Source organism: Micromonospora sp. NBC_00362, from assembly GCF_026342155.1.
In the GTDB taxonomy this organism is placed as follows: domain Bacteria; phylum Actinomycetota; class Actinomycetes; order Mycobacteriales; family Micromonosporaceae; genus Micromonospora; species Micromonospora hortensis.
In genome coordinates this window covers 1,542,986-1,655,247 of the sequence record NZ_JAPENH010000001.1, presented here as the reverse complement: position 1 = coordinate 1,655,247, position 112,262 = coordinate 1,542,986, and the positions used below count along the sequence as shown (strand labels likewise).

Annotated in this window: 116 protein-coding genes and 1 pseudogene (2 of these 117 running past the window's edge); 53 read left to right on the top strand and 64 right to left on the bottom strand. The window is 72.2% G+C overall.

Annotated features, from left to right (window positions below; translation table 11 throughout):
* On the top strand, positions 1-369 hold the final stretch of the coding sequence (locus OG992_RS07655) for a phosphoesterase (RefSeq protein WP_266302808.1). 1,143 nt of this gene lie to the left of the window's left edge; the window shows 369 of its 1,512 coding nt (coding positions 1,144-1,512); the start codon falls outside the window, past its left edge; its stop codon occupies positions 367-369.
* Between the two features lie 93 nt (positions 370-462).
* Here the strand turns inward: OG992_RS07655 and OG992_RS07650 are convergent, their stop codons facing one another.
* Positions 463-1,065, bottom strand: a complete 603-nt coding sequence (locus tag OG992_RS07650) for a MarR family winged helix-turn-helix transcriptional regulator (RefSeq protein WP_238684915.1) — start codon at positions 1,063-1,065, stop codon at positions 463-465.
* A gap of 114 nt (positions 1,066-1,179) precedes the next feature.
* Here OG992_RS07650 and OG992_RS07645 point away from each other — a divergent pair, with 114 nt between their 5' ends.
* From OG992_RS07645 to OG992_RS07635, 3 genes are all read left to right on the top strand, one after another.
* Positions 1,180-2,745 (top strand): LLM class flavin-dependent oxidoreductase, encoded by a 1,566-nt coding sequence (locus OG992_RS07645; RefSeq protein ID WP_266302807.1) that lies wholly within the window; start codon positions 1,180-1,182, stop codon positions 2,743-2,745.
* 63 nt (positions 2,746-2,808) lie between these two features.
* On the top strand, positions 2,809-3,429 hold the full coding sequence (locus OG992_RS07640) for a helix-turn-helix transcriptional regulator (RefSeq protein WP_266302806.1): 621 nt from the start codon (positions 2,809-2,811) through the stop codon (positions 3,427-3,429).
* Entirely contained in the window at positions 3,426-4,691 is a 1,266-nt protein-coding gene (locus OG992_RS07635) for an MFS transporter (protein WP_266302805.1), read from the top strand. The genes OG992_RS07640 and OG992_RS07635 overlap by 4 nt, the downstream gene beginning before the upstream one ends.
* A 50-nt stretch (positions 4,692-4,741) precedes the next feature.
* Here OG992_RS07635 and OG992_RS07630 read toward each other — a convergent pair whose 3' ends face one another.
* From OG992_RS07630 to OG992_RS07615, 4 genes are all read right to left on the bottom strand, one after another.
* Positions 4,742-5,437: an alpha/beta fold hydrolase gene (locus OG992_RS07630; protein ID WP_266302804.1), complete on the bottom strand. Its 696-nt coding sequence runs from the start codon at positions 5,435-5,437 to the stop codon at positions 4,742-4,744.
* A gap of 79 nt (positions 5,438-5,516) precedes the next feature.
* Complete coding sequence (locus OG992_RS07625) at positions 5,517-6,116, bottom strand: DUF4291 domain-containing protein (protein ID WP_238684910.1); 600 nt, start codon at positions 6,114-6,116, stop codon at positions 5,517-5,519.
* Positions 6,117-6,205: 89 nt separating this feature from the next.
* Entirely contained in the window at positions 6,206-7,243 is a 1,038-nt protein-coding gene (locus OG992_RS07620; protein ID WP_266302803.1) for an SMP-30/gluconolactonase/LRE family protein, read from the bottom strand.
* A gap of 181 nt (positions 7,244-7,424) precedes the next feature.
* A complete protein-coding gene (locus OG992_RS07615) occupies positions 7,425-7,847 on the bottom strand; it encodes an MmcQ/YjbR family DNA-binding protein (protein WP_266302802.1) in 423 nt (140 codons plus the stop codon).
* A 153-nt stretch (positions 7,848-8,000) separates the two neighbouring features.
* Here OG992_RS07615 and OG992_RS07610 point away from each other — a divergent pair, with 153 nt between their 5' ends.
* Positions 8,001-9,803: an acyl-CoA dehydrogenase gene (locus OG992_RS07610; protein ID WP_266302801.1), complete on the top strand. Its 1,803-nt coding sequence runs from the start codon at positions 8,001-8,003 to the stop codon at positions 9,801-9,803.
* Between the two features lie 16 nt (positions 9,804-9,819).
* Here the strand turns inward: OG992_RS07610 and OG992_RS07605 are convergent, their stop codons facing one another.
* Together OG992_RS07605 and OG992_RS07600 are read right to left on the bottom strand one after the other, a co-directional pair.
* Positions 9,820-9,996, bottom strand: coding sequence for a hypothetical protein (locus OG992_RS07605; protein ID WP_238677404.1), 177 nt, complete (start codon positions 9,994-9,996; stop codon positions 9,820-9,822).
* Positions 9,997-10,093: 97 nt separating this feature from the next.
* Positions 10,094-10,813, bottom strand: coding sequence for a spermidine synthase (locus OG992_RS07600; RefSeq protein ID WP_266302800.1), 720 nt, complete (start codon positions 10,811-10,813; stop codon positions 10,094-10,096).
* A 183-nt stretch (positions 10,814-10,996) separates the two neighbouring features.
* Here OG992_RS07600 and OG992_RS07595 point away from each other — a divergent pair, with 183 nt between their 5' ends.
* From OG992_RS07595 to eccB, 3 genes are read left to right on the top strand one after another with little or no spacing between them, the layout of a single operon-like run.
* Positions 10,997-11,125, top strand: coding sequence for a hypothetical protein (locus OG992_RS07595; protein WP_266302799.1), 129 nt, complete (start codon positions 10,997-10,999; stop codon positions 11,123-11,125).
* A complete protein-coding gene (locus tag OG992_RS07590) occupies positions 11,122-12,204 on the top strand; it encodes an RNA-guided endonuclease TnpB family protein (protein ID WP_266302798.1) in 1,083 nt (360 codons plus the stop codon). Before OG992_RS07595 ends, OG992_RS07590 begins: the two co-directional genes overlap by 4 nt.
* 7 nt (positions 12,205-12,211) lie before the next feature.
* Complete coding sequence (gene eccB / locus OG992_RS07585; RefSeq protein ID WP_238684904.1) at positions 12,212-13,597, top strand: type VII secretion protein EccB; 1,386 nt, start codon at positions 12,212-12,214, stop codon at positions 13,595-13,597.
* Between the two features lie 184 nt (positions 13,598-13,781).
* Here eccB and OG992_RS07580 read toward each other — a convergent pair whose 3' ends face one another.
* Genes OG992_RS07580 through OG992_RS07565 form a run of 4 tightly spaced genes read right to left on the bottom strand, consistent with a single transcriptional unit; the run spans position 13,782 to position 17,655 of the window.
* Positions 13,782-14,387, bottom strand: a complete 606-nt coding sequence (locus OG992_RS07580) for a bifunctional 2-polyprenyl-6-hydroxyphenol methylase/3-demethylubiquinol 3-O-methyltransferase UbiG (RefSeq protein WP_266302797.1) — start codon at positions 14,385-14,387, stop codon at positions 13,782-13,784.
* 54 nt (positions 14,388-14,441) lie between these two features.
* Positions 14,442-15,308, bottom strand: coding sequence for a carbohydrate ABC transporter permease (locus OG992_RS07575; protein WP_238684902.1), 867 nt, complete (start codon positions 15,306-15,308; stop codon positions 14,442-14,444).
* Complete coding sequence (locus tag OG992_RS07570) at positions 15,308-16,264, bottom strand: carbohydrate ABC transporter permease (protein ID WP_266302796.1); 957 nt, start codon at positions 16,262-16,264, stop codon at positions 15,308-15,310. Before OG992_RS07570 ends, OG992_RS07575 begins: the two co-directional genes overlap by 1 nt.
* Positions 16,261-17,655: an ABC transporter substrate-binding protein gene (locus OG992_RS07565; RefSeq protein ID WP_266302795.1), complete on the bottom strand. Its 1,395-nt coding sequence runs from the start codon at positions 17,653-17,655 to the stop codon at positions 16,261-16,263. The genes OG992_RS07570 and OG992_RS07565 overlap by 4 nt, the downstream gene beginning before the upstream one ends.
* Before the next feature lie 115 nt (positions 17,656-17,770).
* On the opposite strand from OG992_RS07565, the gene OG992_RS07560 reads away from it, so the two are divergent.
* The 5 genes from OG992_RS07560 to OG992_RS07540 all read left to right on the top strand — a co-directional run bounded on the left by OG992_RS07560 (position 17,771) and on the right by OG992_RS07540 (position 22,076).
* Positions 17,771-18,811, top strand: coding sequence for a zinc-binding alcohol dehydrogenase (locus OG992_RS07560; protein ID WP_266302794.1), 1,041 nt, complete (start codon positions 17,771-17,773; stop codon positions 18,809-18,811).
* Positions 18,808-19,629: a sugar phosphate isomerase/epimerase family protein gene (locus tag OG992_RS07555; RefSeq protein WP_112589707.1), complete on the top strand. Its 822-nt coding sequence runs from the start codon at positions 18,808-18,810 to the stop codon at positions 19,627-19,629. Before OG992_RS07560 ends, OG992_RS07555 begins: the two co-directional genes overlap by 4 nt.
* A 164-nt stretch (positions 19,630-19,793) precedes the next feature.
* A complete protein-coding gene (locus OG992_RS07550; RefSeq protein WP_266305172.1) occupies positions 19,794-21,080 on the top strand; it encodes a hypothetical protein in 1,287 nt (428 codons plus the stop codon).
* A 53-nt stretch (positions 21,081-21,133) separates the two neighbouring features.
* Positions 21,134-21,532, top strand: a complete 399-nt coding sequence (locus OG992_RS07545) for an NUDIX domain-containing protein (protein WP_266302793.1) — start codon at positions 21,134-21,136, stop codon at positions 21,530-21,532.
* A 40-nt stretch (positions 21,533-21,572) separates the two neighbouring features.
* On the top strand, positions 21,573-22,076 hold the full coding sequence (locus OG992_RS07540) for a DUF2267 domain-containing protein (RefSeq protein WP_266302792.1): 504 nt from the start codon (positions 21,573-21,575) through the stop codon (positions 22,074-22,076).
* A 15-nt stretch (positions 22,077-22,091) separates the two neighbouring features.
* Here the strand turns inward: OG992_RS07540 and OG992_RS07535 are convergent, their stop codons facing one another.
* Genes OG992_RS07535 through OG992_RS07525 form a run of 3 tightly spaced genes read right to left on the bottom strand, consistent with a single transcriptional unit; the run spans position 22,092 to position 24,807 of the window.
* Positions 22,092-23,030 carry a phosphotransferase family protein gene (locus tag OG992_RS07535; RefSeq protein WP_266302791.1) on the bottom strand — a complete coding sequence of 313 codons (939 nt, stop codon included), beginning with the start codon at positions 23,028-23,030 and terminating at the stop codon, positions 22,092-22,094.
* The gene (locus tag OG992_RS07530) at positions 23,027-24,265 is read right to left on the bottom strand and encodes a hypothetical protein (RefSeq protein ID WP_266302790.1); all 1,239 of its coding nucleotides are present in this window, start codon (positions 24,263-24,265) and stop codon (positions 23,027-23,029) included. The genes OG992_RS07535 and OG992_RS07530 overlap by 4 nt, the downstream gene beginning before the upstream one ends.
* Before the next feature lie 26 nt (positions 24,266-24,291).
* Entirely contained in the window at positions 24,292-24,807 is a 516-nt protein-coding gene (locus tag OG992_RS07525) for an NUDIX hydrolase (RefSeq protein WP_266302789.1), read from the bottom strand.
* A gap of 50 nt (positions 24,808-24,857) precedes the next feature.
* Here OG992_RS07525 and OG992_RS07520 point away from each other — a divergent pair, with 50 nt between their 5' ends.
* Positions 24,858-25,349, top strand: a complete 492-nt coding sequence (locus OG992_RS07520; protein ID WP_030336385.1) for a type II toxin-antitoxin system PemK/MazF family toxin — start codon at positions 24,858-24,860, stop codon at positions 25,347-25,349.
* 61 nt (positions 25,350-25,410) lie between these two features.
* On the opposite strand, the gene OG992_RS07515 is transcribed toward OG992_RS07520, so the two are convergent.
* On the bottom strand, positions 25,411-26,055 hold the full coding sequence (locus tag OG992_RS07515) for a flavodoxin family protein (protein WP_266302788.1): 645 nt from the start codon (positions 26,053-26,055) through the stop codon (positions 25,411-25,413).
* A 114-nt stretch (positions 26,056-26,169) separates the two neighbouring features.
* On the opposite strand from OG992_RS07515, the gene OG992_RS07510 reads away from it, so the two are divergent.
* Positions 26,170-27,246 carry a phosphotransferase enzyme family protein gene (locus tag OG992_RS07510; RefSeq protein ID WP_266302787.1) on the top strand — a complete coding sequence of 359 codons (1,077 nt, stop codon included), beginning with the start codon at positions 26,170-26,172 and terminating at the stop codon, positions 27,244-27,246.
* 10 nt (positions 27,247-27,256) lie between these two features.
* Here OG992_RS07510 and OG992_RS07505 read toward each other — a convergent pair whose 3' ends face one another.
* Entirely contained in the window at positions 27,257-27,907 is a 651-nt protein-coding gene (locus tag OG992_RS07505; protein WP_238684891.1) for a GGDEF domain-containing protein, read from the bottom strand.
* 264 nt (positions 27,908-28,171) lie between these two features.
* On the opposite strand from OG992_RS07505, the gene OG992_RS07500 reads away from it, so the two are divergent.
* From OG992_RS07500 to OG992_RS07475, 6 genes are all read left to right on the top strand, one after another.
* On the top strand, positions 28,172-28,411 hold the full coding sequence (locus tag OG992_RS07500; RefSeq protein ID WP_091406718.1) for a DUF397 domain-containing protein: 240 nt from the start codon (positions 28,172-28,174) through the stop codon (positions 28,409-28,411).
* 142 nt (positions 28,412-28,553) lie between these two features.
* A complete protein-coding gene (locus OG992_RS07495) occupies positions 28,554-29,441 on the top strand; it encodes a helix-turn-helix transcriptional regulator (RefSeq protein WP_238684890.1) in 888 nt (295 codons plus the stop codon).
* A gap of 200 nt (positions 29,442-29,641) precedes the next feature.
* Positions 29,642-30,685 carry a substrate-binding domain-containing protein gene (locus OG992_RS07490; RefSeq protein WP_266302786.1) on the top strand — a complete coding sequence of 348 codons (1,044 nt, stop codon included), beginning with the start codon at positions 29,642-29,644 and terminating at the stop codon, positions 30,683-30,685.
* Positions 30,686-30,687: 2 nt separating this feature from the next.
* Positions 30,688-30,891 (top strand): hypothetical protein, encoded by a 204-nt coding sequence (locus tag OG992_RS07485; RefSeq protein ID WP_238684888.1) that lies wholly within the window; start codon positions 30,688-30,690, stop codon positions 30,889-30,891.
* A gap of 98 nt (positions 30,892-30,989) precedes the next feature.
* Positions 30,990-32,447 carry a serine/threonine-protein kinase gene (locus OG992_RS07480; protein WP_266302785.1) on the top strand — a complete coding sequence of 486 codons (1,458 nt, stop codon included), beginning with the start codon at positions 30,990-30,992 and terminating at the stop codon, positions 32,445-32,447.
* Positions 32,448-32,480: 33 nt separating this feature from the next.
* Positions 32,481-33,122: a histidine phosphatase family protein gene (locus OG992_RS07475; RefSeq protein ID WP_238684886.1), complete on the top strand. Its 642-nt coding sequence runs from the start codon at positions 32,481-32,483 to the stop codon at positions 33,120-33,122.
* 43 nt (positions 33,123-33,165) lie between these two features.
* Here OG992_RS07475 and OG992_RS07470 read toward each other — a convergent pair whose 3' ends face one another.
* The 4 genes from OG992_RS07470 to OG992_RS07455 all read right to left on the bottom strand — a co-directional run bounded on the left by OG992_RS07470 (position 33,166) and on the right by OG992_RS07455 (position 35,765).
* Entirely contained in the window at positions 33,166-33,666 is a 501-nt protein-coding gene (locus OG992_RS07470; RefSeq protein WP_266302784.1) for a DinB family protein, read from the bottom strand.
* 44 nt (positions 33,667-33,710) lie between these two features.
* The gene (locus tag OG992_RS07465) at positions 33,711-34,151 is read right to left on the bottom strand and encodes a VOC family protein (protein WP_266302783.1); all 441 of its coding nucleotides are present in this window, start codon (positions 34,149-34,151) and stop codon (positions 33,711-33,713) included.
* A gap of 46 nt (positions 34,152-34,197) precedes the next feature.
* Positions 34,198-35,001 carry an alpha/beta fold hydrolase gene (locus OG992_RS07460; RefSeq protein WP_266302782.1) on the bottom strand — a complete coding sequence of 268 codons (804 nt, stop codon included), beginning with the start codon at positions 34,999-35,001 and terminating at the stop codon, positions 34,198-34,200.
* Between the two features lie 65 nt (positions 35,002-35,066).
* A complete protein-coding gene (locus OG992_RS07455; protein ID WP_266305171.1) occupies positions 35,067-35,765 on the bottom strand; it encodes a carbon-nitrogen hydrolase family protein in 699 nt (232 codons plus the stop codon).
* Positions 35,766-35,847: 82 nt separating this feature from the next.
* On the opposite strand from OG992_RS07455, the gene OG992_RS07450 reads away from it, so the two are divergent.
* From OG992_RS07450 to OG992_RS07430, 5 genes are all read left to right on the top strand, one after another.
* A complete protein-coding gene (locus tag OG992_RS07450; RefSeq protein WP_266302781.1) occupies positions 35,848-36,630 on the top strand; it encodes a DedA family protein in 783 nt (260 codons plus the stop codon).
* 85 nt (positions 36,631-36,715) lie between these two features.
* Positions 36,716-37,891: a sensor histidine kinase gene (locus OG992_RS07445; RefSeq protein ID WP_266302780.1), complete on the top strand. Its 1,176-nt coding sequence runs from the start codon at positions 36,716-36,718 to the stop codon at positions 37,889-37,891.
* Positions 37,882-38,526, top strand: coding sequence for a response regulator transcription factor (locus OG992_RS07440; RefSeq protein WP_266302779.1), 645 nt, complete (start codon positions 37,882-37,884; stop codon positions 38,524-38,526). Before OG992_RS07445 ends, OG992_RS07440 begins: the two co-directional genes overlap by 10 nt.
* 892 nt (positions 38,527-39,418) lie before the next feature.
* Positions 39,419-39,979: a hypothetical protein gene (locus tag OG992_RS07435; protein ID WP_266302778.1), complete on the top strand. Its 561-nt coding sequence runs from the start codon at positions 39,419-39,421 to the stop codon at positions 39,977-39,979.
* A 797-nt stretch (positions 39,980-40,776) separates the two neighbouring features.
* Positions 40,777-41,196 (top strand): protein-tyrosine phosphatase family protein, encoded by a 420-nt coding sequence (locus OG992_RS07430; protein ID WP_266302777.1) that lies wholly within the window; start codon positions 40,777-40,779, stop codon positions 41,194-41,196.
* 45 nt (positions 41,197-41,241) lie between these two features.
* Here the strand turns inward: OG992_RS07430 and OG992_RS07425 are convergent, their stop codons facing one another.
* On the bottom strand, positions 41,242-43,521 hold the full coding sequence (locus tag OG992_RS07425) for an excinuclease ABC subunit UvrA (RefSeq protein WP_266302776.1): 2,280 nt from the start codon (positions 43,519-43,521) through the stop codon (positions 41,242-41,244).
* 166 nt (positions 43,522-43,687) lie between these two features.
* Here OG992_RS07425 and OG992_RS07420 point away from each other — a divergent pair, with 166 nt between their 5' ends.
* From OG992_RS07420 to OG992_RS07410, 3 genes are all read left to right on the top strand, one after another.
* Positions 43,688-44,416, top strand: coding sequence for a MerR family transcriptional regulator (locus OG992_RS07420; protein WP_266302775.1), 729 nt, complete (start codon positions 43,688-43,690; stop codon positions 44,414-44,416).
* A 47-nt stretch (positions 44,417-44,463) separates the two neighbouring features.
* A complete protein-coding gene (locus OG992_RS07415; RefSeq protein WP_266302774.1) occupies positions 44,464-45,672 on the top strand; it encodes a D-alanyl-D-alanine carboxypeptidase family protein in 1,209 nt (402 codons plus the stop codon).
* Positions 45,673-45,904: 232 nt separating this feature from the next.
* Positions 45,905-46,588, top strand: a complete 684-nt coding sequence (locus tag OG992_RS07410; RefSeq protein WP_266305170.1) for a peptidylprolyl isomerase — start codon at positions 45,905-45,907, stop codon at positions 46,586-46,588.
* Positions 46,589-46,723: 135 nt separating this feature from the next.
* Here OG992_RS07410 and OG992_RS07405 read toward each other — a convergent pair whose 3' ends face one another.
* Positions 46,724-47,761 (bottom strand): LacI family DNA-binding transcriptional regulator, encoded by a 1,038-nt coding sequence (locus OG992_RS07405; RefSeq protein ID WP_238682695.1) that lies wholly within the window; start codon positions 47,759-47,761, stop codon positions 46,724-46,726.
* A gap of 239 nt (positions 47,762-48,000) precedes the next feature.
* Here OG992_RS07405 and OG992_RS07400 point away from each other — a divergent pair, with 239 nt between their 5' ends.
* Positions 48,001-48,849, top strand: a complete 849-nt coding sequence (locus OG992_RS07400) for a M15 family metallopeptidase (protein ID WP_266302773.1) — start codon at positions 48,001-48,003, stop codon at positions 48,847-48,849.
* An 18-nt stretch (positions 48,850-48,867) separates the two neighbouring features.
* Here the strand turns inward: OG992_RS07400 and OG992_RS07395 are convergent, their stop codons facing one another.
* Positions 48,868-50,055 (bottom strand): spore photoproduct lyase family protein, encoded by a 1,188-nt coding sequence (locus tag OG992_RS07395; RefSeq protein WP_266302772.1) that lies wholly within the window; start codon positions 50,053-50,055, stop codon positions 48,868-48,870.
* 158 nt (positions 50,056-50,213) lie between these two features.
* Between OG992_RS07395 and OG992_RS07390 the strand changes: the two genes are divergently transcribed.
* Complete coding sequence (locus OG992_RS07390; RefSeq protein ID WP_266302771.1) at positions 50,214-51,521, top strand: RICIN domain-containing protein; 1,308 nt, start codon at positions 50,214-50,216, stop codon at positions 51,519-51,521.
* A gap of 24 nt (positions 51,522-51,545) precedes the next feature.
* Positions 51,546-52,007, top strand: a complete 462-nt coding sequence (locus tag OG992_RS07385) for a hypothetical protein (RefSeq protein ID WP_266302770.1) — start codon at positions 51,546-51,548, stop codon at positions 52,005-52,007.
* Here OG992_RS07385 and OG992_RS07380 read toward each other — a convergent pair.
* Positions 51,995-52,954: a YafY family protein gene (locus OG992_RS07380; RefSeq protein ID WP_238682700.1), complete on the bottom strand. Its 960-nt coding sequence runs from the start codon at positions 52,952-52,954 to the stop codon at positions 51,995-51,997. The two genes, OG992_RS07385 and OG992_RS07380, sit on opposite strands and share 13 nt — an antisense overlap.
* Positions 52,955-53,063: 109 nt before the next feature.
* Between OG992_RS07380 and OG992_RS07375 the strand changes: the two genes are divergently transcribed.
* Positions 53,064-53,189 (top strand): hypothetical protein, encoded by a 126-nt coding sequence (locus OG992_RS07375; protein WP_266302769.1) that lies wholly within the window; start codon positions 53,064-53,066, stop codon positions 53,187-53,189.
* 127 nt (positions 53,190-53,316) lie between these two features.
* Positions 53,317-54,516 (top strand): RtcB family protein, encoded by a 1,200-nt coding sequence (locus OG992_RS07370; protein WP_238682701.1) that lies wholly within the window; start codon positions 53,317-53,319, stop codon positions 54,514-54,516.
* Between the two features lie 42 nt (positions 54,517-54,558).
* Here the strand turns inward: OG992_RS07370 and OG992_RS07365 are convergent, their stop codons facing one another.
* From OG992_RS07365 to OG992_RS07330, 8 genes are all read right to left on the bottom strand, one after another.
* Positions 54,559-55,350 (bottom strand): maleylpyruvate isomerase family mycothiol-dependent enzyme, encoded by a 792-nt coding sequence (locus OG992_RS07365; protein WP_266302768.1) that lies wholly within the window; start codon positions 55,348-55,350, stop codon positions 54,559-54,561.
* 110 nt (positions 55,351-55,460) lie between these two features.
* A complete protein-coding gene (locus OG992_RS07360) occupies positions 55,461-56,954 on the bottom strand; it encodes an MFS transporter (RefSeq protein ID WP_238682703.1) in 1,494 nt (497 codons plus the stop codon).
* A 33-nt stretch (positions 56,955-56,987) separates the two neighbouring features.
* The gene (locus OG992_RS07355) at positions 56,988-57,617 is read right to left on the bottom strand and encodes a TetR/AcrR family transcriptional regulator (protein WP_238682704.1); all 630 of its coding nucleotides are present in this window, start codon (positions 57,615-57,617) and stop codon (positions 56,988-56,990) included.
* Positions 57,618-57,768: 151 nt separating this feature from the next.
* Positions 57,769-59,115 carry a glycosyltransferase gene (locus tag OG992_RS07350; RefSeq protein WP_238682705.1) on the bottom strand — a complete coding sequence of 449 codons (1,347 nt, stop codon included), beginning with the start codon at positions 59,113-59,115 and terminating at the stop codon, positions 57,769-57,771.
* The gene (locus OG992_RS07345) at positions 59,112-59,294 is read right to left on the bottom strand and encodes a hypothetical protein (protein ID WP_203117656.1); all 183 of its coding nucleotides are present in this window, start codon (positions 59,292-59,294) and stop codon (positions 59,112-59,114) included. The genes OG992_RS07350 and OG992_RS07345 overlap by 4 nt, the downstream gene beginning before the upstream one ends.
* A 380-nt stretch (positions 59,295-59,674) precedes the next feature.
* Entirely contained in the window at positions 59,675-60,574 is a 900-nt protein-coding gene (locus OG992_RS07340; RefSeq protein ID WP_266302767.1) for a Gmad2 immunoglobulin-like domain-containing protein, read from the bottom strand.
* Positions 60,571-62,043 carry a cell wall metabolism sensor histidine kinase WalK gene (locus OG992_RS07335; RefSeq protein WP_266302766.1) on the bottom strand — a complete coding sequence of 491 codons (1,473 nt, stop codon included), beginning with the start codon at positions 62,041-62,043 and terminating at the stop codon, positions 60,571-60,573. The genes OG992_RS07340 and OG992_RS07335 overlap by 4 nt, the downstream gene beginning before the upstream one ends.
* Before the next feature lie 11 nt (positions 62,044-62,054).
* A complete protein-coding gene (locus tag OG992_RS07330; protein WP_266302765.1) occupies positions 62,055-62,735 on the bottom strand; it encodes a response regulator transcription factor in 681 nt (226 codons plus the stop codon).
* A gap of 165 nt (positions 62,736-62,900) precedes the next feature.
* Here OG992_RS07330 and OG992_RS07325 point away from each other — a divergent pair, with 165 nt between their 5' ends.
* Positions 62,901-63,215 carry an L-rhamnose mutarotase gene (locus tag OG992_RS07325; protein ID WP_238682709.1) on the top strand — a complete coding sequence of 105 codons (315 nt, stop codon included), beginning with the start codon at positions 62,901-62,903 and terminating at the stop codon, positions 63,213-63,215.
* A 183-nt stretch (positions 63,216-63,398) separates the two neighbouring features.
* Here OG992_RS07325 and OG992_RS07320 read toward each other — a convergent pair whose 3' ends face one another.
* Positions 63,399-63,962, bottom strand: coding sequence for a hypothetical protein (locus OG992_RS07320; protein WP_238682710.1), 564 nt, complete (start codon positions 63,960-63,962; stop codon positions 63,399-63,401).
* A 240-nt stretch (positions 63,963-64,202) separates the two neighbouring features.
* Here OG992_RS07320 and OG992_RS07315 point away from each other — a divergent pair, with 240 nt between their 5' ends.
* Both OG992_RS07315 and OG992_RS07310 read left to right on the top strand, forming a co-directional pair.
* Positions 64,203-65,384: a snapalysin family zinc-dependent metalloprotease gene (locus tag OG992_RS07315; protein ID WP_266302764.1), complete on the top strand. Its 1,182-nt coding sequence runs from the start codon at positions 64,203-64,205 to the stop codon at positions 65,382-65,384.
* Positions 65,385-65,510: 126 nt separating this feature from the next.
* Entirely contained in the window at positions 65,511-66,158 is a 648-nt protein-coding gene (locus OG992_RS07310) for a hypothetical protein (protein ID WP_266302763.1), read from the top strand.
* A 13-nt stretch (positions 66,159-66,171) separates the two neighbouring features.
* Here the strand turns inward: OG992_RS07310 and OG992_RS07305 are convergent, their stop codons facing one another.
* Entirely contained in the window at positions 66,172-66,963 is a 792-nt protein-coding gene (locus OG992_RS07305) for a DUF3152 domain-containing protein (RefSeq protein WP_266302762.1), read from the bottom strand.
* A 177-nt stretch (positions 66,964-67,140) separates the two neighbouring features.
* Between OG992_RS07305 and OG992_RS07300 the strand changes: the two genes are divergently transcribed.
* A complete protein-coding gene (locus OG992_RS07300; protein ID WP_266302761.1) occupies positions 67,141-67,641 on the top strand; it encodes a SigE family RNA polymerase sigma factor in 501 nt (166 codons plus the stop codon).
* Positions 67,638-68,396, top strand: a complete 759-nt coding sequence (locus tag OG992_RS07295; protein ID WP_266302760.1) for a hypothetical protein — start codon at positions 67,638-67,640, stop codon at positions 68,394-68,396. The genes OG992_RS07300 and OG992_RS07295 overlap by 4 nt, the downstream gene beginning before the upstream one ends.
* 14 nt (positions 68,397-68,410) lie before the next feature.
* Here OG992_RS07295 and OG992_RS07290 read toward each other — a convergent pair whose 3' ends face one another.
* Complete coding sequence (locus OG992_RS07290) at positions 68,411-71,185, bottom strand: ATP-binding protein (protein WP_266302759.1); 2,775 nt, start codon at positions 71,183-71,185, stop codon at positions 68,411-68,413.
* A gap of 202 nt (positions 71,186-71,387) precedes the next feature.
* On the opposite strand from OG992_RS07290, the gene OG992_RS07285 reads away from it, so the two are divergent.
* Positions 71,388-72,839, top strand: a complete 1,452-nt coding sequence (locus OG992_RS07285; RefSeq protein ID WP_266302758.1) for a M28 family peptidase — start codon at positions 71,388-71,390, stop codon at positions 72,837-72,839.
* A 79-nt stretch (positions 72,840-72,918) separates the two neighbouring features.
* Here the strand turns inward: OG992_RS07285 and OG992_RS07280 are convergent, their stop codons facing one another.
* Entirely contained in the window at positions 72,919-73,617 is a 699-nt protein-coding gene (locus OG992_RS07280; RefSeq protein WP_266302757.1) for an SDR family oxidoreductase, read from the bottom strand.
* A 149-nt stretch (positions 73,618-73,766) separates the two neighbouring features.
* Here OG992_RS07280 and htpG point away from each other — a divergent pair, with 149 nt between their 5' ends.
* Positions 73,767-75,695 carry a molecular chaperone HtpG gene (gene htpG / locus OG992_RS07275; RefSeq protein WP_266302756.1) on the top strand — a complete coding sequence of 643 codons (1,929 nt, stop codon included), beginning with the start codon at positions 73,767-73,769 and terminating at the stop codon, positions 75,693-75,695.
* A gap of 59 nt (positions 75,696-75,754) precedes the next feature.
* Here the strand turns inward: htpG and OG992_RS07270 are convergent, their stop codons facing one another.
* Both OG992_RS07270 and OG992_RS07265 read right to left on the bottom strand, forming a co-directional pair.
* Complete coding sequence (locus OG992_RS07270) at positions 75,755-76,447, bottom strand: nitroreductase family protein (RefSeq protein ID WP_266302755.1); 693 nt, start codon at positions 76,445-76,447, stop codon at positions 75,755-75,757.
* Positions 76,444-76,779: a helix-turn-helix transcriptional regulator gene (locus OG992_RS07265; protein ID WP_266302754.1), complete on the bottom strand. Its 336-nt coding sequence runs from the start codon at positions 76,777-76,779 to the stop codon at positions 76,444-76,446. The genes OG992_RS07270 and OG992_RS07265 overlap by 4 nt, the downstream gene beginning before the upstream one ends.
* 65 nt (positions 76,780-76,844) lie before the next feature.
* Between OG992_RS07265 and OG992_RS07260 the strand changes: the two genes are divergently transcribed.
* Complete coding sequence (locus OG992_RS07260) at positions 76,845-77,507, top strand: ThuA domain-containing protein (RefSeq protein ID WP_266302753.1); 663 nt, start codon at positions 76,845-76,847, stop codon at positions 77,505-77,507.
* 69 nt (positions 77,508-77,576) lie between these two features.
* On the opposite strand, the gene OG992_RS07255 is transcribed toward OG992_RS07260, so the two are convergent.
* The 3 genes from OG992_RS07255 to OG992_RS07245 form a co-directional block, all read right to left on the bottom strand.
* Positions 77,577-77,942 (bottom strand): hypothetical protein, encoded by a 366-nt coding sequence (locus tag OG992_RS07255; RefSeq protein WP_238682723.1) that lies wholly within the window; start codon positions 77,940-77,942, stop codon positions 77,577-77,579.
* A 122-nt stretch (positions 77,943-78,064) separates the two neighbouring features.
* Positions 78,065-79,252, bottom strand: a complete 1,188-nt coding sequence (dinB, locus tag OG992_RS07250; protein WP_266302752.1) for a DNA polymerase IV — start codon at positions 79,250-79,252, stop codon at positions 78,065-78,067.
* Positions 79,253-79,308: 56 nt separating this feature from the next.
* A complete protein-coding gene (locus OG992_RS07245) occupies positions 79,309-79,779 on the bottom strand; it encodes a VOC family protein (RefSeq protein ID WP_266302751.1) in 471 nt (156 codons plus the stop codon).
* A 61-nt stretch (positions 79,780-79,840) separates the two neighbouring features.
* On the opposite strand from OG992_RS07245, the gene OG992_RS07240 reads away from it, so the two are divergent.
* A complete protein-coding gene (locus OG992_RS07240; protein WP_323181945.1) occupies positions 79,841-80,818 on the top strand; it encodes a YafY family protein in 978 nt (325 codons plus the stop codon).
* On the opposite strand, the gene OG992_RS07235 is transcribed toward OG992_RS07240, so the two are convergent.
* The 4 genes from OG992_RS07235 to OG992_RS07220 all read right to left on the bottom strand — a co-directional run bounded on the left by OG992_RS07235 (position 80,710) and on the right by OG992_RS07220 (position 84,826).
* Positions 80,710-81,306 (bottom strand): GNAT family N-acetyltransferase, encoded by a 597-nt coding sequence (locus OG992_RS07235; protein ID WP_266302749.1) that lies wholly within the window; start codon positions 81,304-81,306, stop codon positions 80,710-80,712. The two genes, OG992_RS07240 and OG992_RS07235, sit on opposite strands and share 109 nt — an antisense overlap.
* Complete coding sequence (locus OG992_RS07230; RefSeq protein ID WP_266302748.1) at positions 81,303-81,827, bottom strand: GNAT family N-acetyltransferase; 525 nt, start codon at positions 81,825-81,827, stop codon at positions 81,303-81,305. Before OG992_RS07230 ends, OG992_RS07235 begins: the two co-directional genes overlap by 4 nt.
* A gap of 226 nt (positions 81,828-82,053) precedes the next feature.
* Positions 82,054-83,628 (bottom strand): FMN-binding glutamate synthase family protein, encoded by a 1,575-nt coding sequence (locus OG992_RS07225; RefSeq protein WP_266302747.1) that lies wholly within the window; start codon positions 83,626-83,628, stop codon positions 82,054-82,056.
* A gap of 88 nt (positions 83,629-83,716) precedes the next feature.
* Complete coding sequence (locus OG992_RS07220) at positions 83,717-84,826, bottom strand: N-acetylmuramoyl-L-alanine amidase (RefSeq protein ID WP_238682730.1); 1,110 nt, start codon at positions 84,824-84,826, stop codon at positions 83,717-83,719.
* A gap of 207 nt (positions 84,827-85,033) precedes the next feature.
* Here OG992_RS07220 and OG992_RS07215 point away from each other — a divergent pair, with 207 nt between their 5' ends.
* The 3 genes and pseudogenes from OG992_RS07215 to OG992_RS07205 all read left to right on the top strand — a co-directional run bounded on the left by OG992_RS07215 (position 85,034) and on the right by OG992_RS07205 (position 88,567).
* A complete protein-coding gene (locus OG992_RS07215; RefSeq protein ID WP_238682731.1) occupies positions 85,034-85,504 on the top strand; it encodes a DIP1984 family protein in 471 nt (156 codons plus the stop codon).
* A gap of 361 nt (positions 85,505-85,865) precedes the next feature.
* Positions 85,866-86,594 (top strand): annotated as a pseudogene (locus tag OG992_RS07210) (hypothetical protein); the annotation flags it as partial.
* 632 nt (positions 86,595-87,226) lie between these two features.
* The gene (locus OG992_RS07205) at positions 87,227-88,567 is read left to right on the top strand and encodes an MFS transporter (RefSeq protein WP_266302745.1); all 1,341 of its coding nucleotides are present in this window, start codon (positions 87,227-87,229) and stop codon (positions 88,565-88,567) included.
* A gap of 46 nt (positions 88,568-88,613) precedes the next feature.
* Here the strand turns inward: OG992_RS07205 and OG992_RS07200 are convergent, their stop codons facing one another.
* The 4 genes from OG992_RS07200 to OG992_RS07185 all read right to left on the bottom strand — a co-directional run bounded on the left by OG992_RS07200 (position 88,614) and on the right by OG992_RS07185 (position 91,119).
* A complete protein-coding gene (locus OG992_RS07200) occupies positions 88,614-89,000 on the bottom strand; it encodes a VOC family protein (RefSeq protein ID WP_266302744.1) in 387 nt (128 codons plus the stop codon).
* The gene (locus OG992_RS07195) at positions 88,997-89,722 is read right to left on the bottom strand and encodes a hypothetical protein (RefSeq protein WP_266302743.1); all 726 of its coding nucleotides are present in this window, start codon (positions 89,720-89,722) and stop codon (positions 88,997-88,999) included. Before OG992_RS07195 ends, OG992_RS07200 begins: the two co-directional genes overlap by 4 nt.
* Before the next feature lie 188 nt (positions 89,723-89,910).
* Positions 89,911-90,327: a YchJ family metal-binding protein gene (locus tag OG992_RS07190; RefSeq protein ID WP_266302742.1), complete on the bottom strand. Its 417-nt coding sequence runs from the start codon at positions 90,325-90,327 to the stop codon at positions 89,911-89,913.
* A gap of 24 nt (positions 90,328-90,351) precedes the next feature.
* Positions 90,352-91,119 carry an SGNH/GDSL hydrolase family protein gene (locus OG992_RS07185; RefSeq protein ID WP_266305169.1) on the bottom strand — a complete coding sequence of 256 codons (768 nt, stop codon included), beginning with the start codon at positions 91,117-91,119 and terminating at the stop codon, positions 90,352-90,354.
* Between the two features lie 88 nt (positions 91,120-91,207).
* On the opposite strand from OG992_RS07185, the gene OG992_RS07180 reads away from it, so the two are divergent.
* Positions 91,208-91,918 (top strand): MBL fold metallo-hydrolase, encoded by a 711-nt coding sequence (locus tag OG992_RS07180; RefSeq protein ID WP_266302741.1) that lies wholly within the window; start codon positions 91,208-91,210, stop codon positions 91,916-91,918.
* 18 nt (positions 91,919-91,936) lie between these two features.
* Here OG992_RS07180 and OG992_RS07175 read toward each other — a convergent pair whose 3' ends face one another.
* From OG992_RS07175 to OG992_RS07160, 4 genes are all read right to left on the bottom strand, one after another.
* Positions 91,937-93,037 carry a magnesium and cobalt transport protein CorA gene (locus OG992_RS07175; protein ID WP_238682738.1) on the bottom strand — a complete coding sequence of 367 codons (1,101 nt, stop codon included), beginning with the start codon at positions 93,035-93,037 and terminating at the stop codon, positions 91,937-91,939.
* Positions 93,038-93,197: 160 nt separating this feature from the next.
* Complete coding sequence (locus OG992_RS07170; RefSeq protein WP_266302740.1) at positions 93,198-93,809, bottom strand: class F sortase; 612 nt, start codon at positions 93,807-93,809, stop codon at positions 93,198-93,200.
* An 86-nt stretch (positions 93,810-93,895) separates the two neighbouring features.
* Positions 93,896-94,381 (bottom strand): hypothetical protein, encoded by a 486-nt coding sequence (locus tag OG992_RS07165; RefSeq protein WP_091406610.1) that lies wholly within the window; start codon positions 94,379-94,381, stop codon positions 93,896-93,898.
* Positions 94,382-94,796: 415 nt separating this feature from the next.
* The gene (locus tag OG992_RS07160) at positions 94,797-95,624 is read right to left on the bottom strand and encodes a metalloregulator ArsR/SmtB family transcription factor (RefSeq protein WP_238682740.1); all 828 of its coding nucleotides are present in this window, start codon (positions 95,622-95,624) and stop codon (positions 94,797-94,799) included.
* A 125-nt stretch (positions 95,625-95,749) separates the two neighbouring features.
* On the opposite strand from OG992_RS07160, the gene OG992_RS07155 reads away from it, so the two are divergent.
* Positions 95,750-97,030, top strand: a complete 1,281-nt coding sequence (locus OG992_RS07155; RefSeq protein ID WP_238682741.1) for a lycopene cyclase family protein — start codon at positions 95,750-95,752, stop codon at positions 97,028-97,030.
* Positions 97,031-97,040: 10 nt separating this feature from the next.
* Positions 97,041-97,514 (top strand): ribonuclease HI, encoded by a 474-nt coding sequence (gene rnhA, locus OG992_RS07150; protein WP_091406604.1) that lies wholly within the window; start codon positions 97,041-97,043, stop codon positions 97,512-97,514.
* 7 nt (positions 97,515-97,521) lie between these two features.
* Here rnhA and OG992_RS07145 read toward each other — a convergent pair whose 3' ends face one another.
* Entirely contained in the window at positions 97,522-97,758 is a 237-nt protein-coding gene (locus OG992_RS07145; RefSeq protein WP_238682742.1) for a preprotein translocase YidC, read from the bottom strand.
* Between the two features lie 39 nt (positions 97,759-97,797).
* On the bottom strand, positions 97,798-99,018 hold the full coding sequence (locus OG992_RS07140; RefSeq protein WP_266302739.1) for an MFS transporter: 1,221 nt from the start codon (positions 99,016-99,018) through the stop codon (positions 97,798-97,800).
* 5 nt (positions 99,019-99,023) lie between these two features.
* On the opposite strand from OG992_RS07140, the gene OG992_RS07135 reads away from it, so the two are divergent.
* On the top strand, positions 99,024-99,617 hold the full coding sequence (locus tag OG992_RS07135) for a MarR family winged helix-turn-helix transcriptional regulator (RefSeq protein WP_238682744.1): 594 nt from the start codon (positions 99,024-99,026) through the stop codon (positions 99,615-99,617).
* Here the strand turns inward: OG992_RS07135 and OG992_RS07130 are convergent.
* Positions 99,562-100,443, bottom strand: coding sequence for a pentapeptide repeat-containing protein (locus OG992_RS07130; protein WP_238682745.1), 882 nt, complete (start codon positions 100,441-100,443; stop codon positions 99,562-99,564). The two genes, OG992_RS07135 and OG992_RS07130, sit on opposite strands and share 56 nt — an antisense overlap.
* 73 nt (positions 100,444-100,516) lie before the next feature.
* Positions 100,517-101,662, bottom strand: coding sequence for a DUF5919 domain-containing protein (locus tag OG992_RS07125; RefSeq protein WP_266302738.1), 1,146 nt, complete (start codon positions 101,660-101,662; stop codon positions 100,517-100,519).
* Between the two features lie 133 nt (positions 101,663-101,795).
* On the opposite strand from OG992_RS07125, the gene OG992_RS07120 reads away from it, so the two are divergent.
* On the top strand, positions 101,796-102,404 hold the full coding sequence (locus OG992_RS07120; protein ID WP_266302737.1) for a hypothetical protein: 609 nt from the start codon (positions 101,796-101,798) through the stop codon (positions 102,402-102,404).
* A gap of 19 nt (positions 102,405-102,423) precedes the next feature.
* On the opposite strand, the gene OG992_RS07115 is transcribed toward OG992_RS07120, so the two are convergent.
* On the bottom strand, positions 102,424-103,230 hold the full coding sequence (locus OG992_RS07115; RefSeq protein WP_266302736.1) for an SDR family oxidoreductase: 807 nt from the start codon (positions 103,228-103,230) through the stop codon (positions 102,424-102,426).
* Between the two features lie 78 nt (positions 103,231-103,308).
* Here OG992_RS07115 and OG992_RS07110 point away from each other — a divergent pair, with 78 nt between their 5' ends.
* Positions 103,309-103,911, top strand: a complete 603-nt coding sequence (locus OG992_RS07110; RefSeq protein ID WP_238682749.1) for an MBL fold metallo-hydrolase — start codon at positions 103,309-103,311, stop codon at positions 103,909-103,911.
* On the opposite strand, the gene OG992_RS07105 is transcribed toward OG992_RS07110, so the two are convergent.
* Entirely contained in the window at positions 103,884-104,624 is a 741-nt protein-coding gene (locus OG992_RS07105) for a B3/4 domain-containing protein (protein ID WP_266302735.1), read from the bottom strand. The genes OG992_RS07110 and OG992_RS07105 overlap by 28 nt on opposite strands.
* Before the next feature lie 7 nt (positions 104,625-104,631).
* Positions 104,632-105,243 carry a LysE family translocator gene (locus OG992_RS07100; RefSeq protein WP_238682751.1) on the bottom strand — a complete coding sequence of 204 codons (612 nt, stop codon included), beginning with the start codon at positions 105,241-105,243 and terminating at the stop codon, positions 104,632-104,634.
* A 62-nt stretch (positions 105,244-105,305) separates the two neighbouring features.
* On the opposite strand from OG992_RS07100, the gene OG992_RS07095 reads away from it, so the two are divergent.
* Positions 105,306-106,778, top strand: coding sequence for a PLP-dependent aminotransferase family protein (locus tag OG992_RS07095; protein WP_266302734.1), 1,473 nt, complete (start codon positions 105,306-105,308; stop codon positions 106,776-106,778).
* Positions 106,779-106,802: 24 nt separating this feature from the next.
* Here the strand turns inward: OG992_RS07095 and OG992_RS07090 are convergent, their stop codons facing one another.
* The 4 genes in view from OG992_RS07090 to OG992_RS07075 are tightly spaced (at most 40 nt apart) and all read right to left on the bottom strand, a layout consistent with a single transcriptional unit that may run on beyond the window.
* On the bottom strand, positions 106,803-108,224 hold the full coding sequence (locus tag OG992_RS07090) for a DUF6297 family protein (RefSeq protein ID WP_238682753.1): 1,422 nt from the start codon (positions 108,222-108,224) through the stop codon (positions 106,803-106,805).
* Positions 108,221-108,844 (bottom strand): ABC transporter ATP-binding protein, encoded by a 624-nt coding sequence (locus tag OG992_RS07085; protein ID WP_112602474.1) that lies wholly within the window; start codon positions 108,842-108,844, stop codon positions 108,221-108,223. The genes OG992_RS07090 and OG992_RS07085 overlap by 4 nt, the downstream gene beginning before the upstream one ends.
* Positions 108,845-108,884: 40 nt before the next feature.
* On the bottom strand, positions 108,885-111,254 hold the full coding sequence (locus OG992_RS07080; protein ID WP_266302733.1) for a tetratricopeptide repeat protein: 2,370 nt from the start codon (positions 111,252-111,254) through the stop codon (positions 108,885-108,887).
* Positions 111,251-112,262, bottom strand: partial view of an ABC transporter permease subunit gene (locus tag OG992_RS07075; RefSeq protein WP_266302732.1) — the 3' portion only. The gene runs 755 nt beyond the window's last position; only the last 1,012 of its 1,767 coding nucleotides appear in the window; its start codon lies off the right edge, out of view; the stop codon is at positions 111,251-111,253. Before OG992_RS07075 ends, OG992_RS07080 begins: the two co-directional genes overlap by 4 nt.

Sequence of the window (112,262 nt, the reverse complement as noted above, 5' to 3'; positions counted from 1 at the left end):
CGTCGTAGCCGCACCGATGTCGAGATCGAGATCACCTTCCGCCCGCTGGGTGGGGTGAACGCGAACGGTGACCGGCCCGAGGTCCGCCGGGTCGACCTGATCGTCGGCCAGATCACCGGCCCGAGCGCCAGCCTGGACGCCGACACCAACCCCACGACCACTGTGGCGGCCCGGTTCGGCCCGCGGGACTGGCGTCGGCACGGCGACAGCTACGTCATCCGGCACACCTTGCGCAACGTCGAGGCGGACACCTACGCGCGGGTGCGGGGCACCAGCACAGACGAGGCCGAGCCGCTCGCCGACGGGCTGGAGAGCCCGTGGGACGACCTGTGGTTCTACTCGAACCCGGTCTTCGTGCACGTGCGCTGACCGAGTGCGGTAGCGACATCGCGGGCCTGTCCGGCATCGCTCGACTGACGACGTCGGGCGGTGTGGGGCAGGCCCGCCCGCGGTATCCGCAGGTCAGTCGGGCCTGCTGCGGCGGGCACGGGGGGTGGCGGTCCGCCCGCTCCGCGCCGCCGCGGCGCCGGTCCGGCGCGCAGCGGGTGCCGCCGTCGTAGTCTCGGCCTGCACCTGGGTGACCACCTCGCAGAGGTCGCGCAACGGGTCCACCGCCTGCGCCGAGCAGGCGACCTTCTGCAGCAGTGACCGCAGCGTCGCCGACTCGGTCGACGTGAGCGCCCCCAGCAGGTGCGACTCGACCTGCCGCAGTGCCAACCGCCGCTGCTCCCAGGCGGCACGACCGGCGTCGGTGACCTCGATCAGCCGGTTGCGCCGGTCGGCCGGGTCCGCGCGCCGGGCGACGAACCCGGGCCGCTCCAGGTCGTCGATGAGGTACGTGAGGACAGTGCGGTCGATGCCGATCTCCTCGGCGATGGCGCCCTGGTTCCGGGCCGGCCCGTTGCTGGCCGCGGTGAGCAGTTGGTAGCCGCGCGGGCCACCGGGAAAGTCGGTGAGCGCGTGCTCGGCCGCCCGGACGTAGCCGCGGAAGACGATCCCGAGCATCCAGCCCAGGTCGTCGTCGAGCGGATCGGGCCGGTCCGGCCGGTGAGTGGCACCCGTCATGCCCCGACAATAGCGCAGTGAGTCAGACCTTGTTGGCAGAAGATGTTCTGTGTGGCATAAGGTTAAGGTTGCGACGCATCGTCCGAGGCGTCGAGGAAATCGGGAGGCTCGCAGATGAGCGACTACGGCCACGACCTGGTCTTCGGCTCCTTCGTCACGCCCAGCGCTGACAACCCGGACCACACGGTCGGTGTCGCCGTCCTGGCCGAGCAGGTCGGGTTGGACCTGGTCACCTTCCAGGATCACCCGTACCAGCCGGCGTTCCTCGACACCTGGACGCTGCTGAGCTTCGTCGCGGCCCGCACCAACCGGGTGCACCTGGCGGCGAACGTGACCAACCTGCCACTGCGCCCGCCGGCGGTCCTCGCCCGCAGCGTGGCCAGCCTGGACCGGCTCAGCGGTGGCCGGATCAGCCTCGGCCTCGGGGCGGGGGCGTTCTGGGATGCCATCGAGGCGATGGGCGGCCGACGGCTGACCCCCGGCCAGGGCGTACGAGCGCTGGAGGAGGCCATCGAGGTCGTCCGTCAGCTCTGGGACGTCGAGACGCGCGGCGGCGTGCGGGTCGACGGCGAGTTCTACCGGGTGGTGGGCGCCAAGCGCGGTCCCGCTCCGGCCCACGCGGTGCCGATCTGGCTGGGTGCGTACAAGCCCCGGATGCTCCAGCTCACCGGTCGTCGGGCCGACGGTTGGCTGCCCACGCTGGGCTACCTCCAGCCCGGTGATCTGACCAAGGGCAACGCGATCATCGACGACGCCGCGCAGCAGGCCGGCCGGTCCCCGCAGGACGTGCGTCGGCTGCTCAACATCGCCGGAGAGTTCTCGACCGTCGGGCGCGGCCCGCTGAACGGGCCCGCCGAGCAGTGGGCCGAGGAGCTGGCTGAGCTGGCGCTGGAGGAGGGTGTCGGCACCTTCATCCTGGGCAGCGACGACCCCGACGACCTGCGCCGCTTCGCCGGCGAGGTGGCCCCCGCCGTCCGCGAGCTGGTCGCCGCCGAACGTGACCGGGACGCGGCTCCGGAGCCGGAGCCGGAGCCCGTCGCTGCGCCGCCCGCGCGGGCGAGCCGCGCCACCGCGACCGGTGGTGCGTTCGCCGTGGTGCCGACCCCGGACGACGGCGTACGGCGAAGCGAGCAGCAGGTGTGGGACGAGTCGGCCCGGCCGACCGGGCCGACGCCCGACCCGGAGCGCACCTACACCCCGCAGGAGCAGGCCACCGGCGCGCACCTCGTGCAGATCCACGACGGCCTGCGCGCCGAACTGGCCCAGATCCATGACCTGATCGAGCAGGTGGCGGCGGGCGAGATCGACGCCGGCGCGGCCCGCTCCCACATCAACACGATGACCATGCGGCAGAACCGGTGGACGCTCGGCGTCTACTGCGAGTCGTACTGCCGCATCGTCACCACCCACCACACCATCGAGGACCAGTCGCTCTTTCCCCGGTTGCGGGCGCGGGACCCCCGACTCGGCCCGGTGGTCGACCGGCTGGAGCAGGAGCATCACGCCATCCACGACGTGCTGGAGGGTGTCGATCGGGCGCTGGTCGCGTACGTCGGGTCTCCGGACGGCATCGCCGAGCTGCGCGCTGCGGTGGACCTGCTGACCGACGCCCTGCTGTCGCACCTCAGCTACGAGGAGCGGGAGCTGGTGGAGCCGCTGGCGCGGCTGGGTATCGCCTGATCACCGCGCCTCGGCGGCGGCTCGGGGTTGCCCCGATCTAATCTGAGAGACTACTCTCGAAACATGTCTCTCAAGAATCCGTACGGGGATTTCGAGATCACCGAGCCGCAGGCGCTGCGGGCGCTGGCCCACCCGGTACGCCTGGCGATCCTCGAACACCTTCAGCGGCAGGGCCCGGCCACGGCAACCGGGCTCTCACCGCACGTCGGCGCCACGCCGTCGGTGGTCAGCTGGCACCTGCGGCACCTCGCGACGTTCGGCCTGGTCCATGACTGGGATGGCGCCACCAGCAAGCGGGAACGCTGGTGGCAGGCCGTCGCCCGAGGCTTCCGGTTCACCGCCCCCGAGGGCACCGAGGGGCAGTCCGCCGTCCAGCAGCTCCGCGCGGAGATGTTCGCCCGCAACGCCGACGCACCCCAGCAGTGGCTGCTGCACGAGGAGCCCCGACTGCACCCCGAGTGGCGCGCGCTGGCCGGCATGGCCGACACCCGGTTCGTGGCCACCGCCGCCGAGCTGCGGCAACTGGAGGAGTCCATCGAAGAGCTGATCGCCCCGTACGTGCGACGCAAAGAGGAGTCGGCCCCGGCCGACGCGCGGATCGTCCGGATGCTGCGCTACCTGCTGCCCGAGCCGGCGGACGAAGCCCCGGCCGAGCCCAGCGACGACGACGCGGCCACGTCGTGACCGCCGCCATCGACGCCTCCGCCGACACCGGCCCCCCGCCGGCCCTGCACCGAGACCGGCGGTTCCGCACCTTCTGGGTCAGCGAGACGATCTCCCATTTCGGCGATCGGATCAGCGAACTGGCTCTACCGCTGATCGCCGTCACCCTGCTCACCGCCACACCCGTGCAGGTCAGCGTTCTCACCGCGCTGATCTGGCTGCCCAACCTGCTGGGCCTGTTCCTGGGCGCCTGGGTGGACCAGCGCACCCACAAGCGGCGACTGCTGATCATCGCCGATGTGATCCGCGCCGCGGTGCTGCTCAGCCTGCCCGTGGCCTACCTGTTCGACGCGATCACCCTCACCCAGCTCTACCTGGTGGCACTGCTCACCGGCTTCGGAGCGGTGCTCTTCGCCATGGCGCGGCAGGCGTTCTTCGTCGGCCTGGTGCCGCGATCGGCGTACGTGGACGCCAACAGCAAGATGAGCATGAGCCGGTCGCTCTCCTTCATCGCCGGCCCGGCCGTCGGCGGTGGCCTCGTTCAGGCGCTCAGCGCGCCGGTCGCGATCGTCGTCGACGCGGTCTCCTTCCTCGGCTCCGCGCTGCTGCTCAGCCGCATCCCGGTGACCGAGCCCCCGCCCCCGCCGCGTCGAACGTCCACTCTCGGCCTGGTCCGCGAAGGGCTCGTGCTGGTACTGCGGCACCCGGTGCTGCGGGCCGCCCTCGGCTGCACCAGCACTGTCAACTTCTTCACCTTCATCGCCGGCGCGCTGCTGGTGCTCTACGCCAGCCGCGAACTCGACCTGTCGGCCGGCGCGATCGGCATCGCCCTCGGCTTCGGGGCGATCGGCGGATTCATCGGCGCGGCGCTCGCGCCGCGTCTCTCACGCGCCATCGGACTGGGCCGTACCGCCATGATCGGCGCGGTGCTCTTCCCCGCGCCGCTGGCGCTGACCGCCCTGGTGTCCGGACCCACCTGGACGAAGGTGGCCATGCTGGCGGCCATCGAGCTGGTCTCCAGCGTCGGGGTGATGCTGATGGACGTGAACCTCAACGCCCTCCTCATCGCCGTGACACCCGCCGACGCGCTCGGACGCCGGGCCGGCGCCTACAGCGCCGTCAACTACGGCATCCGACCACTCGGCGCGCTGGTCGGCGGCGCGTTGGGCACCACCATCGGGCTGCGGCCCACCCTGGCCATCGCCGGCCTGGGTGGCGTGCTCGCCGTGCTGTGGCTGCTCGCGTCACCGGTGCGCCACATCCAGACCATCGACACGGCCTGAGGGCTGCGGGCGTACGGCCGACCTGGCTCTGCGGCCTTCGCAAGCGAAGCTCAGCCGGCTTCCGCCAACAGAATCCGAGCCAGCTCGGCGGGCTGGGAGAACATCGGCCAGTGGCCGGTGTCCATGGTGACCAGTCGCCAGTGGTCGCTGGTCAGCAGTTTCGCCACCGTGTCGTTGGGCTCGGGCCCGTCGAGCAGGCACTTGACGTACGTCGCCGGCAGCTCACCCAACGGCCGGGTCAGCACGGCCGGCTCGGTCAGCGTGGCCCCGGGATGCGGCGTGGAGCCCTCGATCAGCCGGGCGACCTGCTCGTCGGTGAGACCCTGACCGTCGACGTCGGCCGGGCCGAGCGGAGCCCAGTAACCGTTGTTCTCGGCGATCTGCGCCTCGAAGGCGGCCTGCCCCTGCCACCAGCCGGAGGCGAACGACCCACCGTCGACCGGCACCTCAGAATCCACGAAGACCACCCGGCTCAACCGGTCGCCGATCCGCTCGGCGGCCTGACCCACCGGAATGCCCGAGTAGCTGTGCCCGACCAGCACCACGTCGTGCAGGTCGCCGCGCTCGATCTCGTCGACGATGTCCTGAACGTGGGTCTGCTGCCCGGCGGGCACATTCCGCCGGTCGGCGAGGCCGGAGAGGGTCAGCGGGTGGGTGCCGTGGCCGGCCGCCCGCAGTGGTGCCACCACCTCGTCCCATGCCGAGGATCCCAGCCACGCACCCGCCACCAACACGAAATCAGCCATGGGCGGACCCTAGCGGCACCCTCCGACAGCCCCGATACGTCGCTACCAGGCGCGGGCCGGGACCGGTGATCGCGAACGGTCAGCCGGTGGCGTCGAGGTGGGCAGCGATCTGCCTCGGCAGCGGATAGCTTCGTTCGGCCGGCAGGTGGTCCGTGGCCGCCCGCACGTCATCGGCCCGCACCAGTTCCCGGACGCGGTGGACAGCGGGGGTGATGTCCGTGACGCTGACCGTCCAGTCGTCGACGTACCGGGCGACGGCTTCGCCGGACAGCCCGACCTGCAACGACCGGTAGGGCAACGCGCTCAGGTGCAGTGTCCGTTCCGGATCCCACTGCACCCGGACCGGGCTGGCCTTGAGTTGCCGCGACCACGTCGCCCGGTCACCGTGCAGGCCCTTGTCGTAGTGACTCAGACAGGCTCGCGCCAGCGCCCACTCGAAGCCCTCCCGCGTGATGTCGATGGACAGCACGCGCTCCTGCCCGGGCTTGGTGGCCCAACCGCAGCGGTACATCATCCACAGGAACGACGGCTTGATCCAGGTCATCCGGTCGCGCTTGAAGGGGGCCACGAAGCGACCGGCGGCCACCGCCGGCAGCGCGATCTCCGGTGGGTACGCCTGGTACACGGTGATCGTGTCGGCCGAGAAACGAGCACGGATCTGACGGGCAGGAACAGACACCCTGCGATCTTCGCCCACCGGACCGCACCTCTCCACCGGGTTTCGTAGCCGGGCCGGGGAGACCCGTTGTGGACCGCCGGATTGAGCACTCAGGCGTGGTCTTGGGCGGGCGGCCCGATCTCAACGGGCATCCGATAGATCTGGACCGGGTAGTCGACGGCCGAGACCCCGCCGTTGAGCCCGGCGGTCAGATGCAGTTGGGCCGCCGGCATCCACAGCCGGGCATCGGCGTCGAGCCACATCGCGTCCACCCAGGCCAGCCGGGGGTCGGCGACGAGTGTCCGTACGCTGCGGTCGGGAGCGAGGACCAGGACGCGCCGCCGTTCCAGGTCGCTGAGGTAGATGGTGCCGGTGGCGTCGATGGCAGTGCCGCCGGTGCTGGGTGTGTCACACCAGCGTTCGACCCTCCGGGCCAGCTCGACGGCGGACACCGACGGGTCGTCCAACCAGCGGGTGGCGATCCGGGACATCCCGCCGGAGGCCGGCTGGTAGTAGAGCCAGCGACCGTCCGGCGACACCTCCAACTGGTCCACGTGCAGGCGTACCTCGGCGCCGTCCGGGTCACGCAGCACGCGACCGTCGGCGACCACCGGGCCGCCCGCCGTGCTCGGATGCCCGTCCAGCACCCGCCTCGACCGACCCGAGTCGAGGTCGAGCACGATGAGGCCGGCCGCCCCGGCATCGCTGAGATAGGCCACCCGGCCGTTGAAGCGGACATCGTCGACGTAGCTGCCCGGGTGCACCGCCTCGTCGAGGTCGTAGACCCGCTCTACCTGGTCGTCGTCCGGGTCGACAGCGAACAGCCGAGCGCCGCCCGGCACCTGCGCGCCGCCGATCCGCGGCGAACCCGAGTCGACGATCCACAACCGGCCATTCGGGCCGGCGCGCAACCCGTTGACGTGTACGAACGCCCCGCTCGGCGGCTGGTCGACGCGGTTCCACGCGGCGTCGGGGTAGGGGACACGACGGCCGTCCGGCAGCGCCTCGACCACCTGTACGCCGGGCCGATCCGCCGACGGGTAGCTCAGGAACACCCGCTCGCCCACTGTGGACACGCCCGTGCACACCCGGTCCTCCTGGAACACCGGTGTCAACCGGTGATCCTCCTCGGTGGGCAGCGACGACATGGACCTGCTCCTCACCCGTTCGGCGGCGCCTCGGCTTCAGCCGGTAACCGACGGCGGCGGCCGTCCGGTTAGCCGGCAACGAACGGCCACTGCCGCCCGGCGCGGTATCCCCGGAGCGTGCCGGCCGAAACCGCCGGTCGCAGGACACCGACGCTCAACCGGCGGCAGGGCGCCCCGGCGCTCACCCAATCGGCGGTGCCGGGGGGCCGACCCGGGCGGCGAGCCGCTTCGGGGCCATCACGCAGTAGCTCTCGGTGAGCAACTCACCCACCTCCTCCCAGTCGGTGTTCTCGACCAGGACCATGCCCATCACGTTCGGACTCCAGTCCGGTTTGTAGAAGGGGTGCCCCGTGGCGAGGAGCCCGGCGATCTCGTCGAGTGGCGACCGGAAGGTCAGCAGGCAGGCGGGCTGATCGAGTGCGGCAGCCCGTGCGTGCACCGGCTGGCGATCGGGGTCGACGGTGAGCACGTGGGCGATGGTCCGCTTGCGGATCCGCCAGCGGGTGCCCACCCATGCCGGCTCCTCGTAGGTCTCCGGCAGCCCGAGACAGATCGGCCGCAGCCGGTCGAGAACCTCGGGCGGGACGTCTCCGGGTGCGGTCACGGACAACGACGCTAACCGGTCGGTGTGACAAGTTCCGCTCGTCGAACCCCACCCGCGCCGGTGGTGCGCGCCCCGTCGATCCGCCAGGATGGGCGGGGCGACAGTGGGCCGTCGCCCCGGCCCGACCCGCCCCCGTGCCCGCTGAGGAGTGCCGTGCCGTCCACCCTGCTCTCCCGCCGTGACCTCGACTTCCTGCTGCACGAGTGGCTGCGGGTGTCCGAGCTCGTCGAGCGCCCCCGCTACGCCGAGCACTCCCGGGAGACCTTCGACGACGCCCTGGATCTCGCCGAGCGGGTGGCCACCGAGCAGTTCGCCCCGCACAACCGCGCCGCCGACCTGGCCGAGCCCACCTTCGACGGGCAGCGGGTGCGGCTGATCCCGCAGGTCCGCGCGGCGTTGGACAGCTTCGCCGAGACGGGCCTGCTCACTGCCGGGCTGGACGCCACGGTCGGCGGCCTGCAACTGCCGCACGCCGTAGCGGCTGCGTGCTTCACCTGGTTCCAGGCCGCCAACGTGGCCACCTCGGCGTACCCGTTCCTCACCCTGGGCAACGCCAACCTGCTGCTGGCGCACGGCAGCCCCGAGCAGGTGGACACCTACGTCCGGCCCATGCTGGACGGCCGGTTCTTCGGCACCATGTGCCTGTCCGAGCCGCACGCCGGCAGCTCGCTGGCCGACATCACGACCCGCGCCGAGCCGCAGGCGGACGGCACGTACCGGCTCTTCGGCACCAAGATGTGGATCTCCGGTGGCGACCACGAGTTGGCCGAGAACATCGTCCACCTGGTGCTGGCGCGCATCCCGGGCGCACCGCCCGGCGTCAAGGGCATCTCGCTGTTCATCGTGCCGAAGGTGCTGGTCGGCCCGGACGGGTCGCTCGGTGAGCGAAACGACGTGGCGTTGGCCGGGCTCAACCACAAGATGGGGTTCCGGGGCACCACCAACACCCTGCTCAGCTTCGGCGACGGCGCGCACACCCCGGCTGGCCGCGCCGGAGCGGTCGGGCACCTGGTCGGCGCGCCGCATCAGGGTCTGGCGCAGATGTTCCACATGATGAACGAGGCCCGGATCGGGGTCGGGGCGGGCGCCACCGCGCTGGGCTACACCGGCTATCTCAAGAGCCTGGCGTACGCGAAGGAGAGGCCGCAGGGCCGGCCGGTCGGCGCGAAGGACCCGGCCGCCGCGCAGGTGCCGATCATCGACCACCCTGACGTACGACGGATGCTGCTGGCCCAGAAGAGCTACGTGGAGGGGGCACTGGCGCTGGTGCTCTACTGCGCGCGGCTGCTCGACGAGCAGAAGACCGCACCGGCCGAGGCCGACCGCGAGCGCGCGCACCTGCTACTGGATGTGCTCACCCCGATCACCAAGAGCTGGCCGTCGCAGTGGTGCCTCGCCGCCAACGACCTGGCGATCCAGGTGCTCGGAGGTGCCGGCTACACCCGCGACCACGACGTGGAGCAGCACTACCGGGACAACCGGCTCAACCCGATCCACGAGGGCACCCACGGCATCCAGGCACTGGATCTGCTCGGGCGCAAGATGACCATGCAGGGCGGCGCTGGTCTCGCCCTGCTGACCACGACGATCGGTGACACTGTCGAGCGGGCCCGCAAGGTCGGGGGAGAGGCGTCCGAGCTGGCGGACCGGCTGGCCGCCGCGGTGGACCGGGTCAGCGCTGTCACCCGTCGACTGTGGGCCGACGGTGACCCGGTGCTCGCGCTGGCCAACGCCAGCGCCTACCTGGAGGCCGTCGGGCACGTGGTGATCGCATGGATGTGGTTGGAGCAGGTGCTGGCGCTGCCGGCGGAGGGTGCCGGCGACGCGTTCCACGCTGGCAAGAGGCAGGCCGCCCGCTACTTCTTCGCCGTCGAGTTGCCCCGGACCGGCCCGCAGTTCGACCTGCTGGAGAGCCGGGACCGGACCACGCTCGACATGCGCCCGGACTGGTTCTGACCGGTCCCGCCGCCGTTCACCGTCGGCGGGACTGGTGGCTCACGGCCTGCCGCCCCTTGACGACGCCCCAGACGATCACGATCACCAGCGCGATCACACCGATGATGATCAGCCAGCGGACCGCCTCGAGAATCAACCCGAGCAGGATCAGCACGCCGGCGACCACGCCGACAACCCAGAGCAGCGCACGCATGTCGACCTCCCGTAACCGGCCGCGCCTGGTGCGGCCGGCCCCGGCTCCTCGTTCCCCGTCCGGCCGCCACCATGCACGCGCCGCATACCGAAGTCGATCAGGGGCCGGTACGCGCCACGTAGACGGTGTTCGCCGACTCCCCGCCGGTCAGCGGATTGGCGAACGGCACGACATGCGCGCGTACGCTCGCGAACACCTCGGTGAGAGCTGCGGTGAACTCGGCGTCCGGCGGGTCGTCCGACCAGAGCGCGAAGACGCCCTCGGGGCGTAGCAGGGCGGCCAGGCGACGCAACCCGGCCGGCGGGTAGAACGCCGCGTGGCTCGGGTGCAGGACGTTGCGCGGGGAGTGGTCGACGTCGAGCAGCACCGCGTCGAACCGCCGGCCGGGCACCTCGGCGTCGAAGCCGGTGTCACCGGCCACCGCCGCGAAGAAGTCGGCCTGCACGAAGCGGGTCCGGGGGTCCTCGGCGAGCCCCGCCGCGAACGGCAGCAGCCCTCGTTGGTGCCAGTCGATCACGTCCTCGATCGCCTCCACCACGAACAGTGAGCGCACCCGGGGGTCGCCCAGCGCCGCACAGGCGGTGTAGCCCAGCCCGAGACCGCCCACCACCACGTCGAGCGAGTCACCGGCCACCTCGGCGAGCCCGAGCCGGGCCAGCTCGATCTCCGCGACCGGGAAGAGGCTGGACATCAGATACTCGTCGTCGAGCTTGACCTCGTACACCTCGACCTGGAGTGCCGGGTCCCGGCGTCGGCGCAGACTGATCGCGCCGATCGGGGTCTCCCGCCAGGCCAGCTCTTCGAAACGCGCGCCCACGGGTGCCCTCTCGCCGCCGGATTCGTCCACGGATGGTAGCGGTTGCCCCGCGACGGGCGGCCACGCAGGGTCCACCGGACATCGACGCAGCGCATATCCTGTGCCCGGCCGATCCACCGGAGGGGAAGTAACTGCTGGCGTTCTGACGGTCAGGAGTGTTCAGTGGTCGTCTAGAGGGGCGGTGTGAACTTGAAGGAGTGGGCGGCGGCTACCGGCGTCTCGTACGCGACGGCGGTACGAGTCCGGGACGTTGCCTGTTCCCGCGTACCGGCTCGCCGCGCGGCCGAGGTGGTCATCGAGGATCCGACGTGAAGACGATCCAGGCTTACCGGTTCGCTCTCGACCTCACCCCTGGTCAGGAACGCGCCGTGAGGGCGCATGTGGGGGCCGCGCGAGTGGCGCACAACTGGGCGCTGGCCCGGGTCAAGGCGGTCATGGACCAGCGCGCGGCGGAGCGCTCCTATGGGGTGCCGGATGAGTTGCTGACGCCGTCGCTGCCGTGGTCGCTCGCCGGGCTGCGCAAGGCGTGGAACGCTGCGAAGGCCGATGCGGCGCCGTGGTGGGGTGAGGTGTCGAAAGAGGCGTTCAACACCGGCCTGGATGCTCTCGCCCGTGGCTTGAAGAACTGGGCTGCTTCCCGTCAGGGCGGGCGGGGCGGCAGGCGGGTCGGTTTCCCTCGCTTCAAGTCCCGCCGCCGTGGGACACCGTCGGTGCGGTTCACCACAGGCGCGATTCGGGTCGAGCCCGATCGTAGGCATGTGGTGGTGGGGGTGGATGTCGGAATCAAACATCTTGCGGTGTTGTCCACCGGCGAGCGGGTCGACAACCCGCGGCACCTCGTCGCCGCGCAGGCCCGACTGCGGGCGCTCGGTCGGGTGTTGTCGCGGAAGTCTGGGCCCCACCGGCGCACCGGCTGCCGCCCCTCGAACCGCTGGCAACGCGCGTCGAGGCGACTTGGTCGGGCCCATGCGCGGGTTGCGAACCTGCGCCGCGACGGGCTGCACAAGCTCACCACGAGGCTGACACGCGAACACGGCACCATCGTTGTCGAAGACCTGAACGTCGCGGGCATGCTGCGCAACCGGCGGCTGGCCCGGCACATCGCTGATGCCGGGTTCGCCGAGATCCGCCGTCAGCTGGCATACAAAACGAGGTGGAACGGCGGCCGGTTGCTCGTGGCCGACCGCTGGTATCCGTCCTCGAAAACCTGCTCGGGTTGTGGCGCGGTGAAAGCCAAGCTCGCCCTGCACGAGCGTGAGTACGACTGTGAGGCGTGCGGCCTGGTCATCGACCGTGACCACAACGCCGCACTCCGCCGGCAAGACCGGGACCGCCCCCACCGCAAGGCGGGGCAACCAATCACGCGCTCACTAGAGCGCACCGAAAGGTAACGGACTCATGCCGTCGCGGCAGGACCAGCTGCACTCCTACCAGTTCAGCGTCCAGCGGGCGGTCGCCGCCCTGGTCATGCGGGAGACCGACCCCGCCCAGTCGCCGTTTCGGCGGCTGGCCGGCGCCGGCCTGGCCAGCGTCCTGGTCGCGGCGATCGGGCTCGGTGGTTTCGCCCTCTACGGCCTGTTCGCCGGTGGTGGCAAGGGGTGGCGCGACCCGGGCGCGGTGATCGTGGAGAAGGAATCCGGCGCCCGGTTCGTCTACCGCGAGCAGAAGCTGCACCCGGTGCTCAACTACGCCTCGGCGCTGCTCATCGTCGGCGCCGACCGCTCGAAGACCGTCCTGGTGTCCCGACGCACTATCGACGGGGTGCCGCGCGGGCTGCCGTTGGGCATCGCCGACGCACCCGACTCGCTGCCCGCCCCGGGCCGGCTGGCCGCCACGGCGTGGACGGTCTGCTCGACGGTCCCGGCCGGCACGGGCGTCGAGGCGCCCCGCTCGGCGCTGCTGATCGGCACCGAGCCCGACGGCGGTCGGCCGTTGGGCGACGACGCGCTGCTGCTGCGCCACCCCGACGGCGGGCTGCACCTGGTCTGGCACCAGCGCCGCTACCTCGTCCGTGACCCGAGCCGGGTGCTGGCGGCGCTCGCCACCACCCGGGCCCAGGCGGTTCGGGTGGCGCCGGCGCTGCTCAACTCGCTGCCCGCCGGCACCGACCTCGCCCCACTCGATCTGCCCGCGCTGGGCCGACCCGCCACCCGGGTGCCGGGTGCGGCGATCGGCACTGTCTACCTGGTGAGCAACTCCGGTGGCGGCCGGCAGTACGCGGTGGCGCTCGACGCCGGCCTGGCCGGCATCACCGAGTTGCAGGCGGGGTTGTTGCTGGCCCGCACCGGGCAGGTCGAGCCGGTGCCGATGACGTTGGGTCGGTTCGCCGCGCTGCCCACTGTGCCTGATCTCGCTCCGACCGGCCCGAACGCCCCGCCACCGAGCCCTCCCCGGCTCGCGGCCGGCGACGGTGGGGCGCTCTGCACCCGCATCGGCGACGACGGCGGGGTTGGTGAGGTGCGCTGGGGCGTACCGCTGGGGGACCTGACGGCGGTGCCCCGCACCGCGCCGACCGGCGGCGCGGTGCTGGCCGACCACGTCGTGGTGGAGCCGGGCCGCGGTGCGGTGGTCGAGGCCGCCGCGGCGCCCGGCGCGACCGGCGGCGCGGTCTCCGTGGTCACCGACCTGGGCCGACGGTACGTGCTGGCCGACCGGGAGGTGCTCCCGATGCTGGGCTACCGCGACGTGCGGCCGGTGCGGCTGCCGGCCGGGCTGGTCAGCCTGGTACCCGCCGGCGCCACCCTCGACCCGGCCGCCGCCCGCGCCGTCGCCGCCCCAGACTGAGGATGACCCGCCCCGTCGACGGGGCGGCGGTGATCAAGAGGTTTGCGTCAGAAATTGGCGCGAGCCTGACGGAAATCTCTTGATCACCGGGAGGCACCGGGAGGCACCGGGAGGCACCGGGAGGCACCGGGAGGCACCGGGAGGCGCCGGGAGGCGCCGGGAGGCGCCGGGAGGCGGACGGTGGTCAGTCTGCCGGGCGGCGCAGGACGGTGACCGCGAACGGGGCGTCGTCGCGCCACGGGCGCAGGTCCCAGGTGGCGAAGCGCTGCTCCACGCGCAGCCCGGCGGCGACCGCGTCGGCGTCGAACGCGGTCAGCGGGTAGCCGCGCTCGGTGCCGAAGCCCACTGTCAGCACGCCGTCGGGTCGCAGGTGCGCTGCCACCCGGCGCAGCACCTCCGGTTCGGTGCCGACGGCGACGAAGGCGAGCACGTTGCCGGCCAGCACTGCCGCGTCGAACGGCTCGGCCTCACCCAGCGCCGGTAGATCCAGCTCGGCGAGGTCGGCGACCAGCCACGTCGGGCCGGGATAGTCGGCGCGGGCGGCATCCACCAGCGCGGGATCGGCGTCCACCCCGACCACCGTGTGCCCCCGATCGGCCAGCGCGGCACCGACGCGGCCGGTGCCGCTGCCGGCGTCGAGAATGCGGGAGCCGGGCGCGACGAGGGCGTCCACCAGTCGGGCCTCGCCGGCCAGGTCCGCACCCTCGGCCACGAGCTTGCGGAACCGGTCGATATACCACTGTGAGTGCTCGGGACCGGTGTCGGTAGCCCAGCGGGTCGGGTTGGCCATGAGGCCACCGTATCCGGGCCGGTGGGGCCCGGGCGGGCGACCCGGACGAGACCATCATCCCTTCTCCGCGCCGCTGGTCAGTCCCTCGGTGAGCAGCCGTTCGCTGGCGAAGAAGAGGATCACGATGGGCAGGGTGAGCACTACCGACCCGGCCATCAGCACGGTCTTGGGGACCTCCACCCCGTCGGCGAGCAGGGACAACCCCAGTGACACCGTCCACCGGTCGGGTTTGTCGACCAGGAACAGCAGGGCGAAGAGGAACTCGTTCCAGGCGATCATGAAGTCGTAGAGCGCGACCGCCATGATCGACGGCATCGCCAGGGGCAGGCTGACACGGCGGATGATGCCGAGCCGGCCGGCGCCGTCGATGGCGGCGGACTCCTCCAGACTGACCGGGATGGTCTCGAAGTAGTTCTTCAGCATGTAGACCGACACCGGCAACGTCTGCGAGATGTAGACCAGCACCAGACCGAACAGCGAGCCGCGCAGCCCGGCCCGGGTGAAGACCACGAACAACGGGATCGCGATGACGATCGACGGGAACAGGTAGACCGCCAGGAACAGGAAGTCCACCTGCCTCCGGCCGAAGAACCGCAGCCGGGCCACCGCGTAGGCGCCAGGGATCGCGACCAGGAGAGTGAGCACTGTCGCCGCGACGGCGACCAGCCCGCTGTTGCGGATGAAGGTGAGGAAACCCTGGCCGCCGTCGTCGGTGGCCTTGAGCACCTCGGCGTACGTGGCAACGGTCAGCTCACCGAAGCCGACCACCAGCGCCCCGGGGTCCAGCAGCAGCCGCTCGATGGGGCGCACCGAGAGCACCAGCATGTAGTAGAAGGGGAAGACCGTGATCACCAGGAACACGGCGATCACCAGGCGGCGCAGCCAACGCAGGCTCACCGTCTCGACCACGTCCCGGTCCATCAACCCACCCTCCGTCCGAAGAAGCGCAGATAGATCAGCACGAACACGATGAGCACCACGGCCAGCACGACCGCCTGGGCGGCCGCGGCCCCGATGTCGGTACGGGCGGTGAGGAACTCGTACACCCGCACGCTGACCACCTCGGTGCCGGCCGCACCGCCGGTGAGCAGGTAGACGTCGTCGAACTTGTTGAACGTCATGATGAAGCGCAGCACGCCCAGCAGGGCGATCACCGGCAGCAGTTGCGGCAGCAGGATGTGCCGGAACCGTTGGGTGGGGGTGGCGCCGTCGACCCGGGCGGCCTCCTCCAACTCGCCGGGCACCGCCTGGAGCCGGGCCAGCAGGAACAGGAACGCGAACGGGAAGTACCGCCACGCCTCGAAGACGATCACCGTGGCCAGCGCAGTCGACTCCTGGGTGAGGAACGGCACCGGCGCGTCCCAGCCGAGCAGGCGTTGACCCCACGCGTTGACGATGCCGAGCTGTGGGTCGAGCATCACCTGCCAGACGAACGTCACGGCGACCACCGGTGCCACGTACGGCAGCAGCATGGACGCCCGGACCAGGGTGCGACCCCGGAACGGCCGGCGGACGACCAGTGCGGCCACCAGGCCGAGCAGTATCGACCCGACGGTGCCGCCGATGCTGTAGATCAGCGTGACCCACAGCGTCTCGGCGAAGCCGGGTGTGTTCAGCACCCGGTCGATGTTGTCCATGGTGAACTCGCCGAACAGACCGGTCTTGCGCAGCGTGGCCAGCCGGACCCGCTGGAAGGCGAGCACCACCGTCCACACGATCGGGATGCCGATGACCGCGATGGTGACGAGCAGGGTCGGTGCGACCAGCGCGAGCCCGGCCCGGGATTCGCGGCGGCGCAGGGTCAGTGGTCGGCGCCGGGGTGGTGCCGGCCGCTCCCGGGTGGGGGAGCGGCCGGGGCCGGGCGCGGTGGTGGTCAATTGACGCCCGCCTTGATGGCGTCCACGTCCTTCGTGGCGCGGTTGGCGGTGGCCGCCGCGTCGGACTTGCCGGAGACGAGGTCGCCCAGCACCTTGGGCACCGGCAACTCGCCGAGCATGGCGCCGACGAGTTTGCCCTGCCCCTGGCTGAGGCCCCAGCGCCCGAAGGTGTCCGGGCTGCGGCGCAGCGTGGCCAGCACCTCGTCGCCGTACACATCGGTGAGGGGCTTCTTCGCGTCCACGCCCGCCTGGCTGGTGTTCCAGGCGGTCAGGTACGCCTCCGGCTCGGCGGGGGTGCCCTTGCGCACCGGGAAGCGGCCCTCCGGGGACATGCCGAACCAGCGCGGGTAGCCGTCACCGAGCATGTACTCCACGAAGGACTTCGCCGGGTCGGTCACCGCGCCGTCGAGAACCGCCCACGAGCTGATCTCGCCGTACTGGGCCGGCTCGGTGCCGTTGGGGCCCTTGATCGCGGTGACGAACCCGCTGTTCTTCGCGAGGAACGCCGGGTCCGCCTGGCATTGGGGGCAGGTCGGCTTGGCGTCGTTGCGCAGTCCGGCCAGCTCGTCGAGGATGAACGGCGACCAGATGACCATGGCCGCCTTGCCCGCGAAGTAGGTGGCCCGGGTGGTGTCCACGTCCTGGGCGCCCTTGACCGAGCTGGTGCGGATCAGGTCACCGTAGAAGCGGAACGCCTCGACGCACTGGGGCGAATCCAGTGTCACCTTCCCCGAGTCGTCGGTGAGCTGACAGCCGTTGGCCAGCGCCAGGTGCTCGAAGGTCTGTTGGGTGAACACGTCGCTGGGGGCGGTCGCCGCGGTGATGCCGGCGACCCCGCCGGTGTTCAGTCGGGCCGCGGCGGCGGTGATCCGCTCATACGTGTCGGGGGCGGGCAGGCCGGCCGCGGCGAACAGGTCCTTGCGGTAGACGAGCAGCTGCCCCCAGCCGTCGCTGGGCACGGAGAGCTGTTTGCCGTCGTCGGAGGTGAGCTCCAGCGCTCGGGGAGAGAACGTCTGCTTGCCCAGCTTGTCGACGACCTCCGCGTTCGCCGAGGCGTGCAGCAGCTCGTTGCCGGCGAGCGTACGGATGCCGGCGAGGGAGACCGAACCGACCACGTCGGGCAGGTCGCCGGCGGCGGCGTTGGCGGCGATCAATGAGGGGAACTGGTCCTCGTTGACGGTCACGAGATCGACCTGGATCCCGGTCTTGGCGGTGAAGTCGGCGATGATCGCCTTGGTGGCGGTGACCCGGTCGGCGACGTCCTCCAGGCTCCACACGGTGATCTTCTTGCTGTTGCTGTCGGGTTCGTCGTCGCCGCAGGCCAGCAGGGTGGACGTGGTCAGTGCCAGGATCAGGGTGGTGGCGAGTATCCGCCTCGGAGGTGCTGACATCGGTGGCACTCCTCTCGAAGGGTACATGAAGGATCCAACACCTTCGATTGATCAATAGCAAGACATATCGCGATTTTTTGCTATCCTGGAGCCCAGTGCTACCGGGATGTGACACATGGGCAACTGGGTGGTCTCTCTCGCCGGGCCTCGACGCATCAGCCTCGAGCCCTGCCCGCCGGATCCGCTCGGCCCCGGCCAGGTCCGAGTCCGCACCTGTTACTCGGGCATCTCCGCCGGCACCGAGCTGACCCTCTACCGGGGCAGCAATCCCCGGCTCAGCAAGGACTGGGACGACGCCGCCCGGATGTTCGTCCCCCGACAGACGCCGGTGCCCTACCCGTTGATCGGCTTCGGCTACGAAGAGGTCGGGGAAATCATCGAGGTCGCCTCGGAGGTCACCGACCGACATCCGGGGCAGCTCGTCTGGGGCATCTGGGGGCACCGGGCCGAGGCCGTGCTCGCCGCCGACGCGGTCCGGGCGCTCCCCACCGGGCTGGATCCGCTCGCCGCGGTCTTCGCCCGCCCCGGCGCCATCGCGCTGACCGCCGTGCTCGCCGGCGACCTGCACCTCGGCGACTGGGTCGGCGTCTTCGGCCAGGGGGTCATCGGGCTGCTCGCCACCCGGCTCGCGGTGCTCTCCGGGGCCCGGGTGGTGGCCGTCGACCCGGTCCCCGACCGGCTGGAGCACGCCGCCCGATACGGCGCACACTCCACTGTGAACGCCACTGTCACCTCCGCCGCCGCCGTGTTGCGCCAGGCCACCGACGGCCGGGGGGCCGACGTCTGCCTGGAGTTGTCCGGCGCGTACCCGGCGCTGCACGAGGCGATCCGCTCCACCGCCCACGCCGGCCGGGTCGTGGCCGCCGGTTTCTACCAGGGCCAGGCCGACGCGCTCGGCCTCGGCGAGGAGTTCCACCACAACCGCATCCAGTTGGTGGCCGCCCAGGTCTCCGGGCCCACCCCCGCGCCGAGCATGGCCGGCCGGTGGACCGGAGACCGGGTCGCGCAGACCTTCATGGACCTGGTGGCCGACCGCAGCGTCGACCCGCTGCCGCTGGTCAGCCACATCGTCGACGCCAGCGCGGTCGCCGACGCCCTCGCGCTGCTCGACCGCGGCGCCGGTGACGTCCTCCAAGTCGTGCTGAGGTTCTCATGACCACCATCGCGCTGGCCTGTCAGGAACAACTCCTGCCGGGCACCAACCTGATCCAGAAGTACGCGCTCGCGGCCGCCCTCGGCTACCAGGGCATCGAACTACGCGGCCGCGGCGACCTGGCGTTCGCCCGCCGGCTGCCCGAGCTGCGCCGGGCCCGCGCCGCCGGGGTGGTGATGCCCACCGTCTGCGTCGAGATGGACCACTTCATCGGCGACTTCGACCCGGCCCGGTCCGCCGACGCCGTCCGCAACCTGCGCTCCCAGCTCTCGGTGATCGCCGAGCTGGGTGGCGTCGGGGTGATGACCCCGGCCGCCTGGGGGATGTTCTCCCGACGACTGCCGCCGTTCGAGCCGCCCCGGGCCCCCGACGGCGACCGGCAGGTGCTCCTCGACGCCCTCGGCGAGCTGGGCGAACACGCCCGGGCCGAGGGGGTCACCCTCTTCCTGGAACCCCTCAACCGGTACGAGGACCACATGGTCAACCGTCTCGACGAGGCGGTGGCGCTCTGCGCCGCGCTCGGACTTCCGTCGGTCCGGGTGGTCGCCGACACCTTCCACATGAACATCGAGGAGGACGACGTGCACCGCGCGCTGCGCGCCGCCGCGCCGTACCTCGGGCACGTCCAGGTCAGCGACTCCAACCGGTACCAGCCCGGCGCCGGGCACCTGGACTGGCCGGCGCTGGTGCGTACCCTGCTGGAGCTGGACTACCGGGGCTGGCTGGCCCTGGAGTGCCGGCTGCGCGGCGACCCGGTCCGGGCCCTGCAACAGGCCGCCACGGTGCTGCGGCACGCACTGCCCCGGCGGGCCGCCGCGTGACCGCCGACGCGAGGCTGACCAGCGTCGGCGCTTCCGCCGACGCCGAGCCGATCGACGTCGGCGCTTCCGCCGACGCCGAGCCGATTAACGTCGGCGAGCCCGCCGACGCCGGAGCGACGCGCGCCGACGCCGCCGGCACGGGTGGCCCGGCCGACGCGGCCGGGCTGCGCCGGCTCGCTGTCGACACGCTCGACGCCAACTGGGAGCACGACCACACAGTGCCCTCGCGCACGCTGTACCCGCATCAGTGGAGCTGGGACTCCGCGTTCATCGCGATCGGGTTGGCCCAGGTCCGCCCCGACCGCGCCTGGCGCGAGCTGGCCAGCCTGTTCCGGGCGCAGTGGGCCGACGGCCGCGTGCCGCACATCGTGTTCAACCCGGCACTGCGGGTCGGCGCGTACTTCCCGGGGCCGGAGATGTGGCGATCGGCCGACGTGCCGGGAGCACCGACGGTGGCCACCTCCGGCCTGGTCCAGCCGCCGGTGCACGCGCTCGCCGCGCTGCTGGCGTACCGGCGGGCGCCCGATCCCACCGGCCTGGCCGCGCTGCGCCGGCTCTATCCCGCGCTGGTCGCCCAACAGCGCTACCTGGCCGACCGGCGGGACGTGGCCGGTGACGGGCTGGTCTGCATCGTGCACCCGTGGGAGTCCGGATTGGACAACAGCCCGGCCTGGGACGAGCCGATGGCCGCGGTGCCGGCCGAGGCGGCAGTCATGCGAGCGTACCGTCGGCACGACACCAGGCACGCCGACGCCGCGCACCGCCCCACGGACCTGGACTACGCGCGTTACCTGGCGATCGTCGCCGCCTACCGCGAGCACTGCTACTCCGACCGCGACCTGGCCGCCGGGCACCCGTTCCTGGTGGAGTGCCCGCTGTTCAACGCGGCGTTCGGGGCCGCCGAACACGCCCTCGCCGAGATCGCCGCGCTCGTCGGCGACGATCCCGGGCCGCACCGGGCCCGCGCGGCCCGGGTCACCGAAGCCCTGCTGCGCCGGTTGTACGACCCGGACACCGGCACGTTCCAGCCCCGTGACCTGCGCACCGACCGCCTGGTGAGCGCCCGTACCGTGCTCGGGCTGACCCCCCTGATCCTGCCCGACCTGCCGACCCGGCAGGCCGACGCGCTGGTCGTCGAGGCCCGGTCGGCGCGCTTCGGGGTGGCCCGTCGGATGGACCGGCCGCTGCCCACCTACGACCGCACCGCGCCCGACTTCGAGCCGCTGCGTTACTGGCGTGGGCCGAGCTGGCTCAACATCGGCTGGCTCGTCCGGCGTGGGCTGATCGAGCACGGGCACCCGGAACTGGCCGCCGGGCTGGGTCGCTCGATGATCGGTCTGGTCGCCGGCGCAGGCTGCCACGAGTACTTCCACCCGGACACCGGCGCCGGGCTGGGCTCACCGGCGTTCAGCTGGACCGCCGCGCTGCTGCTCGACCTGCTCGCCGACTGAGCGCGCTGCCGGGTGGTAGCGTCCCCGATCCCGGCGGCGGCAAAAGGAGCATCGTGCGCGAGATCGACAAGGTGGCCTGGATCCTCGTCGAGGACGGTCGGGTGCTGAGCACCCGGTCGGTGGGCAAGGACGTCTGGTACCTGCCGGGCGGAAAGCGCGAGTCGGGCGAAACCGACCTGCAGACCCTGCGTCGGGAGATCGACGAGGAGTTGAGCGTCGAGGTCGACGTGCCCGGCGCCGTGCACCTGGGCACCTTCACCGCGCAGGCGCACGGCCACTCGACCGGCATCACCGTGCGGATGACCTGCTACCGGGCCGACTATCGGGGAGAGCTGCGGCCGGCCAGCGAGATCGCCGAGATGGCCTGGCTCGGGTACGCGGACCGACACCGCACCTCGCCGGTCGACCAGATCATCTTCGACCACCTGCGGGCCGAGGGTCTGCTCACCTAGCAGCAGTTTGTCGCGGCCGGCCAGGGGTAACCGGCCGAGCGTGACCGACGGCGACGGGTTCCCGTACTTCATCGACGCGGTGTCCCAACGGTCCGGCCTGCCGGCCGAGGAGGCCGCCGTGCTCGCCCGCGCCGTGCTCCAGACGTTGGCCGAGCGGGTGACCGGCGACGCGCCCGGCGACCTCGTCGGGCACCTTCCGAACGAGGTCGACGGCTACCTGAGTGGCCCGGCCCCGGATCCGGCCGGGGCCCCCGCTGCTGCCTCGGATACGGCCGCGACGGCCCTTCCGGCCGGGGCCCTCGGCCCGGATGCTGGCGCCGATGGGTTGACCAGCGGGGTGGGCCTGGAGGTCGGCGGTGCCGGCGCGACCCCGATGGAGGCCGGCCCGACGGAGTTCCTTCGTCGGGTGGAACAGCGTGCCGGGGTGGACCCGGCCACCGCCCGGGCCGGAACGGGCGCCGTCTTCGCCACGTTGCGAACGGCGATGACGGTGCGGGAGTTCCGGGAGATGGTGGCGCGACTGCCGCGCGACGGCGGGTTCTGACCCGGCCCGGCGGGGTCAGCCCAGGAGGGCCCTGGTGACGTCGGCCCGGTTGAGGGCCGCCACGCACCAGGCGAAGTGGCCGTCCTGACCCGTCGGGTCGTAGGCGTTCGCCGTGATCAGCGAGTAGGCGGCCCGGTAGACGAGCAGCGCCCCGCGGTCGTAGCCCAACCGCGCCTCGATCCGGTCGAGGAGGTCGCGTTCGATTTGCGCCGCCTCAGGCCCGTACATGTCGAAGATCGCGGCGGTGACCGCCGCGTCGAACGCCGGGTCACCCTCGGTGGTCAAAAAGCCCCAGTCCAGCACCGCGCTCGGTCGACCCGAGGCGTCGACCAGGATGTTCCCCGGAATCAGGTCACCGTGCAGCACCGCCCGCCGGCCACTGTCCACCTCGACCAGACGGCTGGTGAGCGCCGCGGCTTTCCGGTCGAAGTCGGCGACGGCCCCGCTCAGCACCTGTCGGAAACGCTCGACCCGGCGTTCGGCGAGGCGCGCGAGGGCGACCGGAAAGCCCTCCCCGGTGTTGAACAGCGGGGCAACCTCGCCCAGGACGGCCAGCTCACGGGCCGCCGGGAGACCACCGCCGGCCGCGAGCGCGGCCACGATGTCGACAACGATCGTGTACGCGGCCTCGCGGGACACCGCGCCGGCCGCGAGCGCGGCGGCCACTGTCGTGCCGGTCAGCCGCCGCTCGATGGTGACGACTCGGCCTCCCACCGATTCCACCTGCGTGATCCGCGGCACCTGGAACGGCAGCGGCTGCGCGGCCAGTGCGTCGTGGAACGCTGCCGCCCGTCGGGACGACTCGGCCGAACCGGCGAACCAGATCTTCGCCACCCGCGAGTCGTCGACCTCGAAAACCGCGCCCTCCATGCCCTCGCCCAGCAGCTTCGGGGTGGTCGTGCCGATCCACTGCCGGAGCACAGCGGCCACCTGGTCCTCCGCGAGGTGACTCACGCCTCGGACACCTCCTCGGGCTCGGCGACCCAGGCGGAGAAGACCGGCACCCCGTGCCACGGGCCGGTGACGCCGTCGGCCCCGGCGTCGGTGGCGACGGCCACCACCGCGTACGGGTGGCCGAAGCGCAGCTCGGCGGTGCGGGCCACGCCCTCCGGCGGCATGCTGGTGATCCCGGCCATGCCGGTCACCGCCGCCGCCTCGAAGCCGTACCTGTCGAACCGGGCCACCGCCGTCTGCCATGCCTCGAAGCGCTCCACCGGCAGCGCCAGCGCCGTCGCGAGCGTGTCCACCGCGGCGGCGAAGCCGAGCGCCGGGGCGGTCAGGTCATGGTCGTTCCGAGCGGACCAGCAGGGCAGGACGGCGGTGTGCCGCTCTTCGCGGCCGTCGCGCGCCCAGGTGTGTACCCGTTCCTCGGTCAGCGTCCACAGCGGAGTCTCGCCGAGCGGCAGGTCGAACAGCGCGCGACTGCCCTCCGGTGGCGCGCCGTCGGCCGCGCCGGCGCTCAGGTCGTACGCAGTGGCCAGCACCTCGGCCGGTGGCACCTGCGGCGCGGCGGCCACCGAGAGGACGACCAGCCCCGCGCCGTCGGTCGTCTCGGCGGGTGCGGCGTGCACGATCACGTCACCGGCCCGCGCTGTGGACACGATGGCGCAGTGGTGGCCATGGCTCGGGCTGCGTAGTGCCCGCCGTAGTTGGCCGGCCCACGGGCTGTTGGCGCCGAGCGCGCGTGCGTCGGCGACGTCGAACGGGTTCGCCCAGGACACCCGGGTGGCCAACGCGCTGGCCAGGATGAACACCACGTCCCAATCGACCTCCAGGGGGAACGTCTCGATCAGGCCGAGGCTGTGCTCGCGCGCCCAGGCGTCCAACCCGGCCTGATCGGGCAGTGCGCCGACCTCGGTCGTGCTGGGCAGCGCGGCCCGCCACGCCGCCGGCCCGCCGTCGCCCTGCCCCGTTCGGTGCCAGAGCGCGGTGGCGGACCCGACCAGCGGGTGCGGCGCCTCCAACAGTGTTCGGGCCACCTCGGCCGCGCTCGGCAGGTCGGTGCCCAGCGCCTGCGCCAGCTTCGCGGCGGCTCTGTCCGCTACGGCCGGATCGCTGTCGGCCGTGGTGGCAGTGACAGCGAGCAGCAGCCAGGCACCGAGCGGGGAGGCGACGTGGTGTCCGTCGCCGGCCGTGGCGTGCAGCCGCGCGGCGTACGCGGAGAGCGGCCCGTGCAGATCGGTCCTCATGTCCCCACTCTGCCCGCCGGCCCCGCTCATGACCACAGCTCGAACGGCTCGTCGATCTCCGCGCCGGCGAGGAACGGGGTGATCAGCCGGGGGAGCTGCCCGGGATAGAACCGTTCCCGACTGGCGACCACCGCCGGCAACGGCCACCAGCGGAAGCCGAAGTAGTCCTCCCGCTCGTAGTCGAGCCGGTGCGCCTCGTCCACGTCCGGGCCGGGGCCGGCCAGCCGTACGGCGACGACAACCTCGTCCTGGACGTGCCGCAACTGGCGGTGCAGGAAGCTCGCCCGCCGCCGCCAGTTCGGCGCACCAACCTCGTCGGCGGTGATCACGATGCCGGTCTCCTCCCGCAGCTCCCGCACCGCCGTGTCGCGATAGGTCTCACCGGGATCCATGCCCCCGCCCGGCAGCTCCCACCAGGTGCCCAGCCGGGCGTGGTCCGGGTCGCGGGTGTGAAACAGCAACACCCGGTCGGCGCCGTCGGTGACCACCACCCGCACCGCGCGTCGCTCCAGGATCGGCAGGTCACGGGGCAGCTCGTTCATGGAGCCAGTCTGTCGTACCGCCCTCTTCGGCGGCGGGTAGGCTGCCCGCCGTGGCTGGTCTGTTGAGGAATGTCGCGGCGCGTATCTCCCGGGTCGGTGCGGTGATCCCGTCGCCCCGGCGTACCGGGCCGGCGCCCGCGCAGGTGGCCCGCCGCCGTCAGGTGAGCGCCCTGCAGCGTCGGGAGCTGACCTACGCTCCGGAGCGGGACGGTCAGGCCGACCCGGGCGAGATCGTCTGGACGTGGGTGCCGTACGAGGACGACCCCCGCCAGGGCAAGGACCGGCCGGTGCTGGTCGTCGGGCGGCACAGCCGGACCCTGTTCGGGCTGATGCTGTCCAGCCAGAGCGAGCGGGACGGGCAGCGGCACTGGTTCGCGCTCGGGCCGGGTGAGTGGGACCGCGACAACCGGCCGAGCTGGGTCCGGCTGGACCGGGTGCTCACCATGCGCGAGGACAGCATCCGCCGGGAGGGCGCCGTGTTGGACCGGCCCCGCTTCGACCGCGTCGGGCAGGCGTTGCGCGCCGGCTACGGCTGGCGCTGACCGCGCGGCGAGCAACCCCGGCAGTGGGGTAGCCCCACAGTGAGGCACCTGGCGGCGAGATCTATTCGCGGCCCGGCCCGACCGCGGCACCCTTCGTGTCCGGCGGCGGGTACGGCTGGTCGGCGAGGAGTCGGGCCAGGTGTGCGGTGTTGAGCGCCAGGGCCTTCGTGGTGCGGCCGGTGGTGTCGGGCTTGGGGCCGGCGTCGCGGTAGTCCACGGTCTGCAGTGCCTCCCCGACCCAGTAGGTCGCGGCGGGGGCGGCGATGGTGAACCCGACCTCGTTGAGCGCCTGCTGCACCTCGCCGATGGTGTGGTGGGCACCGTCCTCGTTGCCGACAACGGCGACACCGGCCACCTTGCCGTAGGTGAGGAGTCGGCCCTCGGCGTCGGTCTCGGAGAGTTCGGCGTCGAGGCGTTCGAGGACCATCTTGCAGACGCTGGAGGGTTGGCCGAGCCAGATCGGCGTGGCGATGATGAGCACCTGGGCTGCCATCAGCTTGTCGCGGATCGCCGGCCAACCGTCGCCGTCGCCCTCGTCCGTGGACACCCCGAAACGCACGTCGTGATCGACGACCCGGATCATCTCGCCCTCCACGCCCTGCACTGCCAACTCGGCGAGCACTTCCCGACCGAGCTGATCGGCGCTCGACGGCGCAGGCGACGGCTTGAGGGTGCAGTTGAGTACGAGGGCGCTGATGGTCGCCACGTCGGTTCCTCTCGGCGGTCATGATTCGGGTACTGGTTTCCCATACCCGGATAGGACGTCTCAGAACGCCCCGGCGGCCGGCAAAACCGCTGGGTCGGTGGCCGGAGCGCTGGCATGGTGTTCCGCATGGTGCAGGACGTCGCACGGCAGGTGGCCGAACAGGTACGGGCGGGCTTCGGCCTGCGCCTGTCCACGATGGAGCCGGTCACCTCCGGGGCGGACCAGCACGCCCGACTGTGGCTCGCTCGGGACGCCGACGGCTCTCGGTACGCGGTCAAGCTGAGCGGTGGCGGCACCTCGGCCGGCCTGGTCGTGACGGCGTACCTGGCCGAACAGGGGGTGCCGGGCATCGCCGCGCCGCTGCGGGCCGACGACGGACGGCTGTCGATCGACAACGACGGCCGCCGCCTCTCGGTGGTCCCATGGGTCTCCGACCGGCGAGCGCTCGACGGCCCGATGACCGGCGCGCACTGGCGCGCGTACGGCGAGGTGCTGGCCGCCGTGCACGAGGTGCCGGTGACCGACGACCTGAGCCGGCTGCTACCGGCGGGCGGCGCCGCGTACCCCTCGATCGTGACCGCAACCCGCGCGATGGCCGCGCGGCTGCGCGACCCGGACCCGGTCGACCTCGCGGACCCGCTGGTGATGGAGCTGGCGGGGGTGTGGTCCGCGGCGGCCGACCGGCTGGGGGTGCTGATCCGCGAGGTCGAGCACCGTGCCGTCGACCAGCGTGACCGGCCCGGCGCGAACGTCGTTTGCCACGGCGACCCGCACCTGGGCAACCTGCTGCTCGGCGCGGACGGGCGGGTCTGGCTGATCGACTGGGATGACGCGGTGCTCGCCCCGCCCGAGTGCGACCTCATGTTCGTCCTTGGCGGGGTGCTCGCCTTCGCGCCGATCACTGCCGAGCAGCAGCAGGCAGTGCTCGCCGGCTACGGCAGGACCGACGTCGACCTGGTGCGCCTGGCCTGGTTCCTCGCGGTCCGCGCGCTGGACGACCTCAGCGACTGGACCCGCCAGGCGTTGGACCTCGACGCCGAGGCGGCCGACCGGGATCGGGCGGCGCGGATCGTGCGAGGGCTGCTGTCACCGGTGGGTCTGGTCACCCTCGCCGATGCGGCACTGCGCGGTCTCGACCGGCGGCGCGTCGCGGGCCCGGCGTCCGTTCAGGGCGGCCACCACGCGGAATAGGGCTGAACGGTCAGCGCTCGCCGAGGAACGCGCTGTCGACCAGTTGGCGGGGCGATCGGGTGCCACCGAGGCTCTTCGCCTGGTACATGGCCGCGTCGGCGCGGCTGAGCGCGTCGGTGAGCTGGGCCGGGCCGCTCACCGGGGCGAGCCCGACGGACGCGGTGACCCGGACGCTGCACCCGCTCAGCCGGATCGGCGCGGCGACGGTCTCGCTGAGCCGGCGGGTGGAGTGCTCGATCCAGCGCCGGTCGACGGTGGGGCTGGAGAGCAGCCCGGCGAACTCGTCGCCGCCGAGGCGCGCCACGAGGTTGTCCCCGGCGAAGCCGGCGAGGCGTTCGGCAACGCTGATCAGCACCTGGTCGCCGGCGGCGTGCCCGTACCGGTCGTTGATCTGCTTGAAGTCGTCCAGGTCGAGCACCACGGCGATCAGCGGCTGGCCGGCGGCGTCGGTGAGCAGGGCGGCTGCCAGACGGTAGAAGGCGCGTCGATTGGGCAGCCCGGTGAGCGGGTCGTGACTGGCGGCGTGCCGTTCGGCGGCAAGCTCTGCCTGGAGGTGACCGATCTCGGCCTCGGCGCGCACCGCCCGCCGGCGTAGTTGCCAGGAGGAGAGCAGCGCGCCCGCCGCGCAGACGCCGGAGGCGACACTCATCGGATCCGGCACGAACCCTCCCATCGCCGCGACCGCCTCCAGCCTTCGGTTGACGCGGCACGCCGCGTCGGGCCCAGTTTTGCCTGATCGTTGCCCGTGTGGGGGTAACACAAAGTGAACGGATGGGCACCGATCATGTGCGTTATCATGCTCGCCGTCGGATGCAGATGCAATAGCAGATGCACGTGCAGAACCGTCCAATGTCGATACCGCACCTCCTCGCCGTCACCGCTCCTCCCACGGCCACCGGCGGGCTCGTAACAGAAAGACGCCCCCATGCAGCAGCCACCCAATGGCGTACCGATCCACCAGTTGCCTCCGCTGAGCTGGCAGAAGAGTCGCCGCAGCAACCCCAGCGGCAACTGCGTCGAACTGGCCGAACTGCCCGAGGGAGCGGGCATCGCGGTCCGCAACTCACGACACCCGGAAGGGCCGGCGCTGATCTACACGGTGGATGAGATCGCCGCCTTCGTTCTCGGTGCGCGGGACGGAGATTTCGACCACCTGATCAACTGACCGTCCGGGGGTGGGTCGTCCCGGCGACGGGACTTATTCACCGGCGCGGAGGAGTTCACCTCACTGTCGGTCCATGGCATGCTTACACGTCGGCCGGGCCGGGGCGCCCGGCCGTCGTGGGTCGGTGTCCGGAGGTCCGCACGTGACGATGGTTCCCGCCGAGGGTGGCCCGACAACCGGGCCGACCGTGCTGCGCATGCTGCTCGGCGCCCAACTGCGCCGCCTTCGGGAGTCCAGCGGGGTGACCCGGGAGGGCGCCGGCTGGGAGATCCGCTCCTCCGAATCCAAGATCAGTCGAATGGAGCTGGGCCGGGTCGGCTTCAAGGAGCGCGACGTCGCCGACCTACTGACCCTCTACGGCGTCACCGAGGACCACGAGCGTGACGCGCTGCTCAAGCTCGCGCGGGACGCCAACAGCCCCGGCTGGTGGCACCGCTACGGCGACGTGCTGCCCTCCTGGTTCCAGTCGTACCTGGGCCTGGAAGCGGCCGCCGCGCTGATCCGCAGCTACGAGGTGCAGTTCGTGCCCGGCCTCCTGCAGACCCGGGAGTACGCCCGGGCGGTCGTGCTGCTCGGGCACGGCGCGGCCGGTCCGGGCGAGATCGACAGACGTGTCGCGCTGCGGATGCAGCGTCAGCAGTTGCTCCACCGGCAGAACCCGCCGCAGCTCTGGGCCGTGGTGGACGAGGCGGCCCTGCGCCGGCCCATCGGTGGCGCCGAGGTCATGCGCGGTCAGCTCACCGCGCTCATCGAGGCGACCAAGTCGCCCCACATCCGGTTGCAGGTCATCCCGTTCGCCGCTGGTGGCCACGCCGCCGCTGGCGGCGCCTTCACCATCCTGCGCTTCGGCGACCAGGAGCTTCCGGACATCGTCTACATCGAACAGCTCACCAGCGCCATCTACCTGGACAAGCGCGACGATCTGGATTACTACGCGGTGGCCATGGAGCGGCTCTGCGTCGAGGCCGAGCCGCCGGAGCGTACGGCGGAGATCCTCGGCGACTTGCTGGACGACCTCTACCCGGCCTGACTGCCGACCGCGACGGCCCTGGCCTGGTCAACGACCGTGGACAGTGGGCCGGAGTCAGCCCGCCTGCCCTGACCGCTCGAGCCCTCAGCGGAAGACTCTCAGCGCACGTATTGACCGACGCCGACCGGCCGAGCTAGTCTCTGTATCGATACAGACTGGATCGATGCAGAGAGGTGCCGGTGAAGCCAACACTGCAAGCCGTGGCCGACGCCGTCGGTGTCTCGCGCAGCACCGTGTCCAACGCCTACAGCCGCCCCGACCAGCTCTCCGCCGCCCTGCGCGAGCGAATCCTGGACGCCGCCCGGCAACTCGGGTACCCCGGCCCCAACCCCACCGCGCGCTCCCTGCGCCGAGGTTTCGTCGGGTCGATCGGGGTGCTGTTCACCTCGCAACTGTCGTACGCCTTCACCGACCCGTTCGCGGTCCGCTTCCTGGCCGGCGTCGGCGCGGCGGCCGAGCGGCACGGCACCAGCATGCTGCTGGTGCCGCTGCCCCCGGCGGTGACCGACGCCCGACAGGCGGTGGAGAACGCCGCCGTCGACGGGTTCTGCGTCTACTGCGTCGCCGACGAGGACTGGGCGTTGGACGTGATTCGCCAACGCGGGCTGCCGTTCGTCAGCACGGCCGCCCGCGACGACGCCAGCGACGACGAACGGTTCGTCGGCATCGACGAGCGGGCCGCCGCACGCAGCGCCGCCGCGCACGTCGCAGGGCTCGGGCACCGTCGGGTGGCGCTGCTCGCCGACTCCGTGCTGCCCGACGCGCCGGCCGGCCCGCTCACAGTGACCGGGGTCGACCAGGTGCCGCATCCGACCACCCGAGGTCGGCTCAGCGGGTTCGCCGACGCCTTCGCCGAGGTCGGCGTCGGCTGGGCCGAGCTGACGCTGGTCAACGTCCCCGGCAACAGTCGCCCGGCGGCAGCCGCGGCCATCGCCGGGCTGTTCGACCAACCCACGCCGCCGACCGCCGTGCTGGCCGGCTCCGACGTCCTCGCGCTCGGTGTGCTGGACGCCCTGGCCGCACGGCCGGCCCATGATCGTCCAACCGTCTCGGTGACCGGCTTCGACGACGTCCCCGAGGCCGCCGCGGCCAATCTGACCACCGTCCGGCAACCGGCCGAGGAGAAGGGCCGGATCGCCGCCGAACTGCTGCTCGACCCGCCCGCGGACGTCGCGGCCGGTCACGTACTGCTGCCCACCGCACTCATTGTCCGGGGCTCCACCGGACCTGTCCCGAGGAGTTGACCATGGAACTTCCCACCGGATACATCACCGCGCTCGACGCCATGAACCGGCACGTCAACTCGGCCCGACCGGACGCTCCGGTCCAGGTCGAACACCCCCGCCGGGCCCTGCTCGCCCCGACCCGGCAGGCCACCGCCCTCGCCCTGCGCCGGCTCGCCGACCGCATCCAGCCACGACCGCTGCCCGCCACCCCGCGCTGCTCCTGACCCGCACCAATCCCATTCCGGTACGCACGGGACGAACAGTGTGGGTCCGGGCACGCAGAGTGGTCGACGGCGGTGTTGCCAGGCAGACTGGTGAAGCCATGTCGCCGCTCACGCCCACTCTCCGCCTCCACGACCGCTACGTACTGCACGAGCGGATCGGTCTCGGTGGCATGTCCGAGGTGTGGCGGGGCGACGACGAGGTGCTCGGGCGGCCGGTCGCGATCAAGGTGCTCGCCGGGCAGTTCGCCACCGACCCACAGCTGCGGGCCACCATCCAACGCGAGGCCCGTGCGGCCGCCCGGCTGACCCACCCACACGTGACCCAGGTGTACGACTACGCCGAGGCGACCCTGGCCGGCGGCGTCGTGGTCCCGTACCTGGTGATGGAACTCGTCGACGGTCACAACCTGGCCGACCGGCTGCGGACCGGGCCCCTGCCCTGGCCGGAGGCGGTCCGGGTGGCAGGGCAAATCGCCGCCGCGCTGGCCGCCGCGCACCGCATCGGCGTCGTGCACCGCGACGTCAAGCCCGGCAATGTCATGCTCACCGACACCGGCGCCAAGGTGCTCGACTTCGGCATTGCCGCGCTCGGCGGCCTCGACAGCCAGTCCGGCGAACCCCTGATGGGTACCCCCGCCTACTTCGCCCCGGAACGGCTGACCGCCGGCCCGCCCGACCCGGCGAGCGACGTGTACGCCCTCGGCGCACTGCTCTACCGCACCCTCACCGGGCGGGCGCCACTGCCCGTGCAGAGCTGGGAGGACGCGCTGGAAGTGCACCGGCGCGGTACCCCGGTGCCGCCGCTGCGGGTGCCCGGCCTTCCCGCCGACATCGCCGAGCTGACCGTCGCCAGCCTGGCCGCCAACCCGGCCGACCGGCCGAGCGCCGCGCACCTGGCCCGCCGCTTCGGTGCCGGTCAGCCGGTCGAGCCACCCACCGAGCTGCTGCGCATCCGACCGGCCGCCCACCCGCCCACCCTGATCGACCGGTCGATGGTGGCCCGCCCCGTCCCGGCACCCGCCGCACCGGCCCGACGCCGGTCGCGTCGGCCTCTCGCCGTGCTCGCCGCGGCCGTGCTGGCCGTGCTGATCGGCGTCGGCGTCCTGTTCGTGGAGAATCCGCTCGGCAACCCGGGCACACCCGACCCGGCCGAGATCGCGGCCGCGCCGTCGACCTCCGCCCCGGCTCCCGCGCCCACGACACACTCGCCGACGCCGGCCGCACCGTCGCCAACACGCCCCACCGCCAGCACCGCGCCCCCGACCATCGGGCAGCAGCTACCGGTCAGCTTCCGGGAGGTGAGCAGCGAGTTCGCCGCCGTCCTCGCCACCGCTGTCGCCCGCGGTGACGTCGACCCGAAGACCGCCGAAGATCTGCGTGACGACCTGGCCGACCTCAACCGCCGCACCAGGGACCGCGCCAAGCGCGTCGGCGACCTACGGGACCACATCGCCGAGCTGGTGCGGCGGGACCGTCTACCAGCGCAGACGGGCGCGAAACTGGACGCTTTGCTCAGCCGGGCCGACGCCTTCTCCACCAGCCGTACGGACGACTGATACTGCCGTCGATACCGCTGGCATGATGTCCCGATGCGGACACGTCTGATCTTCGTGCGACACGGCGAGTCGGTCCACCAGCTCGAAGGAATCATCGGTGGGCCACGTGGCTGTCGGGGCCTCACCGCCCTCGGCCACGAGCAGGCACACGACCTGGCCAACCGGCTCACCGGCGAGGTCGCCGTCGACGGGCCGGTGGCGGTCTACTCGTCCGTGCTGCGCAGGGCCGTCGAGACCGCGCAACCGATCGGTGCGGCGTTCGGCGTCCGGCCAGTGGCCGACTGTGGTCTCTGCACCTGGCACACACCCCCGTACGCCGACGGCCTGCCGACCGCCCTCTTCCGCACCGACCACGCGGTGGCGGGCGGCGGTGTGTTCCGACCCTTCGAGGAGGGCAACGAGAGCTGGGCCGAGCTGGTGGTCCGCGTCAGCCGCGCGATCATGGAGATCGCCCACCGGCACCGGGGCTCCACAGTGGTCCTGGTCGGCCACAGCGAGACCGTCGAGGGCGCGTTCCACGCGCTCGCCGCGCAGCCGGTCTTCCGGGCGTTCGACCTGGACGTGCCACCGGCCTCGATCACCGAATGGACCACCGACCACGACCCCGGCGGTTGGCCGCCGGCCCGCTGGACGCTGCGCCGCTTCGCCGACACCGGCGGGTGGGCCAGGGGATGATCCGGGCCGCACCGCGCGCGACCAGCTTGGGCATGCGGTGGCGCTAGTCGGCGGCCAGGATCTGCTCGCGCAGGATCTCCGCGTGCCCGCAGTGCTGGGCGAACTCGCGCAGCACGTGCAGGTAGACCCAGCGCAGCGGCAGCGGGCCGCGCCGGTTGCCGCGAAGCAGGTCGTCGAGGCCCAGGCTGGACGTGGCGCGGCGGGAGGCTTCGCAGGCTTCCCGGTGCGCGCGCTGGACGGTGGCGATCGTGTCGGCGTCGTCGAGGATGAACGACTCGTCCGGCGTGGCGGGGATGCCGATCTCCGAGCGGGGTCGACAGGTGACGGCCTCGTCGAACCAGACCTTCTCCACGAACGCGGCGTGCTTCACCAGACCCAGCAGCGTCGTCCGGGACGGCACCAACGACCGGCGCGCCTGCTCCTCGGTCAGCCCGTCCAGGTAGCCGTTGAGCGCCCTGCGGTGCTCGTCGATGAACGCCTCGAACTGCGCCTGGGCCGACTGGCCGACCACATCATCGGCGAAGGTCGGAGGAAAGGAGGTCATCCCGGAAGCATTTCAAGGTCATCGCCGCTGCGCAAACAGCACACTCAGCCGAAGGAGAGAAGAGCACCGCGCTCGTCGAAGCGGGCGGTGCCCGCCCAGGCGATCTCCCAGCGGTTGCCCTCCGGGTCGGCGATGTAGCCGGAGCGCCCACCCCAGGACCGGTCGGTCGGCTCCGCCACGACCGTCGCGCCTGCCGCGACGGCGGCTCCGAACGCCGTGTCGACCTCGTCGCGGCTGTCGACGTTGCAGGCCAGCGTGACCCCCGACCAGCCACCGGCCGGCGCTGGTACTCCCGGCGCCGCCTCGGCGGCCAACTCCGCCAGCGGGTAGAGCGCCAACAGCACACCACCGAGCAGGAAGCCCGACCAGCCGTCGTCACTGGCCGGAAGCTCGGGCCACCCCAACGACCGATAGAACGACCGCAGCGCGGCGACATCGCGCGCTCCCAGTGTGACCACTGACAGTCGGGAGGGGACGGTGCTCATGGGCCGATCCTGCCCGAGACGTACGACAGGTGCCAGGAGTCGCCGTTCAGTCGGCGCGGCCGGAGAAATGGTCGGCAAGCACCGGTGCCAGCACGTCAACCGAAACACCGTGCCACTCGCCGGGCAGCGTCCGGTGCCGCCCCGCTGGCAGCGCTTCGGCCACCCCCTGTGCCCAGCCGTGCAGCCGTGCGTCGCTCTGCGCGCTGTCGAGCACCAACGTCGGGATCGTGAGTGCGGTCAGTGCCTCGGCAGGTAGGGCCGTGAGCAGGGTGAGGTCGTACACCAGGGTGTGCGCCAAGGCCTCCATGGCCGGCCAGCCCGGCCCGTCGCGCATCCCGTCGACGAACTCGGCGGGCACACCGATGCTGCGCTGGAAATGCAGCATCGCATCACCCGGACGGCCGGCGGCGACCAGTTCGGTGATGTCCGCGGCCAGGCCCGGATCGCCAGTCGACTGCTCGTCCTGCGTGAACGGCGGCTCCAGCAGGGCCAGCCGGGTGACCGACAGGCCGCCGGTCGCGGCGAGGAGCGCCAGCACCGCCCCCGAGGAGAAACCGTAGAGGGCTGCCGAACCGCCGGACGCGCCCTCGATCAGGGCCTGTAGATCCTCGACCTCCCGCTGTGGCGCGTACGGAGACGTGTCGGAACTCTGCCCCCGGCCCCGCCGGTCATAGGCCAGCACTGTGAACTCCTCGGCCAGGTGGGCAGCCAGCGACCTCATCGGGCCCATCTCGCGGAACCCGCCAGCCGCATCCACCAGGATCACCGCGGGACCGGCGCCGCTGCGCTCGTAGGCGATGGTGGTGCCGTCCGCCGAGCGGACCGTGCCGGTCGTCGTGGCCTCGGCCATGCGCTCCTCCTCGTGTCGGTGACACTGCCGCACGCTAGGGGATGGGTCCGACGTCGACCGCCCAGTCACCCGATGCTGACGCTAAGCGATTCGCCCGGTCCAGTGTCCGCGCGGGCGTACACCTCGCCGTCCGGCGTCCAGACACCCGAGCGCCCCGCCGCCTCGGTGTAGCCACCGCCGGTCGACCCGGCGAAGCTCGCCACCGCCACCCAGACCCGGTGCGCCGTGGCGATCCGGTGCGCCCGCTGGTCTATCACGGCGGCGTCGCGGGCCGACTCCAGGACGCCCGCCGCGTACACGTCGATCCCGAGCGCCGCCGTCCGGTCCGCATGCGCGGCCACGCCGGTGTCCTTGCAGATCGCCAGCCCCAGCCGCCAACCGTCCACATCCAGCACGACCGGCGCGTCGCCGGGCCGGAAGCGACGGGCCTCCGCGTCCCCCAGCCACATCTTCCGGTACGCCACCGTCGCACCGCCGCCGGTAACCGCCAGCATCGCGATGTGGTCACCGGTGACCGGCGCACCGACCAGGGCCAGCGCACCCGCCTCGGCGCACGCCTCGACCAGCGGCGCCAACCGCGGGTCGTCGACCGACACGACCGGCGCGTCCAACTCGTACCCGGTCAGCGACAGCTCCGGAAAGACCACCACTCGGGCGCGCGCCGCGCGGACCGCGGCGGCGTGCGCCCGCGCGTTTACCGCGACATCCAGGGGTACGCACGGCGGCTGGACCACGGCGAGCCGCAGCGGGGTGCGGCTCTCCACACCCCCACCGGTGTGGTCGACTCGCGCGGTCGGGCGGTCGGCCCCATGGTCGGCTCTCAGGATGACTTCGTAACGTGGGCGCATGATTCGAACGTCCCACGCCGTGTTCGCCACCGGAACCCCCGCCGCCGCAGCGGAGCCACCACAGGACGGGATCGTCGGCTACGTCACCGACCTGGTGGAACGACTCGGCGGGCCGGGTGCCGGCCTGGCGGTGGCGTTGGAGAACCTCTTCCCGCCGATCCCCAGTGAGGTGATCCTGCCGCTGGCCGGGTTCGTCGCCGCGCAGGGACGGATGAGTCTGGTCGGTGCGATCTTCTGGACCACGCTGGGTTCGGTGGTGGGCGCGCTCGCGCTCTACCTGATCGGCGCGGCCCTGGGGCGCGACCGGATGCGCGCCATCGTTTCCCGGCTTCCGCTGGTCAAGCTCAGCGACGTGGACCGGACCGAGGCGTGGTTCCTGCGGCACGGTGTGAAGGCGGTCTTCTTCGGCCGGATGATCCCGATCTTCCGGAGCCTGATCTCCATCCCGGCGGGCGTGGAGCGGATGCCGGTGACCACGTTCCTGCTCTACACCACGCTGGGCAGCCTGATCTGGAACACCACATTCGTGCTCGCCGGCTACCTGCTGGGCGACAACTGGCACCTCGTCGAGGGCTACGTCGGCACGCTTCAGAAAGTGGTGATCGTGGTCTGCGTGGCGGCGGCCGTCTGGTTCGTCGGGTCCCGCGTGCTGAAAGCCCGCCGCGCCGCCCGCAACCCCGAGCCGACCGAACCCGAGCAGAGCGAACTGGACGGGATGCCCGACCCGGGGGGTCGCGGCACCCTCTACCGAAGCGGCTCGTGGGCCTCGGACGAGCGATAGCCCCCTCTTCTTCTCCTCCACCCCACGCGCCACACCCCGGGGTCGCGTGCGGGCGGGTCAGATGACGCAGAGCAGGAGAAGAGGCGTGGTGCGGAAGGCGGGCGAGATGGTGGGGGAGCGGCGGACCGGCAGGCGGTGGCTTCGGCTGCCGCTCGGCGTCGCCGTCGGCATCGCGACGGCCGCCGTCGAGTTCGCCTTCCTCGCCGTCGCGGCCGCCGCATCCAGCGTGCGCGCTGTCGCGCCTGCGGCCGGCCATCGGGTTGCCGGCCTGACCGACCGGTACGGGGGGCGGCTGGTGCGGATGGAACATCGCCGCCTCGTCGGGCTGCTCGCCGCGGAGGATCTGCCCGCGCCGATCACCGTGGCGACCCGGCGGCAGCTCGGGTACCTGGCCGCCCGACTGTTACCCGGCACGCTCGGCCTGCTGGCGTACGCCGTGCTCGGCGTCGGCGTGGTGCTGGCCGGGATCGTGCTGCGCGCGGCGGTGCGCGGAGAGCTGACACTCCTCGACGCCCTGTCCCAGATCGGCGTCGGGGCGGTGCTGTTGCTGCTCAACGTTCAGGCCGTTGCCAGCATCGCCGCGCTGGACATCCGGCTGGCCCGACGACTGCTCGGGCCGGGAAGTCGGGCGGAGCTGACGCGGCGGGTCCACGAGCTGACCACCAGTCGGGCCGGGGTCATCGCCGCGGTCGACGCCGAACGGCAGCGCATCGAACGCGACCTGCACGACGGCCTCCAACAGCGGCTGGTGGCCCTCGGCATGCTGCTCGGCAGAGCCCGGCGCGCCCGCGACGCCGACCGCACACACGCACTGCTCGCCCAGGCGCACGAGGACGTGCAGCGGGCCATCGAAGAGTTGCGCGAGGTGGCGTGGCGGGTCTACCCGTCAGCACTGGACGACAGCGATCTGGGCGAGGTCCTGGCCATCGTCGCCCGCGGATCCGAGGTGCCCGTGCGGATCCGCTGCGAGCTGCCCGTCCGCCCCGAGCGGCAGGTCGAGACGGTGCTGTACTTCGTGGCCTGCGAGGCGCTCACCAACGCCGCGAAACACGCCGCCGCTACCCTGGTCACTGTCGACATCGGAGTACGGGATGGGTGGATCCGAATGCGCGTACACGACGACGGCATCGGCGGGGCGGAACCGACCGGACGCGGGTTGTCCGGACTGGCGCGACGGGTCGCCGCGCTGGACGGCCGGCTGCTGGTGACCAGCCCCGCCGGCGGTCCGACGACAGTGCTGGCGCAGCTGCCGTGCGGCTAGTCCTCGCCGAAGACTCGACGCTGCTCCGGGAGGGCCTGACGCGGCTACTCGCCGACGAGGAGCACGAGGTACTCGCGGCGGTCGCGACCGCCGACCAGCTTGTCGAGGCGGTCGGACGATCCCGTCCCGACGTGGTCGTCACCGACGTCCGAATGCCACCCAACCACACCGATGACGGGCTACGGGCCGCCCTGGAGATCCGTCGTCGGTGGCCCGACACCGGAGTCCTCGTGCTCTCCCAGTACGTGGAGCGGCGTTACGCCGGACGGCTGCTCGCGGACCGTCCCGAGGGAGTCGGCTACCTGCTCAAGGACCGGGTCGCCCAGGTGGACGACTTCCTCGACGCACTCGACCGGGTCGCCGCCGGAGGCACCGCCCTCGACCCGGAGGTGGTCCGTCAGGTGGTGGCCGGCTCGACCCGACCCGACCCGTTCGGTCGGCTCACACCGCGGGAACGGGACGTGTTGCACGAGATGGCACAGGGGCACACGAACCTTGCCATCGCCCAGCGGCTGCATGTATCGCAGAGCGCAGTCGAGAAGCATGTCAACGCCATCTTCGACAAACTCGACCTCGTACACACAACGGGCTACAGCCGGCGAATCCTCGCAATCCTGCGCTACCTGGGCTCGTAGGCCGGGCATCCTCGTAGTCCGGGCACCCTCGTAGTCCGGGCATCCTCGTAGGCCGGGCACCCTCGTAGTGCGGGCATCCTCGTAGGCCGGGCGCGGCGGCCGGTCCAGCCTGCGGAATCAGGGGCCGTGCAGGTGCGGGCCGGGCAAGCCATGCGGGTCTGGGGCCGTGCAGGCGCGGACCAGGCAAGCCATGCGGGATCGGACGCCGGGCACGCGGGGGCCGGGCCCGGCATGATCGACTCGGGTTCCTTGATGTCGGGGTGTCCCGGCGTCCGGGATGCCCCGCCTTCCGTGAACCCGAGTGGATCAAGCGGGTGAGGGGCGATTAGGCGCCAGGGGTTCCGGTGGGTGTGGGTGGTTTGGTCGTTGGTGGGGGTTTGTGGGGTGTGGTCGGGCGCACTCGTGGGCCGGAATCATGGCCGGGCCGGGGTCGTTACACACCCTGACGATCGCAGCACCACCGACCGGCCGCCCGACCCCGAGGGCTGGTCGCGCCGGGTTGGAATGCCGATCCGCGCTCGGTCGTTACGACCCCCACGAACGACCGCAGGCGCCGCCGCGATGAGGGTGCCGACGGGTGGGCCGATCCCGGAATGACCCCGGCCCCCCGGTCGTTGCAGTCCCCACGAACGACCGCAGGCACCGCCTCGACGAGGGTGCAGGCAGGTGGGCCACCCCGGAATGACCCCGGCCCCCGGGTCGTTACAGAGGGTCCCGGCGCCACGAGCCCCCCGGCTCGGCAGGTCGCCGACCCGACGCCCCACACGGTGTCACCCCCCAAGACTTTTTCCCCGTTGTTAGTTGCAGCGCCGGACGAGGTGCTCACACCCATCAACCGCCGTTCCCCCCATTTTGGCGGTGTGGGTGTTCTACCCCCGAAGGAGCTACCCCCATGAACACGATCTTCCGTAAGAGCATGCTGTCTGTTGCTGGTCTCGCGTTCGCCGGTGGTGTGTTCGCCGGCCCGATCGCCGCCCACGCCAACCCGGTGGATGCCAAGCCGGTCGCGGTCACCGTGCAGTCGGCGGCGCCGAAGTCGGAGGGCGACCAGTCCCACATCAGCCTCAACGACGAGCAGACCGCGAACGTGAAGGCGATCATCGCCGCCGCGAAGAAGGCCGGCCTGCCGGAGCGGGCCGCGGTCATCTCGATCGCGACGAGCCTGCAGGAGTCCAAGCTGGAAAACCTGGGTCACCTGGGCGACCTGAACGACCACGACTCGCTGGGCCTGTTCCAGCAGCGCCCGTCCAGTGGTTGGGGCACGCCGGAGCAGATCACCGACCCCGCCTACTCCACCACCGCGTTCCTCAAGGGCTTGAAGCAGGTCGACGGGTGGCAGGACATGGCCCTGACCGACGCCGCGCAGACCGTACAGGTCTCGGCGTACCCGGACGCCTACGCCCAGTGGGAGCAGCAGGCCGCTGACCTCGTCGGCCAGCACTGGAACAGCTGACCCGCGTCACAGCACCACCGCAGCACCGCACCACGGCACGGCACGGCACGGCACGATGACAGCAGGACACCGACCGCTGGCCGGCACCCGCAACCCCGGGTGCCGGCCAGCGGCACTTCCGTCTCCATGTGCGGCAGATACATAGTCGCTGGTCGCGGATCGCCGCGCCGCCGGGTGCCGCCGGAAGCGGATGCCGCGCTGCCAGAAGCGGATGGCGCGGTCCGGTCACCAGCAAATCTTGGACGGTTTCCGTTCTGCCGTAACGGAAACTGTCCAAGATCTCGTGGGTTCTAGCCGAAGGGTGGCGCGTTGGCGGGTGTTGTGGTCGTGAGGCGACCGCTGTCCAGCGATGGGACCCGGCGGCGGGCGGCCCGGCAGCGATGGGACCCGGCGCCGGAGCGGCCCGGCGCCGGAGCGGCCCGGCGCCGGAGCGGCCCGGCAGCGATGGACCCGGCGGCGGAGCGGCCCGGCGGCGATGGGACCCGGCGGCGGAGCGGCCCGGCGGGGCAGTGTTACCGCCACGCGGCGGGACGGCCGGGCGGTGCGATCGGATGGGTGGGCTGGGTGGAGCCGGGGAACAACGCGGGGTGCGGGCTGGTTGTGGAGGGTGTCGGTGTGACTCAGTGTCCCCGGGCCTCACCTAATATCGCCTTCGCGGAATACCGTTCGGCTGGAGCCGCGTCGTGCCACTCGCCGAGAGGCGACCTGCACACCGACACCAGCGCCGCCCCCGGCCCACCGGCTGGGGGCGGCGCTGTCTGTGCTCATCCGTCAGAGCGTCGCGGCACAATGTCCGGATGACTGACGCCCAGCCGTGGTCCGAGCAGTCGGGCGTACTCGTGCTCCCCAGTGGGGCGACGGTGCGCGGACGCCGCGTCGCTGACGCGGCCCCGCCCGCCGACTTCGCCGTGCTGCTGGCACCTGGTCCGGAGCCGGCCTGGCCGCACCGACGGATCCGGTGGCCCGATTTCTGGGTGCCGCTCGACCCTGCCGAAGCCCTCGACGTCCTGCGGGAGGCGCTGCGACGGGCCCACGACGGTGAACGTGTCGAGGTGGCCTGTCGGGGTGGGGTGGGTCGTACCGGAACGGCCCTGGCCGCACTCGCGATCCTCGACGGTCTGCCGGTCGAGCGGGCGGTGCCGTGGGTGCGGGCCGGCTACCACCCGAAGGCGGTGGAGACCCCCTGGCAGCGGCGCTGGCTGCGCCACGTCACCTGACACCGCCGCCGCCGGTGCGCCGCCGCCGGTGCGCCACCGGCGGTGTCAGCCCTGGCCGACCACCGCCGGGTTGACGTACTCGCGGAGGTGCTTGGCGGTGAGGGTGTCGCCGGTGGCGACCAGTTCGGCCGGTGTGCCGGTGAAGACGATGCGGCCACCGTCGTGACCGGCGCCGGGGCCGAGGTCGATGAGCCAGTCGGCGTGTGCCATGACCGCCTGGTGGTGCTCGATGACGATCACCGTGTTTCCGGCGTCGACCATCCGGTCGAGCAGGGCCAACAGTTGGTCCACGTCAGCCAGGTGCAGGCCGGTGGTCGGCTCGTCCAGGACGTACGTGGTGGTCTTCTCGGCCAGGTGGATGGCGAGCTTGAGTCGTTGCCGCTCCCCGCCGGACAGGGTGGTCAGCGGCTGGCCGAGGCTGAGGTAGCCCAGCCCGACGTCGACCAGCCGACCGAGGATGACGTGCGGGAAGTACGCGTACGCCTCGGTGACCGACATGGTCAGCACCTCGTGAATGTTCTTGCCGCGCAGCGTGTACGTGAGCACCTCGTCGGTGAAGCGTCGCCCCTCGCACCGTTCGCAGACGCTCGCGACGCCGGCCATCATCGCCAGGTCGGTGTAGATGAGCCCGATTCCCTTGCAGGTCGGGCAGGCGCCCTCGGAGTTGGCGCTGAACAGCGCGGCCTTGACCCCGTTGGCCTTGGCGAAGGCGGTGCGGATCGGGTCGAGCAGCCCGCTGTAGGTGGCGGGGTTGCTGCGCCGTGAGCCGCGGATCGGGGACTGGTCGACGATGACGACCCCGGACCGGCCGCGCAGCGACCCGTGGATCAGTGAGCTCTTGCCGGAGCCGGCCACGCCGGTGACCACTGTGAGGACCCCGAGCGGGATGTCCACGTCCACGTCGTGCAGGTTGTGCAGGTCGGCCTGGCGGATGGCGAGTTGCCCGGTCGGCCGGCGCACGTCGGAGCGCAGTGTCACCCGGTGGTCCAGGTGCCGCCCGGTGAGCGTGTCGGAGCGGCGCAGGCCGGGGATGTCGCCGGTGAAGCAGATCCGACCGCCGTCGGTGCCGGCGCCCGGTCCGAGGTCGACCACGTGGTCGGCGATGGCGATGGTCTCCGGTTTGTGTTCCACCACCAGCACGGTGTTGCCCTTGTCGCGCAGCCGCAGCAGCAGGTCGTTCATCCGGGCGATGTCGTGCGGGTGCAGGCCGACGGTGGGTTCGTCGAAGACGTACGTGACGTCGGAGAGGCTGGAGCCGAGGTGCCGGACCATCTTCACCCGTTGCGCCTCGCCGCCGGAGAGGGTTGCCGACTCGCGGTCCAGGCTGAGGTAGCCCAGACCGATCTCGACCAGGGAGTCCAGCAGGTCGCGGAGGTTGGCGACCAGTGGCGCGGCCCCGGGGTCGTCGACGGTGCGGGCGAACGCGGCCAGGTCGCTGATCTGCATGGCCGAGCAGTCGGCGATGGTGAGCCCGGCGATCCGTGATGACAGGGCCGCCGCGTTGAGTCGCGTGCCGCCGCAGTCGCCGCAGCTGGTGAAGGTGACCGCCCGGTCGACGAAGGCGCGGATGTGGGGTTGCATCGACTCGCGGTCCTTGCTCAGAAGGAGCCGCTTGACCTTGACCGCCAGCCCTTCGTACGTCCAGTTGTTGCTACCCACCTTGATCTTGGTGGCCGGCTTGTGCAGGAAGTCCTCCCACTGTTGCGGGGTGAAGTCCTGGAGTTTGACGTCCGGGTCGAACAGGCCGGAGCCGACGATGGTCTGCCAGTACCAGGAGTCGACAGCGAAGTTGGGCACGGTGATCGCGCCGTCGTTGAGGGAGCGCTCGACGTCGACCAGCTCGTTGACGTCGAGGTCGGAGACCCGGCCCAGCCCCTCGCAGGTGGGGCACATGCCCTCGGGCAGGTTGAAGCTGAACGCCCCGGCGCCGCCGATGGACGGCTGGCCGAGGCGGCTGAAGAGGATCCGCAGCATGGCGTACGCGTCGGTGGCGGTGCCGACGGTGGAGCGGGAGTTGACCCCCATCCGCTCCTGGTCGACGACGATGGCCGCGCTGAGGTTGCGCAGCGAGTCGACGTCCGGACGGTTGAGGTTCGGCATGAACGACTGGAGGAACGCGCTGTAGGTCTCGTTGATCATGCGCTGGGACTCGGCGGCGATGGTGCCGAAGACCAGCGACGACTTGCCCGACCCGGAGACGCCGGTGAAGACGGTCAGCCGGCGTTTGGGGATGTCGACCGAGACGTCGGCGAGATTATTCTCCCGCGCTCCGCGTACCTCGATCATGTCGTGGCTGTCGGCGGCGGACCATGCTGGCTGCGACATACGAACCCTTCACGGAATCGTGGCGGGACTTTGCCCCGCCGGGCACTGGCGGGTTCCATTGTCTCATTCATCCCCATGTAGACAGTTCTGGTGAACTCCGAGCGCGCACCGAAGCACTACGCCCCGTAAAGTCTCAAATCACGTCGTAAGCGGTACGGTGGCTCGCGTGGACGTCGCCTCGAAGGATCGGCTGCGCGCCGTGGACCTGGCGGCCACCGTCGGGATCTCGGTGCAGCAGGTGCGCAACTACGTCGAGTTGGGGGTCCTGCCTCCGGTGCGCCGCACCGCCAGCGGCTACCGGATCTTCACCACCGAGCACGCCCGAGCGCTGACAGTGGCGCGGCGGTTGGCCGAGGGGCACGGCTGGAGCCGTACCCGGGAGATCATGGCGGCGGTGCACACGGGTGACCTGCCGGCGGCCCTGGCGGCGCTCGACGGCGGCCATGCCGAGCTGGACCGGGAACGCGCCGAGATCCGACGGGTGCTCGGCGCCTTCGAGACCGTGCTGGCCAGCCCACCCGCGGCCCGGCCCGTGCCACGCCACGGCGTCCGCATCGGCGAGGTCGCCGCCCTGGTCGGGGTCCGGACCTCACAGCTGCGGCTGTGGGAGGAGCGCGAGCTGCTGCGGCCGGGCCGCACCCCGGGCACCAACTACCGGGTGTACGACGAGGCGGAGCTTCGCGCGGCGCAGGTCATCGCGTTGCTGCGCCGGGGCGCGTACCCGTTCGAGATCATCGCCGCGGTGCTGGGCGAGCTGCGGACCACCGGGAGCGCCCAGCGGGTCCGCGCCGAGTTGGGCCGCCGCGAGCAGGAGCTGCACACCCGCAGCCTGCGCCGGCTGCGGGGTAGCGCCGCGCTGCACGACTACCTATGCGGTCGCGGCGACGCGAGTTGACCGGCATCCCGTCCCGCCGGGCGATCTTCCTGACTAGGGTCGGGCACATGAGAGCTGCGCTGCTGGCGGCCACGACGTCCGCCGTCCTGCTCGCTCCCGTGCCGGTCGGTGCGACGGGAGCGTCCGCCGCGCCGACGGTGCGCTGCCCCCGGGTCCCGGCGCCGGCGGCGTCCCGCCCACCCCGGCCGTCGCCTCCACCCGCCGTTCCCGAGCAACGGACGATCGGCGGCGCGGCGCTGGACACGGCCGGCCTGGTCGTGCCGGCCGGCGTCGTCGCGCCACCCAGGGTCACCGCCACGTCGTGGCTGGTCGCCGACCTGGACAGCGGCCAGGTGCTCGGCGGCTGCGGCCCCCACGAGTACGGCACACCGGCGAGCGTGCAGAAGCTCCTGCTGGCGGCCACGATGATGCCCAAGCTCGACCCGAGGCAGACGGTCACCGTCACCGACGCGGACATGAACATCGAACCCGGCTCCTCGGCCGTGGGCCTGGTCGCGGGCGGCCGGTACACCATCGAGACCATCTGGCTCGGGTTGCTGCTCAACTCCGGCAACGAGGCCGCCAACGCGCTGGCCCGACTCGGCAGCGGGACGGACAGCGCCGCCGGCGTGCGCGCCATGAACGAGCAGGCGCACCACCTCGGCGCCCTCCAGACGCACGCGGTCACCCCGTCCGGGCTGGACGGCGAGGGGCAGTTCACCAGCGCGTACGACCTGGCGCTGATCGCCCGTTCCTGCTTCGCCGAGCCGAACTTCCGTCGGTACGCGCTGACCGAGCAGACGTCGATTCCGCCCCAGCCGGCGCAACGCACCAAGGGCTTCGAGATCCAGAACGAGAACCAGCTCATCTACCGGTACCCGGGGGCGCTCGGCGGCAAGACCGGCTTCACCGATCTGGCCCGGCACACCTACGTGGGGGCGGCGGAACGCGGCGGGCGGCGGCTGGTGGTGACACTGCTGGGCGCCGAATCGGCACCGGTACGCGGCTGGGAGCAGGGTGCGGCCCTGCTGGACTGGGGTTTCACAGTGCCCCGGGACGCCGCCGTGGGTCGGCTGGTCGAGCCCGGCGAGCTGACCGCCACCCCCTCGGCGGTGCCGTCCGCGCTGGCGGCACCCGGCGCGCCCCGGCCGGCGGCGGCCAGTGGGCCCGCGCGTACCGGCTCGGAGTGGCTCTGGTCGGTGACCGCGGTGAGCGGCGCGACGGTGGTGGCGTTGTTGGGCGGCCTGCTGTGGCGGCGTCGCCGCCGGATGCTCTGACGGATCGACATCGGGCGCTGCCGTCCATAGACTCCGGTCTTTCTGGCACCACCAGTCCAGGAGGATCCCTGTGTCGAGTGAACTCGAACCGCGCCCCGCAGTGGCGGCACCCCGCCGGCCGGTGCGCGCCCTGACCCGCCTCGCGGGGGTGACAGCGCTCGCCGGGGCGCTGGTCGTCGGCTCGTCCGCCACCGCGCTCGCCGCCCCGGGCCCGTCGGCCGACTCGGCGGGCATCTCCGCCGCGCCGCTCGTGACTGTCGACGCCGCCACCCGACCGCCGCGCACCACCCACGGCCCGTGCGCGTACACCGAGACCCCGGACGAACCCGCCGCCCGGCCGGTGCCGCTGCCGCCCGACCCGCGACGCACCCCGTCTCGGGGCAGTGTCCGGGTGACACTGGCGACCAATCACGGGCCGATCGGGTTGACACTGGACCGGGCCGCCGCGCCGTGCACGGTGCAGAGCTTCCTGCACCTGGTGCGCAAGCGGTTCTACGACCGCACCCCGTGCCACCGTCTCACCGCCTACCCGACGCTGAGCGTGCTGCAGTGCGGTGACCCGTCCGGCACCGGCGAGGGCGGCCCGGGTTACCGCTATCGCGACGAGTTGCCGACCGACCTGCCGCCCGCGCCCACCGACCCGACCGGGGAGCGCCGGGTGTACGCCCGGGGCGTGCTGGCCATGGCCAACGCCGGGCCGGACACCAACGGCAGCCAGTTCTTCCTGGTCTACGCCAACTCCGCGCTGCGTCCCCACTACACGATCTTCGGCGAGGTCGATGGCGCCGGCCTGGCCGCGTTGGACCGGATCGCCGCCGGGGGAGTGGCGCCGACCGCCGAGGACCCGGCGCCGGTCGACGGCGCGCCCGCACTGCCGGTGACCATCCGCAAGGCCGTCCGCTGGCACCACCACTGACAGCGCGGCGCGGTGGGTGACCGTCGGTTGCTCACCGCGCCCGCCGTGGGGGGCGCTCGGTCGGGCAGGACCTCGCCGGAATTTTCGGGAACGGACCGGAACCGGTCCAACCGGTTTCCGACGCAGTTCCGGCCGTCACGTCGAGGCGGGCGACCCGGTCAGCGGGGCGGCGGTGCTGTCCCGGACGACCAACTCGGTGGCGAGTTCCACCCGGGGCGAGTCAATGCCCTCGCCCTGGGCCAGGCGCAGAACGGTCCGGGCCGCCAACCGTCCCATCTCGACCAACGGTTGGCGCACTGTGGTCAGTGGCGGTGAGGCCCAGCGGGCTTCCGGCAGGTCGTCGAACCCCACCACGCTCACGTCGTCCGGCACGCGCAGCCCGCGGCGCCGGATGGCCTCGTAGACGCCGAAGGCCATCTGGTCGCTGGAGGCGAAGATGCCGGTCGGCGGGTCGGCGAGGTTGAGCAGCGCGGTCCCGCCGGCAAAACCGGAGGCGTGGTAGAAGTCGCCCGGGTAGATCAGCGCGTCGTCCACCGGCACCCCGGCGGCCTCCAGCCCGGCCCGGTAACCGTCGAGCCGGGCCCGGCTGCACAGCAGGTGCGTCGGCCCGGCCACGAAACCGATGCGCCGGTGCCCGATCGCGAGCAGATGTTCGGTCGCGGCGAGCCCGCCGGCCCAGTTGGTGGCGCCGATCGTCGGCACGTCCATGGCCGGCACCCCGGCCGGGTCCACGACCACCACTGGCACGTTGAGGCGACGCAGCTGCGCGTGCAGCGGCGGGCTCAGATGCGAGGTCACGAAGATGACGCCGTCGGTGGCCCGGGTGCGCAGGTTCTGCAACCACTGCCGAGCCGCTGTGGGCTGCCGGTGGATCGCGGAGACCACGGTGCCGACGCCCGCACCGTGCCCGACATCCTCCACCCCCCGGATGATCTCCACGGCCCAGGGGCTGTCCAGGTCGTTGAAGACCAGGTCGACGAGACCGGCACGGCGAACGCTGCGGCTGGTGCGACGCCGGTAGCCGTGGTGGCGCAACAACTCCTCGACCCGCTCCCGGGTGTCCGGGGCCACATCGGAGCGCCCGTTGAGCACCCGTGACACGGTCGGCACCGACACCCCGGCCTCCCGTGCGATCGCGGTGATGGTCACCCTGCGTCCGTCGTCCGCGCCCACCCGCGTCTCCTTCACCGAGCCGGAGGAACGACCACCAGGCGTCGCCCACCGTGTGTCCCGAAACGGCGTGCCCGTTCCACGCGTCATCTTGCCTCACCGACGGGGGTTGACGACATGCCAGGTCGATCGAAGCTTCGCTTGAGTTGCGGAAAAGTTCCGGACTTTTTCCGGTCACTTTCGCTCGATGGACCACAGGGATCCTGGGATGGTGACCCTGGCCGGGCTGATAGACAGGACTCGTGCGCTTCCGCCTGGCCGTCGTGTTCGCGCTCGCCGCGCTGCTCGGCGGCTGCTCGCGGCCGGAGCCCCGCCCCGCGCCGGCCGCGCCGCAGCCGACGTCGGCGAGCCCCACACCCACTCCCGCGCCGACCCCGTCCACCTCCGTGGCGGCCGCGCTGCCGGGGTTCGTGGTGCTGACCGACCTCGACCCGCGCATTCACGCCGACATCCGGTACGCCACACCGCACAACTTCGTCGGCCGACCGATCACCGGCTACCGCGAGCCGCTGTGCCTGCTCACCCGGCAGGCGGCCGAGGCGTTGCGCCGCGTACAGGACGCCGCGCTGACCGGTGGGCACAGCCTCAAGGTGTACGACTGCTACCGCCCGCAACCGGCGGTGGACGACTTCGTCGCCTGGTCGAAGCGCCCCGACGAGCAGCAGACCAAGGCCGAGTTCTACCCGGACCTGGCCAAGAACCGGCTCTTCGCCGACGGTTACATCGGCGCGCCCACCGCGCACAGCCGCGGCAGCACCCTGGACCTGACACTGGTCGACGAGCCCGCCGCCAGCCAACCTCCGTACCGGGTCGGGCAACCGCTGGTCGCCTGCACGGCCCCGCGCGGGCAGCGCTTCGCTGACAACAGCATCGACATGGGTACGGGCTTCGACTGCTTCGACTCGCGGGCGCACACCGCCGACCCCCGCGTCACCGGGACGGCGCGGGACAACCGCCGGTTGTTGCAGCGGCTGATGACCGACGCCGGGTTCGTCAACTACGACCGCGAGTGGTGGCACTACAGCCTGCGCGACGAGCCGTACCCGGACACGTTCTTCGCCGCCCCGGTCGCCCGCTCCTCGGTCGGCTGACCCGCCCTGGGCCCGAGGTCAGGTCCAGTAGAGGATTCGGCAGGCGGGCACGCGGGCTGTCAGTTCGGCGGTGAACCAGTCGCGCAGCTCGGTCATCTGCTCACGCGGGTAGACGTACTTCACCGCGCCGAACTTGCCGTGCTTACGGGTGCGGGACTCCTCGTCCATCTCCAGTCGGGTGCGCGGGTACCAGCCGAGCAGCACCTCCTTGCTGCCCGGCGTGAACCGGTGGGTGATCAGCTCGGCGGTCAGATCCAGGTCCGGCACCCCGTCGACCGCCGCGCGGACGTGATCGAGCAGTTCGCCGTAGTGCTCCGGCCAGTCCGGCAGCGCGATGATCGGCGCGATGGTCAGCCCGACCGGGTAGCCGTCGAGGGCGAGCCGGCGCAGCGCGGCGAGGCGGTCCGGCACCCGGGCGGTGCCACCCTCGAACCGTTCGCTGACCGGGGCGCAGTTGACGCTGAAGCGGACCCGGGTCCGGCCGGCGTGCGGCAGCCCCACGAAGGTGTCCACGTCGGCGTACTTGGTGGTCCAGCGCAGTTGTACGGGGGCGTCCCAGTCGGCGAAGTGCTGCACCGCGCGCCGCCAACTGCCGGTCAGGTGCTCGAGGGCGAGCGGGTCGGTGTAGCAGGACGCCTCGAAGGTGGTGCCCTCGTCGGCGCGCCGCGCGTTGCGGCTGGTCACCGTGCCACGTCCGGCGTACGCGTTCAGCCCGGTGAGGATGTCGTCGAGGTCCGCGTACACCCGGGTCACCGGTGGGCCGGACAGGGATCCGGCGAGGTAGCAGTACTGGCAGTGCGCGGGGCAGCCCTCGGCCAGGTCGACCCGCCAGTCGGCGCTGGGCGCGATGGGTTGCAGGACGCGCCGCGCGGGTGGGCTCACCACGATCGCCATCGTCGACTTGGCCCGGGCGTAGGTCTCCCGGTCGGTCTGCCCGCGTACCCCGGTGAGCCGGTTGGCGCGCAGGTGTTCCACCTCGATACCGAGTGCCCGCACCCGCTCGACGATCCGTTGGCCGTGTGGGTGGTCGAGCGCGGCGGGGGTGGCCACCACCCGGCTCGGGGTCCAGCGGCGTGCCGACCGGGCCGGCGGCGCGAGGCCGGCCAGATCGCGGGTCGGCACACGTTCGCCGCTGGCGTCGTGCGGCGCGGCGGGTACGTCCACGGCGAGCGGCTGGTCGACGTCGACGGCGTCCGGGCTGGTCATCCGGCCGGGGTACCCGTTGCCGCAGGAATCCCACCCGATCGGTCGCCCCGCGATTGACTCCGCCCAACCGGAGCGCATAACCTTCCATCTATCTGTAAACCTTGTGAACAGATGCACATCGACGCGGCGGCGCGCGTCCCGACCGAAGGGACGATCAGGTGATCGCAGAACTCTCCTCCCGTACCAGACGGATCCTGTCGTTGTTCGTCGCCCTGGTCGTCGCGTTGACCGCCGGTCTCGCGGTCAACGCCTCACGCAGCGCCCAGGCCGCCCCGACGTTCAAGGTCCTGGCCTTCTACAACGGCACCTGGGACGCCGCGCACATCGACTTCGTCAAGGACGCCCGAGCCTGGTTCCCGCAGGCCGCCGCCCAGCACGGCTTCTCCTGGGAGGCCACCAACAACTGGGGCCTGCTGAACACCGCCAACCTGGCCCAGTACAAGGTCGTCATGTTCCTGGACGACGCGCCGCCCGCCGCGCAGCGCGCCGCGTTCCAGCAGTACGTGCAGAACGGCGGGGGGTGGTTCGGCTTCCACGTCAGCGCGTTCACCACCAACCCGTCGAGCTGGAGCTGGTACTACAACACCTTCCTCGGCACCGGCTCGTTCCAGACGAACACCTGGGGACCCACCCGGGTCACGATGCGCGCCGACAACCGCACCCACGCCGCCACCCGGAACCTCCCGGCGACGTTCCCGTCGTCGATCAGCGAGTGGTACTCCTGGAGCAACGACCTGCGGCAGAACCCCAACATCGACATCCTCGCCTCGGTCGACCCGTCCAGCTTCCCGGTCGGCACGGACCCCAACCAGTCCTGGTACGGGGGTTACTACCCGCTCGTCTGGAGCAACCGGCAGTACAAGATGCTCTACGCCAACTTCGGCCACAACGAGATGAACTACAGCACCAACACCGGGCTGTCGTCGACGTTCGACAGCGCGCAGCAGAACCAGTTGCTGATCGACGGGCTGCACTGGTTGGCAGGCGTCGGCACCGTCCCGCCGACCACGCCCCCGCCGTCCGACGGCATCTCGCCGACCGCCTGGCACACAGCGGTCAACCGGGCCAGCGGCAAGTGCGTGGACGCCCGGGCCGCGGCCAGCGCGAACGGCACCGCCATCCAGCAGTACGCGTGCAACAGCAGCACCGCGCAGCAGTACCAGTTCGTGCCGACCAGCGGCGGGTACCTGCGGGTGAACAACCGCAACAACAGCGCCCAGGTGCTCGACGTGACGAACCGGTCGACCGCCGACTCGGCGCCGATTCAGCTCTGGTCCTACAGCGGCGGCAACAACCAGCAGTGGCGGGCCGAGCCCGAGGGGGGCGGCTACTACCGCCTGGTCAACCGCTCCAGCGGCAAGTGTCTCGACGTCCCGGGTGCGTCCACCGCGGACAGCGTCCAACTCATCCAATACACCTGCAACGGCACCGCGGCGCAGTCCTTCCGGCTGGTGCCGCAGGCATAGATCTACTGCCGTAGCCTCTCGGCCATGGCGATTCCCGACCTGGTGCCGATCGCGCACGAGCCCGACTACCGCACCAGCACGATCGGCCACTACGACAAGGGTCAGTTCTTCGGCTCCGTCACCGCCACCCTTGAGGACGGTGCCGGAGCCGAAGACGACTGGTACCGCCACAAGCGCTGGTACGCGGTGCTGCACCGGTTCGACACCGACGGTGTGCACACCGACTCCGACATCTGGTTCGCCGGCACCAGCGAGGACGAGGAAGCCTCGATCGATCGGGCGGAGGCTCGCCTCGCCGAGTGGCTGGACGCCCTGCCCGGCCGGGTCTTCGCTGACATCGCCGTCCGGCTGTTCCAGGTCGAGGTCGACGGGCACGTCTTCGGGCTGGTCGACTGGTCCCACGAGTACGACGGCGCGGACCACGCCGAGTTCCTCCCCGACGACCTGGGGTTCGATCCGCCCTGGGACGGGGTCTACGACACCTGAGCGGCGCGAGCGAACCGGGCGGCGACGTCCCGGACGACGGTGCGCAGCTCCGGTGGGTCGAGCACGTCGAAATCGACAGCCAGCGTGCTGAGGAAGGCGGCGAGATTGCCCAGCGACTCGCCGCCGGTGTGCAGCAGACAGGCGCGTTCGTCGATCGCCTCCAGCAGGCCCGCCGTGGTGGGGATCCGTTGCGCCATCGCCTCGGCCGACGCGTGCAGGCGTACCCGGGCGGGGTGTGGCCAGGCCGTGGAGCCGACGCCGCGCAGCACGTGCGCGACCGCGTCGCCACCTGGTGGCTCCCGCGGCGCGAAGCGTGGGCCGGTCGGCACCCGGGGTTGGATCCGGTCGGCGCGGAACGTCCGCCAGTCGGCCCGGTCGGTGTCCCACCCCAGCAGGTACCACCGCCGTCCGGTGTAGACCAGACGGTACGGCTCGACGTCGCGCACGCTGACCGTGCCGTCGTGGCCGGCGTAGTCGAACCGCAGCCGCTCCCGACGGTGCGCGGCCGTGGAGACGGCGGTGAGTGTGTCGGCGTCCACTGTCGGGCCACCGCCCGCGGCGGAGACCGTCGCCGAGCGTAGGGCGTCCACTCGGTGCCGCAGCCGTGACGGCAACGACTGCTCCAGCTTGGCCAACGCCCGCAGCGAGGTCTCCTCGATGCCGGTCACCGAGCCGCCGGCTGCCGCTCGCAGCCCGACGGCCACCGCCACGGCCTCGTCGTCGTCGAGCAGCAGCGGTGGCAGCGCCGACCCGGCACCGAGCCGGTAGCCGCCGGCGACCCCCGGGTGTGACTCGATCTGGTAGCCCAGCACCCGCAGCCGCTCCACGTCCGTGCGTACCGTGCGGGTGGTGACCGCGAGCCGCTCGGCCAGCTCGGCGCCGGACCACTCCCGGCGCACCTGCAGGAGAGTCAGCAGCCGCAGCAGGCGCACGGAGGTCTCCACCATGTTCGCGAGTCTGCCCTACGGCTAGCGGGGATATCCATTGCGGACGTGCCGTGGCCCTCCTAGTCTCGTCGGTGCAAGGTCAACCGATGACACCCGAGGGGAGTACGCCATGTCGCGACGCGTCCGCACCGACGCCCGCTGGTGCCTGCTCTCCGCCGGCACCCCTTTGCAGATCACCGCCAAAACCCGTGCCTACCGCCCATCGCGGCGCAACGAGCCGGGGTGGCGCGACTGACGCCGACGCTGACGCGTCCGCCGGCCGCCCATCCCACCGGGATCGGGCGGCCCTTTCGTATCCGCGCACCGCCGCTGGCCGCCAAATATGATCATTAACGGTCACCGCACGACAGAAGGAGACCACGATGGGATTCACCCCCCTCGCCGGTACCCGGGCACCGGTCCGGGTCTGGACCGACCCGTACGCCATCGAGGCGCAGGCCGCCAAGCAGCTGCGCAACATCGGCGCGCTGCCCTGGGTGCAGGGTGTCGCCGTCATGCCCGACGTGCACTTCGGCAAGGGCGCCACGGTCGGCTCGGTGATCGCGATGCGGCAGGCCGTCTCGCCGGCCGCGGTCGGCGTCGACATCGGCTGCGGGATGTCGGCGGTCCGTACCTCGCTGACCGCTGCCGACCTGCCGGACGACCTGGCCGGGCTGCGCGCCGCGATCGAGGCCACCATTCCGGTCGGCTTCGCCCAGCGCAAGGACTCGGTCGACACCCGTCGGATCCGGGGCCTGGAGCAGGCCGGCTGGAACGACTTCTGGGGCCGGTTCGCCGGCCTGGACCGGCGGGTGGCGCAGCTGGAGACGCGGGCGCAGCGGCAGATCGGCACCCTCGGCGGGGGCAACCACTTCATCGAGGTCTGCCTGGAGCAGGGCGGCCCCGACGAGGGGCGGGTCTGGCTGATGCTGCACTCCGGGTCCCGCAACATCGGCAAGGAACTGGCCGAGCGGCACATCGGGGTGGCCCGGGGGCTGCCGCACAACGCCGACCTTCCGGACCGGGACCTGGCCGTGTTCCTCGCCGGGACGCCGGAGATGGACGCGTACCGGCGGGATCTCTGGTGGGCGCAGGAGTACGCGCGGCGCAACCGGGCGGTCATGCTGGCCCTGCTCTGCGGCGTGGTGCGTGAGCACTTCCCGCAGGTGTCCTTCGACGAGTCGATCTCGTGTCACCACAACTACGTGTCCGAGGAGAGCTACGACGGGGTGGACGTGCTGGTGACCCGCAAGGGCGCCATCCGGGCCGGCCGGGGTGACCTGGGCATCATCCCCGGGTCGATGGGCACCGGGTCGTACATCGTGCGGGGACGGGGAAACGCCGACGCGTACTGCTCGGCGTCGCACGGGGCAGGGCGTCGGATGTCTCGGGCGCAGGCCAAGCGGACCTTCAGCACCGAGGACCTGGCCGCGCAGACCGCCGGGGTGGAGTGCCGCAAGGACGCCGGGGTGGTCGACGAGATCCCCGGCGCGTACAAGGACATCACCGAGGTGATGGCCCAGCAGGAGGACCTGGTCGAGGTGGTCGCGCACCTCAAGCAGGTGGTCTGCGTGAAGGGCTGACGTGCCGTGCGGGCCGGGGAAACCGGCCCGCACGGCCGCTGGTCAGAAGCCGACGAAGACCCGGCGCAGGTCGTCGAGGGTCACCGAGCCGGTCACCTGCACCCCGTCGGGGGTGTGCTGGGGACCGAGCCGTCCGGTGGCCAGCCGCAGCCATGCCTCGGCCGGGGCCACCAGCTCCCCGTCGGGGCGCTCCGGCGCGTCGACGATCTCGACCTTCTCGCCCAGCCGCAGCCCGAACGTCCGCTCGGGCGCGTGCAGCCTGACCAGCACCGTGGCCTCCCGGCCGGCCAGCTCCTGGGGTCGGCTGGTCCAGGCCAGCATGCCGCCGATCTGGTCGAGCAGCAGCGGCACCGCTCCCGGCGTCACCGCCGCGAACCCGTTGAACGCCACCTCGGCGTCCCACTGGTGCAGGGCGAACTCGCTGAGCCGGAACCGGGCCGCGGTGGCCACGTCGACCGGCTCCGGCAGGAAGCCGAGGTCGATCCGCATCGAGGCCCGGGTCTCGGCGTCCAGCGCCTCGTACGCCTCGACCAGCCGTTCGTTCGTGGCGAGGAACCCGGCGGCGTGCTCGGCCGGGGCCATCGCGTCCCAGCGTGCCCAGACGCCACGGTTGAAGTCCCCGTCCGGGCCGGGCGCGCCGGAACGGGCGGCGTCCAGCGTCGCCAGGTTGATCTCGGCGCCGCTGCCCAGGTGGCTCAGCACCTGGGAGACCTGCCACTCGCTGGCCCCCGACGGCCGGAGCAGGTCGTCCTCCTTGAGGTCCCGTACGAGCGCGGCGAGCTCCTCGTGGCCCGCGCGCAGAGCTGTGATGATCTGGTCAGCAGGGGTCGACATGGATCTCCTCAAACGGATTTTCGACGATGGTCGGGACGCTACCGGACGTGGCCGCCGGCCGGCCCGCCCCGGTGTCGGGGCGCTCCGGCCGGCGGCCACGTCGCTCAGGCTCAGCCCATGTGCACGGTGTTGCCGGTCGGGATGTCCTCCTTGCGGACCTTCACCAGGACCAGGGTGGCCAGTCCGGCGAGCACGATCAGCGCAGCGCCCCAGGCGAAGGCCACCCGGTAGCCGTGCACCAGCGCCTCGACCTGGTTGACCGGGTTCGGTGCCCGTCCGACCAGGTAGGCGGCGACCGCGCTGGTGTAGAAGGTGTTCAGCAGCGCGGTGCCGAGCGAGCCACCAATCTGCTGGGTGGCGTTGAGCGTCGCGCTGGCCGCGCCGGCGTCGTGCTCCGGCACCCCGACCAGGGCGAGGCTGGACAGCGGGACGAAGGTGAAGCCCAGCCCCAGGCCCAGGACGACCTGCGCGGGCAGCAGGTGGGTGAGGAACGAGGTGTCCACGTCGATCTGGGTCAGCACCAGCATGCCCACGGCGGCGAGCGCCGAACCGGCGACCATCAGCGGCTTGGCACCCAACCGGGGCATGAGCTGGCTGGCGCCGCCCGCGGCGATCAGCACGCCGGCGGTGACCGGCAGGGACGCGAGACCGGCTTCGAGGGGCTTGTACTCCAGCACCACCTGGAAGTAGAAGGTCAGGAAGAGGAACGCCCCGAACAGGCCGGCGCCGATCAGCGTCGAGGTGAGGAACGCGCCGCCCCGGTTGCGGTCCAGCAGGATCCGCAGCGGCAGCAGCGGGTGGCTGGAGCGCAGCTCGATCACCACGAAGGCGGCGAGCAGCACCACGCCCGCGCCGATGAAACCGAGCGTCGCGGTGGCGTCCCAGCCGTCCTCGGCTGCCTTGGTGAAGCCGTAGACCAGGGAGACCAGGCCGGCGGTCACCACGATCGCACCGGGCACGTCGTAGCGGGTGTTGCCGTGGGCCCGGCTCTCCGGCACCAGCGGCAGCGCGAACGCGATGGCGATGGCTGCCACTGGGATGTTGACCAGCAGGCACCAGCGCCAGTCGGCGTACTCGGTGAGCACCCCGCCGAGCAGCAGGCCGACCGCCGACCCACCGCCGGCGATCGCGCCGTACACCGCGAAGGCCTTGGCCCGCTCGGTGGCCTCGGTGAACAGGACGGTGAGCAGCGCCAGCGCGGCCGGGGCGAGCAGCGCGCCGAAGGCGCCCTGCAACGCGCGGGCGGCGAAGAGCATCTCACCGGTGGTGGCCAGACCGCCCAGGGCGGAGGCGAGCGCGAAACCGGTCATGCCGACCAGGAAGGTGCGCTTACGCCCCCAGTAGTCGGCGATGCGACCGCCGAGCAGCAGCAGACCACCGAAGGCCAGCGTGTAGGCGGTGATCACCCACTGCCGGTTCGCGTCGGTGATCCCCAGGTCGGCCTGGGCCTGCGGCAGCGCGATGTTCACGATCGTGGCGTCCAGGACGACCATCAGCTGTGAGACCGCGATGACCGCCAGCGCGATCCAGCGCCGCGGGTGCGGTGCGCCTGTCGACGCCCCGGCGTTGGGCGCGCCGGGCGCGGTCGAGGTGGTTCCGGGCATGGTGAAGCCTTCCGTGTTGCGAATATCGGTGAATCAGGCCGGCGACGGACGGTCGTGCTGATAGCGGAGTACCGGGATCAGCACCTGGTCGACGACCTGGGTGAGGAATGCGTCATCGGCGGGTAGGCCGTGCGCGACGATGCGGGACATGGTGAGCGCGGGCGCCAGATCGTGGAACAACTCCCGCTCGCCGGCCTCCGGCGGGATCTCCCCGCGGGCGGCGGCCCGGACCAGGATGGCGGTGCTTGCTACCCGCCCGGCCGGCAGTACCTGGTGACGCACCAGGCGTTCCAGCTCGGGGTTGGTCCGCATGGCGAAGGTCAACGCCTGCATGAGGTCGCAGTCGGCAGTGCAGATCGCGGCCGTGGCCTTCAGCAACTCGATCAGGTCCCCGCGGAGGGAGCCGGTGTCGGGCGGGTTGTGGACACCCACGTGCCGGTCGCGCAGGGCGGCGACGACCAGCTCGGCCTTGCCGTCCCAGCGTCGGTAGATGGTGGCCTTGCTGACGTGGGCGCGGGCGGCCACGGCGTCGATGGTCATCCGGTCGAAGCCGACCTCGCGCAGGGTGTCGATGACGACGGTGAACAGGTCGCTGTCGGTGCAGCGCGGGGCCCGGGCTGCCGGCACCCCGGCACCCGCGCCCACCTGCTGACCACCCAGCATCCCGACCCCCCGCGAAACGATGTCGTACTGACACTAGTTCGCGGTTGGCTGATCGTGCAGGGTTTCGTGAGTTGCCTCGCATCCAGCCGGCGAAACGGTCACGTTTCACGGGGAGTCGGCCCGGGTGTCAGGATCAGCACGGGTCGCGCGGTCAGGAACCCAGCGCCACTTCCACCTTCTTGCGGGTTCCCCAGCCGGTGCGCCAGCAGGTGGCGACGCCGTACCAGCGGATCGCGCGCAGCACGACCAGGGCGAACACCACGGCGACGGGCGTGAGGAGCCAGGTGCCCCACTGGTAGGCCGTCGACTGGTCCGATCGTCGCACCGTCATGTAGCGGAGCGCCTGCCCGTACCCGACGATCAACGGCACGGCCACCAGCCACGGAATCGCCCTCGGATCGGGGTCGATGATCGGCGACAGGATCGCCACCGCCACGAACAGCACCGTCGCGACCACAGTCGCCGCCCAGCGCAGCAGATGCAGCCACCACGCGATCGACAGCAACGACAGGTACCGGACTCGCCACCAGGTCCTGATGAAGCTGCCGCGCATCCACCGCAGGAACATCCGGCAGAAGTGCCCGGCGTTCTCCGGCATGAGGGAGAACGCGAACGCCGACGGCTGCTGCACGGTACGTCCCCTGACCATCGCGAAGAGGGTGAGGAGGGAGTCGTCGGAGAAGGGCACCCGTTGGCCGAAGAACGTCTCCGTCAGATACGCGCCGAGGTTGTCGCGAACCACCTCCGCGCGGTAGGCGGCGATCGGGCCCGAGTTCACCCACACGCACCCGAACACCGACAGCGACGACCGGTCGGTGAGCTGCCCGGTCACCAGCCACAGGTCGGTGAACCGGGTGAGGAAGCTGCTGCGCACGTTCGCGGCCATCACCACCCCCGCGACGGACTGCACCGCCGGGTCGGCGAAGGGCTTCAGCAACTCGTCGAGGGCGTTCGGGTCCGAGATGGTGTCCGAGTCCACCGTCCAGTAGACGTCGGCTGCCGGTGTCGACCGCACCGCGGCGGCCTGGGCGTGCCGTTTCCCGGCGTTGGGTTGGATGTGCCAGGCGGCGATGATCCCGTGTACGGGGGCGACGTCGAGAAACCACCTCTTGATCGGTTGGTAGCCCTCGGTCAGCTTCGACCCGTCGTCCACCACGTAGATGGTGTTTGGTCTGCGTGTTTGGAAGATCATGGATTCGAGGCAGGCCCGCAGCGCGCCCGGATCCTCGTTGTACGCCGGCACGATGCCCACCACGTGCAGACCGTCGAGGTGCCCCTGCATCCGGTCGGTGACCACTGCGGGCTTCTCCAGATAGGAGGTGCCGAGCTGCCAGATCAGCAGCAGAAACATGGCGGCGTACGCGAAGGTGAAGCGGTGACCGCCTCCGTCGATGGCGCCGATCACGGCGAGGACGTGATGGGCGGTCCACGCCGCCGCGGCGGCCAGGACGACCGCCGCGGCGAACAGGACACGACCCTTCGTGACACTCGCGGTCACTGGCCGACCGACTGCTTACGACGGAACGTCATCCGGATCATGATGAAGCCGACGAGGACGGCTGTCGCTCCGGTGAGGGCGATGGTGAGCGGCAGGGGGAGGGCGTAGCTGCCGATCCCGGCCGCGCCGCCGATCGTGACGACGCCCATACCGGTACGGGGAAGGCTGCCACCGGACATGATGTATCTCCGCTCTGTGAGGGATGGTGAGGCTGCCGCGGCGACCGGTGCGACTTCCTGAGTCGCCCGGCCGGCACGGTGCTGAACAGCGAATATGACTGTGTGCAATGACGCGCTCACGTTGGCAAACATGTCTACCCAGGTCAATCTCGAAGGTCACGTGAACGGCCGTCCGGCCAAGCCCGACGAGCCTTCGCGCTGCCGGCGTGTCGGAGACGTTCCCACCGGCTCCACGGCATCTGGCCTGCGGTTTCATAGCGTGGCCGCGCCGGCCCGGGAAATGCCGGCGAGGATCTGCGCTGTCGGGTAGACGTCAGCGCCGCGCGTCGCCGTCGACAAATGGATGACGCATCGGGTTAACACCCTCTGGGGCGAGGTGGTCAGTCGCGGGCCGCGAGGACCACCGGCACCGCCATCGTGTTGATCCGCGTGCCGTTCTCGGCGGACACCTCGTACACCTCGACAGTGCCCTTCTGTTCGCGGACCGTGCGCCAGCCGACCGCCACGCGGTAGCCGCCCCGGCAGCCGCTGCCGCAACTGGCGGTGCCGAAACCGGCGGCCACCTCCCGGCCGGCGGCGTCCAGCACCCGGACGCTCACAGTGGCCTCGAACACTGTGGCGGTGCCGGTGACGACGAGCGGAGCGGAGACGCGCTCGCCGGGGATCGGGCCGGTGACCACGATCGGTGACAGCAGGTCCGCGTAGTCCGCCCGGTCGACCGGGGCGGCGTCGTCGAGGCGGACCTGACGCACGCTGGGAAACTGGGTGAGCGTCCACACCACCTGCGCCTCGCGCAGCCACCGGGTGGCCGGTTCACCGACGGACGGCACCCGCAGCGTCGCCACGCCGTCGGCGATGCGGGTGACCTCGACGCCGGTCGGAAGCAGGGTGATCATCCCGGTGGCGGCCTCGGCCGGGCTCGGCCCGGCGGCCAGTTCGGTCAGCGCCAGCCGGGACGTCGCGACAGTGGCCGGCCGGGTGCGCCGGGTCGGCACGAGCAGCCCGGCGCGGACGTACCACAGCTCGATGGTCACCGGATCCGGCCGGCGCGTGCCGGTGGACGCCGCCGTCGAGGGACCCGGCGGCCGGTTCGCGGGCGGTGGCGTCGGTGCCACGGCCCGGGTCGCTGTGGGTTCCGGGCGGTCGGTGAGTGCGACGCTCGGCGGCGGCGCGGTGGGCGCCGGGCCGAGATCACCGGAGCGGGGAGTGCCGCAGCCGCCGAGTAGGAGCGACGCGACCAGCGCCGATGCGCCCAGCCCGACCGCGCCGCGGCCGGTCACCCCACACCGCCCGGCGTGCCTGCGGTACGCCCAACCGGACCCGGGCGGGCACTGTCGTTCGGGGGCGACAGGTCGTCACCGTGGGGGCTGGCGGGACCGGCGATGGGCAACTCCAGCCGGAACCGGGTGCCCTCGCCTGGTTCGCTGCGCACGCTCAGCGCGCCGCCGAGCAGCTCGGCGTGCTCCCGGGCGATGGCCAGCCCGAGCCCGCTGCCCGGCGCGGAGCGGGACGGATCGACCTGGTGGAACCGGTCGAACACGCGGGACAGGTGCTCGGCCGGGATCCCCGGCCCCTCGTCGGTGACCTCGAAGGCGACCAGGGTGCCCGCGCCCGCCACGCTGGCCGTGATCTCGCCGCCGCCGTGCTCGACCGCGTTGGCGACCAGGTTGGCCAGCACGCGCTCCAGCCGACGCCTGTCGGTGCGCGCCGTGACCGGATCACCGGCGACCCGCACCCGCGGCGACCAGCCGCGCGCCGCGACGATGCCGTGCAGCAGCGCCAACGCGTCGACCGGCCCGACGGCCAACTGCTCCCGCCCGGCGTCCAGCCGGGAGATCTCCATCAGATCCTCCACCAACCGGCGCAGCCGGACCACGTCGCCGACCAGCAGCCGGGCCGCCGGTCGGGCGTCGTCGGGCAGTTGGTCGAGGTGCTCGCGCAGCAGCGACGCCGCGGCCACCAACGCGGTCACGGGGGTACGCAGCTCGTGCGCGACGTCGGCGGTGAACCGCCGCTCGCGGGCCTGCGCGGCCGACAGCGCCGCGATCTTCGACTCCAGTGCCTCGGCCATCTCGTTGAACGTCGCCGCCCAGACGCTGAACTCGTCGCGCCCGCGTACCGGCAGGCGAGTGGCGAGCAGGCCCTCGGTGAGCGCTCGGGCGGCCCGGCTGGCCCGGCCCACCGGCTCCAACGTGCGACGGGCCAACGCGTGCCCCACCGCGGCGGCGAGCAACACCACGAGCACCCAGCCGGCCACCAGCGCGGTGCGTAGTTGACCCAGGTCGGTAGCGACGTCGTCCTCCACGGTCAGGACGTACAACTCGGCGGCCGAGCCGGGGATGCGCCCACCGATCACCAGCAGCCGAGGACGCTCCGCCGGCGCGGAGCGCTGATAACCGAGCCGCCCGTCCGCGACGACGGCCCGCAACCGGGTGCCCAGCACCGGGACGTACGCGGGGTGCGAGGCGCGGGTCGGGCCGTCGACGAGCAGCACGTGCCGACCGCTGGCCTCGAAGCTGGTGAGCAGTTCGGTGCTGCGCTGCTCGGTCAGCGGCAGGAACTGCCCAGCGAGAACGAGTTGGTAGCGGGCATCGGCGGCGGCCTCGTGCAGCGACGCGTCCAACCAGGACTGGCGCAGCAGCAGCCCGGTCCCGCCGGCGAGCAGCCCGGCCGAGACGCCGGCGACCAGGACGAACGCGATCGTCAGCCGGCGCCGCAGGCGCCCGGGGAACACCCCGCGTCCGGCCATCGCCGCCCCCGTCAGCCCGTCGACAGTTTGTAACCGGCGCCGCGCACGGTCCGGATCAGCAGTGGCTGCGTCGGGTCGTCCTCGATCTTGGCCCGTAACCGCTGCACCGCCACGTCGACCAGTCGGGAGTCGCCGAGGAAGTCGTGGTTCCAGACCAGGTCCAGCAGCAGGTCCCGGGTGAAGACCTGACCGGGCCGGCGGGCCAGCTCCAGTAACAGGCGGAACTCGGTGGCGGTGAGCGCCACCTCTTGGCCGTGCCGGCGAACCACGAAGCCGCCCGGGTCGATCTTCAGGCCGCCGACCTCGATGACTGACGAGGGGGCCGACACGTTCATCCGGCGCAGCACCGAACGAACCCGGGCCACCAGCTCGGGCAGGTCGAAGGGCTTACGCAGATAGTCGTCCGCGCCGCACTCCAGCCCGACCACCACGTCGATGGTGTCGGTGCGCGCGGTCAGCATCAGGATCGGCACCTGGCTGGTCCGCCGGATCTCCCGGCAGACCTCCAGACCGTCCAGGCCCGGCAGCATGATGTCGAGCACGATGAGATCGACGGGGTGGGCGCGGAACGCGGCCAGGGCCTGCCGCCCGTCGACGGCGGTGTCGACCCGGAAGCCGGCGCGGCGCAGACCGAGGGCGGTGACCTCCCGGATCGAGAAGTCGTCCTCGACCACCAGCACGCGGCCCTCCATCACCCGAGGGTAGACCCGGCGCCACAGTGCGTAGTCCTGGCGGAACGGCCGACATCGGCGGCCGGCTGGCCCCCTCCGGGCGCTGCCCAACCGCTACGTTCAGGTGCCTTCGGCACCCCTGGAACAGCTCACACGAAAGGGCACGACGTGAAACGTCATGGCTGCGTGATCCGACTCCGCCCCGAGCAGCGGGAGACCTACCTGCGGTTGCATGCCGCCGTCTGGCCGAGCGTGGAGAAGACGCTGCGCGAGGCGAACTTCCGCAACTACACCATCTTCCTCCACGACGATCTGCTCTTCGGCTACTACGAGTACGTGGGCGACGACTACGAGGCCGACCTGCGGCTGATCGCGGCGGACCCGCAGACGCAGGAGTGGTGGAAGCTGACCGACCCGTGTCAGGAGTCGATCGCCGAGCCCGGCTCGGGGGACTTCTGGGCCCCGATGCGCGAGGTCTGGCACCTGGCCGACGAGGCTTAGGTCAACGTCGATCATGGAGTTGTGGTGCCCGTCGTGGCGACTGTCGGTCGCTTCGTCACCCACCACAACTCCATGATCGGCGGGACGGGAGTTCGCCGCCGCACTGATCACCACGCCGACCGTGACGCTACCGGCGTCGCCTGCGGCTGCTGGCGAGCGGTGACGGTCGAGTTCCCGCCCCGGTCACCACTGGTGGGCGACGTCGAGCACCACCCGGCTGTGGGTGCCCGGACCGGCGAGCACGAGCACCCGGAACGGCAAGCGCGCCCGTACGCCGACGGCGAAGGTGCTGTAGCCCTCGAAGCTGCCGCCGAACACCACGTCGCGCAGCGTCGGGTAGCGCAGCAAGTTCGCCACGTGCTCGCCGACCGCGTAGGGCACGGTGCCCAGGTGGTCGTCGTCGTACGCCGGGGCCCGCAGGGAGACCCGCAGCAGCGCCCCGCCGGCGGTGTACGGCGACAGTGCCAGCCCTTCGCCCTCGGTCCACGTCTCGCCGTAGCCGATCGCGTAACCGTCGACCGGACCGTTGAACTCGAACACGACCCGGTCGTAGCAGTCGTGCCGGCCGGTCCGCACGTCCATCAGCGGTGCGTCGCTCAGTGTGCCGGCCGCCTTCTCCGCGCTGCCCCAGGTGATCCCGCAGTACGCCGCTCCCGTCGTGGTGCCCGCGGCGGTGCTGCTGCCGGCGCTGGCGACCAGCCCGGCGAGGACGACCGCCAACGCGGTCAGTGCGCTCCTGATCCTCATTGTGGTTTCTCCGTTCGGTATGGGGGTCACGTCGCGGCGGCGCTGCCGGTGACCCTCTGCCGTCACCGTCGTCCTGCCCCGGCACAGGAGCTTCGCCGCGACGTAACCGCTGGGTAACAGCCTGCACGTCGCCGGTATGACGCTTCCGCTATGCCGAACATCGGCCGCCGTCACATTAATATCGGCGTGTATCGATGGACCGGTGGCGACGGTCGCCGGACGACCACAGGGGAGTACCCGATGTTCCGAGGACAACTGAGACGCGCGGCGCTGGCCATGCTGGTGGCGATCCTGGCGGCGGCCGGGATACAGCTCGCCACCGGTACGCCGGCCGCCGCCGTCCGGACCGTCTACTACGACGCGAGCCGGACCGGCGAGTTCCGCACCAACTTCGACCAGGCGGCGCAGATCTGGAACAGCCGGGTCAGCAACGTCCGACTCCTGGCCGGCACCCCGGCCAGCATCACCATCTACGTCGACGAAGGCTGGCCCCGCGCGCAGCCGACCGGCCTCGGCTCGGGCCGGATCTGGATGGGCCGCACGGCCGTCAACCAGGGCTACGACCGCACCCGCATCGCCACCCACGAAGTCGGCCACATCCTGGGCCTGCCGGACCGGCGCACCGGCCTCTGCTCCGATCTGATGTCCGGCAGCAGCGCACCGGTCTCCTGCCGCAACGCGAACCCCAGCGCCGCCGAGGCGAGCCGGGTGAACTCGCTGTTCGCCGGCTCCCTGGCCGCGCCGGCCAGCACGACGTACACCTGGAACGGCGACTCCGACATCAGCCCGCTGGTGGTCGGCGGCCGGCCGGCCACGGAGAACTACCCCTTCATGGTGTACGTCTCCGGCTGCACGGGCACGCTGATCAAGGGCAACTGGGCGGTCACCGCCAAGCACTGTTCGACGCCGTCCTCGGTGCGGGTGGGCAGCATCAACCGTTCCAGCGGCGGGACCGTGGTGCGGGTGACCCGGGCGGTCAACCACCCGAGCGTCGACGTCAAGCTGCTGCAACTGGCCAGCTCGGTCACGTATGCGCCGGCCCCGATCCCGAGCACCTCCGGCGCGGTCGGCACCGCCACCCGGATCATCGGCTGGGGTCAGACCTGCGCCCCGCGGGGCTGCGGTTCGGCTCCGGCCGTGGCCAACGAGCTCGACACGTCCATCGTGGCCGACAGCCGGTGCTCCGGCATCAACGGCCCGTACGAGATCTGCACCAACAACACCAACGGCAACTCCGGCGCCTGCTACGGCGACTCGGGTGGTCCGCAGGTGCGCCGGGTCAACGGAGTGTGGAACCTGATCGGCGCCACGAGTCGGGCCGGCAACAACAACTCCACCTGTGCCACCGGCCCGTCCATCTACGTCGACCTGCCGTCGATCCGATCGTGGATCTCCACTCAGGTGGGTGGCCTGCCGGTCTGACCATCAGCGACATCGCGGGCGGGGGCGAGCACCACACGCGCCCCCGCCCCGGTGTGCCGGTGCCACCCACGCCATCCCACGATGCGATACGGTGCGTGGCATATCCGGCACATCGGAGGTGGCGTCATGCCTACCGTCGTCGTCCTCGCGCTGACCCTCGCCCTCGCGCCAGCGCCGTCCCCGTCGGCCACCCCGGATCCGCTCGGCGACATCATCGGCGGCGTCGGCCAGATCGTCGACGACCTGCTCAACGGTGACACGCCTAGCACCGCTCCGCCGCCGAGCGCCACCCCCACCGGGGCGGCCACGCCGAGTCGGCCGCCGGCCGCCGGTCAGCCCAGCCCAGCGGAGGCCACAGCGATCCCGGTGCCCGCCGGCTCGACCGGGGGCCGCCCCGCACCCACCGCCCCCGATCGCCGCACCACTGGCGAGGGCACCGCCACCCGTGAGGCCGCAGTGCCCGGGCGCGACGGCGACGCCCCCGCACCCACCGCACCGCCGGTCCTCGCCAGCCCCACCCGGAATGCCTGGCCGCCCGCGTCGTACCTGCTGGTCGTGGCCGTCCTCGCGGTGCTGGCGCTGCTGCTCGTGCGCCGTCGGGCCGCGGTCCCCGCCGCCACACCCGACCTCGACCCCGCACCAGGCGCCGGCCCGGCACCGGATCCCGGCCCGGTGCCGGAGAACGTCAGCCGGTTGCCGACCAGCCTCAACGCCATCTACGAGATGGGCCGCCAGGATGAGCGACTCGACCAGGAGCGCCGTCGGCGTACCTGAGGGAACGCTGTCCTCACGATGCCGAGTAGGCGCCCTCACGCCTGGGGATCGCGTCGTCGTACGCCCCGACCGGCCCGCTGTAGCGGGCCTTGCCCTTCGGGTACGGCCAGGCGTTCGCGGTGCAGCCGTGCAGGCCCAGCGTCTGCTGCTGCATCACCGGCGCCGGCCGACCCCGCCCGGGGCACCGCTCGTGGCCGTGTCCGAGTTTGTGCCCCACCTCGTGGTTGACCATGTACTGCCGGTAGGACTCCACTGTCGCGCCGTAACCCGGCACCCCCTTGACCCAGCGCGCCACGTTGAGCACCACCCGGCCACCGTTGCGGCAGGAGGTGTAGGCGTCCGGCACGTCCTGGCAGAGGGTGTCGCGGGTGCCGGGGGTCGCCAGGTAGATGGTGAAGTCGGTCGGTTCGCCGGCACCGACCCGGCGCAGCCGCCACGCTCCACCCGCCATCCACCCGCGTGGGTCGTTCAACGTCGCGGTGATCGCCGTGGCGATGTCAGTCGCCGGCAGGCCCCGGATGTCGCGCTCCACGGCGACCCGGTAGCGCAGCAACCGGCCGGCCGTCGCGCGCCCGGGGGTCGTCTCGCCGGGCGCCACCGACCAGCGGTTACCACCGGTGGCGGGATAGCTGACCGCGATGACCGGTGCGGAACTGGTTCGGACCTCGGTGGCTCCGGTCGGCCGACCGGTAGGTGTCGCCGCATCGCTGGGCGGCGGCCCGGCGACGACCGGGTCGGTGGCGGGTTGCCCGGCGGCGGGCAGGCCGCACCCGGTGAGCAGCGCCACCACCAAGAATGACGCCATCGAGGCGGTACCCCAGCGGCGGGTAACCTTCGTCGACATGTCTCTCCCCTCGCGCGTCGCTCGGCGGCGGCGCGGAGGAGAAGACGGGCGACAGTGCCGAAAAGTTGATGTGACCCAGGGCTCAACCTTTTGCCGGCCTCGCCCGTCTCTAGCTCTGTGGCACGGGGAGGGTTCGCGGTGGCGCGGGGTGACGCCGATTTCGTCGAGTTCGCGCGCGCAGCGTCCGCGCGACTGGTGCACGCCGCGTACCTGATGACCGGTGACCACCACCAGGCCGAGGACGCCGCGCAGACCGCGCTCGTGCGCACCTACGCGTCGTGGTCGCGAATCCACGACGACGACGCCTACGGGTACGCCCGCCGCACGCTGGTCAACCATCTGGTCGACGGGTGGCGACGGCCGATGCGGGAGTACCCGACCGACGAGGTGCCGGAGCAGCGGCGTGGCGACGTGGCCGACGACGTGGCCACCCGGCGCTGGTTGATCAGCATCCTCGGTGCGCTCAGCCCCCGGGAGCGCGCCATCGTCGTCCTGCGCTACTACTTCGACCTGCCGGAGGCGCAGGTGGCCCGGGAACTCTCCGTATCCGTCGGCACGGTCAAGAGCACCAGCTCGCGAGCTCTGGAGAAGCTGCGCACCGCCGCGCCCCGCGCGGCCGACGAGAGGGCGCACCGATGAGCGAGCTGGATCGGCTCCGCCACGCGATGCGGGCGACCGAGCGTTCCGACGCCGTGCTCGATCTGGACTCCGTGATGCGCGAGGGACGTCGGTTGCGGACCCGTCGACGCGTCGCCGGAGCCGGGGCGGCGACTCTCGCGACCGGCCTGGCCGCGGTGGTCGTCGTGGTGGCGGTCGGTGTGTCCGGGTCGGGCGATCCGGTGCCGACCGAGCACCCGCCGCCGGTCGCCGTCGCTCCACCGTCGGTCGGTGTCTCGCCGTGGGCGGAGAAGTCGCTGGGCTCCACGCCACCGCCGACTGTGGGCCGCGACGAGCCGCCACCGAAGCCCCTGGGCCAGATCGTGGACAGCGGGGTGCGGCACGGCGCCGAGCGTCGGGTCTACTACGTCGTCGCGGTGTCAGTGCCCGGTGAGCCCAAGGTGTCCATCGGACTGGCCGCCGGTCGCCAGGCTCCGGACGGCTCGTTGAGCACCGACATCCTGGTCAACGACGTCTACGGCAGCGACCGCAGCGCCGGGTTCCATCAGATCGGCTACGACGAGGGCTTCGCCGCGCCGGTGCCCACCTTCGGCTACTTCGTCGGCCCCGCCAAGCGGATCGTCGGCACCGTCGACGGTCGGCAGGTCGACGCCCGAGTGGCGCCATGGAGTGGCGACAAGCAGGTGCTGATCTTCTGGTTCGACCCGGCGCGGCTCACTCCGGGCGAGCGGCTGGACGGCATCATCGCCCGCGACGCCAGCGGCCGCCGACTCTGACGCGCCGCCGGCACTCAGGCCAGTCGACGCTCGATGGTCACCGTCGTCCCCTCGGCGGTGGAGACCAGCCGCACGTCACCGTAGGCGTTCATCAGCAGCGCGCCGCGTCCCCGGTCCATCGCCGGCCGGCGGTCCCGCCAGGTGCCGAAGTCCCGTACCGAGATCCGGATCAGTCCGCCACCCACCTGGACGCGCACCCGTACCTCCGGACGGCTGGGTCGCTGCGCGTGCTCGACGGCGTTGTTGATGGCCTCGGAGGCGGCGAGCAGGAGATCTTCCAGCACGTCCGGGTCGACGTCCAGCTCGCCCAACGCGCCCCGGACGTCGCGACGCATCGCGGCGGCGGAGGTGGGCACGGACGGGTACGTCCACTCGACGTCCAGGAGGTCGCCCAGCCCGTCCGGCTCGGGCGGCGCCTCCACCACCACTGACGCGTCGCGGACGGTTTCGACCGCCGGGGTCGGCGCAACGGGGCCGGTCGGGGCGGTTCGCGCCGGGGGAGCTGCGGCAGCGACAGTCGCCGGGTCGCCGACCACGGCAACGGCAGGGGCGCGGTCGCGGGCTCGGCGGATGCTGGCCCGGATCCGGGCGATCAACTCGGCCGCGGCGAATGGTTTGACCAGGTAGTCGTCGGCGCCCAGGCTCAGGCCCTCCACGCTGGCCTCCCCGCCGGCACGGGCGGAGAGCACCAGCACCGGCAGCGTCCGGGTCGTCGGGTCGGCGCGTAGTCGGCGCACCAGGTCGAAGCCGTCCAGCACCGGCATCATCACGTCGGTCAGGACCAGGTCGGGCAGATCGCTGTGGATCTCGTCGAGGGCCTGCCGGCCGTCGGTGACGGCCCGCACCCGCCAGCCCTGCCCGGTGAGCAGCCGGGTGAGGTACGCCCGCATGTCGGCGTTGTCGTCGGCGAGCAGGATCCGGGCGCCGGTCAGCTCGTCAGTGGCCGCCCCGCACGCGGGATCGGGCTCGGTCAGCGCGTCGTCCGGTTCGGTGAGCCAGCCCATCGCCTCCTCGACGGCGGCGCGGGCCGCGTCACCCCGCCCGTCCACCGCCGGCCCGGTGACCGCGGTGCGGTGCGCCGCCGACCAGGGCAGCGTCACGGTGAACCTGCTGCCGACGCCCACCTGGCTGGTCACGCGCACGTCGCCGCCCTCCAGCCGGGCCAACTCGTGCACCAGGGCCAGGCCGATGCCAGTGCCCTCGTGACTGCGCGAGCGGGCGCCTCGCACCCGGTGGAAGCGTTCGAAGAGTTTCGGCAGGTCCCGTTCCGCGATGCCGATGCCGGTGTCCGCGACGGTGAGGCGCACCTCCTCGTCGTCGGCGTCGAGGGTGACCCGGATGCGGCCGATGAACGTGTACTTCAGCGCGTTGGAGAGCAGGTTCGTGACGATGCGTTCCCAGTTGACCGGGTCGACAGCGACCGGCCGGGGCAGCGGTGGGCAGCTCACCTCGAGGGTCAGCCCGGCCCGCTCGACGGCGGCCCGGAACACCCCGGCGAGCTCGGCGGTCAGCGCGGCCAGGTCCACCACCCGGGCGTCGCTGCGCGCCCGCCCGGCCTCCAGGCTGGAGAAGGTGAGCAGGCTGTTCACAAGCGTCAACAGTCGGGTGGCGTTACGCCAGCCGGTCTCCACCCGCTCCCGCTGCACCGCCGCCAACGGCGCGGTGGCGTCGGTGAGGGCGTCGGTCAGCGGACCGAGGATGAGGGTCAACGGGGTACGGAACTCGTGGCTGACGTTGGCGAAGAAGTCGGTCTTGACCCGGTCCAGTTCCGCCATCGCCTCGACCCGGCGCCGCTCCTCCTCGTACTCCTGGGCGTTGCGCACCGCCACGGAGATCTGCTGGGCGAGCAGCTGGTGGAAGGAGCGGTACGCCTCGTCGAGCCCTCGGCTGGGGCTGACCCCGGCGAGCAGGACGCCGAGCGGCTGGTCCTCGTCGGCGGAGGGCAGCGGCAGCGCCAGCGCGGTGCGGACCGGGTCGTTCCACGGGCCGGCGGGCAGCGGCAGCCGGTCGGTGACGTCGGTCACCTGGGTCGCCCGGCCCTCGGCGGCGTCCGTCAGCCCCCAGGCGTACGCGGGCGGGCCCGGGTCGGTCAGCTCGACGGATTCCGGCAGGGCCTGGGCGTGCCCCTGGTCGCTGCCGGTGCAGGCGACCCGGCGCAGCGCCGTGCCGTCGCGCAGGTAGATGGCGGCGAACGGCACGTCCAAGGGGTGGCCGTCGATCACGTCGATCAGCCGAGCGCCGGTGGCGTCCACGTCGACGGTGCGCCCGTCGCCGAGCACGGACAGGTCGCGCAGGAGACGGAGCCGGCGTTCACCGACCACCTGCTGGGTGACCTCGCTGCACACGGTCAGTACGCCGACGGTGCGGCCGTCGTCGTCGCGGGCGGGGGCGTGCGAGACGCTGAAGTACGCCTCCTCGCGATAGCCGGACCGTTCCAGCAGCAGTTGCAGGGCGGGGACCCAGCTGGCCACCCCGGTCGCCATGGCCTTTTCGATCAGCGGGGCGAGCACGTGCCAGCCCTCGGCCAGCGTCACTCGTACGTCGTCGCCGAGCGCGGCGGGGTGCTTGTCGCCGATCAGCGCTGAGTACGCGTCGTTGTAGAGCTGCGAGTAGCTCTCGCCCCAGAGCAGCAGCATGGGATAGCGGGAGGAGAGCACCACCCGGACGGCGGCGCGCAGACTCTGCGGCCAACCGTCGACCGGGCCCAGCGGGGTGCCGGCCCAGTCCAGCTGTGCCATCAACCGCCCGGTCTCGCCGCCGAGGAACAGGTCAGTGCTGGGTCGTGTCACGCTCGATCCGACCCCATCGCAAGCCCCCGTTCCGGGCCCGACGACCCCTGCCGCGTTACCTACCCATCCTGACACCTCTACTCACCTGTGCCGACGCCGGTACCCACCGTCGAACCGGCGGCGGTTCGGGACGAACGACCGATGCTCAGGAAATAGATATCTGTAAGTGTCTCGGGTATCTCTCCAACCCCGAGGAGCCCCCATGAGAGGCAGAACGCTGAGCGCGGGAATCGCGCTCGCCGTGTTCGCCGGGATGACGGTGCCGTTGGCCGCCCAAACGGCGACCGCGTCACCTCCGACCGCCACGACGGTGACCCGGCCGATCGCCGCGTCCGCCGCCGCGTTGGCCGCGCCGGACATCTCCATCACCAACGTCCAGGCGCACCTGACCCAGTTCAACGCCATCGCCACCAGCAACGGTGGCAACCGACGGGCCGGCTCGGCCGGCTACACCGCCTCGCTCAACTACGTCAAGACCAGGCTCCAGTCGGCCGGCTACACCGTCAGCGAGCAGTACTGCTCCAGCTGCCGGTACCCTTCGAACAACCTCATCGCCGAGTGGCCCGGCGGCCCGGCCGACCAGGTGGTCATGTTCGGCGCGCACCTCGATGGTGTCGCGGCCGGTCCGGGCATCAACGACAACGCCACCGGCTCGTCGACCCTGCTGGAGAACGCGCTGGTCCTGGCCGCGCAGAACCCGACGGTGACCAAACGGGTGCGGTTCGCCTGGTGGACCGACGAGGAGCAGGGGCTCAACGGCTCCCGGTTCTACGTCAACTCGCTCAGCGCCACCCAGCGCGGCTACATCAAGGGTTACTACAACTTCGACATGGTCGGCTCGACCAACGGCGGCTACTTCATCAACCGGGTCAGCTCGACCACGGCGGCGCCACTGAAGGCGTACTGGGACTCGTTGGGCCTGCAACCGGAGGAGAACGTCGAGGGCCAGGGTCGCTCCGACGACTACTACTTCCAGCAGGCCGGCATCCCCACCTCGGGCTACGCCGCCGGCGCCAGCGCCCGCAAGACCAGCGCCCAGGCCGCCAAGTGGGGCGGCACCGCCAACTCCGCGTACGACCCGTGCTACCACCGGTCCTGCGACACCACCGCCAACGTCAGCGCCACAGTGCTGAACCGGGCGGCCGACGGTGTCGCGTACGCGCTGTGGCAGCTCGCCGTGGGCGGCGGCACCCCGACCTGCACCGGCGGTCAGGTGGTCGGAAACGGTGGCTTCGAGAGCGGCAGCACGCCGTGGACCGCGTCCTCGGGCGTGATCACCAACGCCAGCGGCCAGCCGGCCCGGACCGGGTCGTACAAGGCGTGGCTCAACGGGTTCGGCAGCACCCGCACCGAGAGCCTGTCGCAGTCGGTGACACTGCCGGCCGGCTGCGCCACGTACACGCTGTCGTTCTGGCTGCACATCGACACCGCCGAGACCACCAGCTCCACGGCGTACGACCGGCTCACGGTGCAGGCGGGTTCGACCACCCTGGCGACGTACTCGAATCTCAACGCCGCGACCGGTTACGTGCAGCGCAGCCTCAACGTGGCCGCGTTCGCCGGGCAGGCGGTGACGCTGCGGTTCACCGGCACCGAGGACTCGTCGTTGCAGACCACCTTCGTGATCGATGACGTGACGTTGCAGGCGAGCTGACCGCGTACCCGAGGAAGGGCCGCCACCGGTTTCTCCGGTGGCGGCCCGTCGCGTGGTGGGTCACCCGTCGCGTGGTGGGTCAGGGGAGCTGTGGGTAGAGCGCGGCGACGCCGCCGGCCAGTCCGGCCTGCACCTGGCGGCTGAGGTCGTCGGCGACGATCTCGTACGCGTCGGCCTCGACGCCGTCCACACCGATGCGGGCGATCGCCGCCGGGTCGGACTTCGGGCCGGTGATGTCAGCGGCCATGTCGGTGTCCAGGTATCCGACGTGCAGGCCGGCGACCCGGACGCCCCGGTCGGCCAGTTGGACGCGCAGCACGTTGGTCATCGCCCACTCGGCGGACTTGGCGGCGCTGTAGGCGGCGTGGGTCGGGGAGCCGAACCAGGACAGGACGGAGAGCACGTTGAGGATCGTTCCGCCGCCGTTGCCGGCGATGACCGGCGCGAACGCCCGGATCGTCGACAGGGTGCCGATGTAGTGGGTCTCCAACTCCAGCCGGACGAGGTCCAGGTCGCCGTCGAGCAGGTCGGTCCGGGTGTCGATGCCCGCGTTGTTGATCAGCAGGTTCACGCCGCCGGCCAGCTCGGCGGCGGCGGCCACCGAGGCCGGGTCGGTGATGTCGAGGCGGACCGGCGTCACGCCGGGTAGGTCGACGCTGTCGGGGTTGCGGGCGCCGGCGTAGACGGTGGCGCCCCGGGCGAGGAGTTCGGCGGCAAGGTGCCGGCCGAGGCCACGGTTGGCGCCGGTGACGAGGGCGGTGCTTCCAGCGATCTTCATGGCCGTCACGCTATCCGACCTGACTTCTGTTGAGCAAAGTCAGCTATGTCACGGGGTCGGCCGCTCGGATCGGGAATACGACCCGGACGCGCCCACACCCCGACCGGTGACGACTCGTATCCTTTCCGCGAACCTTCGCACGAGCCGAGATGGGAGACGGTGTGAGCAACCAGGCCGAAACGTTGGAATTCCAGGCCGAGGCGCGTCAGCTCCTCCAGTTGGTGGTCCACTCGATCTATTCGAACAAGGACGTCTTCCTGCGGGAACTCATCTCGAACGCGTCCGACGCACTGGACAAGCTCCGGCTGGCCACCCTCGTCGACAAGGAACTCGTCGCCGACACCGACGACCTGCACGTCGCCCTGGAGATCGACAGCGACGCCCGCACCCTCACCGTGCGCGACAACGGCATCGGGATGACCCGCGACGAGGTCGTCCAGCTGATCGGCACGATCGCCAAGTCGGGCACCGCCGAGCTGCTGCGCCAACTGCGCGAGTCCGCCGACACCCACGCCAAGCAGGACCTCATCGGCCAGTTCGGCGTCGGCTTCTACGCCGCGTTCATGGTCGCCGACCGGGTCACCCTGCTGACCCGCAAGGCCGGCGAGACCGGCGGCACCCGCTGGGAGTCCACCGGCGAGGGCACCTACTCGATCGAGGCGGTCGACGAGGCGCCGCAGGGCACCACAGTGACGCTGCACCTCAAGCCGGCCGACACCGAGGACAACCTGCACGACTACACCGCCGAGTGGACCGTCCGCGAGATCGTCAAGCGCTACTCCGACTTCATCGCCTGGCCGATCCGGATGAGCGTCGAACGCCCCGGCGCCGACGGTGAGCCCGCCACCCGCGAGGTGCAGACCCTCAACTCGATGAAGGCACTCTGGGCGCGGCCCCGCGACGAGGTCGACGCCGCCGAGTACAACGAGTTCTACAAGCACGTCAGCCACGACTGGGCCGACCCGCTCGAGGTCGTGCACATGAAGGGCGAGGGCACCTTCGAGTACGAGGCGCTGCTCTTCCTGCCCAGCCACGCCCCACTGGACCTGTTCTCCCCGCAGGGCCGCCGAGGCGTCCAGCTCTACGTCAAGCGCGTCTTCATCATGGACGACTGCGAAGCGCTGGTCCCGACCTACCTGCGCTTCGTCAAGGGCGTGGTCGACGCGCACGACCTGTCGCTGAACATCTCCCGGGAGATCCTGCAGCAGGACCGGCAGATCCAGATCGTCCGCCGCCGCCTGGTCAAGAAGGTCCTCGCCACGGTCAAGGACCTCAAGGCCAACCACGCGGAGCGCTACCGCACCTTCTGGACCGAGTTCGGCGCCGTGGTCAAGGAAGGGCTGATCGACGACACCGACAACCGCGACACCCTGCTGGACATCCTGTCGGTGGCCACGACCAACGACCCGGCCGAGCCCACCGACCTGGCCGGCTACGTGTCGCGGATGAAGGACGGCCAGAACGACATCTGGTACGCCACCGGCGAGTCCCGGGCCGCGATCGAGAACTCTCCGCACCTGGAGGCGTTCCGGGCCAAGGGGCACGAGGTGCTGCTGCTCACCGACCAGGTCGACGAGGTGTGGGTCGAGCGGGTCGGCACGTACGACGGTCGGCCACTGCGCTCGATCGCCAAGGGCGAGATCGACCTGGACACCGACGAGGAGAAGCAGCAGGCCGAGGCCGAGCGCGAGCAGCAGCGACAGGAGTTCGCCGGGCTGCTCGACTGGCTGGGCACCACCCTCACGGACAGCGTCCGGGAGGTCCGCCTGTCGTCGCGGCTGACCACCTCACCGGCCTGCGTCGTCGGCGACGCCCACGACCTCACCCCGACCCTGGAGAAGATGTACCGGGCGATGGGGCACGAGATCCCCACCACCAAGCGAATCCTGGAGATCAACCCCGGTCACCCGCTGGTGTCCGGGCTGCGCAAGGCCCACGAGCAGGGCAGCGACACCGCCGCCCTGACCGAGACCGCCGAGCTGCTCTACGGCCTGGCGGTGCTCGCCGAGGGCGGTGAGCTGCCCGACCCGGCCCGCTTCACCCGGACGCTCGCCGACCGGCTGGCGCGCACCCTGTAGGCGTACCCCTTCGGCTGCGGGGTTCCCGGATCACCGGGAAGCCCGCAGCCGGCGGGCCGCTACCAACGGTTCCAGTGGGCGAACGCGTCCGCGTCGGCCCGCGGACCGGGCTTGAAGTCGGTGCCGAGGGTGTACGCGACCGGAGTGAGGGCGACCTGTACGACGGTGTCGTAGGGGATGCCGAGCAGTTCGGCCATCTCCCGCTCGTAGCTGAGATGGCTGGTGGTCCAGGCGGTGCCGAGCCCGCGTTCCCGGGCGGCCAGCATGAAGCTCCAGAACGCCGGGATCACCGAACCCCAGGCTCCCGCCTGCCCGCGCACGCTGTCCAGTTCGGCGCGTGACTCGACGCGCAGACAGGGGATGAGCAGCAACGGGACCTCGTGCAGGTGGTCCGCCAGGTGCGCCAGACTGCCGGCGATCCGACCCCACTGCTCGGAGGCGAAGTCCATCCGGCTGAAAGCCGGCCCGGTGCCGCCCGACGCCGGTGGCGGCGCCATCAGGCCGCGTCGCCACAGTCGGGCGACGGCCGCCCGGGTCTCGCGGTCCTCGACGAAGATGAAGTCCCAGCGCTGCCTGTTGCGGCCACTGGGTGCCTGGAGCGCGATGCGCACACAGTCCTCGATCACGTCGCGGGGGACCGGACGCCCCAGGTCGAGACGTTTGCGGACGGCGCGGGTCGTGCTCAGGACCTCGTCCGCGGACAGGCCCAGCGTGCTCGGCGGCTTCTTTCCGCCTGATGTGGCCTCGGTCATGCGGGCACTCCCACTCGCTCCGGCAGGTCAAGGTTGGCGAGGATCGCGGAAAGGATTCCCGGAAACCGGTGGTTGATCTCGTCGGCCCGCAATTCGTGGCGACGGAAACTGCCGTTCGGTGTGACACGGAGGACGCCGGCGGCCCGCAGGACCTTCAGGTGATGCGAGAGCGTGGACATGCTGACGTCGGACAGCGCGTCGAATTGGCCGCAGACGACACCGCCGGCCTGTGCCAACTGCCGTACGACGCTGAGGCGCACCGGGTCGGCCAGGGCGCCGAGCAGGGTGGCCAGGTCGACCGAGGTGAGATCGGGATGATGCAGGGCTCTCATGGACGCCATGCTAGCTTTCATTTCGTGATTTCGAAAATAATCCAAATGATGAACGGAGCACCGGCATGTCTGTCGACACCGTGATCTTCAGCGGGGAGGGCCCGCACGCCGACCCCTGGCACCCGCTGGCCGAAACCAGCGCCGCGCTGGCCCGGCTGATCGGCGACGAGGGTTCGGTAGCGATCGTGACAGCCGTCGACCAGCTCGAGGTCGCGCTCGGCGGCGCGCGCCTGCTGGTGGTGAACGCGAGCGCGGACCGCACAACCCCGATTCCCGAGGACGAGAACTTCGCCCGCGTCCTCGACGACTTCCTGGCCCGTGGCGGCAGCCTGCTCGCCGTGCACAGCGCCACGATCGCGTTTCCCCAGCTGGCAAGCTGGCGCTCCACCGTCGGCGCCGTCTGGGCCCACGGCCGGACCTTCCACCCGCCGATCGGCCCGAGTCTCATCCGCCGCAGCGGTGTGGAACACCCGATCAGCGCCGGGCTCGGGGACTTCGAGGTTCACGACGAGCGCTACACCGAGTTGGAGCTGGTCGACGGCCTGGACGTCGAGCCCCTCTACGTCCACGACGAGGGCGGCGACACCCACCCGCTGGTCTGGGCGCGCACCGTCGGGAGCAGCCGGATCGTCTACGACGCACTCGGCCACGACGTCCGGTCGTACGAGTCGCCGGGGCATCAGGAGCTGCTGCGCCGCATCGTCACCTGGCTCCGCCACGACAGCTGAACGCTCGGCCGGACAACCGACCGAGCGCTCGCCTACGTGGTGCGGATCAGTGCAGGGGTTGGTGGCCCGTCACGCCGCGGAGGCGGCCTTCGACCCTCGGTGCGACGCCACCGGGCCGGCGTTCCAGCCCCAGCGGGGAGCCGGTACCGCCGCGTCGCGACGCCCATCCGTGTCGGCGTCGTCGCTGTCGGTCCCGTCGATGGTCACCTCGACCGAGGCGGGGGTGCTGCGGGCCAGCCGCAGTGAGTGCTCGGCGCCGGTGCGGGCCGCGCACGGCCAGGACTGCCCGGCGCACTGGAGGTTGCGGCACCGGCCCTCGTCGTCCGGCTCGTGGGCGCTCAGCACGTCGATCGCCAACTGCCACAGCAGCGGGTCGGTCACGTCGTGCGGACGCTCGGCGGTGCGACTCGGTCGGTTGCTGGTGTCGTCGGACATGGTGGGCCCCCCTCGTCAGGCTGTACCCCCCAAGGGTCACCCGTCAGCCGCCGGCTAAACCGCCGACCTGCTGTGATGTGTCTCTGATCGCAACTCGGCCGTGGACAGCGCACGCTTATCGGTCAGTCCGGCAGAAGTGGCATCTCCACTTTCGGCTCCCGGCCGAGCAATACCGCCCGAGTGAGCGCCGCTGATCCGAACCGGTCGCGGACCGCGTCGACCGCAGCGTCCAGATCGGACCCGGGGTCCGGCTGGAACGGCAGCTCAGGCTGGACCGGGTTGTCGTCGAGGTTGCCCACTGAGACACCGATCAGTGTGACTCCACGGCGATCGATCTCGGGCAGTGCCGTGCGTAGAAGCGTACGCGCGGCGACGAGCAGTGGCGTCGTGTCCGCCGTCGCCTTACCCACCGTGTGCGAGCGGGTCGCCCGGGTGTAGTCGCCGAAGCGCAGCCGCAACACCACTGTGCGGCCGGACCGCCCGGCCGCCCGCATCCGCCGGCTGACCCGGTCGACCAGGCCGGCGAGGATGGCGTCCAACTCCGTCGAGGCGTGCGGGCCGCGACTCAGCGCGTGTTGCGCGCCCATCGAACCGCGCCGCCGCCCCACCTGCACCGCCCGGGGGTCGTGGTTGTGCGCCAGCCCGTGCAGGTGCCGGCCGGCGCCCGCCCCGAGCAGCGACACCAGCGCCGCCTCACCGAGGCGGGCCACCTCCCCGACGGTACGGATCCGGCGTTCGCGCAGCTTGGCGGCCGTGACCGGGCCGACGCCCCAGAGCCGTTCCACAGGCAGCGGGTGCAGGAACGCCAGCTCGGCGTCCGGTGCGACCACCAGCAGGCCGTCCGGTTTCGCCACGCCGCTGGCCACCTTGGCCAGGAACTTCGTGCGGGCCACTCCCACCGTGATCGGCAGGTGGACCCGCTCGCGGACCTCCCGGCGCAGTCGTTCGGCGATCTCGGCCGGTGGTCCGACCAGCCGCCGCAGCCCACCCACGTCGAGGAACGCCTCGTCGATGGAGAGCCCCTCGACCAGCGGTGTGGTCTGCCGGAAGATCTCGAAGACCGCGCGGCTCGCCGCCGTGTACGCCGACATCCGCGGCGGCACGACGATCGCGTCCGGGCAGAGCCTTCGCGCCTGCTGGCCGCCCATCGCGCTGCGGACGCCCCGCGCCTTCGCCTCGTAGCTGGCCGCCAGCACCACGCCGCCACCGACGATCACCGGCCGCCCACGCAGGCGCGGGTCGTCGCGCTGCTCGACCGACGCGTAGAACGCGTCCAGGTCGGCGTGCAGGATGCTGGCGCCGGACGACACGTACACATGTTCGCATGACGCCCGGCCAGTGCGGCGGTGAGCTGCGCGAACGCCGGTCAGTCGAGGCAGAACTCGTTGCCCTCGGGGTCGGCCATGATGAGATGACCGGCGCCCAACGGGGGAGTGGGCTCGTGCCTACTGAGCCGCCTGGCGCCATGTGAGGCGAGCCGCTCGGCCTCCGCCTCCAGGGCCGCCATCCGTTCGTCACCCTCCAGCCCGGGGGCCGCGCGTACGTCGAGATGGACGCGGTTCTTCACCTGCTTGTGCTCCGGCACCCGCTGGAAGAACAGCCGTGGTCGCGAGCCCTCGGGGTCGACCACCGCCGACGCGTCGTTGCGGTTCTCCGGCGGCACACCCATCGCCTCCAGCGCCTGGTCCCAGGACTCGAAGTTCCCGGGTGGGGCCTGCACCTGATAGCCGAGCGCCTCGGCCCAGAACGTGGCCAACCCCGCCGGGTCGGCGCAGTCGAACGTGATCTGGACGTAGCGGGTCACGGCGGATCCCTGCTTCCTGTTCTGGTCGGTCATGATCCCAGCCTCTCGCTGATAGCGGACAGGGATGTTCCGCTATCAGTGCAACGATCGACTGGTGACCGTCGAGGCGACGACCGAGCGGGTGCTGCGCCTTCTGGCGCTGCTGCAACGACGTCTGTCCTGGACGGCCGCCGAACTCGCCGCCGAGCTGGGGGTCACCGGCCGCTGCGTGCGCCGCGACGTGCAGCGTCTGCGGACACTCGGCTACCCGGTGCACGCGGTGTCGGGCGTCGGCGGCGGCTACCAACTCGGTGCCGGCACCCGGCTGCCGCCGTTGCTCCTCGACGACGAGGAGGCGATCGCCACGGCGGTGTCTCTGCGGCTCGCCTCCGGGGGCACTGTCGCCGGGGCGAGCGAGGCCGCGCTGCGGGCCCTCGCGAAGCTCGACCAGGTGATGCCGTCGCGGCTCCGCGCCGAGGTGCGGGCGGTGCACGGCTCCACCGACACCCTCATCGGCCCGGTCGCCGAGATCGACGCGGAGCTGCTGGTGACACTCGCCCGCGCCTGTCGGGACGGGGTACGCGTTCGATTCCACTATCCCGGCCGGGACGCTGGTGAGCGGGAACGGACGGTCGAGCCGATCCGGATGGTCACGACCGGCCGCCGTTGGTATCTGATGGCCTGGGACGTCGACCGCGCCGACTGGCGGACGTTCCGGCTGGACCGGATGCGGGCGGCGGTGGCGACGACCTGGCGTTTCGCGGCGCGCGAGCACCCGGATCCGGTCGCCTTCGTGCAGCGGGCCGTGACCGGTGCGCCGTACCGCTACCTCGCCCGGGTGCGGGTGCACGCCCAACCGGAGCGGTTGCGGGAGGTGGTCCCACCACAGGTGGGGCGGGTCGAGGACGACCGCGACGGATGGTGCGTGCTGGTCGTCGGCGGCGACGACCTGGACTGGCTCGCCGCGCACCTCGCCCGCCTGGATCACGAGATGGAGGTGCTGGAGCCTCCCGAGCTGCGCGAGGCCGCAGGCCGGCTCGCCCGTCGCCTCGCGGCGCTGGCCGGTGCGACGTCGGAGCCCGGCGCGCGGTGACGCAGCGTGTAGTGGCGCAGCGACACCGGGCCGCCGTCGGAAGCGGTCCATGGTGCCGTGCTGGTGCCGACACACCGCCATCCTGCGCGCTCGTACAGCGCGGCGGCGGCGGTGCCACCGCCGGCCAACTCCAGCACCAGGTCCGTTGCGCGTTTGTCCGCCCACTGGCGGGCCCGGTCCAGCAGCGCGCTGCCCAGCGCCAACCCACGGGCTCTCGGCGCTACGAAGAGACGAGCCACCTCGGCCGTCGGTCGGCCGGGCGGCCCGTCCACCTGATCGGGGATCCGGTGTACCGCGACGTGTCCGACGACGGCCGCGTCGGCGTCTACGGCGACCCAGGCTCGCGCCGGGTGCGGCTCGCGCAGCCAGCGGTGCGGGTCGGCGGGCCAGTTCAGCGGGTACCCGTCGACCCGGTGAACCTCGGCGAGCGCCGCGACGCAGCCGTCCAGGTCGGTGGCACGCCGCCGACGGATAGCGGGTCGGTTCACAGGTCGTCGAACGGGCCGGCGTAGCGGAACTCGCCCCGGATCGACTCGCGCCACGCGTGCGACGGCCGAGCCATGAAGTACTGCGGCCCCCACGGCTGCGGCGGGGTGACGCCCAGCTCGACGGCCGGCCGGAACCCGAAGCGCGGGTAGTAGTCGGGATGCCCGAGCAGGACCACCAGGGGTTCGTCCCGCGCGTCGGCAGCGCCGAGCACCGCGTGCATCAACGCACTGCCGACCCCTCGTCGCTGCCAGGTGGGCAACACACCCAGCGGCCCCAGGCCCAACGCCACCGGCGCACCGCCCACCCGGCCGCGGGTGGCCACCACGTGCCCCACCACGTGGCCGTCCGAATCGGTCGCCACCAGGGAGTACGCGGGCAGCCAGCCCTCGTCGGCGCGCAGCGCGTCGACAAGGGTCGCCTCGACCGGCACGCCGTCACCGCCGTCGGCCTTGGCGAAGGCTGCGGAGTGCACCGCCCGAACGGCGTCGACGTCGGCGGGTGTCTCGCGTCTGATCAGCACCGCGCCACCATAGACGCGGCGTGTCGCCAGCTCCACGCGTTTATCGCGGCGCTTCGCGGACATGGCGGGAAAACGCTTGATGTCTGTGAGTCATCACGATGCCGCACGGTCATCAAGCCGATCCGCGATCGGGGCTTGCGACCCGAGCGACCGGTGGCCCGGCCGCCGGCATGCAGGCTGCCCCGGGCCTGGGACCCCTGTCCACGCTGGCTGGGCGGGCGCGATCTCAGCCGACGGCGGTGGCGGAGGGCGGGGCGCTGCCGCCCTGGGGTGCCTCCGGGGCCATCAGTCGGATGATCTCCGCCTGGTCGGCGGGTGAGGGCAGTCCCCATTCCGGCCGGTAGCCGTACACCTGGTGCAGTGGGGTGGAGCCGGTGCGGCCGTCCAGGATCTCCACGGCGTCGGTGCCGATCAGGCCCGGATGTTCGACGCCGCAGGCCTCGGCGACCTTGGTCAGGTCCCGGCGCAGCGTCCGCAGGTAGTTGGCTGCCCGGACCGACTTCAACGTCGGGTCCAGGCCCCGGGAGAGCCATGCGTTCTGGGTGGCGACGCCGGTCGGGCAGGTGTCGGTGTGGCACTTCTGCGCCTGGATGCAGCCGATCGCCAGCATCGCCTCCCGACCGACGTTGATCAGGTCACAGCCGAGCGCGAACGCCACTATGGCGTTGTCCGGCAGGCCGAGCTTGCCGCCGCCGACGAAGACCACCTGTTCGTGCAGGCCGTGCTCGGCGAAGATCTTGTAGACCCGGGAGAAGCCCTGCTGGAACGGGAGCGACACCGAGTCGGTGAAGATCAGTGGTGCGGCGCCGGTGCCGCCCTCGCCGCCGTCGATCGTCACGAAATCCACACCCCGGCCGGTGTCCCGCATCAGGGTGGCCAACTCCTGCCAGAAGCTCAGGTCACCGACCGCCGACTTGATGCCGACGGGCAGTCCTGTCTCGGCGGCCAGCAGCTCCACCCAGTCGAGCAGGCTGTCGCAGTCGGAGAACTCGGCGTGCCGGGACGGGCTGACGCAGTCCTGACCGGCCGGGATGCCCCGGGTGGCGGCGATCTCGGCGGATACCTTCGCCCCGGGCAGCAGCCCACCGAGGCTCGGCTTGGCGCCCTGGCTCAGCTTGATCTCCAGCGCCCGCACCGGTGCGCCGGCGACCAGGTCCTTCAGCCGGTCGAGGCTGAACCGGCCGTGCTCGTCGCGGCAGCCGAAGTACGCGGTGCCGAGTTGGAAGACCAGCTCACCACCGTTGCGGTGGTACGGCGACAGGCCACCCTCGCCGGTGTTCTGCAGGCAGCCCGCGAGCGCCGCCCCCTTGTTGAGCGCGGTGATGGCGTTGCCGGAGAGCGAGCCGAAGCTCATCCCGGAGATGTTGACGACTGACTCCGGTCGGAACGCCCGGGCGCGTCCCCGTGCCGCGCCAAGCACCTTCGCGCTGGGCAACCGCACGTCGTGACCGGCGGTCGGTGACGACGGCGGCACGGCACGGCCGAACGTACGGTGCTTGATGATCGGGTACCCGGGGGTGTACTCGATGTCGTTGTCAGTGCCGAAACCGAAGTAGTTGTTCTCCTGCTTGGCCGACGCGTACACCCAGCGGCGCTGGTCGCGGGTGAACGGCCGTTCCTCGTTGTTGCCGGCCACGATGTACTGCCGTAGCTCCGGCCCGATCGTCTCCAACAGGTAGCGGGCGCGGCCGAGGACCGGGAAGTTGCGCAGCAGCGCGTGGTCGCGCTGGATCAGGTCCCGCGCGGCGAGGGCCGCGACGGCGGCGGCGACAGCGGGTACGGCTCGACGGGCCCAGGTCATGCCCGGGGTTCTTTCCGCCCGGGCGGCGGATCAAACCGGTGAGCTGGCTGGTGGCGGTGCGGGTGCGCCCCGCACCGCCACCACGCGCTCAGCGGTGCCGGAACGACTCGCGGACCGATCCGCCGACGATCGTGCACCACGTGCTCGTGCTGAGCTTGCCGTTGCGGGGCAGACCGTGCAGCGCCTGAAGGTCCTGCACCGCCCTCCGGGTGGCGTGGTCGTACGCCCCGGTGACGGTGACCGCGTACCCCTTGGTGGCGAGGATTTCCTGCACGGCCGTGACCGGCGCTCCGGTGGCGTGCTGGTCCAGCTCCGGAGCGAGGGTCTCCCAGGTCGGCGTGGTGAGCGTGGCGTCCACGTCCACAGCGATGCCGTTGCGGGCCTGCCAGTCCTGCACCGCCGCGACGGTCGCGGCGTCGAACGTGCCGCTGACGGTCACCGGGTAGCCCCGGTAGGCGAGCAGGTGCTGCACCACCCGGACCGAGGGGGAATTGACGAAACGCCACAGGTCCGGCCAGCGGCGCGCCGGCACGTCACCGAGCTTGGTGCCCAGGGCGGCGTGCACCCGCCGCCGCAGCTCGGGGAACTGCCGGTAGAAGGCCGCGCCCGGGCACTCGGTGGTGCGGAAGTCCCAGTGGCCGAAGATGTCGTGCGCGTGCAGCCCGTACTGCCGGCAGATCGCGACGCAGAGCTTGACCAGCGAGTCGGTCAACGCTTCGGGTGGCGTCTCGGTGACGTAGGTGCCCTCGTTCTCGATGCCGATGGCCCGGCCGTTCTCACCCGGGCAGTGCGCCGAGATCATCTGCCGGTCGCCGGCTTCGAGGCGCTCCAGGCTGCCCCGGCGACCCTCCAGCACGTACCCGCCACGGCTGACAGTGAAGTGCTGGCCGGTGTCCGACCAGCCGTTGCCGTCCATGTGCAGGTCCTGGCAGTCGTGGGCCAGCTTGACCGCCTGCTCGCGGGAGTAGTCGGTGACGTTCGGGAACGCCATGTGGTGCACGATGATCTTGTTGGTGGCGATGGCGCTCACCGACAGCGGGTCCTTCGGCGGGCGGGCGGCCCACTCGTCACAGCTGATGATCCAGTCCAGGTCGGTGCCCGGCGCGGCCTGCGCCGCGCCTGGGAAGGCGAGTTCGCTCCCGACGACGGCGACCGTGGCGGCGCCGAGACCGGCCCGCAGCAGCGTCCGGCGATCCACTTCGGAATGGTCGACGTGCATTGCATCTCCTCCTGCGGCCGACGGCGGGGGGATGAAAAGTAGCTCCAGTGGCCGCACGTACTCCGGAGAATATTGCCAAGACTCGCCCGCGCGCTAGAGGGCGCCCACCCCCAACGGGCAGCCGGAAAACCAGCCGGCGAAAAGATCAACGATCCGCTAACCTGGCCGCTGACTCGGGGGTGGAAGATGAAACTTGGTGAGGCGCTGACCGAACGCGCCGAGGCGGCACGACGGGTCGAGCAGCTGCGGACCCGGATCAACGGCAGCGCCCGGTACCAGGAGGGCGAGCTGCCTCCGGAGGACGCCACTGTGCTCATGGCCGAGCTGGACCAGGTCCTCGACAACCTGGAGACGCTGATCCGGCGCATCAACCGGACCAACGCCACGGTGTCGGTCGACGACCTCGGAACGCTCACCGACGCGTTGGCCCGGCGGGACGTCCTGCGACTGCGGCACGCGGCCATCACGGCGGCCGCCGACGCCGCCGCCGGTAGCGGCCGTGGTCACCCGGCCCGGCAGCTCCGCTCCGAGCTGAAGATGCTCGCCGCGTTGCCGGTCGCCGAGCTTCGGGAACGCGCCGACGGGCTCGCCGGGCAGCTCCGCGAGCTCGAGGTGCGGATCCAGCGCACCAACTGGGAGGCTGACCTGCTGGACTGAATGACTCCAGCAGCGATGTGGAGCAGGTAGCCGTTGTGGAGGCGTGTACACACAGGTCCGGGCTGTAAACCCGGCACCCTTCTTGGCGCGCGGTGGGCAGCGCGGGGTTCGACTCCCCAAGCACAGTGCAGCCCAGCACCGAGGACAGGTAACACCGCAACACGCACACCTCATCACCACGTACAGATCCTCGACGGCGAGGGCGGGTTCGGGGCACTCCACATCCGCGCGGCCGCGTGCTGTTCGCTCACCAGCACTCCGGTCGTGAGGGGCGACCCCGCCTGGTCGGCGTTTCCGCGCGTCGGGTCGGGGGTAGGTCCGGGGCTGACCGTTCCGGCTGCCCCACTTAAGGAATGACCAGATGAGTGACAACGTCAGCGACGCGGTGGGCGACGCTCTCCGCTCGGTGATGCTCTTCCTGCCCAAGGCCGTCGCCTTCCTGGCGATCCTGGTGGCCGGATGGCTGATCGCCAAGGCCGTACTGAAGATCGTGGAGAAGGTCCTCGAACGGGTGGGTTTCGACCGCGCCGTCGAACGCGGCGGCATCCGCCGCGCGTTGAGCCGCTCCCGGTACGACGCCAGTGACATCGTCGCGAAGCTCGTCTACTACGCGGTGCTGCTGTTCACCCTTCAGCTCGCCTTCGGCATCTGGGGGCCGAACCCGATCTCCGACCTGCTCGGCGCGGTGATCGCGTGGCTGCCCCGCGCCTTCGTCGCGATCGTCATCGTCGTGGTCGCCGCAGCCATCGCCAACGCGGTCAAGGACATCATCAGCGGCGCGCTCGGTGGCCTGTCGTACGGTCGGGTGCTGGCCACCATCGCCTCGGTGTTCATTCTCGGTCTCGGTGTCATCGCGGCACTGAACCAGATCGGTGTGGCCACCGCGGTCACCACTCCGGTGCTGATCGCCGTGCTGGCCACGATCGGCGGCGTCCTCGTCGTCGGTGTCGGTGGCGGTCTGATCCGTCCGATGCAGAGCCGCTGGGAGTCGTGGCTGACCCGCGCCGAGCAGGAGTCGCAGCTGATCGCCGAGCACGCCCAGGCGTACCGAGCCGGTCGCCGCGACGCCGAGGCCGAGTTGGCCCGTCGGTCGGCCACCACCAGCGGCGCGGAGGCCACCCAGGTGGTGACCCGACCCGCCGACGCCGACGCCACCCAGGTGGTGACCCGGCCCACCGACCCGGAGGCCACCCAGGTCGTCCACTTCCCGGTCAGCTCCGATGCCACCCAGGCCGTCAATCGCGGTGCCCTCGACGACGTGACGCCGACGCCGGCCCGACCGTCCGCGACCGACGACACGACTCAGGTGGTCAGCGGCTCGGCCGACTCGGACGTCACGCAGGTGGTGGGCACCAACGTCGACCCCGACGCCACCCAGGTGGTCACGGGCGGCACCGACCGCGCGGTGCCCGGGCAGCGCACCAGCGACGACAGTGAGACCACCACTGTCATCCCGCCGGTCGACCGGCGCTGACACCAGCGGTACGGCGGCGGGGCGGGATCGATCTGATCCCGCCCCGCCTCTCGTTGTCCGCCCCCGCCTCGCTCACCTGGCACGGTTCGCGCTGCTCGGCACGCCGAAAGCGCTGGCCGGGGCCGCGCGGGTTGTCTAGCATCGCGGGCATGACCTGGCGACATTGATCCAGCAGCGTCGGCCGATCCCGTGGGCCACCACGGGCACCGCACGTCCGGTGTCCGTCTCCACTCCCACGGGAAGGCCCCATGATCCTCATCGCTCCGCGCGTGCCCGAGCCGGCGGTCCGTCGGCTGACGGCGACCCTCTACGGGTACGCGTTCCTCAGTGACCTCGTCCTGCTCTACCCGCTGTACGTGGTGTTCTTCGCCGACACCGGGCTGTCGGTGGGGCAGATCGCGTCGCTCTTCGTCATCTGGTCCGCCGCCGGCATCCTGTTCGAGGTGCCCTCCGGCGCCTGGGCCGACGTGGTGTCCCGCCGGCTGCTGCTGTGCCTCGCCCCGCTGGTGGCCGCCGCCGGTTTCGCGCTCTGGGTGCTGCTGCCGTCGTACCCGGCGTTCGCTGTCGGTTTCCTGCTCTGGGGCGCTGGTGGCGCACTGGTCTCCGGTGCGTTGGAGGCGTTGGTCTGGACCGAGTTGGACCGGCTCGGCGCGGTCGGCCGGTACGCCCGGGTGCTCGGGCGGGCGCGGACAGCGGGTGTGCTGGGCGTGGTGGTCTCCGGAGTGCTCGCCGGCCCGGTGCTCGCCGTCGGCGGGTACCCGCTGGTCGGCGCGGCCAGCGTGCTCGCCTGCGTGCTCGCCACGATCGTCGCCACCCGCTTCCCGGAACACCGCGCGCCGGGCACCGCAGCCGCCCCGGTCGCCGAGCCGGCGATGGCCGCCCGGCCGGTGGGCGCCGCACCACCGGGGCCGGACGAGCCGGACACCGCCCTGCCCGCGAGCCCGGACGACGATGGTGACCTGGGGTGGTGGGACACGCTGCGGGCCGGGGTGTCGCAGGTCCGCACCCGTCCGCCGGTACGGGCCGCCGTGCTGCTGGTGGCCGTGGTCGCCGCCGACTGGGGTGCCCTGGACGAGTACACCCCGCTGCTGGCCCTGGACACCGGCGTCGGGGCGCAGGCCGTACCCCTGCTGCTCCTGCTGCTCTGGGCCGGAGTGACAGTCGGCGGGCTGCTCGCCCCGGCGGGGGAGCGGCTGGGCAGCCGAGGGTACGCCGCACTGCTGGGGCTGGTCGGCGTCGCGCTGGCCGGAGGTGCCCTGCTCCGGCACCCGGCGGGGTTCGTGCTGCTCGCGGTGGCCTTCGGCGCCGCGCAGTTGGCCACCGTGCTGGCCGACGCGCGGCTCCAGGCCCGGATCACCGGCACCAGCCGCGCCACCGTCACCTCCCTGGCCGGGATGGCCACCGACGTGCTGATCATCGTGACGTACGCCGGCTACGGTCTGCTCGCCACGACGGCCGGCAACGCGGTGGCGTTCGCGCTGACCGCCGGGGCGTACCTCGTGGTCGCGCTGGTGCTACTGACCCACCGCCGGCGCCGGACGGCCGTGCCCACCGGCGTGGCCGCGGCCGTGCCGGGCGGGGCGGACTGACCGCGGCCCGGCGGCGGTCCGAGGAGGCCGCCGCCGGGCCGCACTGTCAGCCGGCCATGTGTAGGAACGACCACTGGTGGCCGTCGAGGTCGCGGAAGCCGCGCATGTACATCGGCCCGTTGGCCATCCCCGGCCCGAGCGACTCCCCGCCGGCGACCGCCGCCTGGTCGACGAGTTCGTCGACCTGCCGTCGGCTCGGCGCCGACAGCCCGACGATCACCTCCCGGCTGGTCGCCGTGTCCGGCGTGGCGACCCCGGTGTACGCCTCGAAGCCCGAACGGAGGTGCAGCACCAGCCGGGTGGTGTCGGAGATGGTGAGCACCGCGCTGTCGCCGTCCGGCTCGGCCTGGTCGCTGGTGAAACCGATCGCCCGGTAGAACTCGGTAGCGGTGGTGAGGTCGCGCACCGGCAGGTTGATGAATGTCATGGTCATCGGTGGTCTCCATCCGTCTCGAGCAACACCTTCAGCACGGCGAGCCGGTCCCTCCAGTACGCCTTCAGCTCCGCGGCCTGCTCGGCTCCGGTCAGCTTCTCGTGCAGGACGTTGACCCGGGCCTTTGACTCGCCGACAGCGTCGATGCCGACGACGATCCTGGTGGGGCCCCCGGCCCAGTCGGCGCGGAAGCTGCGCGGCGCGGTGGCGGTGCGGAGGCGTACCTCGACGTCGGGCAGCCAGCGGGCGCGTGCCGTCTCGTCGGCGAACGCCTCGAACAGTCGCAGTGCCGGCACGGCAACCGTCCGGCTCGCGCTGGCCTCGAAGCCACCGCCACGCCGTTGACCCGGCGCGCGCAGGCCGCGTGCCTGCTCGTACCCGACGGTGACGGTCTGTGCCCACCAGCCCGGCACCTCGTGTTCGGTGGCGAGGTGACGGGCGATCCGGGTGTGCGTCCACTCGGTGGCGGACGCGGCGTCGAGCACTGCGAACCACTCGTCCCAGCCACGGCCGGTCCGGGCGCGGATCAGGTCGTCGGCGATCCGCTCGGTCTGCGCGGCGGCAGCCGAGGCGGTCGGTTCGGTGGGTGCTGGAGGGGACGCGGCGGTGGACGCCGGCTCGACGGTCCGATTGATCAGGTGCCGGCGGGCGGTGGTGTAACTCTCGCCGGTCTTCTCCATCCGGGCACGGACCCGGGCCTTGAACGATCTCTGGGTGGTCATCACATGCTCCCGGTCAACGGCACGGTCACCGGGACTCACGCTCCCGTCGACCCCGCCGGAGTGGGGCATGTGGCACCACGTCCCGAGGGCTCACGGCCCCCTTTGCCTCCGCGTTGCCGACGGCGTGAGCGCCGGGAGGGAGGTGCGGCGCAGGACTACGCCGACGTCATCCTACGCCCAAACGGCCGTCAGGGTTGGTCACCGTCGAGGTAGACCCACCGGCCGTCCTCGCGGACGAACCGGCTGTGTTCGGTCAACGTGCCGGGCCGGCCCGCCTCCCGGTAGTGGGCGTGGAAGGTCACCGTGCCGGCGGCGTCGAGCAGGCCGCCCCGCTCGGTCTCCACGATCTCCAGTCGGGTCCACCGCTGCCCCGGGTCGAGCTCCAGGGAAGCGGGTCGGGTCGAGGAGTGCCAGCTGCGCAGCAGGTAACCGGTGTCGCCGAGGGCGAAGGCGCTGAACCGGGAGCGCATCAACGCCTCGGCCGTCGCGGGAGGTTCGCCGCCGTGCGCCGGCGCACAGCAGTCCGCGTACGCCCGGCCGGAACCGCACGGGCACACCCGTCCCGTTGTCGCGTTCGCCCGTCGACGTCCCGCACCCTTACCCACGTCGCCAATCCTGCCGCACCCGTTCTAGTCGAGCGGCACCGGCAGCGGCACCGGCCGCTTGGCCACCCGATCGTCGCCCGACGACTGGCCGCGTAGGTGCCGGACCAGCCAGGGCAGCAGGTGCCGGCGGGTCCAGGCCAGCTCGGCGCCGAAAACCTCGCCGCGGCGCCGCCGGGGTGCCGGGGGCAACGGTTGTGTCCAGGAGTCGTCGAACCCGGGCAGACCCGCCGTGTACGCCAGTGCGGCGGCGATCCGCTCATGCCCGGCGCTGTTGGCGTGCAGCCGGTCGTCGCTCCACAGCCGGGGATCGGAGGAGACCGGATGAGCGCCCAGGTCGAGGAGGGTGGCCCCGGTCCGCGCGGTGGCGGCCCGCAGCGCCTCGTTGAGCGCCAGCATGCGACCCCGCAGCGGCCGGGCCAACGGCATCACGGGCGCCGGATCCGGCATCGTGAAGGTCAGCACGGTGGCCCCCTGCTCGACCAGTGCCTGCTGCATCGCCGCGACATCCCCGGCGACCTGGTCCGCGTCGAAGGAGGGGCGCAGTACGTCGTTCATGCCGGCGACCACCGTGGCCAGGTCGGGGGCCAGGTCGAGGGCGGGCTGGAGCTGCTCGGCGCGGATCAACGCGGTGGTCCGGCCACGGATGGCCAGGTTCGCGTATTCCAGACCGCCCTGGGCGCGGGCCACCGCCAGGGCGAACCGGTCGGCCCAGCCCCGGTAGCCGCCGACGCCGTCCGGGTCGTCGAGCCCTTCGGTGGTGCTGTCGCCGATCGCCACGTACCGCTGCCACATCACCCGCGCGAGGTTAGCCCTCCGTCAACTCAGGGGAACCGCCGGTCGGTCGAGAACGACAGTTGACGATCCTTCCTAGACTCGCGACATGACGCGAGCCCCTGCGGTGCCACTGGCCCCGAACGTCTGGCGTATCCCCACTGTGGGCCGCGCGGCCGTCAACTCGTACGCCTTCGTCGACGACGACGGCAGCGTCACGTTGGTCGACTGCGGGCTGGCCAAGGCACCGGCCCGGATCGTGCGCGGGCTCGCGGCGATGGGCAAGGTGCCGGCGGACGTCGTCCGTATCGTCCTCACCCACGCCCACCCCGATCACGCTGGCGGCGCTGCGGAACTGGCCCGCCGCACCGGGGCCCCGGTCGCGGCGCACGCCGCCGACGTGCCGTACGCGGAGGCGGGTCGCGCGCCGGTCAGCGACCCGACGGTGACCGGCGGCCGGCTGTTCGCCCGGCTCAACAGCGGCCGGTTTCCGGCGGTCGAGGTGGCCCAGCCGCTGGCCGACGGGGACCTGCTCGACGTCGGTGGTGGCCTGCGGGTGGTGCACACCCCCGGGCACTCGCCCGGGCACGTGTCGCTCCTGCACGAGCCGACCCGCCTGCTGATCACCGGGGACGCGTTGTTCAACGTGTTCGGCGTCCGGTGGCCGATGAAGTGGCTGTGCAGCGACTTCCAGATGACCCGGGAGACCGCGCACGTCCTCGGGGAGCTGGACTACGACCTCGCGGCCTTCACCCACGGCCCCGAGATGACCGACAAACCCCGCGACCGCATCCGCGCCTTCCTCTCCGCGTACCGTTGAGCAGCCCGTCGGCGGGCCTCACAGCCAGCCGGAGCGCCGGAACAGCCGGTACAGGAACAGGGCCGCCGCCGCCATCAGGGTGAGGGCCCCGGCGTAGCCGTAGCGCCAGGCCAGCTCGGGCATGTGGTTGAAGTTCATGCCGTAGATGCCGGCGATGCCGGTCTGGGTGGCCGCGATGGCCGCCCAGGCGGCGATCTTGCGCATGTCGTTGTTCTGCTCGACGGCGAGCTGCGCCAGTCGCGACTGGACGATCGAGGTGAGCAGGTCGTCGTACGCGGCCACCCGATCCACCGCCCGGCTCAGCCGGCCGTCGACGTCGACGAACCAGCGGTGCAGGGCACGCGGCGGTCCGTCGGGTTCGAGCAGCGTACGCATCGGCGCCTGCAACGGCAGGACCGCCCGTTTGAACTCCACCACCTCGCGTTTGAGCTGGTAGATGTGCTGGATGTCGGCCCTGCGGTCGCGGGCGAACACCGCCTCCTCGACCCGCTCCAGGTCCCGTTCCACGTGCCCGGCCACCTCCAGGTAGGAGTCGACCATGCGGGCGCAGACCGCGTACGCCACCGCCCACGGGCCGGCGGCCAGCAGCGAGGGGCGGCGCTCGATGTCGGCGCGGACGCTGCGCAGCGCACCGGCGGCGCCGTGCCGCACGGTGATGGCGAAGCGGTCACCGAGCAGCACCATGACGTCCCCGGTGTCGATCACCTCGGACGTGTCGGTCAGCTCGTCGTGCTCCACGTACCCGGCGGTGCGCAGGACCAGTAGCGTGACCGGCCCGTGGCGCTGCACCGTGGGCCGGTGCCCGTCGGCGAGCGCCTGTTCGACTGTCAGCTCGTCGAGGCCGAAGGTCTGGCCGACCGCGGCGAGCACCGCCGGGCCGGGATCGTGCAGTCCCAGCCACACGAAGGCGTCGCGGCCGTGTCGCGCCCGGGCGTACGCGTCGGCGTAGTGCTGTTGACCGGGCTCCCGGCGGCCGTTGACGTAGACGGCGCAGTCGACCACTGCGTCCGGATTGGACCGGCGGGGGGTGGGGGAGTCGCCCTCGACCCGTCCGAGCAGTCGACGGGCCAGGGCGCGTACGCCCCGACCGGTCCGGTCCCGTACCGGTCGCTGATCCACCGCGTGCCTCCCCGTCGCCGGCGCACCGTCCCGATCAGGGGATGGTGCCACCGCATTCTGCCGACCAGGGTCCGGCTCCCGACAGCGGGGAGGCGGCGCGGGCTGCTCGGGCCAGCGGCTCGGTTCGGGCCTGTGGTCCGGATCGGGCGGGCGGCTCGGTTCAGGCGGTGCGGGTGGCGAAGACGACGACGTTGTCGACGTAGTTGCCGGTCGTCGCGTCGAACCGGCCGCCACAGGTGATCAGGCGCAGCCCGGCGGCGTCCGCCGGGCCGTAGACCAGGGTGGTGGGGAAGTGCTCCTTGGGGTACGCCCGGACGTCGTCGACCGTGAACGTGGCGACCCGTGCGTCGGCGCGGGTGACCTGCACCTGCTGCCCGGCGCGGAGCCGACCGAGGTCGAAGAAGACCGCCGGGCCGGACGGCGCGTCGACGTGTCCCACCAGGACGGCGTTGCCGGTCTCACCGGGGCTGACCCCGTGTCGATACCAGCCGGCGAGGGTGGGCCGGTCCAGTGGCGGCACCTCCAGCACCCCGGCGGCGTCGGCGCCGACGGGGACGATGTCGGCTCGTAGGTCGATGGCGGGGATCTGCACCCGGACCGGCGCGGCGGGTGGCAGCGGAGCGAGGTCCGGTGCGGGGTGGGTGCGGGTCGGCGCGTCGGCCGACGGTCGTGGTGGCCGCGCCGGGTCGGCGGTGAGGCCGACGGTGATCAGCCCGAGCCCGGTCACGCCGAGCAGGGCGACCACTGCCGGTAGGGTCCGCCGCCACCACACGTGTGCACCTCCGTACCGGATCGTCGGGGTGCCCGCACCGGTGTCACCGGCGCGGGCACCCGTCTCAGGGATGGAACGGTCGCCGATCAGGCGACAGTGGACACCGGACGACGCCGGCGGATCAGGATCACCGCGCCGGCGAGGGCGGTGCCGAGCAGCGTGCCGCCGGCGGCGAGAGCGCCGGTGTCACGGTTGTCGCCACCGGAGCCGGCCGGCGCGCCGCCGATCGGGGTGACGGCGAAGGTGGCGGTGCCGGCCGAACTGCCGTCGCCGCAGGTCGCCGCGACCGTGTACGTGCCCAGGGTGAACCCGGCGGTGAAGAGCTCGGCGCTCAGCCCGCCGCCGGCGGCGGCCGTGGTGGATCGGACGTTCTGGTCGCGGTTGGGGCCGGTGACCCGGAAGAGGGCGTCACCCGACTTCGGGTTGCAGGTCGTCGCGGTGAGCACGACGGTCCCACCGACCGGGGTGGTGGCCGGTGACACGGTGGTGTCGGCCAGTGCGGCGCCTGGCAGCAGGAGCGTGCCGAGGCCCACGCCGAGCGCCGCCGAGCAGAGTGCTGTTGAGACCTTCATACGCGTCTTCCCTCACTTTTCGTCCGCTGACTGCGTGGGACGTCGTTCGGGTGGCCAACTCCGTGACTAGCACCGGTGTGCCCAACACTAGGTGGGTTGGGTCCTCGATCAGGTGAAAATGAGAAATCCTCGTTGCCGTCACGTGTCCACCCGAAGGCGGGGAGAGCTGCGGAAAGGCCCGGACGGCCCGACCGGCACCGGTGCTCCGATCGATGTCCATCCGGTCGGGCTGTCGCCGCTGTGTCGATGGCGAGGTATTGCCGCAGACGGCGGAAATGCACCGCCTGACCGCCGCGATCGACCGTCCGGGCCGGTCCAAGATCCGCACAAGAACAGGGATGTAGGTGCCTCGCGCGGTCCGGAGGCCACTACATCCCGGAAGTTGTTCGGATCTTGGACCAGGGCGCGTCTCGGGTCAGCGGGTCTCGGTCGGGTCGGGCATCGGCTCGCCGGTCTCCAGCAGGGTCTTGAGGCTGGCCATCAGCTCCGGCCAGCCGCCGCTGCCGTCGAGCTGGCCGCTGACCGCCCGGTGCATCTCACTGTCGGGGGAGAAGTCGTCGTGGATGACGGTCAGCCGGACGGTCGACCCGCTGTGCGGCTCGATCTCGAAGGTCACCGTCGACCGGCGCTCACCGAGCCGGGCGGCCAACTCCTCGGCGGTCCAGCCGAAGTGCTCGGCGTGCTCGGGTTGGAAGCCGTGCCAGCTGTAGGAGAGGCGACGGTACGGCTCGGCGACGAGCACCCGCTGGCCGAGGTCGCGCGGCTCGCCGTCCGGTGCGTCCTGCCACAGCACTGGTGACCCGACCTGCCAGTCCGAAACCAGAGCGACTCCACCCCAGTAGCGACGGGTGAACGCCGGATCGGTGAGCGCGGACCACAGTCGTTGCGCGGTGGTGGTGACGTAGGTGGTGTAGACGAAGGTCGGGCTCTCCATGGGTTGTCGCTCCAATGCGGTGGTCAGGTCGGCCAGGGTGGCGGCGCGCTCGCGGTCGTAGCGGCTGAGCCACCGGTCGGCGATGGCGTTGATCGGGGCGGCGTTGAGGTAGTGCAGCTTCTCTCGGCCGCGCCGCGCGGTCGTGACGAGGTGGGCCGCCTCCAGCACCGAGAGGTGCTTGCTGACTGCCTGTCGGGTGCCGGCCAGCCCGTCGCACAGCTCCCGCAGGGTCTGGCCGTTGCGCTCGTTGAGCCGGTCCAGCAGTTGACGCCTGCTGGGGTCGGCCAGCGCCCGGAACGCGTCGTCCATCGACCCTCCCCGCAACAGGCAATCATTCGGTTGCCTGTCAAGTTATGCAACCAACGGGTTGCCTGTCAATCTGGGCGTCGGTGGCGGCAGGTGACCGGGTGCGATCGTGTGGCAGCGTGGTGCGGGTGACCGACTCCGCGCCGCTCGACGTCGACCTCGCGCTGCTCGGTGGCGGCGGCGCCGCGTCGTTGCTGCTCGCCGCACTGGACCGGCACGGTGTCCGGGATCTGCGGATCGCCATCGTCGACCCGGTGCGCCGACGCGGTCAGGACCGCACCTGGGCGTTCTGGGGTCATCCCGACAGTGACCTGGACCCGCTGCTCAGCGCGAGTTGGCAGCAGGTCGAGGTGGCGACGGCGGCGCGACGCCGCGTCCTGGACCTCACCCCGCTGCGGTACGCCATGCTCCGCTCCGGCCCGGTCTACGACCGGGCTGCCGACGCCGAACGTCGCCTCGACGCCACCCGGATCGTCGCGCCCGCCGAGACGGTGCGCGACGACGGTGACCGGGTGCTGGTAGGCACCGGCGACGGGCACGGCGTACGGGCCGGCTGGGTGCTCGACTCCCGTCCCCGCCCGCCGACGCGAGCGGGGCGTACCACCTGGTTGCAGCACTTCCGGGGGTGGTGGCTGGAGGCGGACCGGCCGGTGTTCGACCCGACGCGTGCGGTGCTGATGGACTTCCGTACCCCGCAGCCGCCCCGGGGCGTCTCCTTCGGGTATGTGCTGCCGGTGAGCGACCGCTACGCCCTTGTCGAGTACACCGAGTTCTCGCCCGACCTGCTGACCGACGCCGGGTACGACGCGGCGCTGGCCGGCTACCGGGATCTGCTCGGGCTGGATCCGACCGGGCTGCGGGTGCGTGAGGTGGAGAACGGGGTGATCCCGATGACCGACGCGCCGTTCCCGGCCCGGCCCACCCCCCGCGTGGTCCGGCTCGGCACGGCCGGTGGCGCGACCCGTCCCTCCACCGGCTTCACCTTCTCCGCCATGTACCGGCAGGCCGACCAGGTGGCCCGCGCCCTCGCCGCGGGTCGCGCGCCGGTGCCTGAGCCGGCGTACCCGCGCCGGCACCGCTGGATGGACGCGGTGGCGCTGCGGGCGCTGGACCGGGGCGGGGTGGGCGGTCCCGAGTTCTTCGACCGGCTCTTCGACCGCAACCCGGCCGAGCGGGTGCTGCGCTTCCTCGACGGCGGCACCACTGCGGCCGAGGAGGTCGCGATCATGAATTCGACCCGGCTGTTGCCGATGATCGCCGCGACCGCCGGTGACGCCGCACACCGCGTCCGCGACCGGCTACGCCCCACCCGGCCCGCGCCGGCCATCCCACCCGCTGTGGTGGGTTCGACGCCGACGGCTCGGCGCGCCGGCCCCCCGAGCGGGGAGGACGACGTCAGCGCCCGGTAGGTTGCCGGGCATGGTGGACGCGGCGGCCGGCAGGGGCGTGCAGATCTGGACCGACGGGGCGTGCAGCGGCAACCCCGGTCCGGGTGGTTGGGGTGCGCTGCTGCGCTACGGCGATCACGAGCGGGAGCTGTGCGGCGGCGAGGCCACGCCCACCACCAACAACCGGATGGAGCTGATGGCGGCCATCCAGGCATTGGAGAGCCTGAACCGGCCGGTCACCGTGGAGTTGCACACCGACAGCACGTACGTGCGCAACGGGATCACCAGTTGGCTGGCGTCGTGGAAGCGCAACGGTTGGCGGACCGCCGCGAAGCAGCCGGTGAAGAACGCCGACCTGTGGCAGCGGCTGGAGGCGGCCTGCGAACGGCACGAGGTCACCTGGCTGTGGGTCAAGGGGCACAACGGTCACCCGGAGAACGAGCGGGCCGACGGGCTCGCCAACAAGGGCATGACCGAGGCCCGGGGCGCGCTGACCAGCCGCTGAGCCCCGGTCAGCGAGTGGAGTCGGGGTGCCCCGGCATGCTGGAACCTCCGCCGCTGCTGCCGGACGAACCACCGGCGACACCCGAGTTGTCGGGCTCGGTCACGATGTCCGGCCGGACGTCGGTGTCCGCCGGTGCGGGGACCTCGGTGTCCGCCTCGACCTGCACCAGTGGCGTTTGGCCGGCCTCGTCCTCGCTGTGCTGCGGGTCGCCCGGCTGCTCACCTTGACGATTTCGGTAGCCCACGCCGTGCCCCCCGTCGATGCCGGTCCGCGTCGGCGCTGGCTACCCGGCGTCGTCCCGGCCGAAACCTGACCCGCCGGCGGGGACCGCCGACCCGACCGTCTCGGCCTGCGGCGCAGCGGACGGCAGCCGCAGCGTCCGGCGGCGGCTGAGCGCGACGACCAGCGCCAGCGCGAGCGCGCCGACGACCACCAGGAACGCCCAGGTGTTACCGAGGTGGTCGTTGACCACGCCACTGGTCGCGGAGCCGGCGGCGATGCCGAGTTGCCCGGCCGTCTGCAACCACCCGTACGTCTCGGGTAGCCGGACCGCCGGGGTGGACCGGGCGAGGATCTCGTCGGTGACGGCGAGGAACGGTGCCAGCGCGAGACCGAAGACCGCCAGCGCGACGGCCATCTGCGGCACGCTGCGCGGCAGCAGCAGCGCCACCGAGGTGGCGGCCAGCGTGCCGAGCATCGTCAGGTACGCCGCCGCCGGGCTGCCGGGCCGCCCCCGGCTCGCCAGCAGCACGCCACCGGCCAGGCTGCCCACCGACCAGATGGTCACCAGCAGCCCGGCCTGGTCCGGGTGCCCGACGGTGGTGGCGAACGCGGGCACCAGCACCCACATCGCCCCGATGCCCATCATGTAGCCGACGTGGGTGCCGACGACGGTGCGGCGGGTGGCCTGGCCGGGCAGCGCGGATCCCTTCTCGCGAGGCTGCCGGTCGGCCTCGCGCGGTGGCAGCACGGCGACCATGCCGAGCAGCCCGATGCTGCCGATCACCGCGAAGGCGAGCAGCGCGGCAGTGGGTCCGCTGATCAGCAGGCTCAGTGTCACCGCCAGGGGGCCACCCACGTAGAGCACCTCCTGCCCGACGGCGTTGACCGCGTACGCGCGGGCCAGCGCGGCGGGGGCGACGAGCCGGGCGAGTTGGGCGCGTCCGCTGCCGACCGCCGGTGGCGTGCTGAGTCCGGCCGCGGTGGCCAGCGCCACGAACGCCACCGGTTCGGTGGTGGCGGCCAGGCCGAGCAGGGCGAGCAGGTGGGCGAGGCCGGTGGCGAGCAGCACCGGCCGGGCGCCGAGCCGGCCCAGGAGTCGGCCGACCAGCGGCGCGGTGACCGCCAGCCCGATCCCGCAGCCGGCGCTGGCCACGCCGGCGGTGGCGAAGCTGCCGGTGTTCTGGTGACCGAGCAGCACGACGAGCAGTTGCCGCAGCGCGACCGGGAGCTGCGCCACCGTCATCAACATGATGAGCAACATCGCCCGGCGAGGTACATTCACAAGTTATGAATTTACCTGAGGACGGCTCGCCGAACCTGCTCGGCGCACTCGCCCTGCACGTCGGTTCGCGGATGCGGTCGTCGGTCAGCGCGTCCGTCGGTGCCGGCGGCGCGCTCGCCGAGGCGCTCGTCGTCCTCAAGGACCAGCCGGGGGTGACCGCCGAGTGGTTGGGCCAGGTGCTGGGGCTGACCCAGCCCGGCGTCGCGCACCTGGTCCGGCGGCTTCGGGAACAGGGCTGGGTGGAGCGGCGTCCCGGCACCGACGCGCGCAGCCGCGCCCTGCACCTCACCACCGAGGGCACGGCGGCGGCCGCCCGGACCCTGCGCGCCCGACAGGAGGTGCTGACCGCGCTGCTCGCCCCGTTGACCGTCGAGCAGCGCGCCCAGCTCGCCGACATCGCCCGCGCCCTGCTGCACGACGAGGTGGCCGACGCCGGCAGCCTGGCCCACCTCTGCCGGCTCTGCGACCGCGCCCGCTGCCCACAGTGCCCGGTCCACGCCGGCTTCCAGGAGGTGACGGCAGCGTGCGGCGGTCGGGCCGTTCCTAGCGGCGACGACCCCGACGGGCGGGGGAGCGGGTCGGCTGACGGACCGGGGTGAGCGGCAGCGCCGTCCAGTGCGCCGGCCGGGTGAGCGTCTGCGGCAGCTCCGTGTGGGTGTCACCCCGGGCGGCGTCCAGCTGGGTCTGGTGCAGGAAGAGCGTGCGCCGCAGGTCCGCGCCCCGCAGGTCGGCCCCGCGCAGGTCGGCGCCGGTGACGTCGGCCAGTCCGAGGTCCACTCCGCGCAGGTCGGCGCCGATGAGCAGCGCGCCGCGCAGGTTGGCCCGGCGGAGGTCGACGCGGCGCAGGTCCACCCCGAGCAGGTGCGCACCCCGCCGGTCGGCGCCGCCGGGAGCGCGGGCCGCGTCGCTGGCCCGGGACAGCAGCGGGTTGACCCGGTTCCGGTGGTCGGCGACGTCCACCGCGCGAAGCCGCGCCGGGTCACCCTCGGTGAGCGTCAGCGTATCGGTGCGGGCGCGTTCCAGCTCGGCGCGCAGGTCGGCCGGCGGGCGCAGCGCCACCGCCTCGGTGAGGTACCAGAGCAGTTCGTGCAGCGGTCGCAGCACCGCGAACGCCTCCGCCATCGCCGGCAACGTCTCCGGCGCGTCCCGCCAGTCCCGCCCGCCGAAGGTCACCTGGGCGACCTGCTGCCCGGCGCCGAAGCAGTCGAACACCGTGCAGCCGGGAAAACCACGCTGTCGCAGCTCGGTGTGGATGCCGCAGCGGTGGTCGGAGCGCAGGTTGGGGCAGGGCGAGCCGGCCGGCTTGTCGATGGCGAAGTCCGCCGACGCGGCGAAGGCGGGCACCACGCAGCACAGCCCGAAGCAGCGTCCGCAGTCGGCGCGTAGCTGTGCCGCCCCGGACGGCGGTGCGGTGCGGTGCGACACGCCGACGGTCCTCCTGATGATCAGGCTGGACCACCATTGTTTCCTGTGCCGCGCCCACGGGGTCGGTCGGGGGTCACCGTGCGTGCGTGTCACCGGCCGTCGCGGGGCGGGGCGCCGGCGTACGGGCATCGCCCGGTGGCGGCACCAGTCGGCGGACGTCCCGCTCGCCGTCGTCGTGCCCGTACTTCTGGTCGAAGTGCCGTTTCACCACGGCGACCGGCGTGCGGTCCCCGTCGGCGGGCTCGGCCAGCGCGAACACCCCGGGGGCCGCGCCCGGCGCGCGGGGCGGCAGCACGGCTCGCACGGTCAGCGGCCCGGTCACCCGGAACCCCCGGCAGTCGACGTAGTGCTGCCCGTCGACCGTCACGAACGGCACGCGTACCTCGACCACGTCCGACTCGTCGTGGCGCAGCGTGACCATGACCGACCAGTACCGCTCCAGGTCGAGGGTGGCCTGCTCGTGCTCCCACAGCTCCTCGAACCGGGCGTGCACGAACCCGCCCCACGGGCTGTCCATGTCCACCTCGAGCTGCGGCACGTTGAACGACAACTTCCCGATCGGGAAGAACGAGATCAGCGCCCGCCCGTCCCACTGGTAGAGCTGGATCGACGGGGACGCGTCGTAGAGCCGGACCTGGAGGCGGTGGCGCAGCCGCGCGTCGAGCGCGTCGGCGAACGCGGCCAGGTGGCGCAGGTTGGCGCGGATCTGTCGGGGCACGTCCACCCGTTGCCGTTCCAGCTCCTCGGAGCGTTGCTGGGCGGCGGTGCAGTCGGGGTCGAGCAGGAGCAACTGCACCTGGGCGCCGTTGGCGAGCGCCGCTCGTACCGCGCTCAGGGTCTCTTCGCGGTGCCGTTGCTCGAGCAGGATCGTCCAGGTGTCGAGGATGCGCACCCGACGGCCGGAGCGGTGCAGCCGCGTTACGAACGCCTGCTGGTCGAAGCTGAGGTGCTCCTGCACCCGCGCCTTGCGGGCCTCCTCGAACAACGGGTCGAAGATGACGTACGAGATGGCCGCGAGGACCACGCTGGCCCCGAGGTTGAGCAGCAGGTCGCTGAGGAAGCCGGTGCTGCGCCACGCGGCCACCAGCATGACGACGGCGATCGCGAAGAGTGCCCCACCGACGACGAAGGCCCGTCGTTGCCGCCCGCCCCGACCAGCCCACCCGGGCATCCGGTCCCCTTCCGCCGTCGGTCGGCCCCACCGCCGCTTGCTGATCATCGGAGTTCGGAGGATACGTGCCCGCTTTGCTGGGCGCTGTCCCGTTCTCCGAGCGGCTGGTTCACCGCTCGGACCCGCTCCACCGCTCATAGGGTGACGGTAACGGAGTCGTGCGACCACGGAGGGTGGCGGGGTGGACGAGAGCGAACGCGAGCAGGCGCTTCTCACCGTGCTGACCACCGAGCACTACGCGTTGCAGACGTCCCGCGCCGGCACCATCGCCGAGGCCACCGGCCGCGCCACCATCTTCCTGTCCGTCCTTTCGGCGGCACTGATCGGCCTCGGCTTCGTCGCCAGCAACGACAAGCTGGTGCGGCCGTACCTGGCCGCGGTGCTGCCGACGCTGGTCATCCTCGGGGTGCTGACGTTTCTGCGGCTGGTGGAAACCACCGTGGAGAACTCGTTGGACCTGCGGCGGATCCAACGCATCCGGGCCTACTACCAACACAATCTCGCCGGCGAGCACGACTTCTTCGCCGACGCGGTGGTGGCCGACGACGCCATGAGCACGGCCTGGAACCTGGTCGGCACGCGACCGGGGCGGTGGGAGTTCCTGTTGACCACTGCCGCACTCGTGGGTGCGGTCAACGCGGTGCTGAGCGGGCTCGGCATCGCCCTGGTGGCCACGACCGTCGGGGCCGGGGGCGCGTTGACGGTAGTGGTCGGGGTGTTGGTCGCGGTGGTGGCGTTCGGTGTGCAGTTCGCGTACATCGTCCGGGCGTCGGCCGCACCGATGCGCTGACGGCGCCCGCCGGCGCCGCTCAGACCGTTCGCCAGTCGTCGTTCGTCAACGCCGTGGCCTGGGGACCCATCAGCAGCATGCCTCCGTCGACCGGCCACGAGGCGCCGGTGACGTAGCTGGCGGCGGGGGAGGCGAGCAACGCGACAACGGCGGCCACCTCGCGGGCGTCGCCGGGCCGCCCCAGCGGCACGCCGGGCCGTTCCTGGGTGAACGGGTCGACATCCTCCTGACCGGTCATCGGCGTGGCGATCTCGCCCGGTGCGACGGCGTTGACGGTGATTCCGTCGGCGGCCAACTCCTGGGCCATCACGCGGGTCAGCAGCCCGAGCCCGCCCTTCGCGGCGCAGTACGCGGCGGAGCCGACCCGGGGCGCGTGCTCGTGGACGCTGGTGATGTTGATGATCCGCCCGCCGGCGCCGGTGGCCCGCATCCGTCGCGCGGCCCGCTGGGCGCACAGGAAGGGCGCGTCCAGGTCGACGGCGAGCACCTCGCGCCACTGCTCCCACCCGGTGTCCACGAACGGCGTCGAGGCCCCGGTGCCGGCGTTGTTGACAAGCACCCCGATGCCGCCCAGCCGGTCGGCCAACTCGTCCACCACCGCCGCCGCGTCCGGCAGCCGGGTCAGGTCCACCTCGGCGACCTCGCAACGCCGCCCTGTCGCGCGGACCTCGGTGGCCGTCCGCTCCGCGCCGTCGGGGTCGCCGTACCAGGTGATGCCGATCTCGAAGCCGGCACTGGCCAGCGCCACCGCGCAGGCCTTGCCGATGCCGGAGTCCGCGCCGGTGACGACGGCGATCCTCGGGTAGTTCGCGTATCGCTGAGGCATGCTGCCGCACTACCCCGGCGGGGCCGGTCCAACCGCCACGGGGGCCACGCTCGTCCGCCGGCGGCGTACGGTCGCCTGATGCGGATCACCCGGTTCACGCACGCCTGTGTCCGCGTCGAGCACGACGGCGGGGTGCTGGTCGTCGACCCGGGGACGTGGAGCGAGCCGCGAGCCCTGGTCGGTGCGGACGCCGTCCTGGTCACCCATGAGCATACCGACCACATTGACGTGTTGCGGCTCGCCGGTCTCGGTGTGCCCGTGTACGCGCCGGAGGGCGCCCGACTGCCGGATCTCGCCCCGCTGCCGGTGACCCGGGTCCGTGCGGGGCAGCGGTTCACGGCGGCCGGCATTCCGGTCAGCGCGCACGGTGGCCGGCACGCCGCGATCCACGGGGGGCAGCCCGACTGCCCGAACCTCGGCTACCTGATCGGCGGTGAGCTCTACCACCCGGGCGACGCCCTGCACGTGCCGGACGAGCCGGTGCGCACCCTGCTCGTCCCGGCCCAGGGGTCCTGGCTGCGCCTCGACGAGGCGATCCGGTTCGCCGGCGCCGTGGGCGCGGCGGCGGCGTACCCGATCCACGACGCGCAACTCAACGACCGCGGCCTGGCCAGTGTCGCGGGTTGGTTCGCCGAGACGATCCCCGGCTACCGTCACCTGCTGCCCGGCGACACCGCCTGACCCGTGTCGTCGTCCGCCGCCGGGGTGCGGAAACGGGGTGCGGCGGTGGTGAGCACCGCGGTGGCCGTCGGGGCTGACCACCCCTCGGCCAGCTCCGTCGCGAGGTCGGCGACCAGCCGGGTCACGGCCGGCCCGCCACCCGGGTGCAGCGCCTCGGCGACGATCAGCACCGACGAGGTGCCCGCCCGCACTGCCGACCAGCCGCTCTGCCGGTTCGTCCACCGTCGGGCGTGTGCCCGACCGGCGGAGTCGGCGAAGGTCACCTCGCCCGGCTCGGGATGCTCGGTGTCGCCCGCGAAACTCAGGTACGCCTCGTCGCCGTGTGCCGGCCGGACCACCAGGTCCCCGTCGACCCGGTCCAGGTCGAGCGCCGCGACCGGGATGGCGTACGCGGCCGAGATGGCGTTGCAGAGGTCGACGAGCGGGTGCACCCGGGGCAGCTCGCCGTCCAGCCGCAGCCGACGCAGCAGCGCCTCGGCGGCGCACCGGTACTTGGTAGGTCGCAGCCCCATCGCCGCGTACGCCCGCCGCCACGCCTGGATCTCTGGGAACCCGCTCTCGGCCCCACCGGCCAACCGCCGCCGGGCCTCGGCGAGATGAGCGGCAGTGCGTGCCGCCACGTCGGCGGTAGCGGTGATCCCGGCGACCTGCACCACACCGGCGACCAGGTCGGGGTACGCGTCGCGAAGCCGCGGAGAGTGTTCGAACCGCACTGTGGTCCTATCGTTCGGTGAGGGCGAGGGTCACGCCGAGCGCGACGAACGTGCCGGCGGCGGATCGGCGCAGCCAGTCGGTGACCCGGGGTCGGGTCAGCACCCGGTCGCGTACCCGGGCCGCGAAGATGCCGTAGCCGCTGAACACCACGAAGGTGAGCAGCATGAACACCGCACCGCAGCCGAGCATCGCCCGGGTCGAGCCCGGTGCCGTGGTGTCCACGAACTGCGGCAGGAACGCGACGAAGAACATCGTCGGCTTCGGGTTGAGCAGGTTGACGAGCACCCCGGAGACGATCACCCGGATCGCCGAGCGGGGTGGGGCGTCGGAGGCCACCGCGAACGCGTCGCGGTCCCGCGCCATGGACCAGGCCAGGTAGAGCAGGTAGCCGACACCGAGGTAGCGGACGGTCTCGAACGCCACCGCGCTGGTCTGCATCAGCGCGGCCAACCCGGTCATCGCGGCCAGCAGATGCGGCAACGTCCCCAGCGTGCAGGCGAACGCGGCCAGCACCCCGGCCCGCGCACCCCGCGACAGGCCGGCGGAGAGCGTGAAGATCACCCCGGTGCCGGGGGTGACCACCACGATCAGCGTGGTGATCAGGAACGGGATGGTCACGATCGTCCTCCGACGGAGTTGGCAGGTCTGGCTCCTGTTCACTCTGCTGCCACAATGGTCCGATGGGCAGAGCCAAAGCGACTGCGTCCGAGAGGTCCATATCGGCCGGGTCCGACTTCCTGCACCTGACCATCACCGACGCGACACCAGGCGGGCGCGCCGCCTGGCTGACCGACCGGCTCCGGCACGCCATCGCCGAAGGACGGGTGCCGGTCGGTGACCGGCTGCCGCCGACCCGGGTGCTCGCCGCCGACCTCGGTGTCTCCCGGGGCGTGGTCACCGAGGCGTACCAGCGCCTGACCGAGGAGGGGCACATCGCCGGTCGGGGCCGGGCCGGCACTGTCGTCGTCGCCGCGCCGGCCGCGCCCACACCCCCAGCGGCCGCCGCGCCGGCACCGGTCACGACCTTCCCTCCGGCACCAGGCACCGACATCTTCGAGGCGCTACGCGCGGCGCACGCGACCATCGACCTGACGCCCGGCGTACCCGATCTGGCCGCCTTTCCTCGCGCGGACTGGCTGCGCGCCGAACGGAGCGTGCTGCGCCGCCTCGCCGCGGCCGACCTTGGCTACGGCGACCCCTGTGGCACACCCGTGCTGCGACAGGCCGTCGCCGCCTGGCTGGCCCGCAACCGCGGCATCAGCGTCGACCCCGCCGAGGTGATCATCGTGGCCGGCGTCTCCCAGGCGCTCGGGCTGCTCGCCCAGGCGCTCACCGCCGCCGGCGTCGACCGGATCGCCGTCGAGGACCCGGGCTCGCTCGGGGTGCGCCAGCACCTGAACAACTGGCGAATGGACACCCCACCGATCAGCGTCGACGACGCCGGGCTGCGGGTCGACGAGTTGACCGCCAGTGGCGCACCAGCCGTGATGCTCACCCCCGCCCACCAGTTCCCGACCGGCGTGGTGCTCGACGGGGACCGCCGCCGCCAACTCGTCGCCTGGGCGCGGGCCGGCGGTCTGATCATCGAGGACGACTACGACGCCGAGCACCGCTACGACCGTCCTCCGGTGCCGGCGCTGCGTGGTCTGCTGCCCGAGCAGGTCTGCTACGCCGGCAGCGTCTCCAAACTGCTCGCACCCGCCCTGCGGGTGGGCTGGCTGCTCGTGCCGGCGCGGCTGCGCGAGGCCGTGGTGGCCGCCAAGCGCAACGCCGACCTGGGCAACGCCGTGCTACCGCAACTGGTGCTGGCGGAGTTGATGACCTCCGGCGCCTTCGAGCGGCATCTGCGGCTGCTGCGTCGCCGCCACATCCGCCGGCGGGACGCCATGATTGCCGCGCTGGCCCGCGCGTTGCCACTGGCGACGGTGCACGGCGCCGCCGCCGGCCTGCACCTGATGATCACGCTGGACGACGCCGTGGTCGACACCGAGCTGGCGGCCGCGACGCTGGCGCGCGGGGTGAAGGTGCAACCGCTGTCCTGGCACTGCCAGCGTCCCTACCGGCCGGGCCTCGTGCTCGGCTACGCGGCCCGGACACCCACCGAGATCGCCGACGGCGTCGCCGCTGTCGCCGCCGCGCTCGGCCACCGTTGACCATCGGCAGCGGCATGCTGGGGATCAGCCCAGGAACAGTTGGACGAGGACCAGCACGGCGAGCAGCGCCGGCCCCCGTGACCCCTGACGCATCAGGTCGACCGGGATCATCCCGAACGGTGTGTTGACCGTCGCGCCGCCGTAGTCGATCGGCGGGCGGGTGCCGGCCCGGAACGCGGCGGCCACCACCCCCAGCGCCAGTGTCGGCGCCAGCCAGGCCGGCCCCGGGTCGACGGACGGCAGGGTCAGCAACCACCACACGCCCGCGCCGACAGCCGGCACCACCACGTGGATCCCGCGCAGCAGGTTGTCGCTGCCACCGAGCGCCCGACGTAGCCCGGGCGAGCGGCTGACCGACCGCAGACCGCCGGTCAGCCGGTTGGCGGCAAGGTACGCGAACACCACCTGCGCGGCCCCGGCCAACCCGGGCAGGGCGAGCGCGGCAGCGTACTGAACCCCGATCAGCGCCGCCCAGATCAGCACGGCGCTCGGGTGGCGGCGCAACCGGCGTACGTCGGCCTGGAGCAGCGCCCACCAGCCGGGGCCGGGCCGGAACCGGCGGCTGCGAACCCGGCCGATCCGGCGCCAGCGGCGGCTCTCCACCAGGCCGGCGAGCAAGCTCGGGTCCAGCAGGATGGTCGCCGTGGCGGCGGCGTTGGCGAACTGCGCGCCGGTGGTCAGGGTGGCCCGGTCGACCCGGGGCAGTGCGCGTACCGCGAGGATCATGCCGAGGCCCGCGAGGGGCACCGCGGCGGCGAACAACGCGACGGTCGGCGTCGTCGTCGGCCGGGACAGCCCGTCGCCGAGGCGACCGACGAGCACCACCAGGGCGGTGATCGCGGCCGCCGCCACCATCGGCACCGCCCCGACCACCGTCGGCCAGCGTCGCCCCGACCGGCTGCTCTGCGCGACGACGCTGAGCGCCAGCGCGGCCGCGCCCCACCCGGCGCCGGCCGCCGCCGCCCAGCCCAGGGCGGACGGTTCGCTGACCCCACCGAGCGCCGCCACTGCCACCCCGAGCGCCGCGGTGCCGGCCGACGCGCCCAGCAGCAACAGGACGAAACGCGGCGCCAGCCAGGCCCGCCGGTCGATGGGCGCGCTGGTCGCCCAGCTCTGCGTCGCCGGGGTCACCAGCAGCGGGCCGAGTGCGCGCAGACCACGCCAGGCGAGCCCCGCGCCGGCCAGCAGCGCGGCGACCGCCAGCCACCACCGCACGCCCGGCTCGGCCTGCCCCACGGTGGGGGAGTCCAGCAGGTCGCGGCTTGCGCTGATCGCGAACCAGCCGTACATCCCCACGAACAGGACCATGACGTACGCGTCGCCGAGCACGTCACCGAGGGAATGGTCGTGGTGCCGGCTGCGGGCCTTGCGCAGGTGCGTCCGCACCTGCCGGGCGGTCGGCACCCCGACCGGCGTGTCGGCGATCGTGGCCGGCGCGGCGGTCACTTGCCGATCTCGATGCGCTCGTCGACCACCGCGTCGATCAGCTCCGGGTCGTGCGAGGCCAACAGCACGGCAGTGCCCGCCGCGCGTTCCCGCAGGAGTCGGTCGGCGAGCCACTGTCGGCCGCGGACGTCCAGCCGCTGCTCGGGCTCGTCCAGGATCAGCACCCGGCGGGGCCGGACGAAACAGGACGCCAACGCCAGGCGGCGGCGCTGCCCGCTGGACAGTGTCACCGGCAGTTGGTCGCGGGCCGGCTCCAGACCCAGCTCGGCGAGGACCTCCTCGACCGGTTCGGCGTCACCCCCGTGGGCGTACGCGACCAACTCCAGGTGCTCGACGACCGACAGGTCGGGGAAGAAGTCGATGTCGTCCAGGGCGGCCGCCACCAGCGCCCGCACCTGAGGATCGGTCTCGTCGGCCCGGCGGCCCTGCACCAGCACCTCACCCGCGTCCGGCCGGTCAGCGCCGACGACACAGCGCAGCAGAGTCGTCTTGCCGCTGCCATTCGGGCCCAGCACCACAGCGATCCGGCCCGCCGGGAGCGTGAAGCTCACCTCGTCGAGCACGACCAGGTTGCCGAAGTTGCGACTGAGTCCCCGTACCGAGAGCGCGTCCACGATCACAGAGTCTCCCAGAGCCGCGCCACCGACCAACCCGAGCGACCTACGTCACCCGGGCCAGTCGGGCGTCGGCGGCGGCCAACCCCTGGGCGTCGGCGACCTCCTCGGCCACCGCCGCCGCGTCCGCCCAGTGCCGCCGCGCGTCGGCCTGGTCGCCCAGCGCGGCGCAGGCGTCACCCAGGTAGAGCAGGGTGCGCGCCAGCCCGGCTGTCGGCTGGGTCTCCTCGCGCAGCCGGCGGCTCTCGGACAGCAGCTCGTACGCCGTCCGCGCCTGCCCCGGGGTGCTGCTCAGCAGGGTCGCCCCGGCGTTGAGCAGCGCCGTCGCCCGGCTGGTCGGGTCGTTGACCGACTCGTACTCGCGCAAAGCGGCCCGCCACGCCTGGGCGGCGTCCAGGTGCTCGCCGAGCGCCGCGTGCACCAGCACCAGGTTCGTCAGCGCCGCCGCGTACCCGCGCGCGTCGCCGACCGACCGGAACGTGTTGGCCGCCCGCACCAGGTGGTGGTGCGCGGTGTCCGGTTCGCCCCGGGCCAGCTGGGCCGCGCCCAGGCCCAACTCGGTGAGGGCGTGCCCGGCCCGGTCGGCGCCGGAGCGGTGTCGACGGGACATCTCCAGGTGCTCCACCGCGTCGTCGAGCTGCCCCAGGTCGAGCAGGGCCAGGCCGAGGTTCATCCGCGCCTGGGCGTTGCCCCGCCGCCCCCGCTCGTTGACCGCGAGGGTGAGCGCGGCCGCCGCCCCCTGCGGGTCGTGCCGGCGTCGACGCAGCACCCCCAACTCGTTGTGCGCCCACCCGGCGATCTCCGGACGGTCGTCGGCGGTCGGGGTGGCCAGCACGGTGCGGCAGACCTGCTCCCACTCGTCGAGCCGGTCGGCGTACGCCAGCCACCCACACAGCGCCACTGCCAGCCGGAACCACCACCGACGGACCCGTCGGGGCAGTGTCTCCTTCGCGCCGGCCGGCACCCGCACCACCGCCAGCAGCAGCTCCTGGTGCAGGTCGAACCAGCCGTACGGGTCGTCGTCCAGCGGCAGCGACCACTCCCGGTCCCCCGGGGAGCCGAGCACCGCCAGGTTGGCCGCGTGCCGTTCGGCCCGGCGGGCCAGGTGCCGGGTCAGCCGGGCCTGCGCGGCGACCCGGGCCCGGACCGGATCGGCGTCGCGCAGGTGCAGTCGGGCGCTGCCGGCCAGCAGCGGGCGGATCTCGTACCGGTCGCCGGGCGCGCCGACCACGAACGCCGCCGCTGCCAACCGGTCGAGCAGCGCGGTCACCAGGTCGGGGTGCCGTCCGGCCAGCGCGGCGATGGTGGGCCGGTCCACCGGGGCGGGGACCAGCGACATCAGCCGGTACAACCGTCGGGCCTGGCGGGGCAACACCCGGTACGCGATGTCCCGTTCGGTGACCAGGCGGGCCGCCGGTGAGACGGCGAGCCGCTGGTGCGGTGGCGTCTGCACCGCGCGGCGCAGCGCGTCCAGCACGTCGGAGTGCCGCCAGCCGTGCTGAGCGGTGCGGTAACCGAGCGCGCGGACGGTACGCGGTTGCCGCCCGCACAGGTCGACGATCTCGCGTACCGCCGGATCGGTGCGCGGGTCGGCGCGACGGACCCGGGCGGCGGGTGCGGCCCCGCCCGCCGTCGCGAACAGCTCCACCGCCTCGGACGTGCCCGGTTCGGCGATCCAGTGCGCGACCACACCCTCCAGACCGACCAGCGCCGGACCGCCGGCAAGCAACAGGCGGCAGGTGCGCGCGGTGGGCGGCAACAGTGGCCGGACCTGGTCGGGACGGTCGACGTTGTCCAGCACCAGGACGATCTTGCGACCGTCGAGCTGGCCCCGCAGCGCGTCGGCGGCGGCGGCGAGCGCGTCCGGCCGGCCGGAGGTCGGCGGGGCGGTGCCCAGAATCCGGGCCAGCGCGGTGAGCACCTGCCGGGCCGAGCGGGGTCGGCCGCGCCGCCGCAGGTCGAGGTAGTACTGCCCGTCGGGGAAATCCTCCCGACACTCGTTCGCGGCCTGCACCGCGCACGCCGAGGTGCCCACCGCGCGTCGACCCAGAACCGCCACCGCGTGTTCCCGGGTGAGCAGGCCGACCAGTGCGTCGACGTGCTCCTCACGGCCGGTGAACTCGGCCGTGTAGGGCAGGTTGGGCGCCCCGGCGGCGGGGGTGGTGAGCACCTCCGTCGGCTCGGGGTCGACCTCCCGGCCACCCCGGCGGCGGCGCACCTCGTACACCACGTAACCGACGACGCCGCCGGAGGCCAGGACGATGGTCACCGGCCCGAGCACGCTGGCCGCCAGCTCGGAGAGGACATTGCCGGCCAGGTTGCTGGCCACGTTGGCGAGGACGCTGCCGACCACGCCGCCGATCGCGATCAGCGCCGGCCAGCGTGAGCCACCACGCGATCCACCCGGCCCGGTCACCGCACGCCTCCGGAGACGAGCCCGGCGACCAGGTGCCGCCGCGAGAGGACCACCAGCACCACCGGCAGGACCGAGGCGAGCACCGAACTGGCGGCCAACGCCCCACTGTTGCTCACGAAGCTGCGGGTCTGTTCGGCCAGGAACGGCCCGAGCGGCGACGACCCGGGTCCACCGAACAGTCGCCCTACCACCAGGTCGTTCCAGACCTGGACGAACTCCAGCACGGAGACCGCCACCACCGCCGACAGGTTGTGCCGGGCCAACCGGCGCAGGGTGTGCCACCACCGACGCCCGCCCAACCGGGCGTCGCGGACCTGCTCCACCGGCAGGTCGGCGAACGCGTTGCGCAGCACCAGCACCGCGAACGGCACGCCCAGCGCGATGTGCACCAGGGCCAGGCCCTGGGCCGTGCCGGAGGAGAGCACCAGGCCCAGCACCTCGTTGACCGGCCCGGCGATGACCTGGATCGGCACGACGCTGGCAGCTAGCAGCAGCAGCCCGGTGGCCTGCGCGGCTGGCCCGGTCAACCAGGCCAACGGGTACGCGGCCAGCAGCGCGACCACCAGCACCGTGGCGGTCACCGCGGTGGCCAGCAGCAGGGTGAAGCCGAGCGTGCGCCACAGTTCGGTGCCGGTGACCAGGTCGCGGTAGGACTCGCCGTTCGGCGGCGCCGACCACCAGCCGCGCGCGGCGGCGTCCACTCGGCCGTGCGCCGACGTGGCGACCAGCACCGCCAGCGGCACCAGCCAGGCGATCGCGGCGCCCGCCGCGAGCAGCCGGAACACCCGCCGGGGCGGGGCGACCGGGGCGGGGTCGGGTGCGGCCTCGACGCGCGGTGGGGGCCAGGCCTGCCGGACGAAGAGCGCGGCCACCATGATCCCGCCGATCACCGCCACCAGCCACACCACGCCGAGCGCGGCGCCGTCGCCGGTGGTGGTGCCCCCGGACGTCTGCCAGATCCGCAGCGCCAGCACCGAGGCCTCGTCGCGGACCGAACCGGGGGTCATC

Coding starts and splice junctions, on each gene's coding strand:
- OG992_RS07650 (WP_238684915.1), bottom strand. CDS start 1,065: ATGACGGGTGCCACTCACCGGCCGGACCGGCCCGATCCGCTCGACGAC.
- OG992_RS07195 (WP_266302743.1), bottom strand. CDS start 89,722: ATGACCACCCAGAGATCGTTCAAGGCCCGGGTCCGTGCCCGGATGGAG.
- OG992_RS07395 (WP_266302772.1), bottom strand. CDS start 50,055: ATGACCAGCCCGGACGCCGTCGACGTCGACCAGCCGCTCGCCGTGGAC.
- rnhA (WP_091406604.1), top strand. CDS start 97,041: ATGGTGGACGCGGCGGCCGGCAGGGGCGTGCAGATCTGGACCGACGGG.
- OG992_RS07345 (WP_203117656.1), bottom strand. CDS start 59,294: ATGTCCGGTGGCAGCCTTCCCCGTACCGGTATGGGCGTCGTCACGATC.
- OG992_RS07110 (WP_238682749.1), top strand. CDS start 103,309: ATGCGGATCACCCGGTTCACGCACGCCTGTGTCCGCGTCGAGCACGAC.
- OG992_RS07305 (WP_266302762.1), bottom strand. CDS start 66,963: ATGGCGTCATTCTTGGTGGTGGCGCTGCTCACCGGGTGCGGCCTGCCC.
- OG992_RS07415 (WP_266302774.1), top strand. CDS start 44,464: ATGAGAGCTGCGCTGCTGGCGGCCACGACGTCCGCCGTCCTGCTCGCT.
- OG992_RS07555 (WP_112589707.1), top strand. CDS start 18,808: ATGACCACCATCGCGCTGGCCTGTCAGGAACAACTCCTGCCGGGCACC.
- OG992_RS07510 (WP_266302787.1), top strand. CDS start 26,170: ATGGTGTTCCGCATGGTGCAGGACGTCGCACGGCAGGTGGCCGAACAG.
- OG992_RS07375 (WP_266302769.1), top strand. CDS start 53,064: ATGTCGCGACGCGTCCGCACCGACGCCCGCTGGTGCCTGCTCTCCGCC.
- OG992_RS07480 (WP_266302785.1), top strand. CDS start 30,990: ATGTCGCCGCTCACGCCCACTCTCCGCCTCCACGACCGCTACGTACTG.
- OG992_RS07360 (WP_238682703.1), bottom strand. CDS start 56,954: ATGCCCGGAACCACCTCGACCGCGCCCGGCGCGCCCAACGCCGGGGCG.
- OG992_RS07225 (WP_266302747.1), bottom strand. CDS start 83,628: ATGACCTGGGCCCGTCGAGCCGTACCCGCTGTCGCCGCCGCCGTCGCG.
- OG992_RS07565 (WP_266302795.1), bottom strand. CDS start 17,655: ATGTCAGCACCTCCGAGGCGGATACTCGCCACCACCCTGATCCTGGCA.
- OG992_RS07355 (WP_238682704.1), bottom strand. CDS start 57,617: ATGCTGGGTGGTCAGCAGGTGGGCGCGGGTGCCGGGGTGCCGGCAGCC.
- htpG (WP_266302756.1), top strand. CDS start 73,767: ATGGGAGACGGTGTGAGCAACCAGGCCGAAACGTTGGAATTCCAGGCC.
- OG992_RS07260 (WP_266302753.1), top strand. CDS start 76,845: ATGTCTGTCGACACCGTGATCTTCAGCGGGGAGGGCCCGCACGCCGAC.
- OG992_RS07370 (WP_238682701.1), top strand. CDS start 53,317: ATGGGATTCACCCCCCTCGCCGGTACCCGGGCACCGGTCCGGGTCTGG.
- OG992_RS07180 (WP_266302741.1), top strand. CDS start 91,208: ATGACGCGAGCCCCTGCGGTGCCACTGGCCCCGAACGTCTGGCGTATC.
- OG992_RS07185 (WP_266305169.1), bottom strand. CDS start 91,119: ATGTGGCAGCGGTACGTGGCGATCGGCGACAGCACCACCGAAGGGCTC.
- OG992_RS07115 (WP_266302736.1), bottom strand. CDS start 103,230: ATGCCTCAGCGATACGCGAACTACCCGAGGATCGCCGTCGTCACCGGC.
- OG992_RS07500 (WP_091406718.1), top strand. CDS start 28,172: ATGCAGCAGCCACCCAATGGCGTACCGATCCACCAGTTGCCTCCGCTG.
- OG992_RS07485 (WP_238684888.1), top strand. CDS start 30,688: ATGGAACTTCCCACCGGATACATCACCGCGCTCGACGCCATGAACCGG.
- eccB (WP_238684904.1), top strand. CDS start 12,212: ATGCCGTCGCGGCAGGACCAGCTGCACTCCTACCAGTTCAGCGTCCAG.
- OG992_RS07295 (WP_266302760.1), top strand. CDS start 67,638: ATGAGCGAGCTGGATCGGCTCCGCCACGCGATGCGGGCGACCGAGCGT.
- OG992_RS07560 (WP_266302794.1), top strand. CDS start 17,771: ATGGGCAACTGGGTGGTCTCTCTCGCCGGGCCTCGACGCATCAGCCTC.
- OG992_RS07245 (WP_266302751.1), bottom strand. CDS start 79,779: ATGACCGACCAGAACAGGAAGCAGGGATCCGCCGTGACCCGCTACGTC.
- OG992_RS07255 (WP_238682723.1), bottom strand. CDS start 77,942: ATGTCCGACGACACCAGCAACCGACCGAGTCGCACCGCCGAGCGTCCG.
- OG992_RS07165 (WP_091406610.1), bottom strand. CDS start 94,381: ATGAAGGTCTCAACAGCACTCTGCTCGGCGGCGCTCGGCGTGGGCCTC.
- OG992_RS07430 (WP_266302777.1), top strand. CDS start 40,777: ATGACTGACGCCCAGCCGTGGTCCGAGCAGTCGGGCGTACTCGTGCTC.
- OG992_RS07330 (WP_266302765.1), bottom strand. CDS start 62,735: ATGGAGGGCCGCGTGCTGGTGGTCGAGGACGACTTCTCGATCCGGGAG.
- OG992_RS07135 (WP_238682744.1), top strand. CDS start 99,024: ATGAATTTACCTGAGGACGGCTCGCCGAACCTGCTCGGCGCACTCGCC.
- OG992_RS07580 (WP_266302797.1), bottom strand. CDS start 14,387: ATGGCCAACCCGACCCGCTGGGCTACCGACACCGGTCCCGAGCACTCA.
- OG992_RS07630 (WP_266302804.1), bottom strand. CDS start 5,437: ATGGCTGATTTCGTGTTGGTGGCGGGTGCGTGGCTGGGATCCTCGGCA.
- OG992_RS07620 (WP_266302803.1), bottom strand. CDS start 7,243: ATGTCGTCGCTGCCCACCGAGGAGGATCACCGGTTGACACCGGTGTTC.
- OG992_RS07530 (WP_266302790.1), bottom strand. CDS start 24,265: ATGAGGACCGATCTGCACGGGCCGCTCTCCGCGTACGCCGCGCGGCTG.
- OG992_RS07460 (WP_266302782.1), bottom strand. CDS start 35,001: ATGGCCGAGGCCACGACGACCGGCACGGTCCGCTCGGCGGACGGCACC.
- OG992_RS07265 (WP_266302754.1), bottom strand. CDS start 76,779: ATGAGAGCCCTGCATCATCCCGATCTCACCTCGGTCGACCTGGCCACC.
- OG992_RS07575 (WP_238684902.1), bottom strand. CDS start 15,308: ATGGACCGGGACGTGGTCGAGACGGTGAGCCTGCGTTGGCTGCGCCGC.
- OG992_RS07270 (WP_266302755.1), bottom strand. CDS start 76,447: ATGACCGAGGCCACATCAGGCGGAAAGAAGCCGCCGAGCACGCTGGGC.
- OG992_RS07335 (WP_266302766.1), bottom strand. CDS start 62,043: ATGGCCGGACGCGGGGTGTTCCCCGGGCGCCTGCGGCGCCGGCTGACG.
- OG992_RS07435 (WP_266302778.1), top strand. CDS start 39,419: ATGAACACGATCTTCCGTAAGAGCATGCTGTCTGTTGCTGGTCTCGCG.
- OG992_RS07525 (WP_266302789.1), bottom strand. CDS start 24,807: ATGAACGAGCTGCCCCGTGACCTGCCGATCCTGGAGCGACGCGCGGTG.
- OG992_RS07315 (WP_266302764.1), top strand. CDS start 64,203: ATGTTCCGAGGACAACTGAGACGCGCGGCGCTGGCCATGCTGGTGGCG.
- OG992_RS07095 (WP_266302734.1), top strand. CDS start 105,306: ATGGGCAGAGCCAAAGCGACTGCGTCCGAGAGGTCCATATCGGCCGGG.
- OG992_RS07465 (WP_266302783.1), bottom strand. CDS start 34,151: ATGAGCACCGTCCCCTCCCGACTGTCAGTGGTCACACTGGGAGCGCGC.
- OG992_RS07320 (WP_238682710.1), bottom strand. CDS start 63,962: ATGAGGATCAGGAGCGCACTGACCGCGTTGGCGGTCGTCCTCGCCGGG.
- OG992_RS07450 (WP_266302781.1), top strand. CDS start 35,848: ATGATTCGAACGTCCCACGCCGTGTTCGCCACCGGAACCCCCGCCGCC.
- OG992_RS07425 (WP_266302776.1), bottom strand. CDS start 43,521: ATGTCGCAGCCAGCATGGTCCGCCGCCGACAGCCACGACATGATCGAG.
- OG992_RS07380 (WP_238682700.1), bottom strand. CDS start 52,954: ATGGTGGAGACCTCCGTGCGCCTGCTGCGGCTGCTGACTCTCCTGCAG.
- OG992_RS07160 (WP_238682740.1), bottom strand. CDS start 95,624: ATGGACGACGCGTTCCGGGCGCTGGCCGACCCCAGCAGGCGTCAACTG.
- OG992_RS07125 (WP_266302738.1), bottom strand. CDS start 101,662: ATGATCAGCAAGCGGCGGTGGGGCCGACCGACGGCGGAAGGGGACCGG.
- OG992_RS07645 (WP_266302807.1), top strand. CDS start 1,180: ATGAGCGACTACGGCCACGACCTGGTCTTCGGCTCCTTCGTCACGCCC.
- OG992_RS07385 (WP_266302770.1), top strand. CDS start 51,546: ATGGCGATTCCCGACCTGGTGCCGATCGCGCACGAGCCCGACTACCGC.
- OG992_RS07215 (WP_238682731.1), top strand. CDS start 85,034: ATGAAACTTGGTGAGGCGCTGACCGAACGCGCCGAGGCGGCACGACGG.
- OG992_RS07280 (WP_266302757.1), bottom strand. CDS start 73,617: ATGAAGATCGCTGGAAGCACCGCCCTCGTCACCGGCGCCAACCGTGGC.
- OG992_RS07365 (WP_266302768.1), bottom strand. CDS start 55,350: ATGTCGACCCCTGCTGACCAGATCATCACAGCTCTGCGCGCGGGCCAC.
- OG992_RS07475 (WP_238684886.1), top strand. CDS start 32,481: ATGCGGACACGTCTGATCTTCGTGCGACACGGCGAGTCGGTCCACCAG.
- OG992_RS07470 (WP_266302784.1), bottom strand. CDS start 33,666: ATGACCTCCTTTCCTCCGACCTTCGCCGATGATGTGGTCGGCCAGTCG.
- OG992_RS07200 (WP_266302744.1), bottom strand. CDS start 89,000: ATGACCATGACATTCATCAACCTGCCGGTGCGCGACCTCACCACCGCT.
- OG992_RS07310 (WP_266302763.1), top strand. CDS start 65,511: ATGCCTACCGTCGTCGTCCTCGCGCTGACCCTCGCCCTCGCGCCAGCG.
- OG992_RS07640 (WP_266302806.1), top strand. CDS start 2,809: ATGTCTCTCAAGAATCCGTACGGGGATTTCGAGATCACCGAGCCGCAG.
- OG992_RS07205 (WP_266302745.1), top strand. CDS start 87,227: ATGATCCTCATCGCTCCGCGCGTGCCCGAGCCGGCGGTCCGTCGGCTG.
- OG992_RS07605 (WP_238677404.1), bottom strand. CDS start 9,996: ATGCGTGCGCTGCTCTGGGTTGTCGGCGTGGTCGCCGGCGTGCTGATC.
- OG992_RS07285 (WP_266302758.1), top strand. CDS start 71,388: ATGAGAGGCAGAACGCTGAGCGCGGGAATCGCGCTCGCCGTGTTCGCC.